The sequence below is a fragment of the Microbulbifer variabilis genome (assembly GCF_052468405.1).
On record NZ_CP174343.1, the window covers coordinates 3,542,058 to 3,657,400 of the forward strand.

At 49.0% G+C, this 115,343-nt stretch carries 93 protein-coding genes and 1 pseudogene (2 of these 94 cut by a window edge); 41 read left to right on the plus strand and 53 right to left on the minus strand.

Features of this window, described 5'->3' with window-relative positions:
• A protein-coding gene (locus ACJJJB_RS16075) for a TonB-dependent receptor (protein WP_445365149.1) crosses the window boundary here: on the minus strand, positions 1 to 690 show its 5' portion. Its footprint begins 1,386 nt before the window's first position; the window shows 690 of its 2,076 coding nt (coding positions 1–690); the start codon lies at positions 688 to 690; the stop codon falls past the left edge of the window.
• A 293-nt stretch (positions 691 to 983) separates the two neighbouring features.
• Here ACJJJB_RS16075 and ACJJJB_RS16080 point away from each other — a divergent pair, with 293 nt between their 5' ends.
• Positions 984 to 1,301 (plus strand): DMT family transporter, encoded by a 318-nt coding sequence (locus tag ACJJJB_RS16080; RefSeq protein WP_020414519.1) that lies wholly within the window; start codon positions 984 to 986, stop codon positions 1,299 to 1,301.
• 90 nt (positions 1,302 to 1,391) lie between these two features.
• On the opposite strand, the gene rsgA is transcribed toward ACJJJB_RS16080, so the two are convergent.
• On the minus strand, positions 1,392 to 2,513 hold the full coding sequence (rsgA, locus tag ACJJJB_RS16085) for a ribosome small subunit-dependent GTPase A (protein WP_445365150.1): 1,122 nt from the start codon (positions 2,511 to 2,513) through the stop codon (positions 1,392 to 1,394).
• 590 nt (positions 2,514 to 3,103) lie between these two features.
• Here rsgA and pulA point away from each other — a divergent pair.
• Both pulA and ACJJJB_RS16095 read left to right on the plus strand, forming a co-directional pair.
• The gene (gene pulA, locus ACJJJB_RS16090) at positions 3,104 to 6,430 is read left to right on the plus strand and encodes a pullulanase-type alpha-1,6-glucosidase (protein WP_445365151.1); all 3,327 of its coding nucleotides are present in this window, start codon (positions 3,104 to 3,106) and stop codon (positions 6,428 to 6,430) included.
• A 152-nt stretch (positions 6,431 to 6,582) separates the two neighbouring features.
• Positions 6,583 to 7,857 (plus strand): metal-dependent hydrolase family protein, encoded by a 1,275-nt coding sequence (locus ACJJJB_RS16095; protein WP_020414516.1) that lies wholly within the window; start codon positions 6,583 to 6,585, stop codon positions 7,855 to 7,857.
• Positions 7,858 to 7,982: 125 nt separating this feature from the next.
• Here ACJJJB_RS16095 and ribA read toward each other — a convergent pair whose 3' ends face one another.
• From ribA to ACJJJB_RS16160, 13 genes are all read right to left on the minus strand, one after another.
• The gene (gene ribA, locus ACJJJB_RS16100) at positions 7,983 to 8,600 is read right to left on the minus strand and encodes a GTP cyclohydrolase II (RefSeq protein ID WP_445365152.1); all 618 of its coding nucleotides are present in this window, start codon (positions 8,598 to 8,600) and stop codon (positions 7,983 to 7,985) included.
• Between the two features lie 17 nt (positions 8,601 to 8,617).
• On the minus strand, positions 8,618 to 9,253 hold the full coding sequence (locus tag ACJJJB_RS16105) for a retropepsin-like aspartic protease family protein (RefSeq protein WP_020414514.1): 636 nt from the start codon (positions 9,251 to 9,253) through the stop codon (positions 8,618 to 8,620).
• Between the two features lie 18 nt (positions 9,254 to 9,271).
• Positions 9,272 to 9,760, minus strand: a complete 489-nt coding sequence (locus ACJJJB_RS16110) for a phosphatidylglycerophosphatase A family protein (protein ID WP_020414513.1) — start codon at positions 9,758 to 9,760, stop codon at positions 9,272 to 9,274.
• Between the two features lie 54 nt (positions 9,761 to 9,814).
• Positions 9,815 to 10,762, minus strand: a complete 948-nt coding sequence (gene thiL / locus ACJJJB_RS16115) for a thiamine-phosphate kinase (RefSeq protein WP_020414512.1) — start codon at positions 10,760 to 10,762, stop codon at positions 9,815 to 9,817.
• An 8-nt stretch (positions 10,763 to 10,770) separates the two neighbouring features.
• The gene (gene nusB, locus ACJJJB_RS16120; RefSeq protein WP_020414511.1) at positions 10,771 to 11,214 is read right to left on the minus strand and encodes a transcription antitermination factor NusB; all 444 of its coding nucleotides are present in this window, start codon (positions 11,212 to 11,214) and stop codon (positions 10,771 to 10,773) included.
• A 65-nt stretch (positions 11,215 to 11,279) separates the two neighbouring features.
• Positions 11,280 to 11,750, minus strand: a complete 471-nt coding sequence (ribH, locus tag ACJJJB_RS16125) for a 6,7-dimethyl-8-ribityllumazine synthase (RefSeq protein WP_020414510.1) — start codon at positions 11,748 to 11,750, stop codon at positions 11,280 to 11,282.
• 58 nt (positions 11,751 to 11,808) lie between these two features.
• Positions 11,809 to 12,921 carry a bifunctional 3,4-dihydroxy-2-butanone-4-phosphate synthase/GTP cyclohydrolase II gene (gene ribBA, locus ACJJJB_RS16130; protein WP_020414509.1) on the minus strand — a complete coding sequence of 371 codons (1,113 nt, stop codon included), beginning with the start codon at positions 12,919 to 12,921 and terminating at the stop codon, positions 11,809 to 11,811.
• 100 nt (positions 12,922 to 13,021) lie between these two features.
• A complete protein-coding gene (locus ACJJJB_RS16135; RefSeq protein WP_020414508.1) occupies positions 13,022 to 13,684 on the minus strand; it encodes a riboflavin synthase in 663 nt (220 codons plus the stop codon).
• Positions 13,684 to 14,829, minus strand: a complete 1,146-nt coding sequence (gene ribD / locus ACJJJB_RS16140) for a bifunctional diaminohydroxyphosphoribosylaminopyrimidine deaminase/5-amino-6-(5-phosphoribosylamino)uracil reductase RibD (RefSeq protein WP_020414507.1) — start codon at positions 14,827 to 14,829, stop codon at positions 13,684 to 13,686. The genes ACJJJB_RS16135 and ribD overlap by 1 nt, the downstream gene beginning before the upstream one ends.
• The gene (gene nrdR, locus ACJJJB_RS16145) at positions 14,826 to 15,293 is read right to left on the minus strand and encodes a transcriptional regulator NrdR (protein WP_444946126.1); all 468 of its coding nucleotides are present in this window, start codon (positions 15,291 to 15,293) and stop codon (positions 14,826 to 14,828) included. The genes ribD and nrdR overlap by 4 nt, the downstream gene beginning before the upstream one ends.
• Before the next feature lie 170 nt (positions 15,294 to 15,463).
• Positions 15,464 to 16,732 (minus strand): serine hydroxymethyltransferase, encoded by a 1,269-nt coding sequence (gene glyA / locus ACJJJB_RS16150; RefSeq protein ID WP_020414505.1) that lies wholly within the window; start codon positions 16,730 to 16,732, stop codon positions 15,464 to 15,466.
• A gap of 219 nt (positions 16,733 to 16,951) precedes the next feature.
• The gene (locus ACJJJB_RS16155) at positions 16,952 to 17,446 is read right to left on the minus strand and encodes an outer membrane beta-barrel protein (protein WP_083922772.1); all 495 of its coding nucleotides are present in this window, start codon (positions 17,444 to 17,446) and stop codon (positions 16,952 to 16,954) included.
• Positions 17,447 to 17,628: 182 nt separating this feature from the next.
• Positions 17,629 to 18,120: an outer membrane beta-barrel protein gene (locus ACJJJB_RS16160; RefSeq protein ID WP_445365153.1), complete on the minus strand. Its 492-nt coding sequence runs from the start codon at positions 18,118 to 18,120 to the stop codon at positions 17,629 to 17,631.
• 506 nt (positions 18,121 to 18,626) lie between these two features.
• On the opposite strand from ACJJJB_RS16160, the gene ACJJJB_RS16165 reads away from it, so the two are divergent.
• Both ACJJJB_RS16165 and ACJJJB_RS16170 read left to right on the plus strand, forming a co-directional pair.
• Positions 18,627 to 19,202: a hemerythrin domain-containing protein gene (locus ACJJJB_RS16165; RefSeq protein ID WP_020414502.1), complete on the plus strand. Its 576-nt coding sequence runs from the start codon at positions 18,627 to 18,629 to the stop codon at positions 19,200 to 19,202.
• A 40-nt stretch (positions 19,203 to 19,242) separates the two neighbouring features.
• Positions 19,243 to 19,686 (plus strand): SpoIIAA family protein, encoded by a 444-nt coding sequence (locus ACJJJB_RS16170; protein WP_445365154.1) that lies wholly within the window; start codon positions 19,243 to 19,245, stop codon positions 19,684 to 19,686.
• Positions 19,687 to 19,787: 101 nt separating this feature from the next.
• Here the strand turns inward: ACJJJB_RS16170 and fnr (ACJJJB_RS16175) are convergent, their stop codons facing one another.
• The 3 genes from fnr (ACJJJB_RS16175) to ACJJJB_RS16185 all read right to left on the minus strand — a co-directional run bounded on the left by fnr (ACJJJB_RS16175) (position 19,788) and on the right by ACJJJB_RS16185 (position 21,510).
• On the minus strand, positions 19,788 to 20,525 hold the full coding sequence (gene fnr / locus ACJJJB_RS16175; protein ID WP_026305221.1) for a fumarate/nitrate reduction transcriptional regulator Fnr: 738 nt from the start codon (positions 20,523 to 20,525) through the stop codon (positions 19,788 to 19,790).
• 299 nt (positions 20,526 to 20,824) lie between these two features.
• Positions 20,825 to 21,073: a hypothetical protein gene (locus ACJJJB_RS16180; protein ID WP_445365155.1), complete on the minus strand. Its 249-nt coding sequence runs from the start codon at positions 21,071 to 21,073 to the stop codon at positions 20,825 to 20,827.
• A 35-nt stretch (positions 21,074 to 21,108) separates the two neighbouring features.
• Complete coding sequence (locus ACJJJB_RS16185) at positions 21,109 to 21,510, minus strand: SDR family NAD(P)-dependent oxidoreductase (RefSeq protein WP_445365156.1); 402 nt, start codon at positions 21,508 to 21,510, stop codon at positions 21,109 to 21,111.
• Between the two features lie 212 nt (positions 21,511 to 21,722).
• Here ACJJJB_RS16185 and ACJJJB_RS16190 point away from each other — a divergent pair, with 212 nt between their 5' ends.
• Entirely contained in the window at positions 21,723 to 22,745 is a 1,023-nt protein-coding gene (locus tag ACJJJB_RS16190) for an adenosine deaminase (protein WP_445365157.1), read from the plus strand.
• A 63-nt stretch (positions 22,746 to 22,808) separates the two neighbouring features.
• Here the strand turns inward: ACJJJB_RS16190 and fnr (ACJJJB_RS16195) are convergent, their stop codons facing one another.
• The 5 genes from fnr (ACJJJB_RS16195) to ACJJJB_RS16215 all read right to left on the minus strand — a co-directional run bounded on the left by fnr (ACJJJB_RS16195) (position 22,809) and on the right by ACJJJB_RS16215 (position 28,302).
• Positions 22,809 to 23,537, minus strand: coding sequence for a fumarate/nitrate reduction transcriptional regulator Fnr (fnr, locus tag ACJJJB_RS16195; RefSeq protein WP_020414498.1), 729 nt, complete (start codon positions 23,535 to 23,537; stop codon positions 22,809 to 22,811).
• A 70-nt stretch (positions 23,538 to 23,607) separates the two neighbouring features.
• Positions 23,608 to 24,993: an oxygen-independent coproporphyrinogen III oxidase gene (hemN, locus tag ACJJJB_RS16200; RefSeq protein WP_157533605.1), complete on the minus strand. Its 1,386-nt coding sequence runs from the start codon at positions 24,991 to 24,993 to the stop codon at positions 23,608 to 23,610.
• Positions 24,994 to 25,114: 121 nt separating this feature from the next.
• The gene (locus ACJJJB_RS16205) at positions 25,115 to 25,813 is read right to left on the minus strand and encodes an OmpW/AlkL family protein (RefSeq protein WP_040629129.1); all 699 of its coding nucleotides are present in this window, start codon (positions 25,811 to 25,813) and stop codon (positions 25,115 to 25,117) included.
• Positions 25,814 to 26,217: 404 nt separating this feature from the next.
• On the minus strand, positions 26,218 to 27,126 hold the full coding sequence (mmsB, locus tag ACJJJB_RS16210) for a 3-hydroxyisobutyrate dehydrogenase (protein ID WP_020414495.1): 909 nt from the start codon (positions 27,124 to 27,126) through the stop codon (positions 26,218 to 26,220).
• Positions 27,127 to 27,195: 69 nt separating this feature from the next.
• The gene (locus ACJJJB_RS16215; RefSeq protein ID WP_353375643.1) at positions 27,196 to 28,302 is read right to left on the minus strand and encodes an enoyl-CoA hydratase/isomerase family protein; all 1,107 of its coding nucleotides are present in this window, start codon (positions 28,300 to 28,302) and stop codon (positions 27,196 to 27,198) included.
• A gap of 181 nt (positions 28,303 to 28,483) precedes the next feature.
• On the opposite strand from ACJJJB_RS16215, the gene ettA reads away from it, so the two are divergent.
• A complete protein-coding gene (ettA, locus tag ACJJJB_RS16220; protein WP_020414493.1) occupies positions 28,484 to 30,148 on the plus strand; it encodes an energy-dependent translational throttle protein EttA in 1,665 nt (554 codons plus the stop codon).
• Between the two features lie 1,073 nt (positions 30,149 to 31,221).
• On the opposite strand, the gene ACJJJB_RS16225 is transcribed toward ettA, so the two are convergent.
• The 3 genes from ACJJJB_RS16225 to ACJJJB_RS16235 are packed head-to-tail and all read right to left on the minus strand — an operon-like array spanning position 31,222 to position 37,194.
• Positions 31,222 to 33,351 (minus strand): ATP-binding cassette domain-containing protein, encoded by a 2,130-nt coding sequence (locus ACJJJB_RS16225; protein ID WP_445365158.1) that lies wholly within the window; start codon positions 33,349 to 33,351, stop codon positions 31,222 to 31,224.
• A complete protein-coding gene (locus tag ACJJJB_RS16230; protein WP_353375641.1) occupies positions 33,341 to 36,097 on the minus strand; it encodes an ATP-binding cassette domain-containing protein in 2,757 nt (918 codons plus the stop codon). The genes ACJJJB_RS16225 and ACJJJB_RS16230 overlap by 11 nt, the downstream gene beginning before the upstream one ends.
• The gene (locus ACJJJB_RS16235; protein ID WP_445365159.1) at positions 36,094 to 37,194 is read right to left on the minus strand and encodes an HlyD family secretion protein; all 1,101 of its coding nucleotides are present in this window, start codon (positions 37,192 to 37,194) and stop codon (positions 36,094 to 36,096) included. The genes ACJJJB_RS16230 and ACJJJB_RS16235 overlap by 4 nt, the downstream gene beginning before the upstream one ends.
• A 1,514-nt stretch (positions 37,195 to 38,708) precedes the next feature.
• Between ACJJJB_RS16235 and ACJJJB_RS16240 the strand changes: the two genes are divergently transcribed.
• A complete protein-coding gene (locus tag ACJJJB_RS16240) occupies positions 38,709 to 39,029 on the plus strand; it encodes a hypothetical protein (RefSeq protein WP_020414487.1) in 321 nt (106 codons plus the stop codon).
• A 123-nt stretch (positions 39,030 to 39,152) separates the two neighbouring features.
• Here ACJJJB_RS16240 and ACJJJB_RS16245 read toward each other — a convergent pair whose 3' ends face one another.
• Together ACJJJB_RS16245 and ACJJJB_RS16250 are read right to left on the minus strand one after the other, a co-directional pair.
• A complete protein-coding gene (locus ACJJJB_RS16245) occupies positions 39,153 to 42,140 on the minus strand; it encodes a TonB-dependent receptor (protein WP_020414486.1) in 2,988 nt (995 codons plus the stop codon).
• 635 nt (positions 42,141 to 42,775) lie between these two features.
• A complete protein-coding gene (locus tag ACJJJB_RS16250; RefSeq protein ID WP_282952398.1) occupies positions 42,776 to 43,477 on the minus strand; it encodes a glutamine amidotransferase-related protein in 702 nt (233 codons plus the stop codon).
• Positions 43,478 to 43,808: 331 nt separating this feature from the next.
• Here ACJJJB_RS16250 and ACJJJB_RS16255 point away from each other — a divergent pair, with 331 nt between their 5' ends.
• A complete protein-coding gene (locus ACJJJB_RS16255; protein WP_020414484.1) occupies positions 43,809 to 45,410 on the plus strand; it encodes an AbgT family transporter in 1,602 nt (533 codons plus the stop codon).
• Between the two features lie 741 nt (positions 45,411 to 46,151).
• On the plus strand, positions 46,152 to 47,207 hold the full coding sequence (locus ACJJJB_RS16260; RefSeq protein WP_444900940.1) for an AraC family transcriptional regulator: 1,056 nt from the start codon (positions 46,152 to 46,154) through the stop codon (positions 47,205 to 47,207).
• 162 nt (positions 47,208 to 47,369) lie between these two features.
• Here ACJJJB_RS16260 and cobO read toward each other — a convergent pair.
• The 3 genes and pseudogenes from cobO to ACJJJB_RS16275 all read right to left on the minus strand — a co-directional run bounded on the left by cobO (position 47,370) and on the right by ACJJJB_RS16275 (position 49,294).
• Positions 47,370 to 47,984: pseudogene (gene cobO, locus ACJJJB_RS16265) on the minus strand (cob(I)yrinic acid a,c-diamide adenosyltransferase).
• Positions 47,985 to 48,040: 56 nt separating this feature from the next.
• Entirely contained in the window at positions 48,041 to 48,856 is an 816-nt protein-coding gene (locus ACJJJB_RS16270; RefSeq protein ID WP_444946116.1) for an alpha/beta fold hydrolase, read from the minus strand.
• A gap of 12 nt (positions 48,857 to 48,868) precedes the next feature.
• The gene (locus ACJJJB_RS16275) at positions 48,869 to 49,294 is read right to left on the minus strand and encodes a hypothetical protein (protein ID WP_445365160.1); all 426 of its coding nucleotides are present in this window, start codon (positions 49,292 to 49,294) and stop codon (positions 48,869 to 48,871) included.
• A gap of 197 nt (positions 49,295 to 49,491) precedes the next feature.
• Between ACJJJB_RS16275 and ACJJJB_RS16280 the strand changes: the two genes are divergently transcribed.
• Positions 49,492 to 49,746 carry a hypothetical protein gene (locus ACJJJB_RS16280; protein WP_353375634.1) on the plus strand — a complete coding sequence of 85 codons (255 nt, stop codon included), beginning with the start codon at positions 49,492 to 49,494 and terminating at the stop codon, positions 49,744 to 49,746.
• 42 nt (positions 49,747 to 49,788) lie between these two features.
• Entirely contained in the window at positions 49,789 to 50,889 is a 1,101-nt protein-coding gene (locus ACJJJB_RS16285; protein ID WP_445365161.1) for a YHYH protein, read from the plus strand.
• A gap of 130 nt (positions 50,890 to 51,019) precedes the next feature.
• Here ACJJJB_RS16285 and radA read toward each other — a convergent pair whose 3' ends face one another.
• Positions 51,020 to 52,414, minus strand: a complete 1,395-nt coding sequence (radA, locus tag ACJJJB_RS16290; RefSeq protein WP_020414477.1) for a DNA repair protein RadA — start codon at positions 52,412 to 52,414, stop codon at positions 51,020 to 51,022.
• Between the two features lie 262 nt (positions 52,415 to 52,676).
• On the opposite strand from radA, the gene ACJJJB_RS16295 reads away from it, so the two are divergent.
• The 7 genes from ACJJJB_RS16295 to ACJJJB_RS16325 all read left to right on the plus strand — a co-directional run bounded on the left by ACJJJB_RS16295 (position 52,677) and on the right by ACJJJB_RS16325 (position 58,795).
• Positions 52,677 to 53,120 carry a pseudoazurin gene (locus ACJJJB_RS16295; RefSeq protein WP_020414476.1) on the plus strand — a complete coding sequence of 148 codons (444 nt, stop codon included), beginning with the start codon at positions 52,677 to 52,679 and terminating at the stop codon, positions 53,118 to 53,120.
• 13 nt (positions 53,121 to 53,133) lie between these two features.
• Positions 53,134 to 53,931, plus strand: a complete 798-nt coding sequence (locus ACJJJB_RS16300) for an oxygen-binding di-iron domain-containing protein (RefSeq protein ID WP_020414475.1) — start codon at positions 53,134 to 53,136, stop codon at positions 53,929 to 53,931.
• Positions 53,932 to 54,063: 132 nt separating this feature from the next.
• Complete coding sequence (locus ACJJJB_RS16305; protein ID WP_445365162.1) at positions 54,064 to 54,414, plus strand: hypothetical protein; 351 nt, start codon at positions 54,064 to 54,066, stop codon at positions 54,412 to 54,414.
• A gap of 142 nt (positions 54,415 to 54,556) precedes the next feature.
• On the plus strand, positions 54,557 to 55,045 hold the full coding sequence (locus ACJJJB_RS16310) for a DUF411 domain-containing protein (RefSeq protein ID WP_020414472.1): 489 nt from the start codon (positions 54,557 to 54,559) through the stop codon (positions 55,043 to 55,045).
• Positions 55,046 to 55,054: 9 nt separating this feature from the next.
• Complete coding sequence (locus ACJJJB_RS16315; protein ID WP_445365163.1) at positions 55,055 to 56,803, plus strand: copper resistance system multicopper oxidase; 1,749 nt, start codon at positions 55,055 to 55,057, stop codon at positions 56,801 to 56,803.
• A complete protein-coding gene (locus ACJJJB_RS16320; RefSeq protein WP_445365164.1) occupies positions 56,800 to 57,594 on the plus strand; it encodes a copper resistance protein B in 795 nt (264 codons plus the stop codon). The genes ACJJJB_RS16315 and ACJJJB_RS16320 overlap by 4 nt, the downstream gene beginning before the upstream one ends.
• 298 nt (positions 57,595 to 57,892) lie before the next feature.
• Entirely contained in the window at positions 57,893 to 58,795 is a 903-nt protein-coding gene (locus ACJJJB_RS16325) for a copper resistance protein B (protein WP_245556714.1), read from the plus strand.
• A gap of 402 nt (positions 58,796 to 59,197) precedes the next feature.
• Here the strand turns inward: ACJJJB_RS16325 and ACJJJB_RS16330 are convergent, their stop codons facing one another.
• Complete coding sequence (locus ACJJJB_RS16330; protein ID WP_445365165.1) at positions 59,198 to 59,992, minus strand: SDR family NAD(P)-dependent oxidoreductase; 795 nt, start codon at positions 59,990 to 59,992, stop codon at positions 59,198 to 59,200.
• A 42-nt stretch (positions 59,993 to 60,034) separates the two neighbouring features.
• Positions 60,035 to 61,111 (minus strand): MBL fold metallo-hydrolase, encoded by a 1,077-nt coding sequence (locus ACJJJB_RS16335; protein ID WP_445365166.1) that lies wholly within the window; start codon positions 61,109 to 61,111, stop codon positions 60,035 to 60,037.
• A 138-nt stretch (positions 61,112 to 61,249) separates the two neighbouring features.
• Between ACJJJB_RS16335 and ACJJJB_RS16340 the strand changes: the two genes are divergently transcribed.
• The 4 genes from ACJJJB_RS16340 (at position 61,250) to ACJJJB_RS16355 (ending at position 63,636) form a co-directional block, all read left to right on the plus strand.
• Positions 61,250 to 61,861 (plus strand): TetR/AcrR family transcriptional regulator, encoded by a 612-nt coding sequence (locus tag ACJJJB_RS16340; protein WP_020414466.1) that lies wholly within the window; start codon positions 61,250 to 61,252, stop codon positions 61,859 to 61,861.
• A gap of 421 nt (positions 61,862 to 62,282) precedes the next feature.
• The gene (locus ACJJJB_RS16345) at positions 62,283 to 62,711 is read left to right on the plus strand and encodes an N-acetyltransferase (protein WP_445365167.1); all 429 of its coding nucleotides are present in this window, start codon (positions 62,283 to 62,285) and stop codon (positions 62,709 to 62,711) included.
• Positions 62,712 to 62,807: 96 nt separating this feature from the next.
• Positions 62,808 to 63,056, plus strand: coding sequence for a DUF6868 family protein (locus tag ACJJJB_RS16350; protein WP_020414464.1), 249 nt, complete (start codon positions 62,808 to 62,810; stop codon positions 63,054 to 63,056).
• A gap of 49 nt (positions 63,057 to 63,105) precedes the next feature.
• Positions 63,106 to 63,636: an ester cyclase gene (locus tag ACJJJB_RS16355; RefSeq protein ID WP_445365168.1), complete on the plus strand. Its 531-nt coding sequence runs from the start codon at positions 63,106 to 63,108 to the stop codon at positions 63,634 to 63,636.
• A 274-nt stretch (positions 63,637 to 63,910) separates the two neighbouring features.
• Here the strand turns inward: ACJJJB_RS16355 and ACJJJB_RS16360 are convergent, their stop codons facing one another.
• The 4 genes from ACJJJB_RS16360 to ACJJJB_RS16375 all read right to left on the minus strand — a co-directional run bounded on the left by ACJJJB_RS16360 (position 63,911) and on the right by ACJJJB_RS16375 (position 69,939).
• Positions 63,911 to 65,419: a multicopper oxidase family protein gene (locus ACJJJB_RS16360; protein ID WP_157533603.1), complete on the minus strand. Its 1,509-nt coding sequence runs from the start codon at positions 65,417 to 65,419 to the stop codon at positions 63,911 to 63,913.
• An 851-nt stretch (positions 65,420 to 66,270) separates the two neighbouring features.
• Complete coding sequence (locus ACJJJB_RS16365) at positions 66,271 to 67,128, minus strand: DUF417 family protein (protein ID WP_020414461.1); 858 nt, start codon at positions 67,126 to 67,128, stop codon at positions 66,271 to 66,273.
• 199 nt (positions 67,129 to 67,327) lie between these two features.
• A complete protein-coding gene (locus ACJJJB_RS16370) occupies positions 67,328 to 67,696 on the minus strand; it encodes a cupredoxin domain-containing protein (RefSeq protein WP_020414460.1) in 369 nt (122 codons plus the stop codon).
• Positions 67,696 to 69,939: a heavy metal translocating P-type ATPase gene (locus ACJJJB_RS16375; protein WP_020414459.1), complete on the minus strand. Its 2,244-nt coding sequence runs from the start codon at positions 69,937 to 69,939 to the stop codon at positions 67,696 to 67,698. The genes ACJJJB_RS16370 and ACJJJB_RS16375 overlap by 1 nt, the downstream gene beginning before the upstream one ends.
• Before the next feature lie 203 nt (positions 69,940 to 70,142).
• Here ACJJJB_RS16375 and ACJJJB_RS16380 point away from each other — a divergent pair, with 203 nt between their 5' ends.
• The 4 genes from ACJJJB_RS16380 (at position 70,143) to ACJJJB_RS16395 (ending at position 73,898) form a co-directional block, all read left to right on the plus strand.
• A complete protein-coding gene (locus tag ACJJJB_RS16380; RefSeq protein WP_020414458.1) occupies positions 70,143 to 71,465 on the plus strand; it encodes a DnaT-like ssDNA-binding domain-containing protein in 1,323 nt (440 codons plus the stop codon).
• Positions 71,377 to 72,042: a replication protein P gene (locus ACJJJB_RS16385; RefSeq protein WP_020414457.1), complete on the plus strand. Its 666-nt coding sequence runs from the start codon at positions 71,377 to 71,379 to the stop codon at positions 72,040 to 72,042. The genes ACJJJB_RS16380 and ACJJJB_RS16385 overlap by 89 nt, the downstream gene beginning before the upstream one ends.
• Positions 72,043 to 72,231: 189 nt before the next feature.
• A complete protein-coding gene (locus tag ACJJJB_RS16390; protein ID WP_282952380.1) occupies positions 72,232 to 73,101 on the plus strand; it encodes a delta-class carbonic anhydrase in 870 nt (289 codons plus the stop codon).
• Between the two features lie 410 nt (positions 73,102 to 73,511).
• Positions 73,512 to 73,898 carry a VanZ family protein gene (locus ACJJJB_RS16395; RefSeq protein ID WP_020414455.1) on the plus strand — a complete coding sequence of 129 codons (387 nt, stop codon included), beginning with the start codon at positions 73,512 to 73,514 and terminating at the stop codon, positions 73,896 to 73,898.
• 116 nt (positions 73,899 to 74,014) lie between these two features.
• On the opposite strand, the gene ACJJJB_RS16400 is transcribed toward ACJJJB_RS16395, so the two are convergent.
• Positions 74,015 to 75,955 carry a phytase gene (locus ACJJJB_RS16400; RefSeq protein WP_445365169.1) on the minus strand — a complete coding sequence of 647 codons (1,941 nt, stop codon included), beginning with the start codon at positions 75,953 to 75,955 and terminating at the stop codon, positions 74,015 to 74,017.
• Between the two features lie 67 nt (positions 75,956 to 76,022).
• Positions 76,023 to 78,635, minus strand: a complete 2,613-nt coding sequence (locus tag ACJJJB_RS16405) for a TonB-dependent receptor (RefSeq protein WP_445365170.1) — start codon at positions 78,633 to 78,635, stop codon at positions 76,023 to 76,025.
• A gap of 280 nt (positions 78,636 to 78,915) precedes the next feature.
• Between ACJJJB_RS16405 and ACJJJB_RS16410 the strand changes: the two genes are divergently transcribed.
• The 3 genes from ACJJJB_RS16410 to pstS (ACJJJB_RS16420) all read left to right on the plus strand — a co-directional run bounded on the left by ACJJJB_RS16410 (position 78,916) and on the right by pstS (ACJJJB_RS16420) (position 83,295).
• Positions 78,916 to 80,844: a PhoX family protein gene (locus ACJJJB_RS16410; protein ID WP_445365171.1), complete on the plus strand. Its 1,929-nt coding sequence runs from the start codon at positions 78,916 to 78,918 to the stop codon at positions 80,842 to 80,844.
• Between the two features lie 118 nt (positions 80,845 to 80,962).
• The gene (gene pstS, locus ACJJJB_RS16415) at positions 80,963 to 82,042 is read left to right on the plus strand and encodes a phosphate ABC transporter substrate-binding protein PstS (RefSeq protein WP_020414450.1); all 1,080 of its coding nucleotides are present in this window, start codon (positions 80,963 to 80,965) and stop codon (positions 82,040 to 82,042) included.
• Positions 82,043 to 82,209: 167 nt separating this feature from the next.
• On the plus strand, positions 82,210 to 83,295 hold the full coding sequence (pstS, locus tag ACJJJB_RS16420) for a phosphate ABC transporter substrate-binding protein PstS (protein WP_445365172.1): 1,086 nt from the start codon (positions 82,210 to 82,212) through the stop codon (positions 83,293 to 83,295).
• 72 nt (positions 83,296 to 83,367) lie between these two features.
• Here the strand turns inward: pstS (ACJJJB_RS16420) and ACJJJB_RS16425 are convergent, their stop codons facing one another.
• From ACJJJB_RS16425 to ACJJJB_RS16435, 3 genes are all read right to left on the minus strand, one after another.
• The gene (locus ACJJJB_RS16425; protein ID WP_445365173.1) at positions 83,368 to 85,113 is read right to left on the minus strand and encodes a diguanylate cyclase; all 1,746 of its coding nucleotides are present in this window, start codon (positions 85,111 to 85,113) and stop codon (positions 83,368 to 83,370) included.
• 1,164 nt (positions 85,114 to 86,277) lie between these two features.
• Positions 86,278 to 86,853, minus strand: a complete 576-nt coding sequence (locus ACJJJB_RS16430; RefSeq protein ID WP_445365174.1) for a hypothetical protein — start codon at positions 86,851 to 86,853, stop codon at positions 86,278 to 86,280.
• Positions 86,854 to 87,022: 169 nt separating this feature from the next.
• Positions 87,023 to 87,631, minus strand: a complete 609-nt coding sequence (locus ACJJJB_RS16435; protein ID WP_020414444.1) for a MarC family protein — start codon at positions 87,629 to 87,631, stop codon at positions 87,023 to 87,025.
• Positions 87,632 to 87,789: 158 nt separating this feature from the next.
• On the opposite strand from ACJJJB_RS16435, the gene aceK reads away from it, so the two are divergent.
• Both aceK and ACJJJB_RS16445 read left to right on the plus strand, forming a co-directional pair.
• The gene (gene aceK / locus ACJJJB_RS16440; RefSeq protein WP_020414443.1) at positions 87,790 to 89,544 is read left to right on the plus strand and encodes a bifunctional isocitrate dehydrogenase kinase/phosphatase; all 1,755 of its coding nucleotides are present in this window, start codon (positions 87,790 to 87,792) and stop codon (positions 89,542 to 89,544) included.
• 56 nt (positions 89,545 to 89,600) lie between these two features.
• Positions 89,601 to 90,101 carry a hypothetical protein gene (locus tag ACJJJB_RS16445; RefSeq protein ID WP_020414442.1) on the plus strand — a complete coding sequence of 167 codons (501 nt, stop codon included), beginning with the start codon at positions 89,601 to 89,603 and terminating at the stop codon, positions 90,099 to 90,101.
• 11 nt (positions 90,102 to 90,112) lie between these two features.
• On the opposite strand, the gene ppk1 is transcribed toward ACJJJB_RS16445, so the two are convergent.
• Complete coding sequence (ppk1, locus tag ACJJJB_RS16450; RefSeq protein ID WP_445365175.1) at positions 90,113 to 92,158, minus strand: polyphosphate kinase 1; 2,046 nt, start codon at positions 92,156 to 92,158, stop codon at positions 90,113 to 90,115.
• A 261-nt stretch (positions 92,159 to 92,419) separates the two neighbouring features.
• Between ppk1 and ACJJJB_RS16455 the strand changes: the two genes are divergently transcribed.
• The 3 genes from ACJJJB_RS16455 (at position 92,420) to ACJJJB_RS16465 (ending at position 96,011) form a co-directional block, all read left to right on the plus strand.
• Complete coding sequence (locus tag ACJJJB_RS16455) at positions 92,420 to 93,892, plus strand: Ppx/GppA phosphatase family protein (protein WP_020414440.1); 1,473 nt, start codon at positions 92,420 to 92,422, stop codon at positions 93,890 to 93,892.
• Positions 93,893 to 93,965: 73 nt separating this feature from the next.
• Positions 93,966 to 95,432, plus strand: coding sequence for a protein adenylyltransferase SelO (locus ACJJJB_RS16460; protein ID WP_020414439.1), 1,467 nt, complete (start codon positions 93,966 to 93,968; stop codon positions 95,430 to 95,432).
• Between the two features lie 159 nt (positions 95,433 to 95,591).
• Positions 95,592 to 96,011 (plus strand): DUF2147 domain-containing protein, encoded by a 420-nt coding sequence (locus tag ACJJJB_RS16465; protein ID WP_020414438.1) that lies wholly within the window; start codon positions 95,592 to 95,594, stop codon positions 96,009 to 96,011.
• Positions 96,012 to 96,095: 84 nt separating this feature from the next.
• Here ACJJJB_RS16465 and ACJJJB_RS16470 read toward each other — a convergent pair whose 3' ends face one another.
• The 3 genes from ACJJJB_RS16470 to parC all read right to left on the minus strand — a co-directional run bounded on the left by ACJJJB_RS16470 (position 96,096) and on the right by parC (position 100,018).
• Positions 96,096 to 97,175, minus strand: a complete 1,080-nt coding sequence (locus ACJJJB_RS16470; protein WP_020414437.1) for an HlyD family secretion protein — start codon at positions 97,173 to 97,175, stop codon at positions 96,096 to 96,098.
• Positions 97,168 to 97,632: a MarR family winged helix-turn-helix transcriptional regulator gene (locus ACJJJB_RS16475; RefSeq protein WP_157533593.1), complete on the minus strand. Its 465-nt coding sequence runs from the start codon at positions 97,630 to 97,632 to the stop codon at positions 97,168 to 97,170. The genes ACJJJB_RS16470 and ACJJJB_RS16475 overlap by 8 nt, the downstream gene beginning before the upstream one ends.
• Positions 97,633 to 97,768: 136 nt before the next feature.
• A complete protein-coding gene (gene parC, locus ACJJJB_RS16480; RefSeq protein WP_445365176.1) occupies positions 97,769 to 100,018 on the minus strand; it encodes a DNA topoisomerase IV subunit A in 2,250 nt (749 codons plus the stop codon).
• 299 nt (positions 100,019 to 100,317) lie between these two features.
• Between parC and ACJJJB_RS16485 the strand changes: the two genes are divergently transcribed.
• Together ACJJJB_RS16485 and ACJJJB_RS16490 are read left to right on the plus strand one after the other, a co-directional pair.
• A complete protein-coding gene (locus ACJJJB_RS16485; RefSeq protein WP_353375610.1) occupies positions 100,318 to 100,923 on the plus strand; it encodes an ABC transporter ATP-binding protein in 606 nt (201 codons plus the stop codon).
• A complete protein-coding gene (locus ACJJJB_RS16490; RefSeq protein ID WP_020414433.1) occupies positions 100,920 to 101,726 on the plus strand; it encodes an ABC transporter permease in 807 nt (268 codons plus the stop codon). The genes ACJJJB_RS16485 and ACJJJB_RS16490 overlap by 4 nt, the downstream gene beginning before the upstream one ends.
• A 108-nt stretch (positions 101,727 to 101,834) precedes the next feature.
• Here ACJJJB_RS16490 and ACJJJB_RS16495 read toward each other — a convergent pair whose 3' ends face one another.
• The 3 genes from ACJJJB_RS16495 to ACJJJB_RS16505 form a co-directional block, all read right to left on the minus strand.
• Entirely contained in the window at positions 101,835 to 102,527 is a 693-nt protein-coding gene (locus tag ACJJJB_RS16495; protein WP_444946098.1) for a hypothetical protein, read from the minus strand.
• A 34-nt stretch (positions 102,528 to 102,561) separates the two neighbouring features.
• A complete protein-coding gene (locus tag ACJJJB_RS16500; RefSeq protein WP_020414430.1) occupies positions 102,562 to 102,870 on the minus strand; it encodes a hypothetical protein in 309 nt (102 codons plus the stop codon).
• A gap of 187 nt (positions 102,871 to 103,057) precedes the next feature.
• On the minus strand, positions 103,058 to 103,480 hold the full coding sequence (locus ACJJJB_RS16505) for a GFA family protein (RefSeq protein ID WP_282952364.1): 423 nt from the start codon (positions 103,478 to 103,480) through the stop codon (positions 103,058 to 103,060).
• Between the two features lie 217 nt (positions 103,481 to 103,697).
• On the opposite strand from ACJJJB_RS16505, the gene ACJJJB_RS16510 reads away from it, so the two are divergent.
• The gene (locus tag ACJJJB_RS16510) at positions 103,698 to 104,237 is read left to right on the plus strand and encodes a carboxymuconolactone decarboxylase family protein (protein WP_353375607.1); all 540 of its coding nucleotides are present in this window, start codon (positions 103,698 to 103,700) and stop codon (positions 104,235 to 104,237) included.
• Between the two features lie 15 nt (positions 104,238 to 104,252).
• Here the strand turns inward: ACJJJB_RS16510 and ACJJJB_RS16515 are convergent, their stop codons facing one another.
• A complete protein-coding gene (locus ACJJJB_RS16515; RefSeq protein WP_444946097.1) occupies positions 104,253 to 109,439 on the minus strand; it encodes a DUF748 domain-containing protein in 5,187 nt (1,728 codons plus the stop codon).
• Positions 109,440 to 109,691: 252 nt separating this feature from the next.
• Here ACJJJB_RS16515 and ACJJJB_RS16520 point away from each other — a divergent pair, with 252 nt between their 5' ends.
• The 3 genes from ACJJJB_RS16520 to cobB all read left to right on the plus strand — a co-directional run bounded on the left by ACJJJB_RS16520 (position 109,692) and on the right by cobB (position 114,301).
• Positions 109,692 to 111,986, plus strand: a complete 2,295-nt coding sequence (locus ACJJJB_RS16520) for a slr1591 family oxidoreductase (RefSeq protein WP_444946096.1) — start codon at positions 109,692 to 109,694, stop codon at positions 111,984 to 111,986.
• A 128-nt stretch (positions 111,987 to 112,114) separates the two neighbouring features.
• Positions 112,115 to 113,422 carry an NAD(P)/FAD-dependent oxidoreductase gene (locus ACJJJB_RS16525; RefSeq protein WP_444902594.1) on the plus strand — a complete coding sequence of 436 codons (1,308 nt, stop codon included), beginning with the start codon at positions 112,115 to 112,117 and terminating at the stop codon, positions 113,420 to 113,422.
• 129 nt (positions 113,423 to 113,551) lie between these two features.
• Positions 113,552 to 114,301 carry a Sir2 family NAD+-dependent deacetylase gene (gene cobB / locus ACJJJB_RS16530; RefSeq protein WP_445366289.1) on the plus strand — a complete coding sequence of 250 codons (750 nt, stop codon included), beginning with the start codon at positions 113,552 to 113,554 and terminating at the stop codon, positions 114,299 to 114,301.
• 5 nt (positions 114,302 to 114,306) lie between these two features.
• Here cobB and ACJJJB_RS16535 read toward each other — a convergent pair whose 3' ends face one another.
• Both ACJJJB_RS16535 and ACJJJB_RS16540 read right to left on the minus strand, forming a co-directional pair.
• Positions 114,307 to 114,891 carry a SixA phosphatase family protein gene (locus tag ACJJJB_RS16535; RefSeq protein WP_020414423.1) on the minus strand — a complete coding sequence of 195 codons (585 nt, stop codon included), beginning with the start codon at positions 114,889 to 114,891 and terminating at the stop codon, positions 114,307 to 114,309.
• Positions 114,892 to 115,067: 176 nt separating this feature from the next.
• A protein-coding gene (locus ACJJJB_RS16540) for a DNA binding protein (protein ID WP_020414422.1) crosses the window boundary here: on the minus strand, positions 115,068 to 115,343 show its 3' portion. It continues 201 nt past the right edge of the window; only the last 276 of its 477 coding nucleotides appear in the window; its start codon lies beyond the right edge, outside the window; the stop codon is at positions 115,068 to 115,070.

Genomic DNA, 115,343 nt, shown 5'->3' on the forward strand with positions numbered 1-115,343 from the left:
TGTCTGCGCTGTAGAAACAGAGTGCAAAAGACTGAGCTTTTGCTGGTCATAACCAGAGTGGTCCCTATAACCCCCATCAGATGCCAGGGAAAGATCTGCTCGTACTCTGCCTTCGTTAGAAAGATCAGATTCAGCTGAAATACTGGTTCGATAGTAATCATGGGGGCCACCTTCAAAACCTAAAGTTCCAGAAAAGGCTTTTGTATTTTCTTCAATTTCCGGACTCAGAATATTCACGACACCATGCATAGCGTTGGAACCATACAGAGTGCCGGCTGGTCCGCGAATAACTTCAACTCGCTGTGCCACTTCACTATGGGATTCAAACAACTCATTTATATTGCAGAATCCATTTGCCCGCAGAGGGATGCCATCCTCCATTGTCAGCACACTGCCACAGGCTCCAGCCCCTGACAGTACTGGCGAACGCAATGCGGGCAAATATTCCAGACCGTTGCCTCTTGCCACATTGGCCCCAGGGACTCGCGCTAAACTTTGCTGGATATGATTGTGCTTAATCAGCTTTAATTCCTGACCGGCAACCATAGAGAAGCTTTCAGGATACTCCTGAAGCTGTTTTTCAACACGACTAGCTGTAACGACGACAGACTCGATATTCGCTTGGTCGGACCAAGCCACCTGGCTGACCGACAATAGTATTAGCCCCAGACTCTTGATTTTTTTTAACATGCTTCCAGCTTGATTCTCCTTCGATTACAGTCAACCATACAGGACCTGAGCAGAGTTTTCCCATTCTCTCCCTTCCCACTATCAAATTCCCCTTTCCGCCTTAGCCTATCAAGCTCCCAGTCAAAACCTGTGCCAATGTAAAAACACGCAGTAGCGACACCCCACCGGCATATTAGTCGATCAATTTTCTCTAAACTCTTAAGTAAAGTGGCAGTTAGCTATTCTCCGACCTAACCTCCAAAAGGAGAATGAAATAGGAATTTTTTAAAAATTACGTTTTAAAGAGGAAAAGCATGGCCTGGTTCTACCTATTGTTGGCTGGTCTTTGTGAGATTGGTTGGGTACTGGGGCTGAAAATATCCCAGGAGGTATCTACCCGCCTGCTGGGTGTTGTAATGGCTGTTGTGTTTATTGGCCTCAGCGGATTTTTACTGTGGTTGGCCCAGCGGGAAATCCCCATTGGAGTTTCCTATGCGGTTTGGACAAGTATCGGTGCGGCCGGTGCCTTTCTGATGGGAATCGTTTTCTTTGGTGAGACGGCCAGCCTCGGTCGATATCTCGGGGTACTGCTAATTATCGTCGGGGTTGTCACATTAAAACTGGCTCGCTAGCTTACATAACAGTTTTGAAGGGCAGCTAATGCTGCCCTTCTATCCCTGGTTGCATACCACTTATAAAAATTAGAGATTCAGGAGTTACTTTCAATCCTCCCCGTGATACTTGCGCTTACGCGCCTGGTTTTGCACAGATCGATACATCTGGGATAGCGCTCTCTCCCCCGCCCGTTTCTGCGCCAGAGTTTGACCGTTACGGCTTAGTTCCTGTTGCAGTTTTTGCCAATTGCGCAAGCGCCGATCATCCAACGAACCGCCCGTTATCGCCTCTTGTACCGCACAGCCTGGCTCTGACTGGTGCTGGCAGTCAGAGAAGCGACACTCCCTGGCCAAGGCCTCAATATCGGAGAAAGTCTCCGCCACGCCACCTTCAACATGCACCAACCCCAGCTCCCGCATTCCAGGGCTATCGAGTAACAGCGCCCCCCAACTCAGGGAGTGAAGAGAGCGTTTCCGTGTGGTGTGGCGCCCTTTGCTGTCAGCTTCACGAATGGTCCCAGTCTCAGCCAGAGATTCGCCAGACAGCGCATTTAGCAAAGTGGACTTACCCACTCCAGAAGAACCTAACAGCGCGATAGTTTCCCCAGGTAAGCACCACTGGCGCAGCTGTGCCACGCTCTCTCGATCCAGACTATTTACCATTGCAACAGGTAATTCACCGAATGGGCGCAATGCTTGAAGAAAAGAGGCAGTATCTTCACACAGGTCGGCCTTAGTCAGTATCAGGTGGGGGCGGCAACCGGACTCCCGTGCCAGAGCCAAATAGCGCTCAATACGTGAGAGGTTAAAGTCCTCATTCAGGGACGAAACAATAAAAACACTATCGACATTGGCGGCGATCATCTGCACCTGATGCCCCCCAGGTGCCATGCGCTCAAACTGGCTGCTGCGGCTCAACAAACGCACAAAATATCCACTGCTCTTCTCTAACAACAACCAATCCCCCACCGTCGGCAAATTAGCCACAAGACTCCCGGTTAGGGGAAGGGACACAGCCCCCTGCTCGCCGGCCAATTCCAGGCGACTGCGGTGTACAGCCGTAACCCGCAGCGGCAAACACTGTTCGAGTTCTTCGAGCGTCAGCTGCTGTTGGAAAAAAGACTTCCAACCGAGCTTTTGTAGCAGAGAAGCTTCCCGCTCAATTTTGATAGATGGGGATTTAGTGCCGAATCTGTTAACAGACCGGCGGGTAAAGTGAGATTTACTCAAGGTTGAAACCCTCTGGGCGCAACAAAGCACCAAGCGACCGCAGATACGCGGCCAACAGAGCTTTCTCAGGGAAAGCCCGACGTCTAGGAATCTATCGCCGGGCGTGGGCAGCTGGAGGCTGCTACTGGACCCGACGGAGGGTTGCAACAATCATCAATCATCCTCCGCAGTTATTGAATTCTGGATTCCGCCAGAGTACCTGGCGGGTTATGGGCAAATTAGCACTACCCGGGGATAGGAGCAAGGATAATCCCGGGAAGCCTCTCAGTAATTGCCCCGCCACAAAAAGCAAAGCCGGCAAAAGCCGGCCTTCGAATCTGATTACAGCGAGTGCATCACCTTTCTCGACTCACCATAACCCGATCAGTTGAGTATAGATCCGGCTTTTTCTTTCGCCATCGCGTTTACTCGGGAAACATCTTCTCCTGCGGGTGTTTCCACCAAGTGACGAATTTATAAAGGTTTTATGACACCCCCAACTACCTCTCCCAGACCTCCACCTCCTCGGGGTGGGAGGCCGTCAATGCGTGACTGCGATTCAATACCAACTGAGAGAACCGCAACAAGTACAACAAAAAATGGGAAGCGCTATGCCAACAACAAAATTTACAGGACCCGGCACAAGGGCGGGGCTGATTCTGGGGGCAGTTTTCTGCTCCATCCAAATACCGGTTTGGGCATCTGACACACCAGATCCCACAGAGGTCAATATTCCCGGCAACCTACAAAGCCAACTGGGCTGCGATGGCGACTGGCAACCAGGTTGTGTCGCCACCCTGCTCCGCTATGACAGCGAAGACGACAAATGGCAGGGCAACTTTTGGATACCCGGCGGCAACTGGGAGTACAAAGCCGCTCTCAACAACAGCTGGGATGAAAATTATGGCTGGGGCGGCCAGCGGGACGGCGGTAATATTTCCCTTAGCCTGGATGAGGCCCGCGAAGTTAAATTTATCTACGACCACGAGAGTCACTGGATCACCGACAACCACAATAGCGTGATCGCCACTGTAGCCGGCAACTTCCAATCCCTGCTGGGGTGCCCGGGAGACTGGCAACCCGGTTGCCTGCGCAGCTGGATGCAGTATGCCGATGGAGATGGCACCTACACCTTTATCACCTCTGCGCTGCCTGCCGGTTCCTATGAATTCAAGGTAGCCCTGCACGAAGGCTGGGAGGAGAGCTACGGCAACAGTGGAGCCAACGTCAGCTTTACCGTGGCCGTCGATTACGACGAAATCTATTTTGCTTTTGATTCGAATAGTAAAGAAGTCACCGTCAGCAGCGACGGCTTCGCCAAGGGTGACCTGAGCAGCGATAAAGCGCACTGGGTGGATACCAGCAGCTTTGCCTGGGATATCCAGGTGCAGGAAGGTGCAAAGGTTAAATTGCACTACAGTAACAGCGCCGAGCTAAAACTGGAGGACGGTGATATCCGTTCCGATGGCACCATCGATCTCACCCCTCTCGCCACCCTGCCCGACAGCGCCCAACAAAAATTCCCACACCTGGCCAGTTTCAGTGCCTGGCAATTGCCAGGGCAGGCCTCCATCAGTGATCTGGTCACCCAGCAGCTCGCCCTCGCCGCTTACGATGCGGAGGGCAACTTACTGGATGCGACTGGTGTGCAGATGGCAGGTGCGCTCGATGATCGCTTTTACTACGACGGTGAACTCGGTGCCCGTGTCGGCGAGGAGAGTATCCAACTCGATCTTTGGGCACCCACAGCACGGGCAGTAAAGCTGCACCTGTTTACAGACTCCAGCAGTCATAGCGCCGATCAGGTGGTATCCATGCTGCGCGATGAATCTACCGGGGTTTGGAGTGCCGATATCGATAAGCAGTGGGACCGCAGCTTTTACCTCTACGAGGTCGAGGTGTACTCCTACTTCAGCCGCCAGGTTGAAACCAACCTGGTCACCGACCCCTACTCCCTGAGTCTCTCCATCAATAGCGGCAAAAGCCAGATCGTCAACCTGGATGACCGGGACCTGAAGCCGCGCGGTTGGGACCGCCTGCGCAAGCCCCAGTTAACCCAGCCGGAAGATATCAGTGTCTACGAGCTGCACGTACGCGATTTCAGTATTGCGGATCAAACTGTCCCCGAAGCAGAGCGCGGCACCTTCAAGGCTTTCACCCGCAAGCACAGCGACGGCATGCGCCACCTCAATAAACTGGCCCGCGCCGGCCTCACCCATATCCACCTGCTGCCGGCCTTTGACTTTGCCACAGTCAATGAGGATCGCACGCAGCAGCAGCAAACCCCGGACCTCTCAGACTACGCATCGGACAGCAGCGAGCAGCAGGCCCAGGTGGATTCTGTTCGCGATACCGATGGCTTTAACTGGGGCTACGATCCATTGCACTACACGGTCCCCGAAGGCAGTTATAGCAGCGCCCCCGATGGACCTGCGCGCATTCGCGAATTCCGTCAAATGGTGCAAGGGTTATCCCACTCCGGCCTGCAGCTGGTGATGGACGTGGTTTACAACCACACCAGCTCCTATGGCCAATACGACAACTCCGTACTCGATAAAATCGTCCCCGGCTATTATCACCGCCGCAATCTGGAGGGCGGTGTGGAAATGAGCAGCTGCTGCGCCAACACCGCCAGTGAGCACGCCATGATGGAAAAGCTGATGATCGATTCCCTGGTCACCTGGGCCCAGGCCTATAAGGTGGACAGCTTCCGTTTCGATCTGATGGGACACCACAGCCTCGACAATATCCTCAAGGCGCAAGCGGCATTGCAATCACTGACCCCGGCAGCCGATGGTGTCGATGGCAACGCTATCTACCTGTACGGCGAGGGCTGGAATTTTGGCGAGGTGGCTGACGATGCTCGCTTTGTACAGGCCCGACAGGGCAATATGGCGGGCAGCGGTATAGGCACTTTTAACGATCGCCTGCGCGATTCCGTGCGTGGCGGCAACCCCTTCGGAGGCTTTGAGGAGCAGGGCTTTGGTACCGGTCTGTTCACCGACAGCAACGGCAAGTTTGAGGGAGAAGATGAGCGTGCCACACTGCTAACCCTGACAGATAAAGTCCGCGTTTCCCTCGCCGGCAACCTGGCGGATTATCCTTTTGAAGATGCCAACGGCAATATCATTACCGGCAGCGAGCTGGTCTATAACGGCCAGCCCACCGGCTATACCGCCGACCCGCAGGAATCCATTAATTATATTGCCGCCCACGACAACGAGACGCTGTTCGACGGAGTACAGATCAAAGCCAGCGACAGCGCCGACTTGGCTGAACGAGTGCGTATCCAGGCATTCAGTAATTCCCTGGTTCTGTTCGCCCAGGGAGTGCCGTTTATCCACGCAGGCCAGGATTTCCTGCGCTCAAAGTCGATGGATCGGGACAGTTACAATTCCGGTGACTGGTTTAATGCACTGGACTTCAGCCTCGCCACCGATAATTGGGGTATAGGTTTGCCTATCGCCGATAAAAACGAAGATAACTGGTCCCTGATGCAACCTTTACTGGCAAACCCGGAATTGGCTCCCGAGCGCCGGCACCGCTTGTGGAGCTCCGCTCTATTCCGCGAGCAGCTGGCGATTCGCAACAGCTCTCCTCTGTTCCGCTTGTCTGATGCAGAGTCCGTAGAGGCACACCTCAATTTCCTCAACACCGGACCCGGCCAGATTCCTGGGCTGATTGTGATGGAGTTATCCGATGCCAATGGCAACATCGATCGCCGCTTTGAACGTATTGTGGTGCTGTTTAATGGCGATGACGAATCATTAGAATTTAGCAGCGAAAACCTCATTGGTGAGTACCTGTTCAAGCACCCACGTCAGCGTCGCTCTGTAGACTCACGCCTGTACAAAGTGAAATTTGATCGGAGCAGCGGCACCTTTACTCTGCCCGGCCGAACTACCACAGTATTTGTGCAGCCACGCCGCAGATATTAATTCTCCACAGATTAAAAAAGGCCGGATTTTCCGGTCTTTTTTTGGATTTTTTAGAAACTTTTTTCCGGCTCTCACCAAGTAATAAACCCATAATTGTCATATTCCGCAGATTGATTTAGCTTGTGCTTAAATAATAAATAGGTACACAAATCATGAAGCGTTTCCTTCTCTGCGGTATCGCAGTGACTCTTTTCTCTTCCTCAGTGCTGGCAGAAACCATTATCCACGCAGGCACACTCCTCGCTGTTCCCGGTAAAAAACCTTTAAAAGAGCAAAGCGTAATAATCGAGGATGGCAGGATTACTTCCATCAGCCCTGGTTATGTGAACAGAGATGATGCCGAAGTCATTGATCTTAGGGAAAGCTTCGTAATGCCGGGCTTAATGGATATGCACGTTCACCTGCAAAATGAGCTGGGACCCCAAAATGATTCCGAAACCCTTAAGATGTCCATGCCACTGACCCAAATGCGCTCGCAAATGTTTGGCATGCGTATTCTGAAATCTGGTTTCACCACTGTGCGCGATGCGGGTAATAGCGGTGAAGAAATGTATGCAATGCGCGATGCAATCAACAATGGCTGGGTAGATGGCCCACGTATTATTGCAGCCGGCGGAGTGGGTATTACCGGAGGGCATGCAGATATCAGTGGGGTCAGCCCCGAGTTAATGGCGTTGCATGACGACAAAACCAGAACTGTATGCGACGGCCCCTACGATTGCCGCCGTGCGACCCGTCATGCGATCAAATACGGCGCTGACTTTATCAAGATTACCTCTACCGGTGGTGTACTTACCGATCGCGCTACAGGTACCGGCCAGCAGATGGAAATGGATGAGCTAAAAGAGGTGGTCCTGGCAGCCCAGCGTATGGGGCGCAAGGTAGCCAGTCATGCGCACCAGGAAGAAGGCATTATTGCCGCATTGGAGGCTGGTGTAGACAGTATTGAGCACGGCACCTACGCGGGCCCCCGCGCCCATAGGCTATTTAAAGAAACCGGCGCCTACCTGGTTCCGACCCTTCTCGCCGGTGATACCGTGGTACAGCTGGCAAAAAATACCGATGTTTTATCTGAGGCTCAGAAGGAAAAAGCCATACGTGTTGGCACGGACATGCGCGGCAATTTCCGTAAAGCGGTCGATGCCGGAGTAAAAATTGCTTTCGGCACCGACTCAGGTGTATCCAAACACGGCATCAATGCCCGCGAGGCGGTCCTGATGAGTGAAGCCGGTATGGATAATATGGCCATCCTGCAATCCGCTACCGTTAACGCCGCCGACCTGATCGATATGAGCGATTCACTGGGCACCATTGAGTCCGGTAAGTATGCCGATATTATCGCCACCGATGGCTCGCCACTCGATAATATCGATGAACTTTTAGATGTGGATTTTGTGATGAAAGGGGGCAAGGTCTTTAAGAATTAAAAGCCTCTGAATAGTTTAAAACCGAGTTTGAAATATCCGAACTCAGCTTTAAATAATTTCTACAAAATAAAAAAGGCCGGATAACTCCGGCCTTTTTTATTGGGATACTTAAAGAGAAGTGAAAGTTAGTTTCCCTCTTTTCCTTCTTCACCCTCATTTTCAATCAAATGACCAAGCTTACCTTTCTTGGTGGACAAATACTTGGCATTGTGGGGATTGCGTCCGGATTGGTGCGGCAAGCGCTCAGTCACATTAATCCCCAAATCCTCCAACGCTTTTACTTTGCGCGGGTTATTGGTCATCAGACGAATAGCATGGATTCCCAGGTGCTCGATCATCGCTTTCAGAATAGAGTAATCCCGCATATCAGCACCAAAGCCCAACTGCTCGTTGGCTTCCACCGTATCCGCACCACAATCCTGTAGGTGGTAAGCGCGAATCTTGTTTAAAAGGCCGATGCCACGACCTTCCTGGCGAAGGTAAAAAATCGCTCCGCGCCCTTCCATCGCAATGCGATGCATCGCATGCTGTAACTGGGCACCGCAATCACAGCGCAGTGAGAAGAGCGCATCTCCGGTCAGGCACTCTGAATGAATGCGGGCTAACAAGGGTTCATTGGTGTCGAAATCCCCCATAGTGAGCACCACGTGCTCTTTACCGGTTTCCACTTCCTCGAAACCGTGCATCTCAAACATTCCCCAGGATGTGGGCAGCTTTGAGGACTCTACATATCGAATGGTCAACTTAATACCTCTTCAATTCAGTTCCGAGCACGCAATATCAGTACGCCACTCTGCTGTTCCATATCTACCCGCCCCAGAAAACTGTTTCCCAAAAGGACGACACGGGGAAAATCATCAGAGTGCACAGTGGCCGCGACATTGTGCAGTTTAATACCGCCGATAGTGACACTGCTGAGATTTATCAGGTATGCACTCGTCATCCCATTTGCAGTAGAAATGGGTATTTTTCTAGCTGAGCTGAGGTTCAAACCCAGGCGCCGCGCAGTAGGATAATTGATTGCGATACTGGTTGCTCCAGTATCCACCATCATCGGCACCCGCATTCCATTCACCCAAGCATCTGTACTGTAGTGACCTCGGCTATCAGCGGAGAGCCGCACCTCCGCCTTATCCGCTTTGGCATAGCTCGCCGCTATAGGTGCATCCAGGGTGAGTTTCTGTTCTCGACCAGCAACATTGATACGTGCGTGGCTGCTAGTTGTCTCCAGGAGAAGGACGCCTTCAGGGGATTTATCACCACTTTTCAAAATTCGCTGGCGACCATCGATTTCCAATAAGGCTCTATCGCCGAACAGGCCTCTCAATTGTACCTGCTGTGCTCCTACCTCGGCGGTAATCAGAAAGCCAAATAAGAACAGTATGTAGCTGCGCATCGCGTCTTCCTTATCCCGCTAGGCTCCCAGTATCCAGGCAGTCAGTTGCAACACCAGACCTGCGTAAACGGCAGCAAGTATATCGTCCAGCATAATCCCGATGCCACCTCGCACTTTCTTATCAGCCCAATTGATGGGTGGGGGCTTTGCAATATCAAATATGCGGAAAAGCACAAAGCCATACAGGGCCCACGCCCAACCTGCAGGGGCCAAAAACATGGTAAGCCAGTAACCCACCATTTCATCCCAGACTATCCCACCGTGATCATGGACACCCAGCTTGCGAGCAGCTGCACCGCATAAATAACAGCCCAGCAGGCCCGCCAGAAGAACAATCCCTAAATACCAGGCTGGCGACAACCCCTGCATTAACCACCAAAATGGAATCGCAACTAAAGTGCCGAAGGTGCCAGGCGCCTTTGGAGCGAGGCCGGAACCAAAACCAAAGGCCAGTAGCATGGTGGGGTCACGCAGGAGCTGGGGAAAAGTCGGGTTCTTTCCACTCATAGTGTTTGTATCCAAGGCCTCTAGTGGCGTTCTCTACTCATTAAAAGTGCCAGTTCAAAAGTGTTGGTAGCCCTTTGACGGCGCTTGCCAGGGCTCACCATTGTGCCAGCAACGCACTTCGGCAGCGCCAGCACTTAGAGTCCCAATAGCAGTCACTCCTAGCTCCAGCTTTTCCACTGATTCCACCTTTTCCGGGGGCACAGTAAAACAAAGCTGGTAATCATCGCCACCACCAGCAGATAAAGAAAGGGCATTCGCACCAGCAAGTGACTGCGCTATGGGAGAAACAGGCAGGCGCTCCAGATAAATATCAGCGCTGACGTGGCTGGACTCACAAATATGGGCCAGGTCTGCTATCAAGCCATCGGAAATATCTAAAGCGCTGCTGGCGAAGTCAGAAATCGCTGCCGCAGTGGCGAATTGCGGCTCGGGAAAATAAAAGGCGTGCTCAGCCTGATGTTGCACCTCAGCTGGCACCCGCTGATCACCGAGAATTACCGGCAGGGCAGCAGCTGCCGCCCCCAGAGGGCCACTAACATAAATAGAATCTCCACAACCGGCACCATCACGGCGCAATGGCCGGGCAGTCTGTCCAATCACCTGGATAGTAATCGACAGAGGACCGGCTGTAGTGTCTCCTCCCACCAGGGAAACGCCAAACTGCGCAGCGGTTTGCAGTAAACCACTGGAAAATTTGCGCAACCAGTTAGCGTCACTTTCAGGTAAGGTAAGCGCCAGAGTAAACCAGAGTGGCCGGGCATTCATGGCAGCCAGGTCACTGAGGTTAACCCGCAGCGCTCGGGCAGCTATCGCCGCCGGGTCGGCCTCGGCGGGAAAATGTCGACCCGCCACCAAAGTATCCATAGACGTAGCCAATTGGCCCTGGCTGGGAACCTGTAGCAAAGCGCAATCATCACCAATTCCCAGAACCACACCCTGCCCTTGCGGAGCACTGGCAAAAAAGTCACGAATAATTTCAAACTCGCCCGGAGCAGCTCCCATTTTCTGCTTCAGGCTTTCTTGTCCGCCGCCACTTCTGGCGCACGCAGATCCGCAGCTGTTTTATCCAGGATGCCGTTAATGAATTTGAAGGCATCGGTAGGACCAAATTTTTTCGCCAAAGCTACAGCTTCGTTAATGACAACTTTGTAGGGCACATCAATACGATTTTTTAATTCGTAGGTGGACATACGCAGAAGGGCTCTGGAAACTGGGTCGAGCTCATCCACTTTACGGTCCAGGTGCGGAGTGAAAGCACTCTCAACTTCGTCCAGATTCTTGGCAACACCGTGGAAAATATCGCGGAAATATTCCACGTCGGCCTTGCTCATATCATTGTCAGCATGAAACTCAGCTTCAATCGTATTAAGGCTGGCGCCGGCAATCTGCCACTGGTAGAGCGCCTGCATGGCGTAGTGACGCGCCTTGCGGCGAGCGGATGCAGTTACGGTCATTGTTTTTTCCGGTAGATACTTCACAGAATGGGGGTGCCGGCAAAATAGGCCGGCACTTCGGCAATTTAAATTTTGCCGAGCAGGGAAACCATTTCCAGAGCCGTCTCGGCAGCCTCACAACCCTTGTTACCAGCCTTGGTGCCGGATCGCTCAATCGCCTGTTCGATAGAGTCCACGGTAAGCACACCAAAAGTTACCGGGATACCGGTATTCAGTGATACCTGGGCCAGGCCCTTGGTGCACTCGCCAGCCACATATTCAAAATGTGGGGTGCCGCCACGAATCACCGCTCCCAGGGCAATAATGGCATCGAACTTCTTAGTCTCAGCCAGTTTTTGAGCGGCCAATGGGAATTCGAAAGCACCCGGCGCATAGTAGATAGTGATATCTTCATCCTTGATGCCCTTGCGACGCAGGGTATCCAGTGCACCATCTTTCAGGCTCTCAACGACAAAACTATTCCAGCGACTGACCAACAGCGCATACTTGCCAGTGCTGCCGACAAAATCCCCTTCGATCACTTGAATATTATTCATAATTTCCAGTCCATATTTCTTTCTATAACGCCGGTACTTGTCGACGTTACAGCTCTATTTACTCTTCGGCGTTCAGGTACTCTTCCACTTCCAATTCAAATCCGGAAATGGCACTGAACTTAAACGGTGCACTCATCAGGCGCATCTTGCGTACCTTGAGGTCACGCAGTATCTGAGAACCTGTGCCCACCTGCTTGTAGACCAGGTCCTGGCTGGGGCGCTGCTGCTTGCCGCTGATCAGCCAGTCGATACTTTCCTCAATCTCTTCGGTGGTTTCGTTGTGGCAGATAAGCACCACAACGCCTTTACCTTCTTTCTCAATACGCTGCATTGCGCGGCGGAAAGTCCAGGGGACAAATTTTTCGTCGCCTCGGCGAATTGTGAGTACATCACGCAGTGTATTGCCCACATGCACCCGCACCAGAGTCGGCTCTTCCGGAGTGGGATCCCCTTTAATAAATGCGAAATGTCTCTCCCGTCGTGCTTTATCGAGATAGGTGCGCAATTTGAATTCACCGAATTCGGTACGCACTTTGCGCTCATTAACACACTCAACGGTCTTTTCATTCAAAGCGCGATAGGTAATCAGGTCGGCGATAGTACCGATCTTGAGATCGTGTTCCTTAGCAAACTTTTCCAGATCCGGGCGGCGCGACATAGTGCCGTCTTCATTCATGATCTCAACGATCACAGCGGCGGCCTCAAAACCCGCCAGACGCGCCAGATCGCAGCCTGCCTCGGTATGGCCGGCGCGGCTCAATACGCCACCAGGCTGGGCCATAATCGGGAAAATATGGCCGGGTTGTACGATATCACTGGGCTTGGCATTCCTGCCCACTGCGGCGCGTACGGTGCGCGCTCGATCTGCAGCAGAAATACCGGTAGTAACCCCCTCAGCAGCCTCAATAGATACGGTGAAGTTTGTACTGAACTGGGCACCGTTTTCCCGCGACATCAGCGGCAGGTCCAGTTGCTCACAGCGCTCCTTGGACATGGGCATACAAATCAGTCCGCGGGCATGGGTAGCCATAAAATTGATGTCTTCGGCGCGTACCTGCTCCGCCGCCATCACCAGGTCACCTTCATTCTCACGATCTTCATCATCCATCAGGATCACCATTTTGCCCTGGCGGATATCATCGATCAGTTCTTCAACCGTATTTAATTCCATTGTTAACTCTGGATAAATTTATCAATTGCTAATTGAGCGGCTATCCCTGCTATTCACTCCCACCCGCCCTCACTGGCGCGGCATGCCGGGATGAAACCGGCTAGCGCTTGTAAAACCCATGCTGGGCGAGAAACTCAAGAGTCATACCCTCATCGCTGGATTTGGCTGCTTTATCACCGAGTAACAAGCGCTCCAGATAGCGTGCAATAAGATCTACCTCGAGGTTGACCCGGGTACCTGCGCTGTAGCTTCCCATAATGGTTTCCTGCAGCGTATGCGGCACAATCGTCAGTTCAAACTCTGCACCATCCACCGCGTTGACTGTGAGGCTGGTGCCGTCAACAGTGATCGACCCTTTGTGCGCAATATAGCGGGCCAGATTTTCCGGCGCGCGCAAACGAAAGCGCTCGGCCCGGGCCTCGGATTTGCGCCACACAACCTCACCAATGCCATCCACATGGCCACTGACAATATGCCCACCAAGGCGGGTTTGCGGGGTGAGAGCTTTCTCCAGGTTAGCTCGATCGCCTTTTTTCCAGCTACTGACACTGGTGACGTCGAGTGTCTCTGCAGAGACATCCGCCCAGTAGCCATCGCCAGGCAGATCCACTACTGTCAGGCATACGCCATTGGTTGCGATACTGTCCCCAAGCCCGACATCGGTAAGATCCAGCTTGCCACTCCTGACGCGCACACGCAGATCTCCCCCTTGGGGCTGCAGCTCGGCGATTTCACCAACAGCTTCAATAATTCCGGTAAACATCAGCGCTCAATATCGGTAGTTGCAGTGATACGCCAGTCGTGACCGACGGCGCGCATATCAGTGATCGTGATCGGCAGCACCGAGCCCATACGCTCAATTGGCAGCTCGAATAGCGGCCGCGCCGTGCTGCCGAGCAGCTTGGGAGCCAAATAGACTATCAGCTCATCTACATGGCCGCGATATAGGAACTCACCGGAGAGGGTCGCACCACTCTCCACCAGGATCTCATTACATTGGCGTCGCGCCAGCTCCTCGAGCAGAGCGAGCAGGTCCACCCTCCCCTCTTTGTCCTGTGGCAGAATGATGACTTCAGCACCTGCCCGTTCCAGGCGCTCGCGACGCTCCGGGTCCGCACGCTCGGTGGTGCACACCAGTGTGGGGGCATCGCCCTGTAAAATAAAGGCTTTTGCCGGGGTGCGCAGCTGGCTATCAACAATCACCCGCAGTGGCTGTACCTCAGCTGCCTGTTCAGCAGCGAGCAGCTCAAGGGCCATTTCATCGGCGCGCACATTTAGGTTTGGGTTGTCGAATCGCACTGTTTCTACACCGGTCACAATTGCGCAACTGCGTGCCCGTAAACGCTGTACATCGGCACGCGCCGCAGGTCCGGACACCCACTTGGACTCACCACTGGCCATCGCCGTACGTCCATCCAGGCTCATCGCAGATTTACTGCGCACTAGGGGAAGACCCAAAGTCATCCGCTTGATAAAACCCGGATTGAGCGCGCGGCACTGATCCTCTAAAAGAGGCCCCTCCACTTCTATATTGGCATCGCGTAGTTTTTGTAGCCCCTTGCCACCCACCCTGGGGTTAGGATCCTGCATTCCGTATATCACACGAGAGACACCAGCTTCGATCAACGCCTCAGTACAAGGGCCAGTGCGACCAGTATGGCTACAGGGCTCCAAGGTCACATAGACCGTAGCACCCCGGGCTCGCTCTCCTGCATCGCGCAGGGCTTCAATTTCTGCATGGGGCTCACCAGCACGTTGATGCCAGCCCTCGCCGACAACAACACCCTTACTATCGGTGATCACACAACCCACACGGGGGTTGGGCATAGTGGTATACAGCCCACGCTCCGCCAGTTGAATAGCTCGGGCCATCAGGGATTGGGGTGTATTTACAGCCACTTGAATCATTTCCGTTGGGTTTCCTTACTGGTCAGGCGCTCAATCTCATCACTGAAGTCACTGACATCCTCAAAGCGCCGATAGACCGAAGCAAATCGCACATAGGCCACCTGGTCCAATTCCCGCAGCTGCTCCATAACCAGTTCACCAATAGCGCGCGCCGGCAGTTCGCGCTCACCAGTCGCCTGTAAAGCATGCTTGATTTGAGATACTGCAGATTCTACCCGCTCAGTGCTGACCGGGCGCTTTTCCACCGCACGCTGAATACCCGCACGCAGCTTATCCTCGTTAAACGGTTCGCGTTGACCGTTTTGTTTGATTACCCGCGGCAGAAGCAATTCCGCTGTTTCAAAAGTGGTAAAACGCTCGTGACACTCAAGGCATTCGCGCCGGCGGCGCACTTGGTCGCCCTCGGCCACCAAGCGGGAATCGACTACTTTGGTTTCTTCTGCGCTGCAGAACGGACAGTGCATGTGGGATCGTCCCCAGGGGAGTGGAAAATGGGCCGCAGTTTACCACAGCCGTTGCACTGTGTGTCTGCGCGACGCACCGCACCGGTGCAGTCGGCCAGACAGATTAAGAACGGGCATGTACTTCCATAAAAAAAGCGGCCAACAAGCCGCTTTTTTAACTGGAAGAGCTATCAGGCCTTCTTGTACACAGGAAATTGCGCACAGATTTCAAGAACCTTCTGCTTCACTTCGGTAATAGTGGACTCTGCATCACCCTTTTCCAAGGCATCGAGAATGTCACAAATCCAATGAGTCAGTTGCTGGGTTTCCTTCACACCGAAGCCACGGGTAGTAATCGCCGGGGTCCCAACACGCAGGCCGCTGGTGATAAATGGAGAGCGCGGGTCATTGGGGACTGCGTTCTTGTTCACCGTAATGTTTGCATTACCCAGGGCCTCATCAGCATCTTTACCAGTGTATTCTTTACCAATCAGGTCCACTAGCATCAAGTGGTCATCGGTACCACCGGAAACGATATTGATACCACGATCCAGGAAGGTCTCCGCCATTGCGCGAGCATTCTCTACCACCTTCTTCTGGTAAGCCTTGTATTCAGGGCTCATCGCTTCTTTAAAAGAAACCGCTTTGGCTGCAATAACGTGCATCAGCGGGCCACCCTGACCACCGGGGAATACGGCGGAGTTCAGCTTCTTCTCAATTTCTTCATTGGCGCGCGCCAGGATAATGCCTCCGCGTGGACCGCGTAGGGTTTTGTGAGTCGTAGAGGTTACTACATCCGCATGGGGAATCGGCGAAGGGTACTCTCCAGCAGCAACCAGGCCAGCAACGTGTGCCATATCGACAAACAGGTAAGCACCAACCTTATCCGCAATCTCACGAAAACGAGCCCAATCCATTACACGGCTGTATGCAGAGAAGCCGGCAACAATCATCTTAGGCTTGTGCTCGAGAGCCAAACGCTCCACTTCCTCATAATCTACTTCGCCAGTTTCCGGGTTCAACCCGTATTGGACCGCGTTGTAAATCTTGCCTGAGAAGTTGACTCGAGCACCATGAGTCAGGTGACCACCATGGGCCAGACTCATTCCTAAAACGGTGTCTCCTGGCGCGCATAACGCCTGGTAAACCGCAGAGTTAGCTTGAGAGCCGGAGTGAGGCTGCACATTGGCATAATCGGCACCGAAAAGCTCTTTGGCGCGCTCAATCGCCAAAGTTTCCACCTTATCCACATACTCACAGCCACCGTAGTAACGCTTACCCGGATAACCCTCTGCGTATTTATTGGTCAGGCTGCTGCCCTGGGCTTCCATGACTTGCGGGCTAGTGTAGTTCTCGGAGGCGATCAGCTCGATATGATCTTCCTGGCGAGAGTCTTCTTCCCGAATGGCTTCCCAGATTTCGGGATCGTAAGAAGCGAGTGTGACTGATGAATCAAACATGGTGTTCCCTCGGTAATGCGGGCTGAGTAGAGTTTTGTGTAGCTCGGTACCACTTTGCTCAGGTCTTACAGCTTGGCTTCTGGCGCCAATCGGGCCACATGGACTACTCAAAGAATCCTGAGCATTTTAGAAAGGCGCGCATTGTACACCAAGGGCAAAGGGATTGCGCAAAAACGAAAACGCGGCCATTTGGCCGCGTTTTCTTTTAGCCATATCGGCTTAGAACCTCACAATCAGGGAGCCAGACCAATAATCCACATCCGCCTCAATAAAAGTGTACTCAGTTTCAAAGATGACTTTCTCTGACAGCTTGAAACCAGCTCCGATACCAGCAGAGGCACCGCTGTCGGAATACTCACCAAAGTAGTCTACATCCAGTTCCTCATGGAGATAACCCAGACGCCCTTTCATGTAAATATCACCTTGCGTGCGATAAGTAGCATATAGCGCCTGCGTGGCGAGGGAGTAGTTCTCATCTCCCCAGTAATAGTCATACTCACCCTCAACCAGAGAGTCAGTAAGCTCAACTTCAATTCCCCAGCCTGAGTTCGAGGTGTAACCAGCGCGGATACCGGCATTAAGGGGACTATCTCCACTGGCATCAGTATTCATCACACCGAAAACACCACCGACATATGCACCTTCTGCCTGTGTAGTCGCTGAACAAACCAAAGCCGCAGCTACAGCCAAAACCTTAAAATTAAAACGCATCATCTTCCCCCTACCTCTGAAGATATAAAAACGGGCGGATTATAGGGGGGTATGCAATGTATGCAAGCACTTACTTAAACGCACTATAAAAAGCCAAGTGTGAAATAGAAAAATCACTAGAAGTACTTAAGACGCGGGCGCCAAATGTAAAATTAGGCCTCGCTACAATGTCACCTGTTGAAAAATTAAAAGCGATAACTAAAAGCCCCGGACAAAAATCCTACATCTTTTTCGAGGATGGTGTACTCCAGCTCAAAATTACTACTGGCACCAAGAAGAAATCCAATACCTGCCCCAGCAGTAATACCAAAATCGTCACTGTTATCAATGCCCACGGTGACATCCTCATATAGCAGCCCCAAACGCCCTTTGAAGTAGATATCACCAAGTGTTCGATAAGTTGCATAGCCAGCCAGACTATACATATCCACATCCACTTCTTCCCCAAGGACTTCTACCTCACCACTTATCAAGGAGCCAATATATTCAACTTCAACTCCCCAGCCCGATACCAGGGAGTAGCCAGTTCTCAATCCAACCCCCGTGGGATTATCAACCCCCTTGAAGTCAAAATTCATTGTCCCGACAGCAGCCCCCCAATAACCCCCTTCCGATAATGCCGCAGAAGACAATAGTGAAAGAATACCGGCGACTATAAATTTTGTAATTTTTTCCATGGATATTCCCAAATTTGCCAAACGCTTAACTAATTAATAGTGAAATAACCACTCTTATCCTGTCCACCATCCAAATATCTATAACTATATTTCACTTAGATCAATACAAGCGGCATGAAATAAATAGTCATACTCATGAAAAACATAAAATATCTATTCAAATTCTTATGAAGAGCAATCAGTCGAAGATTAGCGCAAAAGAAAAGAGCGGATTTGAATTGAAAGTAGGCGTGGATTAGTAAACGGTCAAATTAATATCCATCAATATTATTCAAAATAATACCAATGACTGACTAACCAGTAGATTTAACCGACAAAAACAATGTTCCAAATTAATATTGCTTTCAATCATTACACATAAGGAGCGGGGGAAGCAGTAAAAGAATAGGTATATTGCATTATATTCCTCTCTTCATCCTACAAACTTTTCCTCACTTGATCCAAATCAACTCTCGCTTGCTCATCCCAGCAACAATATAGCCAGAAACTGATCGCGGAGGTCTGGGATGAATACCATCTATCGGCAACTGTGCTGTGACCACAAACATATGCAGCAAATGCTCAACGCTTTTGAGCAGTTATTGCTGGATCTATTTGGACGCAGCGACCGCGACCCCAACACATTGACGTTAATACTTGATGCGCTGGATTATTTTTCGGTCTACCCAGATAAATACCACCATCCAGTTGAGGACTTGATACTTGCCCGTCTCCTGACCAAACCAATACATGGGCGGGATGCCATCTATGAGGCACAAATGCAACACGAGCAAATTGCAGCTGCAACCAAACATATGTGCGCACTATTTTATGCTGTTGCGAATGATGCGATGGTAGAGCGAAGAGTATTACAGGGCGCCAGTAACAACTATTTACAACTTCAGCGCAGCCATATCAGCCTGGAGAATTCAGCGATTTTTCCCCAGATAGAACAATACCTAGACGCTGAAGATTGGAAGCAGATAAACAAACAAGTCGCGGAAATCAAAGACCCGCTTTTTGATGAGAATGCAAAAAAAATCTACGAATCTTTGCGTAACTACCTGGTACAACCAGAAACCGCAGAGAAAGCCCTCGCTTGAGGTGTAAAAAAATTACTACTAATGAATCAAAGGAGGAAGCATGAAAACTAAACGCCACGGCATTTCAATTGGCATGGAGCGTATTGATAATGATTTCTTTCTCTATATCAAGGCAATTGGCCAGTTGACCCATGAAGATTATGAGCATATTACGCCATTACTTGAGTACGCCCTCGAAGGCGTAAAAAGCCCACAAGTACAAATGCTAATTGACCTCAGGGATTTCGAGGGGTGGGGATTACATGCAATTTGGGACGAATTCCAACTAGCATTAAAACACGGCAATGAATTCTCCCGGATCGCCGTACTTGGGGATGAAGAGTGGCAGGAAATCGCCACCAAAGTAGGAGGATGGTTTATGAGTGGTGAAGTGCGCTACTTCGAGGAGCAGCACAAGGCCATGGATTGGCTGTCACAGGCAACAGAAAAAAAAGTTGAAAAAAGTGAGGCCAGGGAAGATTTAGCTTTCTCCACACACTCCTGATAAGTAGTGGATTAAGGGGGCGTTTTCGCCCCCCTTTTTTTGTCACTAATTTTAACTATCCACCTCGTGCATGAAAAAGTGACCCAACCCTCTAGGAATAACTACTCTACATTTTCATTATCAAAGCCACAATGAGTTCCGGCTACTTCACTAAGCCCAAGTAAATCCACAATTTTTACAACTCTGCCATCCGCCTTAATCAGCCCTTCTTTCTGGAAGCGAGAAAAAATCCGGCTGACTGTTTCAGCGGTAAGACCGAGGTAATTGGCAATATCTGTCCGCGGCATGGAGAGAATGAATTCGCTGTGAGAATATCCACGACTGGCATAACGACTGGATATGTTGATCAGTAAAGCAGCTAGACGCGTATCCGCCGAGCGTTTACCCAACAGCATCAAAATATCATTTTCCTGACGTAACTCCTCGGAAAAAATACTGTAGATTTGTTGCTGTAATGCCGGAACTTGTTGCGCGAGTACTTCCAATTGCGCAAACGGTAAAAGACAAACACTACTATCCTCCAAAGCTTCAGCATAACTGGAGTGAAGACGCTTACTGTAGGCATCAAGACCAAGCAACTCTCCAGGAAGAGCAAAATGGGTGACTTGGGTATCCCCATCTGAGGCTATTACGACACTTTTAAAACTACCGGAACGGATTGCGTAAAGATTTTGAAATGGATCGCCTGACCGGAACAAAGCCTCACCAGCTTTGACGATTTTTTTCCTGCGGGTGACTTTTTCCAGTCGATCAATATCCGTCTGAGACAAGCCAGCAGGAAGGCATAGACGCCTGACTGAGCAGTTACTGCAACTTACCGCCACTGATGAATCTATCATGCCTAAGCGACCGGTTAACAATTTGCGGCAATTGTACCCACTCCTCCAACAAGCGTCTTTAGCTGAATTTCAAAAAACAAAAAGTGAAAAAAATTTCCTATCGGACATTCAGTCAAGCGTTCAATTTCCTTAAAAATAGCGTGTAAAAATTTAAGAATTATTTTTTACACAAAAGAATCACGGCTGACCACTAATATCTTTTCTGTATGCTTAGCCTTTCTGTCGTTTAATAAAAAACCCGCTACTAGAACTACCACTTTCAGTGAACTGATGACCAGCCAGACAGCATGGCATGCTATTCACAACCATCCCTTGCTGTTTTTCCCTGTTGGATCTATTTCGGTTTTGAGCTTACAAAACTCTTCTGCCCATGCAGAGGTGCGAATACGCACCGGTGCCTTCTTACTCTCTATGATCTCCAAAACCACCTGTGCAACTTGGTCAGCGCTCTGGTAACGCCTTGCAGTTTGTTCTGGAGTCCGCTTGTGGATACGGGAGAAGTACGGCTCGAATTCCCCCCCCATAGCCCCCTTCCGGCATTCCTTCATCCAGCTCCAACTGCGAGAGGATACTATTGGCAAATTCAGAGTGGATACCACCTGGCACTACAGCACTTATAAGATAGAACCGCCTTGGTACTGGGTACTACCCAAGGTAATTCACATCCGTTATCCGTTGGGGTCTCCTCGTCACTGGCCATTTCAGTCGTTTTGACAGACCCAGCGCCAGTATTAGTGACCAGGTTATCAATCCGGCCCAGCTCCCTGATAACAGTCTCAACACAGCGCTGCACGCCCTCGATGCTCAGAACATCCAGTGCCAAGACCCTGAGACTCCCTCTATTTCCAGTCCTCTCTTTCAGGAAGCCTGCCTTGGTGAGGTTACTCATGGTTGTATAAACGATATATTCCTGCGCGGACAGTTGCAGAGCCAGATTGAAACCCAAGCCGGTAGATGTCCCACTATTCAAAGTAACCTTTCCCATTTATCGATTCCTAGAATTTAATACAAATGTAAACCAACCAGTGTATTTTATGGTACACCAAGAAAGTAAACCGATTCGTTTACTTTTTAAATAAACAGAGACCACTGCTCCACTTTTCAGCTACCAGTGAGAAGCTGATACCATTAGCCGCAATTGAAACGGCATGCCTTATGGTCCATGTCCCAAATCCCTGCCCAGGTAAAGTTATTTCTATGAGCATCGCTGATCCAGATTTTATTAAAGCCCTGCCCAAGGCAGAGCTTCACCTGCACATTGAAGGCTCCCTGGAGCCAGACCTCATGTTTGAATTGAGCAAACGGAACAATATTGAAATCCCATTCAATAGTGTTGAGGAGATCAGGGCTGCCTATAAATTCCATAACCTGCAGTCCTTTCTGGATATTTATTACCGGGGTGCCTCAGTCCTGATTCATGAGCGTGACTTTTATGACCTGACAATGGCTTACCTCGAGCGCTGTCGGGAGGATAATGTTGTACACACAGAGATTTTTTTTGATCCACAAACCCACACAGAAAGGGGGATCGATATCGGCGTGGTCATTCGTGGAATCCACAGTGCCCTCAAGGATGCGGAAAATGAATGGGGTATAAGCAGTCATCTGATTCTCTGCTTTCTTCGCCACCTGAGTGAGGAGGAAGCTATTGCAACCCTGGAAGCAGCCAAACCTTACCTCGATTTCATTAAGGGGGTTGGCTTGGACTCCTCAGAACTCGGCCACCCACCAGTTAAATTCCAGAATGTTTTTGCTATAGCCAAAGAACTGGGCCTGGAGCGTGTCGCCCATGCAGGAGAGGAAGGGCCGGCTGAATATATTAAAGAGGCTCTCGATATACTCGATGTTAGCCGTATAGACCATGGGGTTCGCTGTGTGGAGGATAAGGCTTTGATTGATCGCCTTAAAGAAGAAAAAATTCCACTAACTGTATGTCCCTTGTCCAACACTGCACTTTGCGTCTACGATGATATGAGCGAGCATCCGATCCTCAATCTGCTTGATCAAGGGCTCTGCGTTACTGTAAATGCCGATGATCCGGCCTACTTCGGCGGCTATGTCAACCGAAACTACCTGGCTCTAAGCGAAAGTCTGGGGATGACCAGGGAGCAGGCAAAACAACTGGCTCTAAATAGCTTTAAAGCCAGTTATATTTCCGAAACACAAAAACAGAAATGGGCGAAAGCAATTGCTTCAATTGAGACAGTCGCAGAGCTTTAATTAATTTTCTGTTCCAATTAAGGGATTCTTGAGGGGCAACCGAATATTCAGTTGCCCCTCATATCAATCCTCATCGTAACCGCAATGGGTCCCGGCCAATTCACTGAGCCCAACCAAATCTAATATCTCCACCGCCCTACCACTCACTTTAATTAAATTCTCACGCTGAAAACGTGAAAAAAGTCGGCTAACTGTTTCTGCAGTCAATCCCAGGTAATTCGCTATATCAGTTCTTGGCATAGACAAAACGAATTCACTGTGGGAATAACCGCGACGGGAATAGCGACTGGAAATATTAATCAGTAGAGCCGCCAGGCGAGTATCGGCTGAGCGCTTGCCGAGTAACATCAGAATATCGTTTTCCTGACGTAGCTCCTCGGAAAAAATACTGTAGATTTGCTGCTGCAGGGCTGTCACCTGATGGGCCAATAACTCCAACTGGGTGAACGGTAACAGGCAGACACTACTGTCCTCAAGTGCCTCAGCGTAGCTCGGATGAACCCGACTGCTATAGGCATCAAGTCCCAGCAATTCTCCTGGCAAAGCAAAATGAGTCACCTGCGTATCACCATCAGCAGCAATCACAGCCGTTTTAAAACTACCGGAGCGAATCGCATAAAGGTTGGCAAAAGGGTCGCCAGAGCGATAGAGGGTCTCCCCTGCTTTTACTATTTTCTTTCGGCGAGTGACCTGCTCCAGTCGATCAATATCCGCTTGAGATAATCCCGCGGGCAGGCATAAACGTTTAACGGAGCAGTTACCGCAACTAACCGCTACTGAGGAGTCAATCATACTAAACCAGCCGGTAAACTAATTTGCGGCAATTGTACCCGCTGTAAAAGCGATCGTCTCCTGTAGTTACTTAAAGAACCCGGGAATATTGCGCATCGGTATGCTGATTATGTAAATAAATATCGAAAGCTGAAGCCACATTGCGTACAAACCACCGCCCTTGGTCAGTAACAGTAATATTGTTTTTATCCTGGTAAATTAGACCATCCTCAAACATAGGCTGCAGGCGTTGGAGTTCTTCATAAAAATAATCATCAAAAGGAATCCCCACCCGACGCCCGGCTTCGTTTTTGTCCAGGCGCAGACGGCACATTAACTCTGTTATAGCCCACTGGCGCAAACGGTCTTCTTCACTCAAAAACCATCCTCTGCAAGACGCATTACCCCGCTCTCCTATAGCCTGGGCATACTCTTTCAAGCGATGCAGGTTTTGCCAGAAACCATCTCGGCTATAGCTAATCGCCGAGGCCCCAAGCCCCACCAAGGCGTCGGCAGGCATCAAGGTATAGCCCTGGAAGTTTCTTTGCAGCATCCCGCTATGGGAAGCCTTTGCCAGCTCATCTCCCGGGCGAGCAAAATGGTCCATACCCAAGAATTCATATCCAGCGCGTCCCAGGTGCTCTACTGCGGCCAATTGCATAGCCACTTTTTCTGCGGCTGATGGAATAAGGTCAGTATCGATCAGACGCTGCGCTTTAAAACGATGGGGCAGGTGTGCATAGTGATAAAGTGCAATTCTGTCAGGCTGCAAATCCAATACTTTATCCAGGGTACTGTGCAGGCTGTAAAGATTTTGTTTTGGCAGGCCGTAAATCAAATCATAGGAGATAGACTCAAAACCCCGTTCGCGCGCCGCAACTGTCAATTCAGTAACCTGGTCAGCGCTGCAAATACGGTTAATTGATCTCTGTACTTCGATATCAAAGTCCTGGACTCCTAGGCTCAAGCGGTTAAATCCGAGTTCCCGCAGAGTATCCAGCGTCTCCAGTTCCAGGGTACGTGGATCGGCCTCAATACTGTATTCCACCCCATCGCCAGGATGGAGGTTAAACACCTCACCCAGCCCTTCCATCAAACGCCGCATATCTCCATCACTGAGGAAGGTGGGAGTCCCGCCCCCCAGGTGCAACTGGGTTACCGGTACCTGCGCTACCTTGTCTCGATACCAGCGAGCTTCTCGTAGCAGGTTGTCAAGGTAGCTGGAAGCGAGGCCATATTGAGAGGTAATAACTTTATTGCAAGCGCAGAAATAGCAGAGTGAACGGCAAAAGGGGATATGAACATAAAGGGAGAGGCTGCGAATATCCTGCAAAGCTTCCCAAGGCCTAATATTGCCATCCAGTGGTTTGAACCGGTCTGCTGTAGGATAGGATGTATAACGGGGGCAGGGCCCGCTATAGCGGGACAGCAACTCTTCTGACAAGCCACCCATGTTACTTTTGGTTTCCTGCATCATATTCCTACAACCTCAATCAATCGTTTGCGACAGCCCCCCCGCACAAACTAAAAGGCAGCCACCGAGTTCCTTTTAAGAAAACCGCAGCGACTGCCCCATCCCAAACTAGAGTGTCGCTACCTTAGAAGCGGTAGCCCAGACCCGCCATATAAACCAGCGGATCGATATCCACTTTAGCGGTGATATTACCCACACCCGGTACCTTGACGGTGGCATCGGTATCGATATCCATCCAGAACACGGAAACATTGAACAACCAACGCTGGTCAGCGCCAAAAGCGAAGTCGACGCCAGCTTCTGCAGCCAGGCCGAAAGAGTTATCCAGGGAGAGCTTGGCGTCCCCAGTGGCATTAAGCAGCTCTTCAAACTTCGCATCTGCAGTGCTACTAATTTCCTCATCGAAGAAAGCGGTGTAGTTCACACCGAGACCAACGTAGGGCTGGATTGTGGACTGAGTATCCATCGGGTACCACTGCACTAACAGAGTCGGCGGCAAGTGCTTGGTTTCACCCAGCTCAAAAGTGTCTCCGAGGCCTTCAGCTTGAATTTCATGAGTGAAAGGAGTTGCGGCTACCAGCTCCACACCCCAATGATCGCGGAACATATACACACCGGTCAGGCCCAATGCAGAGCCATTATCCACATCAACACCAGTATTCGGGACAGCATCCCCATTGGCAAAAAGTGTGCTGGAACTGGTGTCGGGCGCTACAGTGGCCATACCACCACGCAAAATAAAGCTACCCTCTTCGTAGGCCAGTACTGGGGCAGAGAGTACGGCGGTCAAGGCGGCTGCTGCATAAGCAGTTTTACGATTCATCAACTTCTCCATATAGCGATTTGGCATTTTTCCCGACTCAGGAAGGGCCCCCTCCAGGCACAATCACAAGTCGCAGGAAGGTTAACCCCTGGCTACAAAAACGGGCTTGATCCAAATCAAGCTGTCGAATTTAGTAGATTTAAAACCAGCAGTTCACCAGCTGCAGTCATGTAACCGGGCTTGAAATCAGGGCACGTCCCAAGGCGGGCGGAGGAAGATAGCGAGAGCGGCGCGGCTAAGGAATGGTGACAACTGAGCTATTTGATACCTCTTCTCTATTTTGCGAACCAGTACCAATTTTTAGCGTTAGGTGACAGGCATACCTCACCGGTGCGCCTGTCATTTTGATACAGTTCCCGGGTCTTGCTGGGGCACGGAAAACCTATATCAATTGAACACACAATTTACCAGGTCAGGGTTCCAGCGGGCCTGCGGAACATATTCTGAATACTGGAGAAGTCGAGCTGTTGATTTTCTTCACTCGCCCCATGAAGCTGATACAGGTTTTTGGCCAGCGCTCCCATAGGCGTAGAAGAGGCGCTGGTGGAGGCCGCATCCATTGCGAGCCCCAGGTCTTTCAACATTAGCGCTACACTAAAGCCACCTGCATACCCCTTTGCTGAAGGTACATTTTCCATGGCGCCAGGATAGGGGTTGTAATTGGAGAGCGACCAATTATTGCCTGAACTCTCCTGCATAATCTCACTGAGGACCCTGGGGTCCAAACCTTTATCCACACCCAACTGTAAAGCCTCTGCAGTGCCGGTCATATGAATCGCCAACAGCAGATTGTTACAGATTTTGGCTACCTGCCCCGCACCAGCCCCACCCGCATGAAATATTTTCTTTCCCATAGCCTCTAGAACTGGCCGGGCCGAATTCACAACTACCTCATCGCCACCGCACATAAAGCACAGTGAGCCAGCTGCCGCTGCCGCAGTCCCACCGGAGACAGGTGCGTCAATCGCACGTAATCCTCGCTCATGCGCAGCGCTACTCACAGTAGAGGCATCTTCCGCGGATATCGTTGAGCAATCGATAACCAGGGTGCCAACCGGAAGTTGTTGCAAAAGGCCCTGATCACCGAGGTAGAGCCCTTTGACAGCCTCACCACTGGGTAACATCGAAATCACAACATCCGCACCTTCAGCGGCCTGAAGTGCTGTATCACAAGGAATACAGCCATCCTTATGGGCTTGAACCAATGCCGCGGAATTTAAATCGAAAGCAGCTACTCTGAAGCCTGCCTTTGCCAAATTGGCAGCCATAGGGCCACCCATATTACCCAGACCCAAAAAGGCTATTTTTTCCATAAAAGCCACTCCGTGTTTTGTTGTTTATATTCCGGGCATAAAGCGGCCAGGACGCTTGTAACAGGCTTTCTACAAATCTATCAACGGATGATCGCTATCCCAGGGACCCACAAAGCAATCTGCCACTTGCTGAGAATTCATTTCCCCTAGGGATGCCGGTTGCCATTTAGGTGCGCGATCCTTATCAATCAACAGGGCACGTACCCCCTCCTTAAAGTGTCCGCTAGCGCAAAGATTAACTGCCAGATTCAACTCCATACGGAAAACATCGGCAAGAGACAAATGGCGTGCCCTGCGCAACTGCTCCCACACTATCCAGGGTGTTAATGGCGAGCCTCCCGCCAGGGTAGCAGCAGCACGCTGTAACCATTTATCCACTCCCTGATACGTAGTGACAGCCGCACAGACCTCCGGCAGAGTCGAGAAATCCGTGAGCTGTTGAATTTGATCATAATGCTCGCGCAACGCCGATTCCGGCCGCTGCAGAGGAGATAGTTCGAGCCCTTTAAGGCAATCACCCACCAGCTGATGATTCACGGTGCAATCCGCAACAAAATCCAGCACCGATAGGGACTGTAAAACCGACTCACGCTGGTCTTGGGCAATAATTCGGTCCGCCATCCCTGCAAACAGGGCGTCGGCACCATTAAACTGGGCACCGGACAGGCCGAGGAAAAGCCCTAGACGACCGGGCATACGATTAAGGAACCAGCTCCCCCCCACATCGGGAAACAGGCCAATGGTAATTTCCGGCATCGCCATTCGCGTAGTTTCAGTCACAATGCGATGGCTCGCACCAGCCATAATGCCGATACCGCCTCCCATCACAATACCCCCACCCCAGACCACTATCGGCTTGGCATAAGTGTGTATCTTGTAATCCAAACGATATTCACGGGAGAAAAAATCAGTGGTATAGCGATAATCCGGCACTTCACCATAAGATGTCGACTGCTGATATAGCGCCACTACATCACCACCGGCACAGAGGGCCTTATCGCCACGGCCCTCAATCCAAACCGCCGCTATATCATCGTCTTCAGCCCAGGCGTCCAACTGGGTGGACAGCAGATCAATCATCTGCAGATTCAAAGCATTCAGTGCCTTGGGCAGGTTTAGGGTCGCGACCGCCAATGCGCCGCGCCGGGAAAACAATACCGGGGAATCCTGATCCATTGTTATCCGTCTTATTGCTCTTGTACTAGTTAGCGTCGCAGTTAAGCACATATCAGATTCGACGTCAGCCACACGCGAGTACAGCGGTGACAGGCACTAAGGTGCAGTTGCACTTTTTACGCAAACTGATAAGTTGCGCGCAAAATCTGAGCGATTGCAACACCCAGTTACGGAACCCCAAATGGCTGAATACGTATACACCATGAACCGGGTGGGCAAAGTAGTGCCCCCCAAACGCGAAATTCTGAAGGACATCTCCCTGTCTTTCTTCCCCGGCGCCAAAATCGGCGTACTCGGCCTCAACGGCGCCGGTAAATCCACCTTATTGCGCATTATGGCGGGGGTCGACCAGGACTTTAACGGTGAAGCCCGCGCCATGCCGGGTATTAAAGTCGGCTACCTGCCCCAGGAACCGCAACTCGATGCCAGCAAGACCGTGCGCGGCAACGTAGAAGACGGTGTACGCGAAGCCATCGACGCCCTCGCCGGCTTGGAACAGGTCTACGCCGATTACGCCGAGCCCGATGCGGACTTCGATGCCCTGGCTAAGAAACAGCAACAGTTCGAAGATATTATCCAGGCCTGGGACGCCCACAACCTGGAGCACCGCCTGGAAGTCGCCGCAGACGCCTTGCGCCTGCCGCCCTGGGATGCAGACGTCAACAACCTGTCCGGCGGTGAGAAGCGCCGTGTGGCCCTGTGCCGACTGTTGCTGTCCCGCCCGGATATGCTGCTGCTCGACGAGCCCACCAACCACCTGGATGCGGAATCCGTGTTCTGGCTGGAGCGCTTTCTGCACGACTTCACCGGCACTGTGGTAGCCATCACCCACGATCGCTACTTCCTCGACAATGTTGCCGGCTGGATTCTGGAGCTGGACCGCGGCCACGGCATCCCCTGGGAAGGTAACTACACCACTTGGCTGGAACAGAAAGAAAAACGCCTGGAGCAGGAGCAGCGCGGCGAACAGGCGCGCGCCAAAGCCATGCAAAAGGAACTCGAGTGGGCCCGCCAAAATCCCAAGGGCCGCCAGTCCAAGAACAAGGCCCGTCTGTCCCGCCTGGAAGAAATGCAGTCTCAGGACTTCCAGGCCCGCAACGAGACCAACGAAATCTACATTCCGCCCGGTGAGCGTCTCGGCGATAATGTGATTGAGTTTAAAGAGGTGAGCAAAGGCTTCGGCGAGCGCCTGCTGATCGACAATCTGTCTTTCCGCGTGCCCAAGGGCGCGATTGTGGGTATCGTCGGCGGTAACGGTGCCGGTAAGTCCACCCTGTTCCGTATGATCAGCGGCACCGAGCAGCCGGACTCCGGCGAAATCAAAATCGGTGAAACCGTTAAGGTCGCTTACGTTGAACAGGGCCGTGAGAATCTGGACGACAGCAAGACCGTATGGGAAGCCATCTCAGACGGCCACGATATGCTCAAGATCAACAGCTATGAAGTGGGTTCACGCAACTATGTTGGCCGCTTTAACTTCAAGGGCAGCGACCAGCAAAAACGCGTAGGCGAACTCTCCGGTGGTGAGCGCGGACGCCTGCACCTGGCCTACACCCTAAAGCAGGGCGCCAACGTACTGCTGTTGGACGAACCCTCCAATGATCTGGATATCGAAACCCTACGCGCCCTGGAAGAAGCTCTGCTCAACTTCCCCGGCTGCGCCCTGGTAATCTCGCATGATCGCTGGTTCCTAGACCGCGTCGCCACCCATATCCTCGCCTATGAGGGTGAGAGTGAAGCGGTCTTCTTCGAAGGTAACTACACCGAGTACCACGAAGACTTTGTGCAGCGCAAAGGTGAGGATGCAACACCTCATCGGATGCATTATAAAAAGCTTAAGACTTGAGAATAAAAAAGCCCGCTTCTGCGGGCTTTCCGTCACTTATTGTAAAAAGTGTCTATAAATTACAACATTATAAACCTCAGCCAAGCTACCAATTTATATCCGCTAAAAAATGGTCCTGAGTAAGCAAACCCAAACTATCCTGACAAAGAGGAAATTCGCAACGAAAAGTTTTCTCATGAAAGGCCTCAAACATACCCACAAATTTATAAGCCGTATCCACACCAGCACTAAAACATTAAAATCCTTAGACTTTAAAAGAAAAACCCAAAAAAGATAGGATTATACAACACATTAGAATGGCGTCCTTGAGGGCAAAAAAAACGAGATAGGCACAAAGGGAATAGGAGTGAAATAGCACCTGAGAGATCAGCAAATCTACCAATAAACAGAAATTATCTTAGGGTAAACAAGCGCATTAAGGGCTCTTTAAATTTAGAAAAGCCCAAAAAATTCATCAGACAACCCTTCGAAAACTAGGAATAGTCTGCTATATATTTCCCTAGAGAGTAGATAGTAAACTAATATAGGCTTTTTAAAAACGGACTGAGGTACTTAAGCAAAACTAGGCAGCGCTCTAGCACTAATGCTGATGACACCCCTAATTAGCCACCTTGACAACTGAAACACTTATCGATATGAAAAGCCTCAGAATAAGTCAATGAAACGTCAATCCGTCTTAACATCTAATAGAATGTAGATTTAATTTGGCGGAACATCTACACGAGCTTCTGGTCCAGCATGGATATCGGTTTCGGCATTCATTTAATTCACTCCTAACAATAATAGTTAAACACTGCTCTCACCAGAGGCAAAATTTTGACCAACGAGAATAAGTCCTCGCATATTTGGTACGTTCGAACAATTTTACCTCTGGAAGTATCAAACCATTACATTAGACCCTTTCAGTTGGTGGGTCAATACGCGCCTCAGGACCAGCTTGAATATCTGTTTCAGTATGCATATTAATTCTCCATTATATTGATTGGGCATTGCTATCCATCATTTATTCTCAACATGATAGATGGTTCAAGCTTAACTCGAATACAATAAAACATGCTATAAACCAGCCTCGATTATGGGTGAGCGATCACAATTAATGTATTTGCGTGCCTTCGTATACTACCTATAGTCATAGCCATAGTCTTAGGATCTAACGCTGCCAAGCTCTCATCCAAAATTACTAGTTCTGAACCTTGCAAAAGCGCACGGGCAATAAACAATCGGCTCATCTCCCCGTGGGATAATCGCCAACCCATTTCTCCTACGGTCTGCAGTATCCCCGCAGGCATTTTATTTAACAGGGGAGTCAGGCCCAACTCATCACAAACTGCATAGGCCTTTCGCAAACTCTCTTGCGTTGGTGGCCACTCATTCCCCATCAACAAATTAAATAGGAACGAGTCACCAAGTACATGATTTTCATGGAACTGAGGGGAGGAAGCTACGATTCGACGCCATTCATTCAAACCAAAACTGGCTCTATCGTACCCATTTAATAACATCAGTCCGTCACTTGGCTCATGGATACCTGTAATAATATTCGCTAAAGTAGATTTGCCTGACCCTGAAGCGCCTTGCAGTAATATACGATCCCCAGAATATATATTCAGTGTACATCCGGCCAGTATTGACCTGCCTTTTCCAGAATAGCTGAAACACAAATCCTTCATGGAAATGAAAGGTTGATTAGCTGTAAGCGTTTTCACACCATTTGCTTGCACGGTCCGAAACAAAGTGTGTGGTTGTGGTATTTCAAGGGCAAATAGCTTTCGTACGTTTTCCCAAGCTAAAAGGGCACTCAGAGCACTGGTGAAACCACTCATACATTTAAGCACTGCACGGTAGCCGAGTAGCACACCACCAAAGGCCACTGCTAGCTGAGCACTACTCACATCACCACTAATGAATACCGGTAACAATCCCACTACCCCAAATAAGAGCCACATGCGCGGTAAAAGAGCTACTAAGCGCACCATGGTACTATCTACGTCTGTAGAAGCTTGTAGGTAATTACTCAGCTCCCGATCTTCACCACGATGCCAATCCACCGGAGCTTGCTGGGCAAGGCGAGTGCGGTGACCCAACATCTTTTCAATTAAGCGATCTGTCATTGATAGCCGCTGGACAACCCAGCTGCGACGACTTTGGTACTGGGCACTCCCCAGGACAATCGCCACAATGAAAAACAAAGGCAAAAGCAATAGATATATATGCCCTCCTGCACCTATCAACAATACAAAGACAGCCATAAGTAGCTCTGTAGCCCCTAACACCAAAAGGAAACTTCCCTGTAACGCGTTAGACTCAATATTTTCTGCATCATAAACACGCCCTAATACTTGGCCAGTGCCCATATGGCGCAAACGGTCTGGGTTGATACGCAGGGCGCTAGCAAGTAATCGTCGTTTTAGGAGTGCTCCGCTTTCTATCGATATAGAACCGCGTAGATGTAAGGTAAACAATGACAGAGGAACTTGAGAAGCCATCAACAATATCCAGGCAACAAGCCAGCCCGTATCGATATAGCCACCCAATACGGCACGTCCAATGACCCACCAGCTAGCCAAGAAAAAAACCATTTGTGTTGCGTGGCAGGCCAGCATGCCTAAAAATTGCCAGTGCTGGCTTCGCAAGCGTAACTGTTTCCAAACAGAGCGATGTGCAGGCTGGCGCAGTAACCAGCAACCTTCAATGCGCACCCCTGCCAGATTCTCTTTAAGTAGAGCCTCGGTCGCACGCGCGCGTCGTCGCTCCCCAATATTAATACCATCAAGTAAACGCGCTATACGCTCACGCTGGAAGGTCACTTGTCTATGACTGAACTGGGCCTCCACCTGACTAAGAGAATTTTGAACCACTTGCAACGTTGGGGTAAGTAAACGCAATTGACGGCGATTCCCCCCACATAAGGCGGCAAAATAGTCACCCTCACCAAAATTTAAGCGAACCAATGCAGGTGAAGCCTGTAACAACATCTGGCTCAACTCGCTATAACTACAACTAACTTGCTCGACCTGTATATCTAGAGCTTCCGCACTCGCTTGTAGACGAGTGTTCGTGTCCAACTCATTATCTGTTGAAGAGTAATCCAGTATTTCCGGCTCCAATCCACAATGCCGGGCTAACGCCTGTAAGGCAGAATCTAGTTGAGAGGCAGGCCAACAACGGGAGCGGAGTTTGTCGCTTGAAATTTCAGAATTCATGGACCACCTCCTCGGACTGCCTTTCTTTTGGCTGTATCAGCTCCTCTTTCTTAATGGGCCTTTCTACCTCTGACAGGCTTCCTGCAGCCATGCGCAAGTAGCGCCAATCACTACTCTGCCAACACTCTTCCCATGCCTTTTGTTCAGAAACTACTAACCGCGCATAGTGGGAATCCCTACGGGATTTCAGCTTTTTAGGTGCGCCGTCCTCTATAATACGCCCATCCTTTACTACCAGCACACGGGGAAAATCCTGCGTCTCAGAAATATCGTGGGTAATGCAGATCAAAGTGGTATCTTTCCAAATTTGTCGCACACGCCCAAGAAGTCGCTGACGCTGTTCACGATCCAAACCTCGAAAAGGCTCATCCAAGATTACGCAACAGGGGTTTTCCTTTCCCAGGGCTCGCCCCAGGCGTACGCGTTGGCCTTCTCCACCGCTAACAAGTGCACCACTTTCGCCAAGGGTACTTTGTAATCCATCTGACAGCGAAGCCACTAGCTTGAGTAGATCCGACTGCTCAAGAATTGGATACAAGGATTTATTAGGGCTGTTGCCGTAATTCAGGTTATCAAGGAGGCTACTATTCCAAAGCTGGATAGCGGGGTCTACCCAAGTACAATGCATGCGAAATTGAGCCAGAAGCTGGCCTTGCAGTTTCAAGCCATTCAAGAGCAACTGTCCACTGGAAGGTTTATGCCACCCTAACAAAAGGCCAGCAAGACTGGACTTTCCCGCGCCGGACTCACCAACGATAGCGACATGTTCTCCTGGAACAATATTCAGGTTAATACTATCAAGAATGGTGCGACCGCTGACCTGGACACTGACATTTTCGAAGCAGAAATGTGCCGGTTGCGTCAGGCAAAAGCTCTCTTCTTTCTCATTGTCATCCGTTACTCCTTCCTCTGTTTTATCATTAACCGCCAGTAAAGGTTCTAAGGCGCGCAGTAAAGTATTTCGCTGTCTTGGATACTCCCGCATTAATACGGCAATATCTTCTCCCAGAGGTGGAAGGGCTAAAACCCAATAAATCAATAGCAATAGATCAGGGCTCGCTCCACGAACTTGGATGCAGTAAGCCACCAGGGTACAGACAAGTACACAATTTATAATCATCTGCACCGCCTGGCTGTTTAATTGCAAATGCAGAGAAAGATAACTGGACTTCACCCACTCGGTAAGTAAGCTCCCATGCTCTTTGCGCACTGACTCGGCAGCACCATGAGTGCGAATCGGAACAAGCCCTAAGAGCGCATCCATATAAAATCGAGCTAAGGCACCCGCATGTGTCTGGACACGCATGTGATGATCGTTAAGTAAAGGCTGGAACACCAGGGGAATCAATACCTGGACAGCGACCATCAGAATTACAAGCGGCGCAGCAGTCGGCGCAATCCATATAATTCCAGCAGCCGTAGCAAACAAAGAAACTACTTTAAAAAGAATACCACCTCCCAGCACAGGGAGTTCTCGTAATGCACTAATACGGTGACTGCGCTCGGCAGTATCTGAAGTTGGGCGACTCTGAAAAAAGTGATCCGGGATACGCGGCAATGCTGTGAGAAAACGCATACGAAAACGGTTTTCCAAGTGCCTCCCAATCATCAGTTGAATCTTTGCTGCAGGATACTGAATGAGAACTACAGTCAACATAAAACCCAGCAATAGCACCACAGTACCCGTCCGCTGTATTTCAGTACCCAGCTCACTATGGATATCGATCAGCCCCCGAAAGAGCAACGCTTCGGCCATTAAGCCAAATACGGCTCCCATCATCGCCAGGATAACTATGAGTGGAGCGAGTAAGCCATCATCCCGCAACATTCCAAACAGCTCCTGCAATGGACGAACAGGAGGCTCCTCTAAAGCTCTGGATAAGTTCTCAGAGCTTGGTTTCACTTCAGCATCTTTACGTAAGCCTTTAACACTTACTATTACTGCACCGCTGAACTCCAATTGTTCTGGAAACTGTTCGAAAGGTGTATTTAAGTCAGTACCAGGTGGACAATGAGGACGGGCACACCAATAACTCTCTGGCACCAAATTAAAAGCATCAGCAGAGCTTTCAGAAAATTCATCCACCAGCTTTTGTAGTATCCCACTAACTTCGCTTCCTCTGCGTAATGCCCCGGAGGACACCAGGGCGGTCATCATACGGACAGATGCATCAAGAAACGCTAAAGGTAGCCAACTGTCTGACTTCAGTGCAAACTGACAAAACTTCGCACAGAGTGATTCGGAAATTTTTAAGCGAACTATTCTTGTGCGAAGGGGATTCATAAAGTCATCTCCTCCCGCCCAGGCGCGCCACCCCTGGGGGGGAACACGCATAGTATGAATATGCAATTCTTCGAGGAAGCGATGAACATTGGGCCAACGTCGGCCACTGGCTGGGTCCATTACCTGTATAACACTACCGTGATTACGCCAGGCAACAACAAAATGAGTATTCCCATTAGGTAAACGCACAACCACCAGCCCAGGTAAATAACCAGGAATATCCATTAGCAAGTGGTCTTTTGGAACGACCATTTGAGCCGCATCTAATCCTAATTCAACAGCAATTTTTTCCAGCGTATTTATAGAAGTACCATCCACATCGGTCTGGCAAGCATCGCGCAAGTGGCCATAGTGGACATTGACTCCAAACCCCTCCAACAGGCTTTTCAGAGATGCCGGACCACAGTCCATATTAGATGTCTGTACAATTTCAGGTACTAGCCAGCGGATTTTCTGCCTCACTGAGAAAACCTCGCATTGTTTAGCTTACTATCTGGCTCCCCTGTCAACATATCTCCAACTCGCTGTAGTAGCAGTTGATAAGGAGTTTTTATCCCGGTAGCAACTTCTACTCTCGCGGGCAGGTCATGCATTAATGGTAGTTGTTGGGGCACTTCGCCTTGAAGAGATAGCTCGACCAAAATTCGATCTCCATAAACAGCACTGGCAACCCTCTCTACACGAGCATGAAGCTGCCCATAGCGCGCCCAGGAAAAGCCATCTAGTTTAACCCGGGCACTTTGCCCTTCACGAATATGCCCTAAAGCCATGGCCGGAGGAAAAAAGGCTTGCACGCTAATCATGCCTTTTGCTTGCATTGTGGCAATCTGTTGGCCAGCAACCAGAACCTCTCCCTCACGAATATCCGCTAAAGAAGCGAGCTTACCCGAAATTGGAGCACGTAACTGTTGCTCATCCACAGCCAAGTTACTCCGCTGTATGCGGGTATCCACCTCTGCAAGCTTACTTTGAATATCCGCCCGACGCTGCTTTAACCCACTAAGAGCAAGTTGATATTCACTGGCAATTTCCTCAGACCGATCAACGGTCGCCTCAATTTGGGCTTCTGAAGCCAGAGTTGCCATAGCCATTTGCTGGTAAGTTCGCTTTGCTGCCAAATAATCCAATTCAGAGCTTTGCTGTTTTTTCAATAATCGCTCATAACGATCTGCCACATCAGCCTGTATCCTCTGATTACTTATCTGAAGTTGGTGCTGCTGGCGAATGAGTTTTAACTGCCCGTTGAGAGCTTTATTATCTTTTTCAAACTTTTTATCCAGAAGGGTTTGTTCCCGCCCGATCGCCTCCAGCTGTATTGCAAGGCTCTGGGAAATTTTATTATTCCCATCCAAATCAAGATCATACGCAGCAGTATCAAGCTGTACCAATATATCTCCCCTTTTGAGGATATCCCCCAGAGAAGCCTGGATAGACACTACTCTCCCTGTTCTTTGGGTGCTCACATGTACGGTATTTTGCTCCTGCTCAAGCCTGGCTTGATCACTAACGCTGTATGTAGTGATATCTTTTGTCAGAAACCAAACTATCCAAGCCACCATCAGCGATATACCAAGAGCTGTAGCCCATGCTAACGAGTAAAAAGTATCCGCAGAGATAGATCGAGTTGTATTAATGAAGGGGGTTGGCAATGCGATTCACCTAATTTGTACCAACTATGGCCAGTACTATTTATATTTCACCTTTATATGCGTACAGCCTTTGGCTGTTTATCGCGGAACCAAATCTAAATGCCCTATAACAGATAGTCAAATTCGATAAATATTGAACTATTCAACTAACTTATCGCTGTCTTTCTTGCCTATATGATCAAAAATCCAACATTGCACAAAAATAAATTTACATTTATCAAATAGTAAAATTCTAAAAATTTCTTATAGAGACGACCTACTGAAGAACTGTTATTAAAGTTAGAAATTAAAAAACATAACTTACTTTTATATTTTTAATCTAAAGCACCTATTAATACCTAACCTTACAGTCATTTTCCTAACTTGTATGCCGCTCCCCTACTCGAACAATTTCTCCCCAACCAATACATAAATGAAATCGATAGAACAGAAAAACACGTATATTTTTTACACCTCACTAAATTAATCGTCATGGAATCTTTAGAGCAAAAAAACCTATGCGTTAGTACACGGGCTATTCCATGGTGGCTGGTGCTGGTGGCGGGTTGCCCAAAGGCTGGTCGCAACTTGACACCGCACCTTCAGCTCTACCCCGACAGGTTTGGATGAAAAGCACCATCTAATCCACCCCGGTATTGGTATCGAAACTTTTATTGAATATATAGTCAGCGTCATTGAATGGGAGGAGCTTGACAATATCATCTTGGTTGGCCATAGCTTTGCCTGTATTACTGGTACAGCTGAGGCAGACAGAGTCAGGAAGCGCATAAAAAGCTAAGCTACCTAGATGCAGCAGTTGCCCATAATGGGCACTGCTTCTATGAACAGTGACCAGATCCGAACCGGGCTATGAGGCTGGCCCAAGCTAAGCTGGCAAGGGGTACTGAGTGTTTCCTAACCATACCTGCCCAGTCATTTAATATTATAAAACCCAAGGATATAGCCTGGGTTGAGCGCCACCTGACTCCCCATCCGGTAAAAATCTATCTTGACCCAATACATCTAAGTAAGCCGGAAAGATCTGGGCTGCGTATATGTTACTTGTACAAATCCTGTACACTCCTCTCGCGCACAAAGTCGAACATGGGCAAAAAGCTGGCTGGCTGGCTGGCTGGCTGGCTGGCTGGCTGGCAAATGATAGAAATCACCACAGGCCATAGCGCCCCTATTACTAATCCTGACATTGTTAGCAGTCTTTTACTAAGCCTATAGCCATGCTTTTTTAACACCTATATTCTCACCTGTTCGATACCCTCTTCTTTTTCCGAGAGCGCCAAAGCAGCATTCAAGGTCAACAGCTATAATGTAATCAGCTGAGATTTTCATATTGAGAATTATTGAGAAATGTATCTATCGGCTAGCCAGTCATGAAGTTATATCAGCTTAAAGCATCTAATCAACATCACCCTTTCTGGTAGAAGCACATGCCCAGCTGCAAGATATTTATAGAGTCCTCAAAACTGGTTCCAGATTCTGTGCCAGCCATATTTAATGAAATTCTTATCGAGGGGCTTGAAGCCAAAGGAGAGCATGCAGTTACAGCGGTGGTTGAATCAAATTATGTAGAACCCGCTGGCTGTTATATCGAAATAATATGCAGTAAAAAGCCTGCACGCACACATGAAATATTGCAAAAACTTGCTATCCGGATTGATGAAACAGCAAGAAGGATTTTTCAAATCGAAGATCCTATCACAGTAAGAATTTTATTGTTTGATGAAGACTTAATGTCGGGAATCAACTAACATTTTGACCACAAAAATAACCATTAGAAAAAATTAACAATCAGCCAAAACTATAAATAGCAACATCAGAGGCCGCCTCCTCTTCAGCTGAAGACAGCCCCTACTAAAAATACTCCTCTTATTTTAAAAGCGCGCACTTGCTCCAAAACGTAAGTAACGAGGAGTTTGATAAACCTGATTGATACCCCAATTCGGATCAGCAATCCCTGGACTCAATTCGGCAAATTCATATACTTCAGTCTCAGCATCTGCATCCAGAAGGTTAAAAATTTCAGCTCTTAATTCTAGATCAGCTAAACCAATTCGAGTAGTATAAACCAATGATAAATCTATTTGTTTAACCCAACCAGTTCGTCCACTACTGCCACGCTCTGCTTTTATCAAATTACCATCGGAATCCGTGAGATAATAAGTATCCCCATAGGAAGGAGTTCCATTAGGATGCCCCGCACCAAAAGAGTTAATAGGTCGCCCTGATTGCCAAAGTAGATTGACCCCTAAGAGTAGGCTTTCCATTATTTGATAATTACCATATATTTTAAACTTATGGGTACGATCATTAGGAAGAAAGCCATCGGCTCCATCCATTAACTCAGGGAAATCGAAGTCTTGAGTTATTCCCGCATCATCTTGTGCATTATCTGACTTTACATAACCCTCAGTATTCCCCTTACTTTCAGACCAGGTATAGCTCGCACTGATTCCCCAGACCCCATCAAATCCTCGCTTGGTCGAGACCTCCAACTCTTTATATTTTCGTTTTGCCTCAGGGTAAGCTAATAGCTCTGCAGGAAAAGTTGTCATCTCCAGCTCGCCAGTTCCGTACCTATCATAAGGTATAGTAATATCATTACCTGGATTAGCTAGTACATATCCATGAGCATCTCCAGTATGCTCATAACCCAGAGCATCAACAGCATGATCAATACTCACATCATCAATATGGGATTTCAAATCACGGTAAGTGGCCTTTAACCCAACAGTCCAATCACTGTTTAAAACCTTTTCATAACCAAAAATAATTTCATCCTGATACATCGGCTCTAGATCCCGATCCGATAGCTGCGCGCTATCAGGAACTTCGCCACTGGAAGTTATCTGAGTGGAGCCTATTTCTTCAGAGAGAGGGATACCATCGGTACCTACATTAGATGGAGCAACAGTGACGGGGTCATAATCCCCATCAAATATAAAGTAGCGCTGTATCCCTAATTCACCACCAGACAAACGCACATTGGTATTTGAGGCAATCGGCATAAAGTACCGCCCCCAATTACCAAACAAACGAGATTCACCATCGCCAAAGGGGTCCCAAGAAAAGCTTAGCCTGGGCGCCCACTGATCATCAATTTCAATAAATACATCTCCCTCACCGTTATAATTAGAAAAGGTCTCATTGCGAAGCCCTGCACTTATAGTAAGGGTGTCAGTGATATCCCAAGTATCCTCAATGTAAAATGCTTTAGACTCCACTTCAAAGTCACCTGACACTTCCCCCAGGCGATATCGAACAATGTGGACATCTGATCCATCCCCATGAATATCGGGAACGATCCCCCCATTTGATAGTTCTGCACCTGGCGTAAAAGTATAATATCTATAGTAGACACCTCCATCTGCTCGCAACCCAGTACCCGAATAAGTTTCTGCAGAACTTGAGGAGTTATTTTCTTGATCATAACCAAATCGTAAGGTGTGATCCCCTAAGACCCATTCAAAATCTATACGATCAGCAACGCGCTCATCACCACCAGTTTGAGGCCTGGCACTAGCCTCACAGCCAGGAAATGTAGAAGAATTCCCCGGTATTGCTCCATCACTTGTATCAACAACATATGGGCATTCTGTATCGGTAGTGCTCGTAGTGGTTAGGGAATATTCATTCTCACCATGGAGAAGTGATACACTAAAGTTATCAGTTATTTGCCCGTCGTATCGAACAAGCCAGTTTTCTCCTCCTCGCTCATCCCATACTGTACCTTTATATCCTTGATCATCCTTATTGTAAGGGTCATAGTTTAATTGCCTGTTCTCTCTGGTGCGCTCATCTGAGAAATGTACGTAGGAAAATATATGATTATCAGTAATATTCCAGGTTAAATTTACTCCCCAGAAATCATCACCAATCTCTCTATCATTGAAAGTACCCGGATCAGCCCTTGTTGTAAATTCTTCAATCGTTTCCTGTTGCTCATATAAGGCATAGAAAAATAGTTTATCAGGAACTATCGGCCCACTGACATAATAGTCAGTCGTATATCTTGATTTTTCGTTTTCGGAATTTAAATCATAAAGAGTGCCATCAGTGGATATTGTATTAGGACTAGTTGAGCGAAGGTCCGCAGGCTCGTAATAAGCAACCACTCCATATTCAAATTCATTACCTCCCCTTTTAGTAACAGCATTCAGTACCCCACCAAGTGAACGACCAAATTCAGCGCTATATCCCCCAGTTTTTATTTGAAACTGATCATAAAATTCAAAGGGGACTGAAGAACCACCAAGTCCATTTCGGAAATTTGTAACATTGAGACCATCAATATAATATGCATTTTCCCCTACAGAGGCGCCACCAAAAGAAATCAGATCCTTATCTTCCCCAAAGCCGGAATCCCCCAGAACTGTCCCAGGCGCCAACAAAGCTACCGATTCAATGTTACGAGAAACAGGCAGCATCTCTATATCAGCCAACCCAATATTAAGTGAGGATTCCGCTGTTCCCCTACGTATTTGCGGAGCTACCTCCCCAAAGACTACAACCTCTTCAAGATCACCCAGTGACAAAGGTATATCCAAGCTGGCCGAACTACCAATCGAGACTAAAACCTTCTCAATAACCGTAGGTTGATAACCACGTTTTTGCACCGTAACTTTATAGGCCCCACTGGGAAGGTTAACTCTGAAATCCCCATTCACCCCAGTAGATATTGTTCTTTTAAATCCATTTTTCTCATTCTCGATAATAATGGTGGCGTCAGTTATCTCAGCTCCATTATGTCCTAAAATTGAACCATCAATCGTTCCATTAACATTTCCTGCAGCTATGGCTTGACTGCCCAAAATCGACAGGCTAATAGATGCAGCTACTATTGTCTTCTTGAATAAGGTCATAAAGCCACCCTTTTTATTGTCAGTTTATTTATAATTTATCGGCTTTTATATCAGGCTCAAAATATCTACCCCGCTACCACAGCCTCCAATATCAAACCAAGTAGACGTTCCACTCCTTCTAAACAACCAGTTATAAACTCATCCGACCCATAGAAATCCTAAAATGGGATCAAAAGCAAACGTCCACTTTGAAGAGACTGAGACACACATTATTCCTTCATATTTTGTAAAACAATCTCTTTAGCTCTGCATTTGTTAGAAATCAGAGAGAATCACGCCAAGAACGTGCTAACCACTCAATAACCAAATAAAATAGATAACTGAAAATGTAATTTGTCCCAGAAAAATTAAAAAGACTCTGGAATTTATAAGCTTGATATGAAAACCCTAACAATCACCACAAATTAAAAATGATTATTTCTTATCAAATTAAAAAATTATTATTTACATCAAAATCAATACATTACTGGCAAGGTTGCTTACACAATATCTTCTTATTCAAAACCCAAATTTGATTTTGCAATCAAAGGATATATATCTTGACCAAGACTGATGAAAATAAAAAATTCTGCGGTAGGGTTAAAGTGATGAAGAGGCAAGATAAGAGGACGAGAAACCCGCCCTCTTGAAATATATTATTTGCGCAAGAACTCCAACATCCACTTGGCAACGACATTCTCATGGATATCATTTTGTAAAGAAGCCTGCCCCTTCTGCACAACTTCTTCGCCGAAAGCTTCCCGGCGCAACTCCATCAAGCTATTGGAATAGGGCTTTGTAAACTCTGGGTGAGCCTGAAAGCTGAGCATATGGTCATCCACTTGCAACATAGCCATAGGGCAAAACTCGCTGGAAGCCAGCACACGGCCGCCCGGGGGAAGCGCTTCAACTTGATCCTGGTGGGTAACCAACAAACTAAAGTTATTCAGCGGCTCAGACATCCAGGAGGGAGTTTCCTGCATCTCATAGGTATGCACTCCCAATCCCCAACCTTTGTCAGACTTGCGGGTTCTTCCTCCCAGAGCCTGAGCAATCAGCTGGTGTCCAAAGCAAATGCCAATAGTGGGCTTCTTTACATCGTGTAACTTGCGCACAAATTGCATCAGCGGCGGAATCCACTCTTTATCATCATAAACACCGGTTTTACTACCAGTGATCAGATATGCATCTACTTCATCTATCTGCTCCGGGTATTGACCGTGCTGTACCTCGTAGGTAGCGAACTCCAACCCTGAATCCTGACTGCGCAATAGCTCGGCAAACATCTCCGGATACTCGCCGAATTCGCCCACCAGCTCCTTGCGCACATCGTCGGTCTTTAACACTCCAATTTTCATTATTTCACCGCTGAGTTGACTGCTGAGTGTTGGGATTATGGCATATTCAAGAATGACAGGTCTCTTAAGCTGACCTGTTAAAAGACTGTCACAAACTCACAGTTTTGGTGACCGAAATAGAAGTGCCGTTTCTTTAAAACACCCTCCCCAGTGTATATCTGACTGGTGATTACCGATCCACCCGTAGGGAACATTCCCCCCTCAGGCATTCTTACCCAAAGGACTTTTGTGTATGATCGCGCCTTAGCACATTTTTCAGCCAATTATTCGGCTAACGGACGCTCCAGAGGCAATTAGGAGCAGCCGACACCAAAATGATTGAGGACAAACAATGACCACAACGACCTCCCCCAGCGATCAGCAGGATAGTTCGCCTGGGCGCAAGACGGCTTTTACTCGCTTCCTAGATGTAGTGGAGTGGCTTGGTAATCTGCTTCCCCACCCCATTACCCTGTTTGCACTTTTTGCCGTTGGGGTGGTAGTGCTTAGTGGCATAGCTTCCTACTTTGGCCTGTCCGTCGCCGATCCCCGCCCTGTGGGCGCAGCTGGCCGTGACCCAGATGGAGTCATTGAAGTCTTCAACTTGATGAGCGGTGACGGCCTTAGGATGATCGTCACCAGCCTGGTGAAAAACTTCACCGGCTTTGCCCCTCTTGGAACAGTATTGGTCGCTCTTCTCGGAGTAGGGATTGCTGAGCATTCAGGCCTGCTGAGTGCCGCAGTACGCGGCTTGGTATTGCAGGCTTCCAAGCGTACTGTCACAGTGATCGTGGTCTTCGCCGGTATTATCTCTAACACCGCCTCAGAACTCGGATATGTTGTGCTGATCCCTCTGGCAGCCATGATCTTCCACTCCCTGGGCCGTCATCCCCTGGCGGGTTTGGCTGCTGCTTTTGCCGGCGTCTCTGGTGGTTACAGCGCCAACCTGTTACTGGGCACTGTGGACCCACTACTCTCAGGCATAACAGAATCAGCAGCCCATATGATTGACCCGACCTACAGCGTCGGTCCGGAAGTAAACTGGTTCTTTATGATCGTCAGTACTTTCCTGATTACCCTTGTCGGCAGCTGGGTCACAATGGCAATCGTAGAACCCAAGCTGGGTAAGTATGACCCAAATGAAGCTTCGGTAGATTTAAGCCAGGACAAGCTGGGCACTTTGACCGATGACGAGAAACGGGGACTTAAATACGCGGGTCTCGCTGTCTTAGCCGTTTCCGCTCTATTTGCTCTTTCTGTTGTACCTGAGTGGGGAGTTCTGCGTAACCCCGAAACCGGCTTGGTAGCCGGCTCCCCATTCCTGAAAGGTATTGTATCCCTGATCCTCGTCTTCTTCGCCATCCCTGGCTTTGTTTACGGCAAAGTGGTTGGCACCATGAAGAATGACCGCGATGTGATCGATGCCATGGCCAAGAGCATGAATAGCATGGGCATGTATATCGTGCTGGTGTTCTTCGCAGCGCAATTTGTTGCCTTCTTTAAAGTCACCAATCTCGGTACTATCTTTGCTGTACTGGGCGCCGACGCTCTACAGAGCATTGGCCTGACCGGGCCACTGCTGTTCCTGTTCTTCATCATGATGTGCGGTTTTGTAAATCTGATGCTCGGTAGCGCATCTGCCCAATGGGCTGTAACCGCCCCGATCTTTGTACCCATGTTGATGCTGCTCGGTTATGCCCCCGAAGTTATTCAAGCGGCCTATCGTATCGGTGACTCTGTGACAAATGTGATTACGCCAATGATGAGCTACTTTGGCCTAATCATCACCTTCGCCGCCCGCTACAAAAAAGACCTAGGCATGGGCACCTTGATCGCCACTATGATCCCCTACTCTATTTTCTTCTTTATCGGTTGGACTGCCCTCTTCTACATTTGGGTTTTTGCCCTGGGCCTCCCTGTTGGTCCAGGAGCCGCAACCTATTACGGCGGCTAAACCATACACTCCAGAGCCCGCCCTATGCGGGCTCTTTTTTTTACAACCCTTTGTCCTAATCCTAACTACAGCCACCAAAGAAAGTACGTATGTCCCAATTTCGGGCAGGCAAGGCTTCTTGCAGAGAACATATTTAACGAAAACCGATTTCTAACAAATTTTTCTGAAAAACTATTATTCCCAATCGCTTAGTCGCCATAAAACAAAAAATGCATTTATAAGAATTTAAGGAATTTTTTTCTTAAATGACCAAGCATACGGGTATTTTTTTTCTTTAGGCGACAAGGTTTAAATCCACATATCGATTAACAGTCTTCAAAAGACCTAAAAAAAACAAGTAATATAGATACTTGTAATAACGTTAAGCGGAGATCAATACGCGGATTATCGCCACCAGCGCCTTGCCCTGATCGAACTATCATTCACTATCCGCTCAGGATGAGCACCATGGTTGTGCCCTGCACTGACCTTATTCTTATAAGGCAGTGACTGTTATTGCCCATCCATCCATTGACATATCCGGACGTCAAAACAGAGCAGACTTCCGCCGACAAGATTGTCCTTATAACAGACACAGTAATAACCCTTAGAAGAAAACCATAAATAACGTGCCACAAGGCTCCGTTTTTTATTATCCCTGGGTTCTGCTAACAGTCGTTTCACTAACGCCAGATTGAATTATTTAACTCGGAACAAGTTCATAACGTCATTTATCCGAGTGGTATACAGGATTCTAAGAAATTGACTCAACAAATAAGAACTACGCTGTTAACGGGCTTTTATGAGTTGGTGAGCCAATTTAATGGCAGCCCTGAGGCCTTGCTAATAAATGCCCGAATAAATCCCCAGCAAGTTGAAAGCCTTGAGGGTTACCTACCCTTAAGATCCGTAAACGACCTGATGAACAGAGCTACGCATCAACTCAACTGTGCAGATTTTGGACTGCGCCTTGCTTACAGCCAGGGGGCGGCTGCATTGGGATCGCTGGGAGCAGCGGTACTGCAGTCCCTAACTTTGGGGGAGTTCCTCAACGCAGCAATTAGGCAGCTCGGAGAGCCACCCTATAACCTGCGTGTGGAACTTCAGAAAAAAGGCAAACACACATATCTTTATTTTTATTGCATAGACGACCTCCAAACAGAGGAGCGGGGAGCCCCCGCTATTGCCCTGGAACAGTGCCGAGAATTTCTCCTCGGGGTCTCCATGGTCGCATTACAAAATCTTTGCGGAGAAAACTTCCAATTGGAAGCCGTGCATCTGCAAACAGAGCGCCCCCTGCATGACCAGTATGAAAATTTCTTCGGTGTCCCGATACACTTTGGGCGGGAAAAAGATGCACTTATCCTGAGCAGTAGCTCCCTATTACACCCCACTGAAAAGTGTAACCCGAGCCTACGTCCACTGCTAAAGACATATATTGAAGAGCTCCTACAACAGGGGGAAGCCAGTCTGATAGAGCAAGTGCAGCAGCTTATTTATTGCCTGATGCCGCTGAAGCGTTGCAGCCTGCAAGAAGTTGCTAACCAACTTGGCATGCACAAGCGCACCCTGCAAAGGAGGCTGCGTGACCGCAATCTCGTATTTGAAGATTTACTGGATCGCATTCGCCGTGAGCGTGCCGAATACTACTTGAGTACCAAACAGCCGCCCATGTCACAGATATCCAATATGTTGGGATACCGTGAGCAGAGCTCTTTCAACCGCGCCTGTTATCGTTGGTTTGGAACCACGCCGATGCGTGTGAGACGCCAAATGATAGCCAGCATCGCTGCCAGAGAAGTAGCAGAAACCGAGTAATTGGACCCTTCACCAAAAATGGCAGGGTGCTTATTATGATAACATCACCCTGTCGGCCTCAGCGCATTAAGCTGTAAATATATAATCAGTAGGTGCTAATAATCAAAACCAGTTGGCTCAATCCTTACCGCAAGGTTTAGGCCTATGCCTGCAGTTGCTTCATTACCACTCAATACCTTTACGTGCTGCGAGACCACTAGCAAAGGCATGCTTTTCCGCGCGCATTTCACTAACGGTATCCGCAATATCCCTCAAATATTGTTTAGCACCACGGCCGGTAATAATAACTGACTGTTCCTTGGGGCGATCCCGTATAGCTGCCAATACTTCAGCCTTATCCAGCCAGTGAAAATTTAATGCATAGGTCAATTCATCCAAAACAACCAATTACACGCTTTCATCACGCATGGCCATCAACCCCTTCTCCCATAGCGCTTGTGCTGCGGCCTTATGTGCATCAAAGTTCTGGGTTTCCCAGGTAAAGTCCGTACCCATCTGGTACCACTGCAAAGGGCGGGAAGATCCCATCAATAAATTCTTCTCCCCGCACTCCCAAGTACCTTTTATAAACTGTATGACCACCGTAGAGAAAGCATAACCCAGAGCCCTTGTTACCAACCCCATAGCTGCTGTGGTTTTACCTTTACCATCACCAGTATATAAAATTACAGTTCCACGCTCATCCTGCGCTCTAGATACCGTCTCATCAACGATCTGCTTGCGATTCCGCATACGCTCCTTGTATTGTCTACTTTCATCCTGAAATTTAGAGCTCATAAAAAAACCAATAAATATTTAGGCACATAACTATGTAAACAAATTGATAGCAATATTTAAGTCAACTTAAGAAAACTCAAAATGACACCCCAAATCAAAGTGTCCTGCCATAGTACATGATGCCCACCTTCAAAAATTCCCAGGCGAGATTCATTTATTTGCTGGAATAAAGCCTTCTGGTTTTCAAAAGGAGCGATTCTGTCATAGCGACCACCACAAATAAGTGTCCCAACCCTGAGCTCAGGCAAGCGTTCAAAGGTATCATGTCCCTTTCTTGCCTGGAGTTGTCGAGAACGGCATAAAGCCCCTTCCGGCTTATTTATAGAAATCTCACAAACTTGCTTGTAGTAATTCCGCAGAGGTGTGTAGAGCGCCGTTTCTATTTGTTCATTATTGGAACTCGGCATACGGCTATCTCCAGCCGAGATGAAAAAGTTAACTTTTTCCTCGACGTTCATTGCTTCGATATCATATTTATGGAGAGGAAATGAAGCTCCTCCCGGCCCCCCAGAACTGGTGACTATCAAAACGAGTCTCTGCACAGCTTGTGGATAGAGAAGCGCAAACTCCTGCAATACCATTCCACCAAAAGATTCGCCAATAAACAGTGCATCCTGCCAACCTATATGCTCCATTAAACGCTTGAGATCCTGGGCATAGTCAAACATCGTAGGAGAGGCATCGGGAGAATTGGATTGCCCAATTCCTCGTGGATCAAAACTCAGTATTTCAAAATGTCGTGCCAATGGAGAATCAAATACAGTCGGATGTACTCTGAGATCACTGAGAGTACCGGGATGGAATACCAGGCGAGGACCATTCCCGCGAAGCTCAAAGTACAGGCTCACGCCATCCTGGCTAAATACCGACATACAGTTCCACCATCAATACCAGATAGCTGTAGTAAGAATAACTACAAAGGTATAGTTCAGCAGCAGAAAGTGAGTGACAAAGAGATTCACCTTAATCCCAATAAATAGGGAAATGGCACCTTTTCCGGGTGAAAAGGAAGAAAGGCCTGAAATAGCAGCTATAAACCACTTCACCTCATTTTTTATAAATTTACCTGCTCTCCACCATATACACACCAGAATCGGTAATGAAGCCGATGTGAGACTTTCCACTTTTACTGCGACGTGAAATGGCTGGCCACTATAAAGACAGACTGGATTCTGTTTCAAAAATATTAACGAGCCTCCTTTACCCAAATAAAGTGAAACATCCACTACTGGGTAACAAAGCAACAGCAAGTATGATAGCGCGACAGTCCGACCATAATGAACAGGCCGGTCAAACACGCGGTTAAACATGAAGCTCTACCTGGTACCAGCGCCCTTGCTTACTTCCACATTTCTTTACATAAATTCCACATTCCTTGCGCATTCCTGAACTATGTTGGCTCTCATCGGTTAGTGAAAAAAGCCTCCTTCCCAAGATAAGGCTCCACACCAGTTATGAAATACTGATAGCAACAATCCACTCAGTCGAATCCAAAAAGGAGAGCACTGTGAATAAAATTCTGATTCCCATCGCTATGCTAGCCATCGCCTCTACAGCAACGGCACAACCTCGCAAACCGCCTCAGGAGGCCTTTGATGCATGTAATGAAATGTCGGAAGGGGATTCCTGCACCGTTGAAACTCCACGAGGTACATTGGAAGGCACTTGCCGTATCCCTCCCAAGGAAGAGCAACTGGTCTGCGTACCGGCAAAAATGGAGGGCCACAGACCGCGCAGGGACAAAGAAGCGGATTCCGAATAAATTTTCCGATCTGTCAGGGGCCGTGCAGTTTTAGGTTGTCGTATGAAAAAGTGGTTATTACTAACTCTTGTCTGTGTTGCCCCGACTGCTCTAGGTCATTTACCAGAAACAGCAACTGAAGCCTGCCATAGCCTCACTCCCGGTGCCAGTTGTGCTGTCGGGCATAGTATTGGCCAGTGTTTTAACTTAACAGAGTCCCAGACACTCATCTGCCTACCGGAGAGATTGAATATTGCCCAGGCCCCCTCCAAAGACCGTATTGCAGGCAGACCTCCCACTCGCAAACACCTAGCAATACAGTCAGATGGGTTGCAAAGCACTGTTCCTGCAAATCGTACGCCTATCGCCTCCAGTGTGGTGACGGTGTCTGTGCAGGGCCCCTGGAGAGTGATTGAAGCCAATGGTATCTCAACCCATAAAACAGGCGCTTTTCCCAACGCAGGTAATCCACACAGAATTGAAGCCCAGCGCTATAAATACAGAATTCCAGCCACCCCCAAAGTGGCAGCACAAGTCACACCCGTCACACTGCAGAATTTCGGCATCGGCATTAACGGTGTGCCTTTTGATCCAAGTGCAGCAGAATGGTATCTGGGTAATCGTGGCCCTTGGCGATATGAAGCGTTATCAGGTGCAGTCCCCTTAGGTGTGGATGATAACTTTGCGCATGTGCAGCCTAGCGGAGCCTACCACTACCACGGCCTGCCGACCGGACTTCTGGCACGCTTGCAAGTAACCTCTGAGCACCACTCACCGCTAATTGGTTGGGCTGCAGATGGCTTCCCAATTTATGCCTTGTACGGTTTTCAAGATGGCCAAAATAGTGAATCCGGTATCGCAAAAATGCGGTCCAGTTATCAAGTGAAAGCTGGGCAGCGTCCTGCTGGCAGCAATCAGCCAGGCGGTTACTATGATGGTACTTTCGTAGCTGACTACGAGTATGTGGAAGGCTCAGGCTCCCTTGATGAGTGCAACGGCCGTTTCGTGCGCTCCCCCAACTTTCCCGAGGGCACCTACGCCTACTTCCTCACTGAAGAATGGCCAATTATTCCGCGCTGCTACAAGGGTACGCCTTCAGAAGATTTTCGCCGGGGCCCACAGAGAACACCCCGCGACAGAGGAGCGGGAAGGAGATTCGGCTGACTCAACCAAACCTGCCAATTTATTTAAACAATACGTTTAAAGGCGATCGCTAACCGGGTAACAGTTGAATCAACAGCAGTTTCTCCTCAAACAACAAATTACAATGATTTGCTGAAAAAATTTAGCAGTTTCAGCTCATATCTATAACGGAAAGGGCTTCCGCCAGAGTTTTTACCGAGTGCATTTCCATCCCCTCGATATCATTTTTTAAGCGGTTTGCGGCGGGCACTATCGCCTTGCGGAAACCGTGCTTGGCCGCTTCACGCAAACGCTCCTGGCCTGAAGGCACAGGTCGAATCTCACCAGACAGGCCCACTTCACCGAACACCACCAAATCTCGGGGCAGAACGCGATTACGGAAACTGGAAACCACAGCCAATAACAAAGTCAGATCAGCACTGGTTTCCATGACCTTAACCCCACCTACCACATTGATAAATACGTCCTGGTCGCCCACCAATACACCACCGTGTCGGTGCAGCACCGCCAACAACATGTTCAAACGGTTTTGGTCGAGCCCCACTGCCACACGGCGCGGATTACCCAAACTGCTGTCATCCACTAACGCCTGCAACTCCACCAAAAGTGGGCGAGTACCCTCCCAAACAGAAGTTACCACCGAACCCGCGGCGATTTCCTCTGCGCGCTGCAAAAAAATAGCGGAGGGGTTGGAGACTTCTTTAAGACCCTGTTCGGTCATAGCGAACACCCCCAGCTCATTGACCGCACCAAATCGATTTTTGTGCGCGCGCAAAGTGCGGAAACGGGAGTCGTGAGTACCTTCAAGTAAAATGGAGCAATCGATAATATGCTCCAGTACTTTGGGGCCGGCGAGGCTGCCATCTTTCGTGACGTGGCCCACAAGAATCAGTGCCGTGCCGGTTTGCTTGGCGTAGCGGGTCAGGTAGGCTGCACTCTCCCGTACCTGAGCTACCGAGCCTGGTGCGGACTGTACATCGCTCATATGCATGACCTGGATGGAGTCCACCACCATCACTTGCGGATTCACCTCCCTGGCCGCCAGGCAGATGCGCTCTACATCAGTTTCGCTAAGTAGTTGCAGGGAGTCTGTAGGCAAGCCCAGGCGCTTGGCCCGCATAGCCACCTGCTGTAAGGACTCCTCCCCGGTGATATACAACGCTGGCATGGAGATAGCCAAATGACACAGAGTTTGTAGTAGTACCGTGGATTTACCGGCTCCGGGGTGTCCACCAATCAGCACCACCGAGCCCGGCACCAGACCCCCGCCCAGCACACGATCTAACTCAGAGGCGGAAGTGGGAATTCGCGGTAATTCGCTCAGGTCAATTTCCGAGAGCTTTTGCACCTTGCCAGCACCAGCAGTGCCGGCATAGCCGCTCTGCGCATCGGTAAAATTGGCTGCACGGCTGTCCTTATGTTCAGGCCCAAGCCGTACCTCTGAAAGGCTATTCCAAGTACCACAGGCACTGCACTGCCCTGCCCATTTGGTGTAGTCCGCACCACATTCATTACATACATAGGCAGTTTTGCGTTTTGCGGCCAAGGTTATCTCCCGAACAGTTGCCCGAATAATTTGGCGTACAGTTTACCCCTTATCAGGGAACAACGGGCAGCGCTGAGCAGACATAAATGACTCACCTGTATCGGTCCAACGCAATGGCACTTACTTCCTTAATCTACGCCGTCTACGCGATTGATCTAGATCAATTCCCTGGGTCTCCACCGAGATAATATCCGCCGCTGCCTGTACCCACTAATGGGGAGGCATTCAATCACACTGACCAATCACCAAACAGGAAGTAAGCATGTCGTCTATTTCTCTTCGCGGCGCAATTCTAGCGCTCGCCTTGGCCTCGACCTCCGCCCTGGCAGCAGACCACGAAGTTAAAATGTTGAACCAGGGCAAGGATGGCATGATGACTTTTGAACCAGCCTTCCTAAGCGTTGCCTTGGGCGACACAGTAACTTTTCTTCCCACTGATATGGCCCACAACACCCGCTCCGTATTTTCCCCAGCAGAGGGCGCTTCCTGGAACGGCACTATGGGGGAAAAAGTGACTGTAACCCTGAACAAAGAGGGTGTTTACCTATACCAGTGTGACCCACATCTACCACTGGGTATGGTTGGGGTAATTCAGGTCGGCGAAGCCGGCAACCTTGAGGAGGCCAAGAAACACGCCGAAGGGATGAATGATCGTATTGCTGTAAATAAGGAGCGACTGCAACAGTACCTCGGCTTGGTGAAATAAGGAGAGCCGCGGCGTGGACATCCTATTTGAAAAAGGCCACCACCTGGTTGCGCGTTTCTGCGATCTGGTCAATGAGCAGAATGGCAGCGACGGCGTTCAGGCCAACCAGTTTGTAATTCGCCGCGGTACCAAGGGAGCGCTCATTGATCCCGGCGGCGATCTAACCTATACACCCCTGACTATCGAGCTCAGCCGCCACCTTAACCTGAGCGATCTTGAATACATTCTGGCCTCACACCAGGATCCGGATATTATCGCCTCGTTGCCGCGCTGGATGCTGCATTCCCGCTGTAAGGTGGCAGTATCAAAACTTTGGTCGCGCTTCTTGCCACATTTAGTATCTGGCTTCGTAGCCTCTCGGGCGGGCAGTGAGAAATGGCAGGACCGCATAGTACCGCTCAATGATAAAGGCGAAGTACTGCCTTTTGCCGATAGTGAAATCTGGGCCCTGCCCGCTCACTTTCTGCATTCATGTGGCAATTTCAGCTTCTATGATCCGGTTAGCCGTATCCTGTTTTCCGGAGATATTGGTGCCTCCCTCGGTGGCGAAGAGGGAGAGGTGTTAGATTTCGACACACATATCCCATCAATGGAAGGTTTTCACCAGCGCTATATGGGAGGCAATTGGGCCTGCCGGCTTTGGGCCAAGATGGTGCGTGAATTAAACCCGTCTATGATCGTGCCTCAGCACGGCGGCTATTTCTCCTCGGACGAAACCAAAAACCGATTCCTAGGTTGGCTGGAGAAGCTGGAGTGCGGCCCAGATCTATTGCGCCATCAAGATTTCCGCCTGCCCCTCGGCAAGTCCTGAACCCAGAGATATTGACTGGTGGCGCCTACAACGCCACCAGTGTTTCACCTCATTAACCAACACCCCGGTCACTGTTGCGCCCCTAAGTGTCAGCTCATACACTGCGTCCCTGTACTTATTCAGGCCGAAGCCATGAACCCCGGATTTTTACGCTCACTGCTACTGATACTGCTCCTTGCCTTTGCCGGCTTGGCTTCGGCGGTACCTTGTATTGAGCGTGGTGAGGTAGCACCGGCCTTAATGAGCGCTGATTCCAACGAACAGAGTCACTGTTCCTCAGAGAAGCCTGACGACTGTAGCAATGAGCACGCCGGCAATTGCAGTATTGAGTGCGGCTGCTGTCCTGGGCTTGGCAATAACCTCGCTGCCCCTTCTGATAGCAAGCCCATTTTTATTACGCAGAGCTCGTGTAATACAGCCTATTTCCGTTTCAACGTCCCTCCAGAGCCAGATACTGAGTTGCGACCTCCTATTCACTCCTGAATTGCAACAGGCACCACAGGGCTCTCCTGACCCAGACAATCCACCAGGAAATTTTTCACGCGCGAACAGATCTCCGCGTGCCCAGAGCCCCGTGCATTTTTCACATGACGCGTAATCAATTTTGAAAACAAGGAGACTCTCCATGTACCGAACTTTCCTGGCTGCTATAGCCTCTATCTTTATCCCCATGGCATTGAGCGCCTGTGCCGAGTCTATTGAATCACCGGCACAAAGCCCCAGCCTGACCACCTACAAGTCAGCCACTTGCGGTTGCTGCAAAGTCTGGGTTGATCACGCTCGGGAAACTGGCTTCGATGTGGTAGCGAAAGATGTCGATGACCTTAACAGCGTCAAAAAGCAGCATGGAATTGAACCCCGCTACCAGTCTTGCCACACCAGTGTGTCCAAGGAAGGCTATGTTTTCGAAGGGCATGTGCCAGCCAAAATGATTCACCAATTTTTGGAGAATCCACCGAAAAATGCCCTGGGGCTGGCAGTTCCCGGTATGCCCCTGGGAAGTCCTGGCATGGAGGTAGGCGATCGCTTTACCCCCTACCAGGTAATGCAAATAAACAAAGATGGCAGCAGCGTGGTTTATGCCGCGATTAACTCTGCCGGAGAACAGTTCTGAGGGCTGTCGATGACAAACCCCCCATGGTGTGGTGCGATCTCGCGCCGCACCTTTGTGACCGGCCTTACCGCCGGCGCAGCTCTATTAGGCTTATCTAGTCTTCCCCTCTCCGCCAGAACGAGGGTGCCTCCACCCACGATACTAAGTGGCGAGCATTTCTCCCTGAAAGTGGGCCAAAGACCGGTCAACTTCACCGGCCAACGACGCAGCGCTATTTCAGTTAATGGTTCAGTTCCCGGCCCAGTTCTGCACTGGCGTGAAGGGCAAACTGTCACCCTGAATGTGTTCAATCAGTTACCCAAGGATACTTCGATTCACTGGCACGGTATCAGAGTACCGAGCAATATGAATGGAGTGCCGGGGCTCAATTTTTCTGGAGTTAGGCCTGGGGAAAACTTTCGCTATCGTTTCAAGGTAAAACAAAGCGGCACTTACTGGTACCACAGCCACTCCAGCTTCCAGAGGCAACAAGGACTCTATGGAGCCATCGTCATTGATCCAATTGACGAAGACCCGGTGGCCTATGACCGGGACTATGTGGTGTTGCTTTCCGATTGGAGCGACGATTCCCCCCAGCGGATTTACTCTAACCTGAAGAAAGATGGCCACTATTACAACCGCCACCGCCGCCGCACCACCACAGATCTTTGGCGAGATGTACGCGCAAAAGGTATAGAGCAAACCTGGCGCGAACGTCATCCATGGAACTTCGCTGGCATATCTGATCGGGACGTATCTGATATCACCAGCGATACCTACAGCTACCTGATCAATGGACAAACCCCGGAGGACAATTGGACTGCCCTATTTGCCCCCGGAGAAAAAGTACGGCTACGTTTTATCAACGCCTCAGCCATGACAATCTTCGACCTGCGCATTCCTGGCTTGGATATGACAGTGGTCAGTGCCGATGGCCAGAATATTCAGCCTCTGCGGGTAGATGAGTTCCGCCTAGGCACCGGGGAAACCTACGATGTGGTCGTTAGGCCTAAAGAGGACAGAGCCTACACTCTGTTTGCCCAAGCGATAGACCGCGGTGGTTTCGCTCGCGGCACTTTAACGCCAAATCAGAAATTCACTGCCGAAGTTCCCTCCATGGACCCAATCCCAATACTTGATGAGCGCGATCTGGGATTCATTCCTGCCAGTGGCGCTAAAGCCGCCGGCAGACAGCCTTCCGCTGAAGAACGCAGTGGCAAACTGGCCCCCGCCGGCCAGGGAAGCAATAGCTCTATCATCCACCAACCAACAGAAAAAGGTCATGGCGTAGCCCTGCGCGCGCTCACTCCAAAAAATGGAGTGTATGATCCCGGCGTGGGACTGCGTAAACATCAGCAGCGCTACAACCGCCGCGTACTTTGTTACGCGGATCTTCGCAGCCTTACTCCATCGTTAGGCCAACGCGAACCGCAGCGGGAACTGCAGTTACACCTCACCGGTAATCCAGCACGTTATCTATGGTCAGTTGATGGCGTTAAATATAGGAATGCCACACCGATACTATTAACCTATGGCGAGCGCATTCGTATCACTCTGGTAAACGACACTCTGCTCACCCAGCCCATGCACCTGCATGGTTTATGGAGTGAGCTGGAAACCGGCGATGGAGAGTACCTGCCACGCAAGCACACGGTGATAGTGCAGCCCGGCGCCAAAATCAGTTTTCTGGTAAATGCCGATACCCGAGGGCGCTGGGCATTACACTGCCAAATGCTCTATCGCGCACACGGCATTTTCCGTGAGGTCCGTGTGGTATGAACCACCACACAATAATAAAAGCCACAACAACAGCCCTCATTGCCCTATGCTCCGAGCCGAGTTTTCAAGCAGCTTTAGCCCAAAATCAGGAAGATCTGCACCACAGCATCCAGTCTCGCTCCAACGAAACTACCGTTGGAGAAGGTAATGGCATCGCTGGGGAAGAAGATAAACCTACAGCCAAGTTCAGTTTCGACCAGTTCGAGCGGCGCGGCCAAAATGGCGCAGCAATTGAAGGGGATTTCAGTTATGGAGGCGACATTAATAAGCTGGTGCTGGAAATCGATTTCGAGCGGGGAGGAGGTGAAACAGAAAAAAATGAGCGATGGCTGGTCTACAGCCGCGCTATTTCCAAAAACTGGAATTTCCTCTCCGGCATACGTCACGACCTCCAGAGAGAGAGTACCAGCCGTAACTGGCTGGCGGTTGGTTTAATCGGAGAAACACCTTACTCATTAGAAATGGATGCGGTGTTATTTCTTGGGAAAAGTGGCAGCACAGCTTTCCGTCTGGAAGCGGAATATGAGGCCAAACTCGCAGAGAAAGTCACTCTGATTCCGCGCCTAGAACTGAATTTTTTCGGTCAAAATGACGAAATCGCCGGTAGTGGTACGGGATTATCTCAAGCAGAATTAGGTTTGCGCCTTCTCTATGAGATTCATCCCAAGTTTTCCCCTTATGTTGGGGTTCATCATGAGCGAGAAGTGGGCAATGCAGCGGACTTTGCCCGTGAAGAAGGAGAAAAAGTATATACTACCGTGTGGGCTATCGGTATTCGTGCTTGGTTTTAATCCCCACCCTACCAATAATTTCTTTCACAACAAACTACTGTTCGTCGAGAAAATTCAATAGACATTCTAAATAATTCATCATGGTAGTTTAAATACACGACATTTTCTTACTCATAGTGGATTAACAGACAGACCTCAGTAAAATCGAGAGTTTAGACAGGCGATATACTTATAATCATTATTAATTCCCTACAATTTACAAACCTAAAATCTGTAAATTATCAGCGTCATAAATATCTTTTGCGGTGGATGAACGAAAATTCCATATCAGACAAAATGAGGTTAAAAAGGGCTAAAGGTGTCGCACTTCAATCCTACAGCTCAGTGCCATATTCCTTCATCACACCTTTGCAAAGATTTTTTTGCACTCACCACCGTAGATTTAACTAGATATCTGACCCTCATATGGAAGTCCTGCCAAGATATAAGACAACCTCTTTCACATAAAGCACCAATAACACCAGTAATTATTTTTTTATTACTAATAGGAATGCAGCCTGCCAAAGGACAGTCTCAAGGAGATTTACATCACTCTATCCAGTACCGCTCCACACTGAATGATACGAACATAAGAGAAGACAAGCCGATAGCCAAGCTCAGTCTTGACCAATTCGAATTACAAGGCAATAACGGAGCCACCATCGAAGGTGACTTCAGCTATGGCACAGATGAAAGTAAGATATCAATAGAGGTTGATTATGAACGCACCAATGGAGAAACTGATGAAAATGAATTATGGGGAGTTTATAGCCGCTCAGTTTCTGCCAACTGGAATGTTCTTACCGGAATACGCCATGATTTTCAGTTAGAGAACACCAGCCGTAACTGGTTTGCCATTGGAGTTATTGGCGAAACGCCCTACTCTTTCGAAATGGATGCTGTACTTTTCTTTGGTAGAAGTGGTAGCACAGCCCTTCGTATAGAAGGGGAGTATACGTTCAAAATTTCAGAAAAAGTGAGCTTAGTACCACGTGCTGAGCTAGATTTCTTTGGGCAAAATGATGCGAGTGTGGACGGTGGTTCTGGTCTATCCGAAATAGAAATCGGCGTGCGCTTACGTTATGAAATTCACCCCAAGTTTTCCCCCTATATTGGCATTCATCAATATCGAAATACCGGTAATACGGCTGACTTTGAACGCGAAGAAGGAGAAATGGTATACGATACTGTATGGGTTCTTGGATTTAGGGCTTGGCTATAAGGCCGAAGAGTACTATTCTCCGAATGCCTAGTATCTACACTAAACCAATAAGCCCTCTAAAATCTCATCCTCACGAATATCCCAGCATCAACTCAAACCGCCCCACACTAAGTTGCTAGTAAGAAGAACTTTTAAGGGTACCCAAAGGAAATCAATAGACCAGAATACAGACAGCCAATTGACGCTCTAATCTACCTTAAATATTTCTCTAACTCCGATGCTGTATCCTACCGCGGGAACTCTTCAGTGATTTTCGTCATTGTATTTTTTCTTTGACAGTTTAAGGCAAGGGAAATTACGCGTCTCTTACCTGCGCGCGATTTGCTTCCAAGCAACGAAAGTCATCAATTGCTGGAAACCCAAAAAAACCTATAATACCACTATCAAAATAACCCTTAAAAGCTAAGCCTTTTTGTTATTTACAATACCTTTAAACACTCTGCCCGATAGCTTCAACAACATCGCTCGGCTCAATAGTCTAGGAAGTAAAACAAGCGTCCACTTTTGCTTACCCGAAAGCACATAACTTTTCTTTGCCAAGAATCCATTGATTCCAACCAGAGCAACGTGCTCAGCGGTTTCATATAAATTTTCATCAACGCTTACCTTATTATTTGCCACCTCAGCAAAATTTGTCTTGGTTCCACTGGGGCAGAGGCAGGTAACAGTGACTCCCGTTCCAAGCAGTTCATTATGTAGAGCTTCTGAGAAATTTAACACATAACTTTTAGATGCAGAATAAACCCCTGCATAGGGTACTGGCATTAAAGCTGCACTGGAAGCCACATTGATAATCCCCCCTGTATTTCTTGACTTCATTTCAGGAAGGTATAAATAGCATAACTCAGTTAAGGTATTAATATTAAGCTGAAGTAAACTTCTGTATGTCTTCAAGTCAAAGTCTTGGAAATTCCCCCATTTACCGAATCCTGCATTGTTGACTAAGATATCTATTGCCAATCTCCGCGATTGGGTTTCGATATATAGTTTCTGTGCGGCACCTTCAACGCTTAAATCAATTTCAATAATATCCACTTTAACTGAATATCTCCCTTCAATCTTCCTGGCTATCTCCGATAAAGCCCTATAGTTACGGGAAACTAAAATGAGGTTCGCGCCTTTCTTTGCACATTCATAAGCAAAGGCTTCGCCGATACCAGAGGAGGCGCCGGTTATCAATACAACTTTTTTATCCATCTGTATGTTCCCCTTGTAAGAAATTCAACTGAATTGCCATAATCACGGTTGCACAACCAATTCAACCTGTCCTTCTGCAATAAACTTCCTCCACCAGGGAAGAGTCGGAGCCGGCATACGCACATCAACCGGGGCACCAATAATGGGGGTCAGGATCGCCGCCCCATGGGGTTCTGCAGCAGCTAGCGCTCGCTCTAGAGGTTCAAACCAATCATGCAGGGCAAGATCAAAAGTACTGTTATGGATGGGCACCATAGCGCGACCACGCAGATCCAGGTGAGCCTGCACACTCTCTTCCGGCATCATGTGAATTTCACTCCACAGATCGTTGTAGGCACCAGTTTCAATCAAGGTCAGATCAAACGGGCCCAAGCGTTCACCTATCTCCCGAAAACCACTGAAATAGCCGCTATCACCGCTAAAGAAAATTCGGGCATCGCGCCCGGCAATCACCCAGCTGGCCCACAGAGTCTTATCACGGTCAGTAAGGCCGCGTCCGGAAAAATGTTGAGCCGGAGTTGCAGTAAATTGCAAGCTGCCAACAGCATATGACTGCCACCAGTCAAGCTCGGTAATCTTGTCTGATGCAACCCCCCAGTCCCGCAAATAATTGCCAACCCCCGTGGGAACAAGAAATCGTTCTACTCTCTCATCCAGGATACGCACGCTGGCTTTATCCAGATGATCGTAGTGATCGTGGCTTATTATTACGGCTTTTAGTGCTGGTAAGTCCTGCAGAGACAGAGGTAGCGGGTGAAAACGCTTCGGTCCCATCCACTGCACTGGTGAGGCTCGCTCACTGAATACCGGGTCAGTAAGCACGTATTCTCCATCGAGACGGATCAGTACTGATGAGTGTCCCAAACGATAGACTGTAGGCTGATTCTCGTTACTGGTAAGTACTTCCTTTGTAATCGGCTGCAGAGGAAGGGGCGCTTTCGGTAACGGCGCAGCCCTCTCTGCGCGAATGTAGGCACCGATAATCTCAACAACCTTACCCATCCCGGCTTTATAGTCGACTTCTGAGTTTTGAAACTTATTCGGCTGAGTAGCACAGCTGTTAAACAGACCAACGGACATACCTACCACTCCTAATAATAACCACCAGTGTTTTTTCATAGATACCACCAAGTAAACTATACAGTGCAGTTTATTGCCGACAGATACAAAAGTAAACTAATTAGTGTAAAATTAATTGTGAAGTAAGATTCACCGCCAGGCGGATTTCCTAGTGCAATCAGAAGTACCGAGAGTCATATGAACGAAAAGAAGCCAACCAGAAGTGAGCTGAAGCGCCAGGCCATTATTGATGCCGCTAAACAAGCTTTTCAGGAACTCGGTGTTCAGGGTACCAGCATGGATGAATTGGCAGCCCGTGCTCAAGTATCCAAGCGCACTGTATACAATCACTTTGCCAGCAAGGAAGCGCTGGTTATGTTTTTGATTGGCGAACTCTGGCAGCAGGCAACCCAACCCCCTGGCTGCGAATACAATCCGAACAGCGACCTCCATACACAGTTGCGCGCCCTGCTCGAGTTGGAGATTAAAACCATCTGCAACCCCCAGTATATTGAATTGAACCGAATGGCTTTCGACTACTTTTTCCACCAACCGGAAGCCCTGCGCAAAGAGATGGAAAAGTTCAAAGCTAATGAAACCGGCGTACAGCGCTGGATAAAATCTGCTTTAGCCGATGGCCGTTTGAGGCAGCTGGATCTAGAGATCGCCAGCGGCCAGATACACAATTTGATAAAGGGAAGTTGCTTTTGGCCACAGCTGCTCCAGCTTTCTGGCCAACCGACCCCTACTGAGCAAGAAGCTCTGGCCGAGCGCACTACAGCTATGTTTTTGAGTCATTATCGAGCTTAAAAGGTATAGTGTTAAATATCAATGAAAGCACTTAGTTCCTCCTGGGTCCGCCTATAGAAATTATCTAACCCACTAATCGTAAAAATTTTAGTGGCTTAGTTTCTCGCTATTGAAGCAAGAGCAGGCGCTATGGCAGAAACCCGCTTCAAAATAAATGTGGCACTGGAAGTTTCCCGAGATCTAAATTGATTATGAGAATTGTTTCATTATGAACAACGGGAAGATAAGATATTGATATCAATAATTAAAATCAGCCTTTTCATGAAATAAATCTAGAAGCCCCTAAAATTCATAGTGGGAAAAATGTATTAACATTTCACCTAGATAAGGCCACCTAATCCACCCACTACTAGATTAATAAACTTAGATACGGCCTATGTATTCGATATAAAGTTTCTACGAACAAAGGGAATAGACATATATGATCAGAGAGTACAAATTGAGTGACTTGGACATCATTTTAGATATTTGGTTAACAGCCTCGATCAATTCACACAGATTTATCTCTTCTGAGTTCTGGGAATCACAGCTGGAAGATATGCGCGATATCTATATCCCAAACTCAGAAACCTATGTCTTTGAGAGAGACAGAAAAGTAGCTGGGTTTTATTCCCTCAATGGTAGTTCATTGGCTGCAATCTTTGTTTATCCACACGTCCAGGGTCAAGGTATAGGAAAGCAACTTCTGTCTCATGCAAAGTCTCAACGGTCTCATCTGACACTCTCCGTCTATAAAGAAAATACACCCAGTTATCATTTTTATCTCTCTCAAGGTTTCCTACCAATAAAGGAACAACTAGATAAACATACGGGACATATTGAATATCTAATGAGTAATAAAGCACAATAAGCCACCCTACTGTCTACCTTTTTTGAGCCTCACTTCGGATAGCTTCTATTTATTGCACCAATACGAAAAAAATGAAGCAATGACAAGGACGATGCTATGATTACACTTCCACAGTTAACAGAATTACTTGGCTGGGCATCAATAATCAATATTGCCTACCTTCTCCTGGCAACAATAGTTATTTCTTTTATGAATAAGTGGTTATCTTCTATTCATAGTAAGCTATTTAGATTAAAGGCTGGGGAGTTGAACTCCAAGTACTTTGACTTCCTAAGTATTTACAAAATCGTGACACTGGTATTTATCGTGGCGCCATATATCGCTCTGAAAATTATGGGTCAGTAATTATCCAAACAAACTGCCAAATTTCATTTAAACCTAAAGAACCAATAAAATGCCTACCACAGATCTAAAGTCAAAACTTGACGCGATATTCGACAAGCATGTACAGGCTGAACTTGCCGGCGATCTCGATGGAACCCTGTCCACTATGGCGCCCAATCCTCATATCGTAAATATACCAACCATGCTAGGTGGTCAAGGCCCTCAGAGCATCCGTACATTTTACTCCAAACATCTTATAGGGCAGTTTTTTCCACCCGATGTTACTTTCGAAACTATTTCTAGAACATACAGCGAAGAGCGACTCGTCGATGAGTTGATCATATCATTCACTCATACTGTAAAGATGGACCACATGCTACCGGGAATTGAACCAACCGGAAGGCGAGTTGAAGTAATATTTATTGTTATTGTGGGCGTTGAAAATGACAAGGTAGCTTACGAGCATATTCTGTGGGACCAGGCAAGTGTTCTGGTCCAGCTTGGCCTATTAAACCCAGAAGGTCTTCCGGTTGTTGGCGCAGATGCCGTAGCAAAAATCAGAAATCCAGCCTTGCCGGATCCTTTTTTTAATGGCTCCTAAAAAATCAGTATTTGCGACCCATTCATTTCATGTTATAGATGTTGCTTATCTAAATTTTCCAGGTGTATTAGTTGAGCATTGAGCCTAGCCTATATTTTTATCTTAATATTCTTTTAGATATTATTTATTTTATATAGAGAGCTATTTTCAAATCATAAAATGTACCCCCCAATTTACTGGTAAATTCTGCGGTAGATTTTATTCATTAATGAAATAGAGCCATAAATAACACTACCTAAGGCTAAGAATCTCGCACCCTCTGGCTTAGAAAATTTTATTTCTTTACTTCTGAGAGGTCCTTTACAACTCTCACATGCTGCATCATACCGCCATCTTCATGATATAGCAGGTGGCAGTGTAAAGGGTATTTACCCGTAAAGTCTTTAAAACGGGTTCGAAATTTTACATATCCATGTGGAGGCACCTGGAAAGTATCGCACCAGAATGGCAGCTTCAGTGTATGGTGCATCGGGTCTTCACCTACCACTTCAATAACATAGTAAGGATTGACATGAATATGTATCGGGTGAGGAAACTCACTCTCATTGACCAGAGTCCACTCCTCTATCGCATCTAACTCAACATAGTGGTTTACCACATCACAACCACCAAATGGCGCATGATCAATACTTACATTTAGACCACGGAAATATTTATCCGGATCATCCAGCGTATTGGCCTGCAAGGTCAATCGCCGTGTATTAGTGATCTCATCATCTGTAATAGGCTTTAAAAGATCAACCTTAAAACTCTCAGGAAATGGAGGTGGAGCACACCTTGACGGAGGCTTGCTGGGAGCGTAAATAGCAGTACCAATCTCCTCACCCTGCTCAATCGCGATAACAAACAACGGGCTATTATTGTGGTACTTGTAGTGCGGCATCTGCTGAAATTCAATGGCGTTATTATATACATAGAAATGCGCACCGGGCGTTGCAGCCTCACTAATTTTGAGAAACAAGGAAGCGCGATTCGCGGGACCCAAACTTACGCCATCCTGCAGGCGGTAGTCTTCTGTGGGATTCCCATCAAAGCCGTAAATGTACATCTGCGCGAACCAAGGGCAGTCTATGTCTATTGACGTGCGAGTGGTTGCATTGAGGAGACGCAAGTTCAGTAACTCTCCCACCGTCGCATGTATCACTGGGCAATATTGACCATTCACAGTAATGCAGTATTCACTGTCGGGGAACTTGGCAACCTGATGTTGGTCCTCCACTCTTCCTTTTTCATCTACCGCAATATTTTGAAATACCAATACATATTCCTTAACACCCATCGCCTCCAGTTCATCATCAAAATCGTCACGTACAATTAAGGCACCAGCCATACCACTTCCGACTTGTATCGCGACAGAGCCGTGTTTATGAGGGTGATACCAGTAGAGGCCGGGCGGGTGATTTTTTGGAATATCATATTCATAGGTGAAATTTTCACCCGGCGGGATTTTCATACAAACATTATCACCTGGAGACTCTGGGGAAACGTGAAGTCCGTGTGTATGCAGGTTATAAGTATTGAATTCATGAGGAAAATTGATCATTCCGGAATCACCCTCTTCCTCTTCAGGTGGCAGCTTGTTATTGGTTTGAATTGTCAGATGGCTACCGGGGCGTATTTCAATGGTCGGCCCGGTAAGGGTAAACCCAGCTTCCCGGGTGATTGAAGATGAAAATACACGTGTCCAGACAGGAGTTTCATTTTTTTTGTAAAAACTGAAGACATTGTTCTCTTCGTACTGAACATCCAATTCAACACGTAGATTCCTATCTGCCTTACTCATCGAATATACCGGTGGGTTTACCAGCGGCTCTAAGAAAGAGATATTCTTTCGATTATTCACGGTATCGCCTCAAATCCTTTTAAAGGCATAGAAAATATTAATACACTAGCATCATCGATATAACCGCTCTCTTGGTTATAACTTCTGGAAAAAAGTTCTCTATATAGTATCCCAACCTGGGATCAACTTATCCAAGTATAGAGTTCAGTGTAGGCCACTGAGTGTCTGTCAAAGAATGACATCTATATAAGCCTGGAATGAAACAGGTAAGAGAAGTAATCTACGCTTTAGCCGATCTAATTACGAGTGTAAAAAATCCCCATCAAGGAGCCTTTCTCCAAAACTTACAATTTATCTTAGGCATATGCCAATTACGACCTCTATTCGGTTCATACCGGCGCGCCACACGGCTCCAGTGAGAACAGTATCCAGAGTTAGGGATTAGCTTCATTCGATCCTCAGTCATCAGCAACAACAACTGAGATTTAAGTAACCAATAGGTGGTCATCTAAAGAAAAATAGCCTTGAACAAAAAATCTTTTAATCTGAATAGAGAAAGACCAAGCATACCGAAGTCTTGATTACCTTTGCGAACAAAACAACAGAATCTATTCACAATACTTATAAATTTTACTTTCAGAATCAAACTCCAAGGCTGATTATTTCAGTTAAAAGATATGCATAAATGAATTGTTGAGATTTTATTCGGCTAAGAAACCTAGAAAAATTTCCCCTGGCTACTTAATTTGAGAATATCTGCTTACTACATTATTGGCTCTGCATCCTTGCGACCAGGTTCCATCTTTGAATTTTACGGCGCTGTAAAAGTAAACATTAATTTCATCAAATTACTATTCCTTTGATGTTTCTACAGCTTGATTATTTTGACATATCTGGTGCCTGAAACTGATCATAATGATCAAATTCGCAATAAACCAAAGGTCTTTAATGATAAAAATTCCACTGGATGCTAGAACCCACGGTTTTTCCCAGCTCCCGGGATAACTAAGCAGGAACGTTTGGGTAGTAACAAAAACAGCCCCACAAAGTAATACTCCAGGCCAGAAGAGTGCCCTAACATGAATACCTATAGCCAATATAACCAAGGCAAGCAGATCATAAACGCCAATAATATTGGATGCTTGCTGGACACTGAAAAAGTTATACAACCAGGACATCAATGGGGAACTATTCACCAGCCCTTCGATACCTTGGGCCTCTATAGCGGTGAATTTCATTCCTCCAATCCACAATAGAACCAAGCCAACTGGTAGAAAATTCAGCCATATATATTTCCTTGAAGGTGCAGATTTATAGCCGAGCCAGGTCAGTCCTATTACGATCAGGGAAAAATATTTTATGACTCCCTGCCCAGAACCTATAGCTGGAAAACCGCCAAGTGCGTCAATCCAGTGTGTGCTGCCAAAAAGGCTCAGCAGGGGCACTATGGATAGTGCGATGATCAAGAGCGCCAAAGGCAGGATAAATTTTTCTATAAAGATAGATAGCACAGAGAGTAGGGCAGCTATGGTGAAGATTATCGCAACAGCGGTGGCAATTCGTGAAAGTCCCGCGCCTCCTTCGAAACCATAAAATGCCATGATGGATCCCAGCCCCCCCTGCTGACCGGAGAAAAGCGCGGCTGCGAGCAATGCGAAGGAAATAGCCAGGAGGGCAAATGGTAGTTTCCGCAAACAAATATTCATCATTCAATGACCTGGAAGTAATTAAACTTTCAAGGAGCCGCCTTACGGCAATCTCCCATTCCTTATGCCTTGCCAGCAGGAGCAGCCTGATGGCAGATGCTTTGAAGGAACTTACTTACAGTTGTCGTCACGACTTCGGGAATTATTACAACTCCAACGTCTTTCACTTTGACTTAGCAGCCAGGCTTAGTCACAACTGAGCCTACTCCAGAATCAGGGTGCCTCGGTACATCTGCATCTGACAGGTAAATGGATATTCCCCAGGGTTTGCTGCCGGCAATATAACCGGAGTATCCCTGTGCAGAGTAAGCTCAGCGCTGACTTCCAAGTCTGGAAATAACACCCACTCCGAGCAGGGACTCGGATCTTCGCGAAGAAAGTGCAAGGTTGCAGCTCGGCCCGCCGGAAGGCGAATATGATCTGGCTCATATACCCCATCTTTGACCAGTATTTGCAACTTATCTGCGGTGGGCATGGCTTTGTTGGCTTTGCGCTTTGGTCCTAGCCAAAACCACCAGACAATGCCAACAATGAGCAGCAATCCCACCAGATTAACGAGTATCGCTCCCATTAGCGCACCTCCGAAGGTTTGAAAAAGCGCAGGCGATTTGCATTACTAACAACAGTTAGCGAGGAAAATGCCATTGCAGCTCCCGCCACAATCGGGCTTAGTAGCATTCCAGTTATTGGGTATAAAACCCCCGCGGCGATAGGAATGCCCAGTGTGTTATAGATAAAGGCACCAAACAGGTTCTGCTTGATATTGCGGAGGGTCGCACGGGATAGCTCTACAGCGTTGGCAACGCCGTGTAACGATGAGCGCATCAGAGTGACATCTGCACTCTCAATTGCAACATCGGTACCTGCTCCAATAGCAAAACCCACATCTGCACGAGCCAGCGCCGGCGCATCATTGATTCCATCACCTACCATGCCCACACGTTCACCACCTTCTTGTAGCTCGGCGACAATGCGCTCTTTATCCTCCGGTAAAAGATCTGCATGAACTCTATCGATCTGCAGCTTTTTGGCGACTGCCTCTGCACTCCCTTTGTTATCACCAGTCAGCATCTCGATTCTTAGTCCCAGCTTGCTCAGGCGCTCTATGGCTGCTTGAGCATCATCACGAATAGGGTCAGCTACAGCAATTATGCCTTGCAGCTCTCCGTCCACTGCGGCGTACATTACTGTACGCCCGGCCTCAGCCAAGGTATCAGCTCGGCTCCGCCAGGAAGCCAGGGGTATATTTTCTTTGTGCATTAGTTTGCTGTTACCGAGCAGCACCTTCTTGCCAGAAATAATCCCTGTCACACCGTGGGCAGTTATTGCGTGGAAGTCACTGGGAGACTGCAGCTGCAGTTCTTTTTCTTGGGCCGCGCTGACTATAGCTTCAGCCAGAGGGTGCTCAGAGCCCTGCTCCAGACTCGCGAGCAGTTGCAGTAATTCATCACTGTCACCATTGCATTCGATATCGGTAAGGCGTGGTGAGCCTTCCGTAAGGGTACCTGTTTTATCAACAACCAGGACGTCCAGATTACAGGACTGTTGCAAAGCTTTACCATTGCGTACCAGCACTCCATTTTCAGCGCCCTTCCCCACTCCCACCATTACGGATAGCGGAGTAGCGAGCCCCAAGGCACAGGGGCAGGCTATGATCAATACCGAAGTAAGCACCACCAGCATATGGGCAGCTTGGGGCTCTGGGCCGAAGTTAAACCAGATGAGAGCCGCAACAACAGCAATAATCATAACCACCGGTACAAAAATCGCAGAAATTCTATCGGCCAGGCGTGCGATGGGTACCCGCGACCCCTGGGCGTTTTTCACCATTTCAATAATCTGCGCAAGGCGTGTATCGGCTCCGACTTTTTCCGCAAGAAACAGCAGGCTACCGTTTTTATTGAGAGTACCTGCTGTCAGGCTATCCCCTTCGTCTTTTTTTACCGGGACCGGCTCACCGGTGAGCATAGACTCATCCACCAAGCTTTTGCCCTCGAGAACCCGGCCATCCACAGGAATTTTCTCCCCCGGACGCACACGCAGCTGGTCACCTTCCTGTACCTGCTCTATCGGGAGATCTACCTCTTTACCATCTCGCAACACACGAGCCGATACATCTTGTAGTTCCAGCAACTTTTCCACCGCGGCACTGGTGCGCCCACGGGCCCGCACTTCCAGGGCCTGTCCCAGGCTGATCAGGCCAATAATCATGGCACTGGCCTCAAAGTACACATGGCGAGCAGATTCTGGCAACAGATGGGGAACCAGCACCACCATCATCGAGAAAAGCCAGGCTGTACCAGTACCCAATGCAACCAAGGTATCCATAGTGGCACCGTGGTGGCGCAGCGCCTTCCAGGCCCCACTAAAGAAATGACCGCCGCAGAAAACCAGCACTGCCAGGGTAATCAGTCCTGTTGCACCCCAAGCGAGCTGCTCATTGAGGGTGTTCACAGATACTTTATCGGTAATCAGACCCCAGGCCATCAGCGGTACGCCCACCCCCAAGGCGAAGGCTGAGCGCCACAACAGCTGGCGATAATGTTGCTGTTCGTGGGCTCTTTGCTCGGCGCGCTGATCACGCTCACTGCTCTTTGCTATCTCGGCGTCATAGCCCGCGGAACGCACCGCCTCAATACAAGTCTGAGGTTCTGCTTTGCCGTGAACTATAAGGGTTTTGTCAGCAAGATTTACCCTGGCATCCTCTACACCACCAGCTTGCCGTACCGCACCTTCGATCTTGTTTACACAGCCGGCGCAACTCACGCCGCTGAGGCGGAACACCATTTGTGCTGAATGCTGCTTCTTGGCCATATTGCTCTCCCTCAAAACCGTTTCTGGCGACAAAGTTACAACCTTCCCGCTAGGGTAAGGCAACAGTTTGCGCCAGCAATCCCTTCTTTTATAGGGTTCGGCCGCCAATCTTCAGCTTAGTGTTTTGCTCAAAGACTTGGAGCTACGCACAAGGCGAGTGCAAAGGCCGCGCAAGCCCTTCTCCGGGGTGTTATTATCGCGCCATGAAACACCCCCTGCTCCCTGAAAGACCCCTGAGTATCTCACCGACTCTGGCTGCAACCGTTGGCCTGGAGGAGGCTGTATTGCTCACAGCGCTCGGCGACTTGACGCCTTTCCTACCCTTGGAGCCTTATGGGGGGCGGGATTGGTACACAGCACAGGGAGAACAGCTATACCTGCTACTACCCTTTTGGCAAGCAGCGGATATCCAGCGTGTGGCTACCAGCCTGCGTAACCAGGGTGCACTGTTACTCGGTGCTGCCCCTTTTGGCAGTAGCGAAATCCTGAAATTTGCCCTGCCGGGAGAATACAAACACCCTATAGCGACACCGCCAACTCCCCAGGTCCAAATCCCACCGAGCCGCAGTGCCAATACTATTGCACCAGGCTGGCAGCCCGATGCAGAGACCATGGCGCGTATCAGCCAGCTGGGCATCCCCGAACACTTTGTGCGCGAGCAGTTACCGGAATTTGTAACCTACTGGCGTGAACGCGCCGAGCCGCGACACTCCTTTGGTTCACTATTCCTACGCCAGGTTAAAGGCAAGTGGGAGGCTTTTCGCGCCACCGCTCAACGCAAGCAAGCCCTGCCGGATAACTGGCAACCGAGCAACGACACCTTGCGAAAACTGGCCGACGAGGGTGTGCCCAGTACATTTGTCAGCCGCGGCCTGCAGCGTTTCCTCGATTACCACCGCTCCAGTGGCAAACAATCCATATCCTGGGATCTGGAATTCAATGACTGGATCATGGAAGACTGGGAAAAGCAGGAAACCCCATTTATTGAAAAGCGTAAACCCACCGCGATGACCCGTGACTGGCAACCCAGTGAACATACCTGGGAGCAGTTACAACGCCTGGCCATTAATCCGCGCTTTGCCGCAGAGCTACTGCCAGAATTTATCTATAAATGGACTGAGCGAGGTGGCCACAGCGCACGCTGGGGGGAGCTGTTTATTGAATACGCTCGAGAGGAGTGGGCCTACTACTGCCAGGGTATTGAGAAAAACCCTGTGGCCAAACCTATTCCACGCAACTGGCAACCTGGGGGCGACTGTCTGAGTCACCTGGTGAATCAATGCGAGATCGACCGAGATTTTGCCCTGTCGCTAGTAGCGGAATTTATTATTTACTGGCGCGGCCAAAACGCCGCACGCAAAAGCTGGGACGCCGTTTTTGTGCGTCACGCACGCCACCAGTGGGCGGAGCGCAACAAATTGGCAATAGGAAACTCTTATGGCAACCCACAAGACTCCAATAGCAGCGCAAACCAGCGCACCCGCGACCGATCAATCGGCGACATACTCACAGACACAAACTGGTAGTGGACAGAGCCAGGAACAAGTCAACGAAAAGAAGCGTGCAATCAACGAAGTATTCGCACTGTTTAAGTTAAACTATCATAACCAGTTCAGTGCTGCCTTCCCGGACACAGAAACTCTACACCATGCCAAGCGCCTATGGCTGGAAGCTTTACTCTCATTTGCCCCCGAAGACATTATGCAAGGCGCAAAGCGTGCGATCCTCCAGAGCGAATACTTGCCCACAGTGCACAAAATGCTGCAGCTCTGTGCCGCCGGCGAAAATGGCCTACCGGAATCCCGCGCGGCTTACCGTGAAGCCTGCAATGCTCCCAGTCCAAAAACCAATCACAGGTGGAGCCACCCTGCAGTTTATCATGCCGGACGCGAGTCTAATTGGTTCTTCCTCGCCAATAATCCCGAATCCGTAGCCTACTCCGTATTTGCAGAGCACTATCGCAAGTTTTGTGCTCGAGTGTTAGAGGGAGAAAAGCTTCCGGCCCCGGAGCAGTTGAAGCTGGAGGAAAAGCCCGGCACCCCACTCTCCAAGGAAGAAAATGCACAAAAAATGGCGGAGCTACGCGCGGAACTGGGAATCTGACCTAAGACCAGGATATTTTTAGTAAGCCGGCAAATCCATGTCGGCGGCAACTTCTGGCTCCACATTCTCCTAAAAAGATAACAGAAGAAATTGTTTAGAATTTAACATTTAGATACACCAAAATCCCTCAATAATAATTAGAGGAAAGTATTCCTAAGATACTTAAGGATCATTAAAAAGGACCCATTAATGAAACTAAAAATCTTACTACCCATCCTTATCTCATCTTTCCTGCCACTCCAAACCTTTGCAGTCACGGACCATTCTCACAACCTCACCAGTATTTCTGATGAAGATGTTGCACATCAACGTGCAAACCTGGCAAAGAACACACAAGGAAGAGGTTTTGGACCCCAATCTCCCCGCGATATTGACCTCATTGAAGGTAGGAATACCATTTCTTTTAGTTTGGCCCCTGCCTACTCCAGCATGAATCTTTGTAATATCCACTTTCATAAAAATGCCGAACATAAAGGAGGGGAATTTACTATCTTTGCTGGGAATGGAAATGGCCTTGGATACGACACTGGCTTTAAATTTTCCGGAAGCCTGTCAGCGGCTGAGCTAGCAGCTATCAATCAAGATATTTGCCCCAGTGAACATGGCGGATTGCGCCCAGGTGATACCATTGAAGTTCACTATGTTCATTCATCTGCCAAAACCATACCTGGCCCCTCCCTGGGCGCCTGCCTGAATGACTCAGTCAGGAACCCCCAGTTACGGGTTGAAGCTCAGGTTTACGTACTGGTGAATGACCACAATGCCCTTGATTTCAGAGAACTGACAAAGCTCGGAGAGCATAAAGGGTTTCATCAAGCAGTAAATATTCCAGCTAACACCGGACTGCCAATTCAATATCCAGGCTCAACAACTGGCCCTGGATATAATGAACAAGGTTCTCCTTTCCAAGTAACCTGGAGCGTCAGGCCTCGTGTTGCAAAGGTCAATATTAAATCAGTAGACAATTGGTGCCGTGAAAATGTATTCAATGAAGATCATGCCCACGGCGTAAGAAATCTTATTACAAATCCAGACCTTCTTTCTGGGGTTAATCCATAACCTTGATCAAAGCACCGGAATATCTATAGTTCTAGCCTAGGGAGTGCTTACTTAAATAAGCACTCCTAAAATAAGCAACCAGAGTCTGGAAATGTGTTACGCCACACCCTAATTCAATACGCTCGCCCCCAACACCTTCCAACATATACAACTTATAAATTATTAAATCTCACCTTAAAAATCATCATCCCATAATATCGATTTGGAGAAGCATTCACCACGGCATACCGACAAACTGAATCAAAAATCATATGACAAACACTGTATCTATATACAGCAAAATGACACTGAAGTAATTTTACTTTCTTTACGAAAGAAATTTCATGCAAAGCCTTGACAAGTTAACCATATAGCCACCTAACTTTCTGTATGTTATTTTTATGGATACCGAGCCCCTATGTGACATCCATATGCAAAAAATATTAGCTTTATCGACCATATTGTTTTTTGGCTTTATTTTGTGGGTAATTTACTTAGCTAACACAGGCAGCAGCAGTATATTTTTTGAACTGGTGAGAGCTATCCCCTACGGGGATAAAATCGGGCACATAGTATTATTTGGCACGCTTACATTAATCTTGACGCTGTCTTCAAGGAAAAAATTTTACTGTCTGGGCTCCATACATATTTACTATGGGGCGATAGCAGTATTTCTTTTTGCTTTAAGTGAAGAAGTCACACAGGCTTTCCTCCCCTCCAGAACCTTTGACTTCATTGATTTAGCAGCTGATCTTATCGGTATAGGTATAGCGAACATTACGGTTAATCTCTTACAAAGAAGAGAAAAGTACATTTGAATACGAATGGAAAAATTTACTTTTTCCATCCTTTTAAAAAAATTTATTGATGAGCAGCCATCTGACAATTTCGGATGGCCGCTGGAAATAGAAGCGCAAGCAGAACAATAAAACTATCAGTTTGCTGTAGCGGAAGATAGATTCAATATATTTTCAATTTTCTGCCAGGAAACCAGCTTAAAGTTTTGCCTACCACTTGGCATACGGTTTCTTCCATCCTGAACCACTAATAACCCCATTGGGAATTCAGTACCAAGGTTTGCACCAGTTACGGCCAGGCCATCAGTCTCTGAGCTGGCATCTATACCTAACTCCCTGTTCATGTCCACACGGAAATTACCGATAAACTCAGTCCCAGAGCGACTGAATAATGCATAGCTGTTGTTCCCCTGGCTAGATGCCACCAGATATCCACTATCTTCATGCAGATATAAGGCCAGCCCCTCTACATCAGCCACTAGACTTTTAGTATTAACCTCCGCTACAAGTTTAGGCTTACCCATCCCGGCACTGTATCTGTGCAAATCCAGCTTCCATATTCCCCTGTCTTCTTCACCGTAGAAAAGCCGGCCATTCTGGGCATCGACAACGCACCCTTCTACCTGACCCTCGACAGGTAAACGGGATACGTGTTTAAGTTGCCAATTTCTAGCATCTTGACCCAAGTGAATATCCAGCTGATGTAGCTCTCCCTCCTTATCAGATACCCAGACGCTAAGCCGGCTATCCATATAATAAAGGCACAAGCCATAGGGGTCCTTCATATTCAGTTTCTGTAATCCCAGATATTCAACTTTCCCTGATTTTTCTATGGCAAATAAGTCAATACCCGGCGTGGAGCGGTTGGAAGCTGCTGCAATTGCACTATAAGTAGGATGCTGTATTTCGCTGATATCTACATTATTCACTCGCCCTACGGCAAATTGCTGCACCAGTTGCCCGGATAAACCATAGATATTTAAGCCATGTTTTTTATCAGTGCCCAGAATTAAGCTTTGCTCAGGGTGAAGCCGATTCACCCAAATAGCTGGATCATCTGCAGCGTCTCCAGCTGAAGAAACCGGCTGTGTTTGGGCACTGGCAGGAATACGCGGTATGAATTCATCCACCAGTTGCAGGTCAGGATGTTCAGGAGGATTGAGAGGTTCATACTCAAAGTACAGAAGGGAATCTACTTCCTCATCCAAAACCACAATATTTTTGCCTATAACGCCAACAGAAGCTGGATAATAATTACTATCAATATAGATAGTCTGATCAGACCCTTCTTGTAAATTTTTTAACTCATAGCCTTGCAGGCGAGCATCCGCTGTTAACCATAAATAATTGCCAGAGTGATCAATCCAAAGGCCGCCAAAATCCTCCCCGAGTTGATCTGCTTGCATGAGTAATTTTCTTTCCTCATCCTTTTCAGCATCAGCATTCATACTGATAATACCGATTGGCGGCTGGGAGAAGAGCAGCTTCTCATTAAAGGGAGCGACTGCACATGCATTCACCTGCTCACCAAAATACAGGGGGCGAATTTCTACAAGCTCCCATGTAGAAGGTCCAGGGCTTACCAGGTATTCGTGCCCTAACCCATCATCTCCAATAGTAAATAGATGAGTACGATCATTATTCTGATAAAAACACAGGGCGCTTTGCGGAGAGATTTCATCACGGCCGCCAAGATACTGCAAAACTGGTTTGCGATCGATCCCTCCCTTTAACTTGTAAAGTTTCACCTCTGCAGATAGCTCATCATAGGCTGCCACAAGGAGGCTGCCTTGTGACAAACTTTGTATAGCCAAAGTTTCTACCCGGCCAGGAGCAGATACCAGGTGATCTCCATTGCTATCTAGTAATAAGACGCCTTTATTTTTACTGGCAATTAATAGTGCACTCTTTCCCGGAAACTGAACGGGTAACATCTGTTCAGCTCCAATGCCCTGGAGATCGATTTTTTCTATCGGCTGCACCTTTTTGACACGTAAAACCTGATCCCAACGAGCATCACAACCTCCGAGAATACTACTCAGTAAAAGGCAAATCAGGAGGTAGTACTTATTTTTCATGGTAATCCACCAGCAGAAAATATAAACCCCGCTACTAAATAGGGGGTTGGCAATACCTATTAAAATTTTAGAAAGTGCTATAACTCAAACCCAGTGCATAGGTTGGACCATACTCCTCATACTGGCCATTAAAGCCTGAATTATGTGCGTAGTAAGGCTCATCAGTGAGGTTCACCCCGGTAAAGGTCAGTTGCAGTCCGTTATCGAAACGATAGCGTGCGGATAAGTCCAACTGTAGATGATCATCCTCATAGCGATCAGCAGTAGAATTCTCCAAATCCACCTCCAATAAACGCTCGCTGCGATAAGCAGCTGATAACCGCATGCTAAATGCATCGCGCTCATAACCCATCACAAAATTAGCCACCAGATCTGCTTGCGAAGGCAAAGAAATCTTATCGCTACGCTCCCTATCTGGCCCCAGGCCCAAGCGTGCTTCAGAGTCTGTCACAGTGGCATTTGCGCGTAACAGGAACCCGTTTTCGAAACCCCTGGTCCAAGCCAGCTCCATACCATTGAGACGGGCGGAATCACCATTTACCGGTTGTAATACTTCAGCCTCGTCAACACTCAAATTCCCCACATACTGACTGTAATCCACAACACTGGAAACATCGGACAGAACAATGAAATTGTCGATACGCTTGTGGAATAACCCCAGGGAGAGCATACCCAAATGGTCTGCATAGTACTCGGCAGAGAAGTCCAGATTGCGCGACTGGTACGGATCTAGCGCAGGATTACCGGCCTCCACTTCCAGCTTGTCATCGTCATACTCTATCTTGGCCGGCGATGGGTTCAGGTGTCCGAAGGATGGGCGCGAAAGAGACTCACTATAAGCCGCACGCAAAACAATATTATCGTTGTAGTCATATTTATAATTTACACTGGGAAAGAAGTCATCATAATCGCGCTGATAGCGTATCCCAGCTGCATAAACCTCGTCGGCAATTTCCTGTGCACCGGGTACCGGCTCTTCAGACTCGACAACTTGCACACCCTCAGCGGTAAAGTCTGTGCGCTCGTAGCGAACCCCAAATACCAGCTGCGACTGGTCAAACTCAATCGTATTCATAACGTAGAACGCACGGATATCTTCCTGCATATTGTAATCGCGCGCGGAAGACAAAGCCGTTTCAGTTTCATCAACTTCAAAATCGTCAATATGACTGTTAATAAAGTAATTTAAACTGCCGCTACTAACCCCAGGGCCAAAGCTATCCAAGCCGTAGTCGATGTCATTGCGAACAAAATCTGCGAGGGTGTAGTCTCCCGCAAAATCCTTATACACGGTCGCATTCAAGTCTCCACTCTTCTCACGCTGTCGCTCGTGTATGCCAAACTGGATAACTGATGGATTACCGGCCCACTGAATTTCCCGGCTAATGTCGAAACGCAGGCTCAGCTCTTTATCCTCTGTAAAGTTATCTTCAATGACGAGCTCATCCAATTGATAACTGGACGGGTCTAAAACTCGCTGCGCATCTTCTGCGCCCACTGCCATACGCGGCGTTTTATCTGCCTCTACATAGCCAATGCGCACAGGCTCCAATGCAAAATCTGTATCTCGTCGGTGAGGTTCAGACTCCTCCGCATGGGAATATCCCAGTGCATAGGAGATATCCACCTGATCAAAATTATGCTCACCACCGAAAACAGAGGAGATGATTTCCTGCTCTTCCAGCCGGTCCTTCAAAGACTTTTCCAGTGCAGCTTCCTGCCACTGTGCGGAGTTCCTTGAAATCGTTTCCGGCTCATCCCGCCTGGCATCCAACTTCCAGGAGTTGCGCTGGCGAATTTCCTTGTCGGAAAATTCTGAATAGAGATTGTGGAAGTACATACGTGAGCGATCACTAAGATCCAGATCGAAGTTGGCAGCAACACCTGTTCGCTCGCGGGTAATGGAATAATCACGCTGTTCGATCTCTGTCGCACCAATGCCGGTAGTACCATCCTCAGCCGTAAATTCCTGCCAGGTACCATCAGTCTCAATATTTTCCGAACCGAAATTCCGCTCTTGATGGCTGAGGGCCAGGGCCACGCCAAATCGTCGATCGCCACTCAAATCAAAGACATTGGTTAAAGTGGCTGCGACTTTGGGACTATTTTCCCCCTGAAGTTCACTGTAACTGTTCTCAGCACTGAACTTATAGCGACGGCCATCATAATCGAGCGCATTAAGGCTTTTGATTTCAATAGCGCCGCCAATAGAGTCTGCACTCATGTCGGGAGTCAGGGTTTTAAAAACCTCCAGGCTGGCGAGTAGGTCTGAGGGAATGACATCCAGGGCGACCGCGCGACTATCTGTTTCCGGGGCCGGCAGGTTAATTCCATTTATTGTTGCCGCGTTCAAGTTAGGATCAATACCGCGCACACCCACAAAGCGTCCCTCCCCCTGATCACGGGCAATAAAAACCCCCGGCATCCTCTGTAAGGCTTCAGTAACATTGGCATCTGGAAGCTCACCGATTGCATCAGATGTCTGCACTGCAACCAGCTTATTCGCATCCCTCTGGCGATCCAGGTCACTGCGCGCGTTACTTGCCTGGGCAGTGACGACCACAGTCTCCATAACCTGTGAATCCTGGTTTTGTGCACTTGCATTTGCGCTCATAATTGCAGCGGCAAGTGCCGTAACTGATGTACCTAGCAGCCGTAAACTGATGATCTTATATTTCATAAAGCACCCACTCCCGTCATTGCCAGTGGCGTATTAGATTGGGCGCAGACTAGTAGGCGTTTATGACCCTTCAGTGACGTTTTTTTTAAGCTGTCATCAAGCTTTCAGAAAAAATTGTAAATATCTGTGCCAATCAACCAAAGGGCCAAACAATCAGGCCTGAAAAATGAGTTATAGAGCAGTGACTCCGGTCATAGACTTTTAAGCAGAAATTCCCACTTAACCAATGAGATTCGCCGAGCCAGCGATCCAGAACCAGTAACCCAAAATGGAGTGGAGTATGAGCGACCAACCCAGTAACCCAACACGGCGCAAACTGCTCAAAACCTTGGGTACTGTGACCGCCGCGGGTACAGCAAGCTCAGTATTACCCGGCTGTATTGCGGAACACAGCGCTGAAAGGGAAAGCCTTACTTTTTCTGAAATTCCTCATTCGCTGGATTTCCAACACCACCTGCCGGAACACTACAGCGCCGATATCCTTTTGCGCTGGGGAGATCCAATTCAGGAAACCGATACTCCATTTCACCCGGAGAAACTGGATGCCGCAGAACAGGGACAGCGATTCGGCTACAACAATGATTTCATTGCATTTATGCCTCTGGCTGACAATGTCGAACCTTCACGTGGGGATTTACAACTGCAAAGCGGCAATAGCAACCGCGGACTACTGTGTGTAAATCACGAATATACTCAACCCCACTTAATGTTCCCCGGCTATAACGACGAATACAGTGCCACTCGTGGGGTTAGTTCTGAGCATGTCGCGATAGAGCAGGCGGCCTGTGGTCACTCCGTGGTGGAAATTGAGCGCAGTAGCAACGGGTGGCGTACCGTGCTGGACAGTCCTTATAACCGCCGAATAACCATGACTACCGCCATGGATATCAGTGGGCCAGCGGCAGGAAACAGGCGATTGAAAACCGCAGCCGACCCCAGCGGTACCCAAGTGCTGGGCACCATAGGGAATTGTGCCGGGGGCAAGACGCCTTGGGGTACTGTCCTTATTGCTGAGGAAGGGTTCGGTGGCGCTTTCCAGGGTAACCCACAAGAAGTCGAAGACCCCAGGGAGGCCCAGAACCACCATCGCTTTGGCATAAGCCCAAGAAACCGTAATTTGGGTGACTACGATCGCCGCTTTGACATTCAAGCGGAGCCCAACGAGCCAAACCGTTTTGGCTGGATGGTAGAATACGATCCCTATGATCCCCAATCTAAGCCGCGCAAGCTCACTACCCTCGGCCGCTTTGAGCACGAGGGCTTCACCCTGGTGTGTAAACCCGGTCAGGCGGTGGTGGCCTACGGAGGCGATGATGACGAACACCAGTTCGTCTATCGCTTTGTCTCCAGGGGTATTTATCAACCTGAGGATTACCAGGCCAACAGGGAACTTCTTACTGAAGGCACTCTCTATGCCGCCAGGTTCGATGAAAATGGTCACGGGCAGTGGTTAGCCCTGATTTATGGCCAGGGATCTCTCAACAGCGATAATGGTTTTCACAATCAGGCAGATGTACTGATCGATGCACGGCGTGCGGCAGCCCTGTTAGGCGCAACCCCCATGGATCGCCCCGAAGATGTGGAAACCAACCCCCATAACGACTGCACTTATGTCATGCTGACGAAGAATAAGAAGCGCCAGAAAGATGAAATCGATGCTGCCAACCCTCGCGCTAAAAATGTTGCAGGCCATGTATTGGAAATAGTACCACCGGGTAAAAATGGTAATCGTGACCACACCAGTGATCGTTTTCAGTGGCAACAGTTTTTACTGGGGGGAAACCCAAATGCAGAACGCCCAGAAGAGAGAGGTGCCTACGGCCAGCAGGCCAGCTACAACATTTCCGCCAATGGCTGGTTTGCCAACCCGGATAATGTCGCGTTTGATAGCCACGGCAATATGTGGATTGCCACTGATGGCTGTGAGCGCTTTGGATTCCATGATGGGCTCTGGGCCATGGCGACAGAAGGGCCCCTGCGCGCTGCACCAAAACACTTCTTCGGCTGCCCCAGAGGTGCAGAGGTTTGTGGACCGGAATTTACACCCGATGGCACAACCCTTTTCATAGCAGTGCAGCATCCCGCCGAAGCGCGTAACTCCACATATGAAAATCCCATACACCGCTGGCCGGACAATGACCCCAAATTGCCACCACGTCCATCCGTATTGGCAATCTACAGGGACGATGGTAAAGAGGTTGGCAGCTAACTTCACAATCAATTAAGACGGCGTCAGTATTGCTAAAATTAACTCTAAGTATATTTTTTTACCGGCTTGCCGCCTGTAGTCTCTCCTAAGAGCGCAGGCTTTGTGGTTGAGGTTAGCCATGCAAACTACATTTATCGCTGCTTTACGCCACATTGGCGTCACTCTGGCAGTTGCTGCTGTATGCCTGCTACCCCAGATCAACGCACAAACCTCTGAGTCCACCATTAATCTGCGCGGCAGTGGAGCCCGTTTCCCCCACCCAGTCTACGTCGACTGGTTTCGACAGTTTACCCACCAGGATAACGATATATTCGTGCACTACGGATTAAGTGCCAGCACAGATGGTATCCGGGATTTCCTGGGAAATACGGTAGACTTTGCTGCCTCAGATATTGCCATCGAGATTGACAGGCTAGAGGGCTTAAAGGGAGGAGCCGTAGTACTACCTGTCACCGCTATTCAGCTTGTATTGATATTCAACCTGCCGGGCATTGAGGCGTTAAAACTTTCCAGGGATGCCTATGCAAATATCTTTTTAGGTAAGGTCCAAACCTGGGACCACCCCAGTATTGCTGCCAGTAACCCTGAAATACAGTTACCTAACACTGAAATAACGGTGGTAACTCATACTGAGAGTTCTGGCGCCTCTTATCTTTTCTCCGGGCATCTGAGTAATATCAATGATGAATTTCGCGAAAACATCGGAATAAGCCAAGCGCCTAACTGGCCCAGACAGCCCGGTTTCGAGCGGGCCGCAGGTAGCCAGGGAGTGGCGGCTAAGGTCAGAGCGACCCCAGGTTCCATAGGCTTTATAGACCACTGCTTTGCCGAAGTTACCAATCTCCCTGAAGCACTGCTGGAAAACCGTTCGGGGAATTACATTGAGGCCAATGTAGAGAGCGGCACTGCAGCATTGGAAGAGGTTGAATTTCCTGAAGGCAAGCTACCAGGCAGTAACGCCCCTAACCTGATTGCCTGGGTTTGGGATCCCGCTGCTGAGGGCGCCTATCCAATTACCAGTTTCTCTTGGCTATTGCTTTACGCGGAGCAGGACGATAGTAAAGCCAAAGCTCTACGCAAAATGTTGTCATTTATTCTACATGCCAACTCCCAGGCAAAGGCAGGTGAGTTAGGGCTGGTGCCCTTACCGGAACACGTTCGGGAGAAAGTGCTGAGCGCCATAGATTTTGTCCAATAAATCAAAGATGTATTTAGATTTATTTCCCTTGAAATCAACTTATATTAACTCAGTGGTGACACCAAGCTCCCTACCCTCCTGCTAAAATTGAATTTGAAGCCAAGTTTTACCCGGCTCGCCATCAGGAATCGATTAAGGTACTGGCGGCCCTTTAGTTGAGGTTTTCCATGCTATCGAGGTATGCCACTACTTTATGCCGCCTGGCTGCCACTCTTTCAGCCGCTATTTTTGGCGCAATTTTCTCTCTTTCCTCCCTGGCCCAAGTACCGGAAAACCCTATCAACTTACGTGGAAGTGGCGCAAGTTTCCCATATCCCATTTACGTGGAATGGTTTCGTCAATTTACTCATCGAGAAAATAATATTTTTATTTTCTATGAAATGAGCAGCAGTGGTGATGGTATCAGGGACTTTCTTGGACACACAGTGGACTTCGCCGCATCCGATGCAGCGATTGATGTTGATGAATTAAGACGTTTAAAACAGGGCGCTGTGGTCTTGCCGGTAACCGCGGGAGAGGTGGTACTGGTATTCAACCTTCCAGGCATCGAAAAGCTGAAACTATCCAGGAAAGCCTATACAGGGATTTTTCTGGGTAAAATAAGAAACTGGGATGATTCACTGATCGTTGCGGATAACCCCGATATCACGTTGCCACGAACACCGATCAGCGTGGTCACGCGTTCAGAAAGTTCTGGTACCTCTTATATTTTTTCCGGTCACTTAAGCGCTATCAGTAAGGAATTTCGTGAGAAGGTTGGCCTGGATAGAGTTCCCAACTGGCCTAAGCTTCCCAGCTTCAAGCGCGCACCGGGAAATCAGGGCGTAGCTGCCAGAGTAAGGAAAATCCCTGGCGCCATCGGCTATGTCGAGCATGGCTTTGCCGAGATCGTCAACCTGCCAATCGCAACACTGGAAAATCATGCGGGTAACTATATCGAAGCCAGCGCAGAAAGTGGTGTTGCAGCACTAAAAGAGGCCGAATTTCCCAACACCGAACTACCAGTAAGTGGCGCTCCCAATTTGATCACCTGGGTTTGGGACCCAGAAGCGAAGGACGCCTATCCAATCACCAGTTTTTCCTGGCTATTACTCTACTCGGACCAAGAAGATGATAAAGCCAAGGCCCTGAGGCAATTACTGGTATTTATGTTGAGCAGGAAATCCCAGTCGGAAGCGGGCAAGCTTGGATTAGTGCCACTGCCAGAGGATGTACGATTAAAAGTTTTAAATGCTGTTACCTTTGTGCAGTAGAATCCGTTACAAATTTAAATAACGAAATTGAATTTAAGACGATGAATATAAACAGCATTAAACTAGAGCGCGTCAGGCACTGGCACCCGCTGTGGAAAACTCCAATATCCTATTGCGCCCTGTTCTCTTCGCTTGGTAAAGGGCGCTATCTGCCTGCTGTAACAGTTCCAAAATATCTTTATGCCCTTGCAGACAAGCCACCCCAATACTCGCGGTAAAACTTACAGGTCCCTGAGCCGATTTAATAACAATTTTTGCAATATCTCTATGTACCCTCTGCGCAATACAAACTGTGCCCGCGACATCCGCACTCACCAACAGCGCAAATTCCTCACCACCAATCCGACCAAATACATCCACCTCACGCACATGCTGGGCTATTACTCGTGCTGTCGCACACAGCGCCTGGTCACCAATTAGGTGGCCGTGAATATCATTTATGGATTTAAAATGATCAATATCAAGCATCAACACACCCAGGGGAATCTGCTTGCTCTGGGCTAATTTTATAAGTAAAGCAGCTTCCTCGAAGAAGCTGCGGCGATTGTATATTCCAGTGAGCGGATCTGTACGCGCCTCTATTTCCGCCCGCACTTTTGCTGCTTGTAACTCCCTTGTGCGCAGCTGTATCAGGTGCTCAAGATCTGTTTTGGAAACTTCCAATTGTTGCATATATTTTTTTTCTGCCAGGTCTTTTTGGGTGCGTAAACGCTGCACCATTAATCCAATCGCAGCCATTATGGCCATCATTTCCACAAATGAAGCTACTGGAGGCCAGTAATAGTTGACCGGATTATGCACCACAAAGCCTAAATCACGCATAGCCTGCACCAGTAAACCAAGCACCAGGGTGGCCCAACCTATTGCAAATACCGCGGCAGCACTATTACCCTGCCGCCAGCGCACCAAGGCAATTGGCACCACAAGTGGATAACATAACAATGCTACTGTCATGGAAATCTGGGAGGCAGATTTCAACCCCAGCAATACACAAACTAACAGGAAAGCACTGTTAGCCATCATTACCTGTAATAAGTAATCAAGCCTGGGAGTATAGCGCCTGGTTTCCAGAAAAATCCGCGCAAAAATTAGGCCTGTTAAAATCGCGATAGCTCCGCTAATAGTGGCATATCCCCAGTGAAATCCACCACTTACCAGATATTGATGTGTATAACCAAGTACGGTGCCCCACACCAAAATTTTACTGGCGCAATACAGGGAATAAAGGTAGAGAATATTTTCTTTAACCGTAATTGCCCCAACAAACGCAAATAGGGCCATGAGGAAATAGCCTCCGAAAAGGAAGGCTATTAAACTAATCTCACCCTTGCTATTTTGTTGCAGCTTTTGGGGGCTCCAAATTCGCATACTGGGAAAAACCACTCCCAGCTCACCGGAATCAAATTTTACCAATAATTCCTGTGTAGTCTTGGCTGGCACAATAATTTCAAAAACAAATCGATTGTGCTCTACCTGGCGAGTGTCAAATGGAGCATATATGGATAAGTTGGCGAGCTTCCGATAAGGTCCGGCACTGGATAAAGCACGGGAATACACCTGTAATCCCAGCAACTGATGATCCACATACTCAATATGTAATTTGGCTGGCTGGTTTGTGCTATTGCGCAAAGCAAAATGCGACCAGAAAGCACCGGGTTGAATACCGGTTGAGCCCGCAGTTCTCAAGGGGGTAAATGCTCCACGTTCATAGGCAAGTAAAGCATCCGCAATATCACTGTGGCCACCTTTATCATGCCAAGTCTCATGGAATCCTGTGAGCTTACTTCCATCCTCCAACTGTGATACTTCAATTGGCACATGGGCCCAGGCCAAGGCTGAGGGTAGAAACAGGCAGTTGATAAGTATCAGAGTTAGCGACAATCGGGCAGAACGAAGGTACCACTTTAAGTTTATGGGGCATCGGAGATACAATAACCGCTGTCTTATTATACTTTTCTTCATGCTCTTGGCACGTAGGCGATACAATTCCGCTTTTATAATGTCTTCGGCCGGCTCAGTAAATCACAGTCTCTCACGCGGAGAGTCATCTTCAGTTCCGGCAGCAACCGGCTTCAGTATCTTTGGCCACTCCCTGCTGAGCTACTGTCACTTTTAACTCCCCCCATCACGAATACTGCGATGGAACGCCAGAGCTATACAACCTTCGAAATCGCAAAAGATGACGGAGTTCTGACCAAAACCATTTAACATCCGCCAGAAAACACTCAGGGCCTAACGGTGATGAGACATCCAAAGTAATAGTTATATATATCTGGACTTAAAGAGAGTCTAGATTCCAAAAAGTGACAGGGAAATTAAGCGGATCACCTAACGGCATGGCGTCTTATGTACCCCACGAATGGCCAAACTCAATCACGGCCCTACAGATCATTAGACAAAGAGGAGAAGCCGACATAGAGAAGACCAAATCTGGCTAACAATAAAATTGAAGCTTATTTGAATTAATTGACCAAGCTTATCTCCTACTCTCTCAAAAACTCCATTTTAGCCTGCAAACATACCATTCATGTCTCCACTGAACTCCCCGGTAAAAACACATTACATAACAAGTATGTATTGGTAGATGGTCATTAATTAATCTTTATCCAATTGACCTAAAGAAATCACTATGTTTAATAATATTGGCTGGACCGTGAATACAAAGATAAAAGAAATCCAAGGCAATACTTTTACAGGGTTTGATCGTGCAAATACCTGAACAGATTGAATACCTTCTCAGTCAGAGCTTCTCGCTATCGACTAATATCAAATCTAGAAAGATCCATAAATATCTATATACGCTTCTGCTTGGTTTATTAGCTTTATCTGAACCAGTTGAGGCAGTGCCTTCAATGACAACACCAAACCACAGATGAACATAAGGGCAAACATATAGTAGTGAAAACACTGTGTGCTAATACGCAATATTCGACGTTTTACTGGGTAAACCCCTATGATCCCCCCAATACCTATAGCAATACCCTAGGTAAGTAACTCTTTGGTAATAACTTCAAAGCTTAGGCAGGTCAGTATTTTTGTTCCCTGTAACACCAGAGTGTTCAAAGCTTTGGTGGCAAGCAGATTTTCCTTATCAATACCATAATTCAAAAAAAATGGATTTTTTACTGGCCCGATAGCCCCGATGATTCCGGATAAAAAGGCAGTAACAAGTCCCAGTATAAAAAAGTAAGGAAGGCGCATGGGAAACGAATACTTTGTCTTGCCCAAACGGTATTGAAAAACAGTAGACATTAGAAAGACTCCAACAAAAATTGAAGCCACAGGGGTGCATCTGAGAACAGATATAGGCTCCAATTTTAGCCCCCAGAATGCTACCGGGCATGATCCAGCAGGCCACCTTCCAGTTGATATAGGACCAAAAAAACAAAGTCCTGAAGGGAGCAGCATCACGCTGCCAATTGTGACAGTCGGTGCAACCAAGTGAGGACCCAGGAGAAAACCTACCATTGGTACTAGCAACATGGCCCCGCCACCGGCGGCCAGAGTACAGACATACCAGGGTAGAGCGCCAAAAACCAGGAGAGTTGCAGCTATCATTAGTTGGCAGCCTCAACCACTCAAAGCACTCTCCTGAAAGTATCTATCCAAAACCACAGCCGACAAACCCAGCCAACAAATACAGTCCAGAGAGGCAATCAGTAAACCGGTGGTCGCCAAAGCACCCCTCAATGCTGCTATCAGGGGGTGCTCAGAAAGTGTATGCCGATTAAATAGAGAAGAATTGCTGGATGCCCACCAAAACACTTGTGGTGGCCACAGAGGCGAGAATTAGGCCCATCACCCGACTGACGATGCTGGCACCAGCATCACCAATAAAGCGATAAATCCAGTTAGCAGTCAGTAACAGTGCAATGACTACAGCGAGTACCGCCAGCATGGCCGATGCGGTGTTTAATTGGTGAAGTAAATCAAAGCGGTGATTATCAGTCAGCACTACTGCGGCAAGCATGGCCCCTGGCGAAGCAATGGACGGCACTGCCAGCGGAAATATGGCAGTCTCATGCCCTTCTTTGACGATTTCCTTTTCCCGCTCGGGCTTACCCTCACCAAAAATCATTGTGAGGGCAAATAGAAATAGCACTACACCACCTGCAACCTGGAATGCGGATAGAGGCACCCCAATGGCCTCCAGTAGAAACTGACCTGCGATCAGGAAGAACAGCAGAATACCAGCCGCCACCAGTACAGAAAGCCAGGCGATTTTACGTTTTTGCCACTCTGCATGGCGGGAAGTCACTGCAATGAATACCGGCAGGGTACCCACCGGGTCGATTACAGCAAAGAAAAAGACAAAACTACTGATCCAATCGTTCAATTGGTACTCCGGCGTGCCGTGCTACTATCCGCTTATTCCTTGCCGCGGGGAGACCGGCAAGCACCACAGCAATATTGCCCGGGCCATCCCCGATGCCATAGGGAATGGCCTCCGCGGTGGAAAAGCTTAACCTGAAACTCAGTAAAAAAGTCTAGTGCATGACCAATCACTCACCGACCGCCCGCCGCATCGCGAAGACCATCCTGAATGGTTTTGATGCGTATTTTGCAGACTACCAGAACATCACCCTGGGCGCCAAGGCGCGCTTTGAGACCGCCTCCTGGCAAGCCGCACACCAGGCCAATAAGGAGCGCATTGATCTATACAAGACCAAGGTCAATCAGGTGCTCAAGCTGGTACACTCCGTCACTAGCAAAGACACCAGCCAACTGGATCTATGGCGGGATGCACGCGCAACTTACGCACAACTAATCGCCAGCCATAGCAATTACGAAATCGCGGAAACATTCTTTAACTCAGTGTTTTGTAGCCAGTTTAAACACGCCAATATCCACGATAGCAATATTTTCGTTAAACCTTCCCGCCCCCCGGAAGACAAGCCGCTGCGGGATTACAGTATCTATATCAGCTATAGCGGGCGCGCCGGCCTGGAAAACATGATTGAGGATATCCTCAAGGATTTCAGCTTTTCTGCACCCTGGGAAAATATGCAGCGGGATATTGAAAATATCTGTAGGGCGCTACGTGGACGCCCCCTTGCAGACCTGGAAAATGAAAAATTGCTGCGCGTGGATATGCTGGAGTCAGTTTTCTACCGCAATAAGGCCGCCTATCTGGTTGGGCGCATGATATTCCATGGTGAGGTAGTCCCCCTGATCCTCCCCTGTCTGAACAACGGTCGAGGCAGTATCTTTGTAGACACCTTGCTGCACAGCAATGACTCCGCCAGCATTATCTTCAGTTTCACACGCTCCTATTTTATGGTGGATGCACCGATTCCTTCCCGCTTCGTGCGCTTTCTCTCTACCATTATGCCTCTAAAGGAAAAATCGGAACTGTATAACTCCATAGGCTTCCACAAGCATGGCAAAACGGAGTTTTATCGCCATATTCTCGCCCATATGAAAGTGAGTAATGACAAATTTGTGATTGCTCCTGGCATCAAGGGCATGGTGATGAGTGTATTTACGCTACCCTCTTATCCGGTGGTATTCAAAGTCATCAAGGACCGTTTTGATCGCCCCAAAACTGTCACCGAGAAAATTGTGAAGGAGAAGTATAAGTTTGTTTCCCGCTCAGACAGGGTCGGGCGTATGGCTGACACCCAGGAGTACACCAATTTTATTTTCTACCGTAACCGCTTTAGTGATGAATTACTGGAAGAACTACAAAAACTCGCTCCCTCCAAGCTGCTGATCGATGACAAGTGGGTAATCATCAAGCATCTCTATGTAGAGCGGCGTATGGAGCCCCTTAACCTCTATCTGCAAAATGCCAATGAAGAGGAAACAAGAGAGGCTATGGAAGAATACGGCAATGCAATCAAGCAGCTGGCCGCTGCCAATATTTTTCCTGGCGATATGCTACTGAAGAACTTTGGAGTCACCCGTCATGGCCGTGTCGTCTTCTACGACTACGATGAGCTTTGCCCTCTGACAGAGTGCAATTTCCGCAAGATCCCCGAAGCACAGACCGCAGAGCAGGAGCTGGCGGATAAGCCCTGGTATACGGTAGATGAGGCAGATGTTTTCCCCGAGGAATTCCGCCTATTTTTCTCTGGCAACCCTGTTGCTCGCGCAGCCTTTGAGAAGCAACACAGCGATCTTTACGATTACCGCTATTGGAGACGACTACAGGACCGTATTCGCGCTGGACATGTGGAGAGCGCCTTCCCTTACCGGCGCAAGTGGCGCTTCCACCGTCGAGCACCGGCTATCGCAAGGAAAAAGTAAGTGCTCAATCTGTGACTATATTGGTAGGAGGTATTTCCTATTAGAACAGGTGATAAGTGCGCATATTTGCATGGGCCACAACCCCAGTGGCCCTGGCTTTATTATTTGCCAAGGGCTGCGGTTATCTCCCCAGCGAAATGACCATTGCCGGGAAAGAAAAAGCGCCACCGCCCCACGCTCGCATCACAGGCAAACCCCAAGTGGTCAGCTGTGCCACCCCAGCCAGGGGGTTTCGCCCAATCGCTTTTGATGCGCTCTACACCTTTACAGGCGATGAACGCCAACCATTCCAAGAGAAAACCAGTATTCCGGCGCAATTTGATGTGGAAGCCTATGTATGGGGCAGTGAACGCTGTGCTCCTAGCGCCTTCTGCAAGCGCGGAGACTATTATTGGCTAATTGGTCGCGGGCCGGGAAATGAGTTCAATACCTGGGTGGTTACACCTCAATACCCGAGGATGATTATTCAATCTCCTTGTTACGAATGGCTTCGGATCGGACAGCGCTATCGCTTCTCTTTTAGCCGTGGGAAGCTGGTAGGATTCAGCCGAGACTAGGTGAGTGCTGATTACTGTGGGCGCTTTTTAAGGTAGCGATAAATAGCATCTTGAGAACGACACCCCTTACGATCACTATTGGCAATTCTGGTATTACTTTGCTTTGCATCCATAACCCGGGCCTTTTGATTGTCACTCCATTGCAGCTCCAGTATTTTCCGTACAGTCTCACGATGCTTACTATTGGTCAGGGGAAAAGTAACTTCCACTCGATGATCCAGGTTACGGGTCATCAAATCTGCCGAGGACAGCCACATAATCTCCTCACCACCGTTGTGGAATATATAGACACGCGCATGCTCCAAGAACTTATCCACCAAACTGATAACCTGGATATTGTTGGAGAGTCCCGCAGTTTCACATACTAACGAACACATACTCCGCACAATAATTCTAACCTGCACACCAGCAGCACTTGCACTATAAATCCGCTCTATCATCTGACTATCCACCAAGTTATTGCATTTTATGAACAACTCGGCCTGATCACCTCTTTGTGCAGCTTCGATTTCCCGATCTATTGCCCCCAGCAGGGCTGCGCGGTTGGTCAGTGGGGAAACCGCGATATGCTGGAATACCGGGCGACGTCGAGTACGCTGGATAAATTCGAAGACATTGTAAACATCCAGGCCCAGATCCTGGTTATTAGTTAACAAACTAAAATCACAATAAATTCGCGCGGTACTCTCATTAAAATTACCTGTTCCCAGATGACTGTAGAATTTATCCTTGCCCTCTTCCCGCCGAACAATAGAGATTAATTTGCAATGAACTTTTAATCCGGGAACGCCATAAATTACCTCCACTCCCGCATCGGATAACTCCTTGGACCAATGGATATTGGCTAGCTCATCGAATCTCGCACGCAACTCAACTACTGCAATCACCTTTTTATTATTGCGCACTGCATTTATCAAAGCAGCAACCACCCGTGAGTTTTTTGCAACCCGATATAAATTGATACGAATTTCCCGCACCTGGGAATCTATAGCTGCAGAGGCCAGCAAATTGGTGATGACACGAAAATCATGATAAGGGTAATAATAAAGTCGGTCTGCACTGCGAATTTGTGCAAAAGCACCCCCATCACTCGGCAGCGTAGGCAGTGGCACCAACGGCTTGTAGGTATAACGCCCAGAGTCCGCTGGAAATTTCATCAGGTCTTTGGAATTGTGGTAGCGGCCACCTGGTGTATAAGTATCGTAACGCCCCATCTTTAATTTTTTTTTCACCAAATTAAGGAGCACTTCGGGCATTTCTGCATCATAGGCAAGGCGCACTGGATCAGCACGTTTACGTCTCTTGAGTGATTTTTCTATACGATCTACAAGATTCTGGGTGATTTGCTCGCCCAGCTCCAGCTCGGCATCGCGACTGATCTTGAACATGAATGCCTGCGCCGAGCGAATGGGCAACACTTGGCGAAACACCTCTACCAAACAGGCCCGTATAATATTGTCCAGAACGATATAAACCTTTTCCCGCTTACCTTCACGGGGTGGAATCACTACAAAGCGAGATAGAGTATTAGTGGGAATTTCCATAGCGGCATAGCGCCGACTGCCATCTTTTAGGCGGAGGAAAATCGCAAAATAAATACTCGCCTCATTAAGTAGCGGCATAGTATCGCGGTCATCAATAAAGAAAGGCTCCAGCTCAGGCAACACTTCGCGATGAAAGTAATCCTCTACAAACTTACGCTGGCGCTCGCTGAGCTTATTCTCCCTAACCACATGGATGTTATGTTTATCGAGATCAGCCAGTACTTTGGCGTAAGCACGTGCATAGCGCCGCTGAAGACGTAACACTCGCTCATTAATTTGCCCCAATAGTTTGGCAAAATGCCTCTTCTGTTGTTCACCAACGGCAAAGGCCGCGAGGCGACGTACATCCGCTACACGAACCCGGAAGAATTCATCGAGGTTATTGGAGAAGATCCCCAGGAAGCGCACCCTCTCAATAACGGGTACTGTTTCATCTTCCACTTCCTGCAACACCCGCTCATTAAACGACAGCCAACTCAACTCTTTGGGGTATAGGGGCGTATCGTTAAACATCGACAATCTGCCAAACATCTCAGCCGCAAATGAATTTCCCCATCCCAGAGGGCTTGGAGTGAGCGTGTCCCAAGCAGTCAATTTAGAAGGCGCAGTAATAAGCGGAAACGAGGCACTACTGCAGAAAAGAGGATTTACACGCTTTTCGCCAATTTCAGGGGCGTATTCCCGCCAGATTGAAACAATCTAAGTGGGCACAGGGTTATACAGTTAATAGTAGAGCAGTTTGCCGTCTCAATTAACGCGGGTGCCAGGATGTCGATGCAATCACCAAGTGAACGCTACGCAGCGCTCGACCTGGGTTCTAACAGTTTCCACCTGTTATTGGCGGAATTTCGCGGTCAGCGCATGGTGCGCCTGCATACAGACCGTGCCATGGTGCGCCTGGCTGAGGGACTGGATGCCGAACGCAATCTGGATCCAGCGGTGTCGGAACGTGCATTGGCAGCTCTCAACCGTTTCCAACCCGTACTGGATAAACTACCGACCGATCATATTCGTGTGGTAGGCACCAACACCCTGCGCGCTGCAGCGGCCAACGCAGACGGTTTTCTCGAAGAGGCGGAATCCATCCTGGGGGTGCCAGTGGAAATCATCAGCGGCATTGAAGAGGCTCGCCTGATTTACTCAGGTGTAATGGCCGCCGCTGACGGTCCACCCCGGCTACGCTGCATAATCGACATCGGTGGCGGCTCCACCGAACTGGTGCGCGGTAGTGAGTCCCCAGAGCAATTGCAAAGCCTGTACATGGGCTGTGTTTCCTACAGCAAGCGCTACTTCGCCGATGGCATTATTAGCAGGCAGACCATCAATCATTTCAAGCACGCTCAGCGCGCTGCACGTGCGGAGCTTCAGGAACTCCAGCACATGGCCACCGAAGCTGAAGTAGTAGGCTGCTCAGGTACCATCAAGGCGGTATCTCGAGTACTGAACGGTGGCGAAGTAGAGGATATCAGGCGCGAGGATATTGATCGCCTGGCGCAAGAGGTGGCCCAAGCCGAGCATATCGCCGATTTGAATTTGCCCTATCTCGATGAGGAGCGCCGCCCTGTATTCGCTGCGGGCCTGGCAATTTTGCACGCTATTTTTTGCGAGCTGGATATCCAGCGCATGGAAGTCTCACCTTACGCAATACGCGAAGGCATAGTGCACGACCTGGCTGGCCGCCTGCATGGAGGGGACAGGCGCGCGGATACAGTGGCCTGGGTAATGCAGCGCTGGCAGATAGATGCCAACCAGGCTCGCCGCGTAAGTGATACTGCCCTTAAGCTATTACAGCAACTGCGTCCCGGATATCCGCCGGAAGGACGCCAGCGATTGCGCTGGGCCATACAACTCCATGAAGTTGGTTTGGCCCTGACGCACAGCAGCTTTCGCAAGCTCGGCGCTTTTATGATCAAACACGCTGATCTGGCCGGGTTTTCCAAGGGTGAACAGGAGCACTTGTCCTATCTCGTGCGCAACCAGCGCGGACGAATAAAGCACCCCAAAGAACACTACGGCTTCCACCCCAGCCCCGACCTGCTTCTGTGTCTGCGCCTGGGCTGTATCATTCACCGCGATCGCACCGAACGCACATTGCAAGGAATCAACCTGGCCGACCAGGGAGATGCCTACCGCTTGCAAATTGAACGTGAGTGGCTGGATAGCAGCCCGGCTATTGAGGAGCTGCTCTACCAGGAAGAACAGCATTGGCAATCACAGACACGCCCATTGCGCCTACTTGCGGTATAGACACCACTGTGAATAGTTATCGATACCGGTAACATGCCCGTTAATATCAATTTTTATCCTAAGCCCAGAATCTATGAAGCTCAGCGAAGTTACCCTCAGCCACCACTATGCAGATCTGGGCGACGCCTTCGGCACGCGAATAGATCCCACCCCCTTCGATCACCCCCAGTTGATCGACACCAATCCAAAAGTCATGCAGCTACTCGGTATCGATGCATCTGAGATAGAAAATGCCGCATGGGCGCAACTGGGCTGTGGCGCCAAACTATTTCATGGCAGCCGCCCCTTTGCCATGAAGTACACAGGTCATCAGTTTGGGGTCTACAACCCGGACCTGGGTGACGGCCGCGCATTGCTGCTGGGAGAAATCGAAAATGCCGGACGGTGTTGGGAGCTGCACCTTAAAGGTGCCGGCAAAACCCCCTACTCCCGTTTTGGCGATGGCCGCGCGGTATTGCGCTCCACTATTCGCGAGTACCTCGCCGGTGAGGCCTTAAGCGGCCTGGGTATTCGATCCACCCGTGCACTATGTATTGTTGGCAGCGACGAACCGGTAACACGTGAACAGATTGAAAATGGCGCCATGCTGATCCGAGTGGCCGAGAGCCACGTGCGCTTCGGCCACTTCGAATACCTGTTTTACACTAAACAACTACAAGCCCTGCAACAGCTCATCAGTGAAATCTGCCAGCGCTTTGTGCCAAATTCACAAGGGCTCGGTGTCCGCGAGCAGGCTGAGGCGATGCTGCGATTTACCACTATGCGCAGCGCCGAACTGGTAGCTGGTTGGCAGGCAGAGGGCTTTGCCCACGGAGTGCTCAATACCGACAATATGTCGATTATCGGCGATACCTTTGATTTCGGCCCCTATGCCTTCCTTGACGACTACGACCCCACGTTTATTTGTAATCACTCAGATCACACAGGCCGCTACGCCTTCGAACAGCAGCCGGGTGTCGTATTGTGGAATTTAAACGCTCTCGCCCACGCCCTGTCCGGATTTGTTGACGTGGAAACATTGCGTGATTGTTTGGAGCAGTTTCAGCCCCAGGTCACCCGCACCTATGCTGCACGTATGCGCGCCAAGCTTGGGCTCACCACAGAAGAGGATGGCGATCCAGCACTCTGTGCAGATCTACTAAAACTGTTACAACAGGGTGAGGCGGACTATGCCCGTTTCTTCCGCGCATTGGCACACTATCGCGGCGAACGCCCAGCAGCTGGGTTATGTGAATGTATCGCAGCAGTTAAACACGATGCGCTGGATCAATGGCTGGGGCATTACGATCGACGCCTGTCACGTGAGAATAGTAATTCCCGCACGCGCAACCGCGCCATGTTAGCAGTAAACCCCAAATATATTCTGCGTAACTATTTGGCACAGAAAGTCATCGAGGCAGCCGGACAAGGTGATTATTATCCCCTGCGTACTTTGCGCAATTTGCTGCAATCACCGTTCGAGGAACACCCGGAGCATGAGGCCTGGTCTGCCAGACCACCTGAATCCGGCAAGCGTATTCCCCTAAGCTGCTCCTCATAAAGCGGCAAAACTGGTACGAAAATCAGATAAAAAGCGTTTAAATGCGGCTAACTGCCGGATATATGCGGCTAATTTTTGCCCGATGGTGACTATCCTCCTGCCGCCAACGATGACTTCATGTAAGATCTGGGTCACCACTTAACAGAGGAACTCCTACAGATGATCAAAAACCTGCTCCTGGCCGCTTTCGGCCTGATGTTCGCCCTGCAGGCCAGTGCCGCAGATGTTGTAGGCAAGTGGCGCACTGTCGACGATGAAACCGGCCAGCCCAAGTCCATCGTGGAAATCTACGAAAAGGATGGAAAGTACTACGGGAAAATTGACCAGTTGCTGATGAAACCCAATGACACCGTCTGCGAGAACTGCCCCGGTGATCTGAAGGGTAAACCTCTCGTTGGCATGGATGTGATCACCGGCATGGCGAAGAAGGGTGATAAATACGAAGGCGGAGAGATTATGGACCCGGTCACAGGCAAGGTATACGACTGCAAGTTCTGGCTGGAGAACGACGATACCCTGAAGGTGCGCGGTTACCTTGGTTTCTTCTACCGCACCCAGACCTGGCACAGAGTTCAGTAATTAAATATTAAGAAGGCCCATCTCGCGGGCCTTCTTAATATCTGTTCTGGCAAGGGAAGCCCTTCCCCTGCAAACTTTTCGTTTTTACAGGACCACCCTGCCACTCTCATCGGTTGAGGCTCGGGCCGAAACCACCTTGGCATCCTCGCTGGTGTCGATACGCACCTTTGCACTCATACCGGCCCGTAACTGCGGCGCATCCTTTAGAGGATAGAGACGCAAGCGCACCGGCACTCTCTGTACTACTTTCTTCCAATTGCCGCTGGCATTCTGGGGAGGCGTCAGGGCAAACTCGCTACCACTAGCCGGGCTCATACTGTCCACCTGGGCCTGCCATTCGAAATCAGGATAAGCGTCGAGGGTCACCTCTGCCTGCTGACCGGTACGTACCTTGGCTAGCTCAGTTTCCTTAAGATTGGCTTCCACCCAAAGACCACTAGACCCAATCATATTGAGTAAGTTAAGTCCGGCAGTGGCCATCTCCCCAACCTGGGGCACAGTATTGGCGATGGTGCCATCTACTGGCGCAATAATACGCGTACGAGACAGTTGATAGTTGGCCTTATCCAACTGTGCCTGGGCCACTTTGAGATCCGCCTGATCTTCCAAAGCAGAACCAGGATCGCCTCCCAGCTCTGCCCGCAGGCTGGACAGTTTTTCTGCATTGATAGTGATCTGTGCCCGAGCCCGCTCCAATTGCTGGCGCGCACTATCCAGCTCCGCTTCAGAAAAAGCCACTTTGCCTAGCTTTTCGTTGCGCTCCAGTTGGCGCCGGTAAAAATCTGCATCTTTGCGCGCCTGCTGTAAGGCGGCATCGGCCTCCGCATATTCGGCACGGCGGGCCAGCAAGTCATTGCGCACCTGTGACAAACGGGCTTCTGCCTCGGTGACCGCCAACTCAAAGGCTGTGCGGTCGATCTGAATTAACAGCTGGCCCTTGCTCACCACTTGGTTGGCACTCACCAGTACCTTGGTGACCACACCGCTGACTTCTGGTGCCAGGGAGACTTTTTCCGCCTTCACATAGGCATTCTCTGTCTCGACGATATCGCCACTGCCAAACAGGCTCCAGCCAACCGCCAGCGCAGCAAGCACCAGGACCAGTATGAGCCCCAGTTTGCGCTGTGTGGTTCGATCCAGGTTTAGATTCAGCTTGTCAGTCAAATTCAATCTCTTCGCGTGTCAGGTTTTTGCGCAATCGCTCCAACAACGTTTGCAGCTGTATTACTTCCTCCGGGGAAAAACCATCCAGGGCTTGGGCGCGAGTCTCTTTTTCGAGCCCATCCAACAAAGCCATGGCCGGTTCCGCCTGCCCGGTCAGGTAAATACGAAAGCAGCGCCTGTCCTGCGGGTCAGGGCGCCGCTCTACCAGCCCTTCCCGCTGCAGGTTATCGAGTTGGCGCGCCAGGCTAATCGGCGCCATATCAAGGCACTCAGCCAATTCTGCCTGCTTCTGCCCCTGTTGTCGCACCAGATGCCACAGCACCTGCCAACGGGAGCCGCTGAGACTATGCCCCCTGGCTCGGCGGTCAAAGTTGCGCCGCAGTAAACGCGCCGCGCTGTGTAGCTCCAGGCTCACCCCAGTCGCAATATCCTCGCCCTGCGTATCTTTCCCTGACATGCCTAAGACTCCCTTTTTGAGGGCGCTCATTATAAGCCTGCTTATTATTTCATCAATGTATCAGTTATCAATACGGGATTAGCAATAAAAAAGGCGGTCAGAATGACCGCCTTTGCCAGCACAGGTGGACTTCAGCTTACTTTTCCAATACCTCAATCCGATCGACCTTCTGGAATCCCCGTGGCAGCTTATTACCACGGCGACCGCGCTCGCCGCGGTAATGATCCATCTCTGCGATCTTAATCTTGGTATGACGCTTTCCAGCGTGGACAACCAGCTGGCTCTTACCCCCCAGCACGGCAACACCCACCACAACTTCCTCACGGCTCGCTGCGCGGGCCGAGGTGATATTGATAATCTTATTACCCTTGCCCTTCGCCAACTCAGGCAATTCAGTGACAGGGAATACCAGCATACGTCCTTCCGAGGTTACTGCCGCCAGCAGGGCCTCCTGTGGATTTTCCAGTAAATGAGGTGGCAGCACCTGCGCGCCCTTGGGCAGGGTCAGCATGGCCTTGCCTGCCTTATTGCGCGACTGCAGATCCGAGAGCTTGGCAATAAAGCCATAGCCGGCATCGGAGGCCAGTAAAACCCGTTGTTCGTCCGGCCCCATGAGCAGCCCCTCAAAGGTGGCACCGGAGGGTGGATTGATTCGCCCGCTCAGCGGCTCGCCCTGCCCTCGCGCCGACGGTAGAGTATGGGAGGCAATGGAATAGCTGCGCCCTGTGCTATCAAGTAACAGCGCCGGCTGGTTGCTCTTGCCTCGTGCGGCGAAGCCGAGACTATCCCCAGCCTTGTAACTCAATGCCGCCGCATCAATTTCATGGCCCTTGGCCGCGCGAATCCAACCCTTTTCGGAAACCACAACAGTGATGGGATCGGAAGACAGTAACTCCGCTTCGCTAAACGCTTTGGACTCTTCACGGGCAACGATGGGGGAACGACGCTCATCACCAAATTCTTTGGCCGCCGCCAATAGCTCTTTCTTGATCAGCGTCTTCAGGCGACGTTCGCTATCCAGAGTTTTAGTTAGAGTATCACGCTCTTTCTCCAGCTCAGCCTGCTCACCACGAATTTTCATCTCTTCCAGACGCGCCAACTGACGCAGCTTGGTGTCGAGAATGTAGTCTGCCTGGATATCCGTGAGCTCGAAACTCTCCATCAACTCCTGTTTGGGTTCATCGCTGGTGCGGATAATTTCGATCACCTCATCGAGATTGAGGAAGGCGATCAACTGCCCGGCAAGCAGGTGCAGGCGTTTCTCAACTTTGTCCAGGCGGAACTGTAGGCGGCGGCGGGTGGTAGTTGCCCGGAAAGTCAACCACTCTCGCAGGATCTTATCGAGGGACTTCACCTGGGGGCGGCCATCGATACCGATCATATTCATATTGACGCGGTAGTTGCGCTCAAGATCGGTGGTGGCGAACAGGTGGTTCATCACCGATTCCATATCCACCCGGTTGGATTTCGGCACAATTATCAGGCGCGTGGGATTTTCGTGATCCGACTCATCGCGAAGGTCATTCACCATAGGCAGCTTCTTCGCCTGCATCTGCTGGGCAATCTGCTCCAGCACCTTGGCACCACTCACCTGGTGGGGCAGCGCGGTAATCACGATATCGCCGTCTTCCTTGCTCCATAGGGCGCGCATCTTGATAGAGCCGCGACCGGAAGTGTAAATCTTACGAATATCATCGCGCGGCGTAATTATCTCTGCTTCAGTGGGCATATCCGGGCCGAGAATATGCTCACACAGCTCTTCTACTGTGGACTTGGGGTTTTCCAGCAGCGCCACAGTCGCGTTGACCACTTCGCGCAAGTTGTGCGGCGGAATATCTGTAGCCATACCCACGGCAATACCGGTGGTGCCGTTCAATAGAATATTGGGCACCCGTGCCGGAAGAACACAGGGTTCATCCATGGTGCCGTCAAAGTTCGGCTGCCAATCGACAGTGCCCTGCCCCAATTCCGACAACAGTACTTCCGAATATTTACCCATGCGCGACTCGGTGTAACGCATGGCGGCAAAGGACTTGGGATCATCCGGCGAGCCCCAGTTGCCCTGACCGTCGATCAATGGATAGCGGTAACTGAACGGCTGTGCCATTAACACCATTGCCTCATACACGGCACTATCACCGTGGGGATGGTACTTACCGATCACATCGCCGACCGTACGCGCGGACTTCTTATACTTGGCGGTATTCTTCAGGCCCAGCTCGCTCATGGCATAGACGATACGCCGCTGCACCGGCTTTAGGCCGTCTCCGATATTCGGAAGGGCGCGATCCAGGATCACATACATGGAGTAATCCAGATACGCCTTCTCGGTGTACTCCTTTAACGGCAGGCGCTCTGTGGCCTCATAGACAGAGGTGTCGGTCATACAGCACTCGTTATTCGATTCGGAAGGAGCGGATTATGGCGGACTGGAGCGGGAGGTTCAAAGGGAAGCAATGAGTGTTAAAAAGATATATCGCGGAACTGGAGTAGGAGTAGGAGTAGGAGTAGGAGTAGGAGTAGGAGTAGGAGTAGGAGTAGGAACTAGCTTCCACTTCTCAGCTAACCTAGCAAAGCAGTACAAACCACTGAGTCAAATTCACACGACAGGTGTATAAGCATTTTAGAATACTGGCAGGAAACTAAAACCACTAACTACAAAGTAGTTAGCAAGTAACCCCTGATATGCCTCAACTAAAATTAGAGACACTGAGTATCGGCTCACTTGAAAAAATAGCGCTGGATGTACCGCCGGGAGAAGTCATCTGCCTATCCGGCTCCTCCGGCTCCGGTAAAAGCCGCCTACTCAGAGCTGTGGCTGATATAGAGCCCCATAATGGCAAGATATCTCTTGATGACAAAGAACAGAATAAAATACCTGGCCACCAGTGGCGTCGCCAAGTCATGCTGGTACCGGCACAGAGTGCCTGGTGGTATGAGACTGTCGGTGAACACTTTAATAAACCGATGGACGAAGCCTTAAAGGTATTCGGGTTTCCCGCAGAGGCCACAGGGTGGCAGGTGAGCCGGCTCTCTTCGGGAGAAAAGCAGCGCTTGGCGCTTATTCGCGCTCTCTCCTATGAACCAAGTGCGCTTTTACTGGATGAGCCCACTGCCAATCTGGATGCAGAAACCACGAATAAAGTAGAAAAGTGGCTGCTTGCTAAGATTCAAAAACATCAATACCCGGTAATCTGGGTGGCCCACAGTAAAGAACAGATACAGCGAGTGGGCAGCAGGCATTTTGAGATTCAGGGAAGCCATCTTGTGGAGCGGGAGATATCACAATGAGTGTGATCGACCTGACCTGGTGGCAGTTATCGCTGGCTGCGGCGCTGGTGGTTGCCCTGGCAATTTGCACCCATATCGCACGATTACAGCTCGGCAAGCCACTGATTGTCGCGGCAGTACGCACTGCAGTTCAATTGGCGCTTGTCGGAGTCATACTGGAAGCCCTGTTCGCTGTTGGCACCCTGTTATGGGTCAGCCTGCTGGGATTGGCAATGTTATTGTTTGCCGGGCAACAAGTCGTCTCACGGCAAAAATATCGCCTGCGTGGAGGCTGGAGTTTTGCCATTGGCACTTTATCCATGCTGGTTTCCGCATTTAGCGTCACAATACTGAGTCTAGTGGTGCTAATCGGTCCTCAGCCCTGGTACCAACCTCAATACTCTATTCCCCTCCTGGGAATGCTTCTTGGGAATACCATGACCGGCGTTGCCCTGGGCCTGGATCGACTAACAGAAAGTATGCGGCGCTCAAGCGATATTATTGAAAATCGCCTAATGCTGGGAGAAACCTGGCGGCAAGCCAGTATTGAATTTCGCAGAGACGCAATGCGCGCGGGATTAATGCCAACAATCAATTCGATGGCTGCAGCCGGCATTGTATTTCTGCCAGGTATGATGACTGGGCAGATACTAGCTGGTACATCCCCCACAGTCGCAGTGAAATATCAAATTTTGATTATGTTTACTATTGCTGCTGGTACAGGGTTTGGTACTTTTGTCTCTGTTGGTATGTGTGCGAAACATCTCTTTGATCAGAGAGAGAGGTTATGTATAGATAGATTAAAGGAGTTAAAATCACCTTGATTTAATCTAAGTTACTCAATAGCAGCGCAAGTGTTACAAGACAAATTAAAATACCTTTATTTAGAGTATTAATTGAGTCTGAATTATTATCAAAATATTAAAGCCCCTTTAAAGGTAACCTTCTGGAAAGGTAATTTTCTGGAAAGGTAACCTTCTGGGTATTACTGATTGCTGTGAGCTGAGAATCCCCGACAATATCCCAAGACATACATTCCAAGAATTAAATTCGCCCACGACTTCGATATTTCCATCTTTATTCATAATATCAAAGCCAGGAGTTGCTTCCCGAAATACAGTGGCACCACCATAGGTCAATTCAGCAAGGGGCTTAAACTCACCACTAATATTGTAAGAAATAGGAAAACCAAATTCGACACTTTCAATTTTACCCCAATAGGCTCCCCCAGCTGCAATACAAGCAGAGTCAGTACCCCAACCCCAAAAAACTGGAGCATTGAATAGACTACCTGAGGCTGGTTCCTTGACTGTGCTAAATTCAATAGCCATATAGGTTTCGGGCCCAAATATGCGTGATAAAAGAAGCAGTTTCTCTTGAAATGCCTCTAATGCACTTATGCGAAGACCAATCCGTTTCTCAAGGTCAGGATGTAAATAAGTCTGCTCGATGCCATTAACTCGATCGAGGTAACCAAAAACATCCGTCTTAATAGGAAAGGTATCGGTATACTTGTCTGAAAAATTAGTACCTGAGTCAACTAGCTGTAGTTTCCCATGGAATTCCAGCAACCCATCGGGAGTACACAAATGAAAAAAGACTGGAAAAGGCGTTAACGCTGGCAAACAGCCAGCGTTTTCAAATTAATCACGTAGCTTTTTATGTCCGACCTAAAAATAAAACTAGAGCGGCTATAATCAAACCAACTAACAAAATCCAAACCCCTCTCAACATCAAGGAGCGTGCATATTCTGCCTCTTTATAGCGCAGCGCATAGGGAATACCAGTGATTGGACCCAAGAAAATGGTAATGATACCCCAAACCCAATGCTTGTTACCCAATGCTGTAAGGGCTGCCATTAGTCCCCCAAACCAGCATAAGGTAACACCGATCACACACACCACAAGTGCAATGATTGACCACCACTGGTTGGCCAGGAAAATTTCTACAATTTGAGTTTCTGTCATGGTGACCTATTACTCCCTATTACTACTCGGTCATTAGAATACCTGCTCCCCGGTTGACAACTCTCTGATTATCCATCCAAGCCAGGGAAAGATACCCCCAGTAAGGCGGCACCTATGAATGGCATATAATAACCTTTAAGCGGAGCAAATAGTCTCCTTAAATAAAAACAAGAAAGTTGGCGAGCACTTACTCTCCTGAAAACTCAGTCACAAGCTCTAGTCCCGTGATATTCCTGGTCTCATTGGCAAAAGCATAATATTCCGGCTTTTCATCGATAAAGATCTGATGAGTCATTTTTACTTCTTTAGGTAGATTTAAAATTCCCGCTGGTATTGAATACTGCTGGGTTTCTTTTAAACGGTAAAAAAGATGAGATCCACATTTGGAGCAAAAGCCACGCTCTGCCCAGTCTGAGGAGTCAAATACGGAAATATGCTCCTCTCCAGAGATCTCAACATTGGTTTGGCAGTCCACCGCCAACAAAGGACCACCACCCCACTTTTTACACATTCCGCAGTGGCAGACACCCAAATTTGATGATGGTAACGAGGCCTTAAGGGTAACAGAACCACACAGACAACTTCCTTGTACTTGATTAGTACCGCTCATATTACATCCCCTCTGTAATGAACAACTTTATTATCAGTGTCAGTATTTGCCAGCAAACACTGTCATCAAAAGAAAACTACACGCTTGGAGGGAATCACACAAGGGTTCCGATGAATACTTCTGGACTAAAGATCACACTAAGATCTCTATAAGTTCTCATTTATGAGACTTGGTTCTAACCAAAGTTAGTTATATCTTCCAGCGAGCTTCATAAATTATGAGTCACTTTTCCTATCTTAGACCTGAAGCCTCCCCCCAGGAAATATTCAGTCACTTACATGGTGCAGGACCATCAATATTAAAAACATTTGAAGCAGCAATGAGAAGCCCCTCAGAACTATCTCGTGGAGAACGTGAATTAATAGCAGTATTTATTTCCTCCTTGAATGGATGTCGATACTGCTATCTATCCCATGCAGAAGTCGCACGCGAATATGGAGAGGCAGATGAACTTATAGAAGCTGCGCTTTCAGGTGTTATCACTCAGTTTCCCCAAAAGCTGCAAATAATTTTTAGTTTCGCTGCGAAAGTGGCTGAAAATGCTCATTCGATTTCGAAAGAAGATATTGCAGATGCTATTAGTGCTGGATGGAAGGAGCAAACAATATTAGATGTTGTCTTCGTCGTATCCTGCTTTTCTCTAGTTAATCGCTTAGTATCCGCCGCAGGTATAGAACCCTTATCACAGCAAGGTAATATAGAGGCAGGTAAATTTATTGCGCAACAAGGCTACTATCAAGATAACAAGTCAAAGTAATTTTACAAATCTTGATTAATTTGAAAACTCGACTCTGGGCTGGCCAAAATCTCTTCCATTGTAATCTGGTGCGCAGGGGATCAATTCCGCCGCTGGAATGCCTGCATCAATAAGATATCGCTCAACCTTTCGACTACGCTCTTGTGCCAGCTTCTCAAACTCTTCACGCAAGAAAATAGGGGGGTTATGGTAAAAATCAGCAAGGAGACGGCGGCTACCTCTTAGGCCTACGGTAGACTCAGGATACATTGCGCTCCAGTCTCTGGCATTAGCTATACCGCACACTCCGGGGCGGGCCTTCGGATGTTTATGCAGTACAGTTACCATTTGCTGTAATTGCCCCATAGCCAAACTACTTAATTCTGAGCTGCCAGGAGCAAACTCAATTGAATCAAAGTCTTTTGCCATAAATCGTCCCCACGCCAACTTAACCAGCAGGTAAATTCCATAGGGAGTTAGGTAGCTTAACAAAGCATCGAAGATGGCTTTTTGCAGTAATTCACTGAAGACAAAGGATAGAGAAAACTTAGGATCTCGAATATTACCGGTTACAGGCATTCCAAATTTCACATTTCCCTGGCCATCTTTCAGCAACCATAAAGCCACATTTAATGGGATAATTTTTGATTTAACGGGCAGCTGGTCATCCTTACGAACACGACGCACTTTGATTTTTTCTAGCTCAACATCAGCAAAAGCATTCAATTGATTTTCCCGCACATGAATGCTAACCACCGCGTCCATTTGTCCTTGTAATATCTTATAACCAAGTAACTTAGCCATATAGGGAGTGGCCGGAATAAGATTTACATTCTCCATATACCCCGTTAAATCAGCATCCCATATGTTCTCCCCTAAGTAATCGATAGTTCCCCCCAGTTGAATGTCACCAAAACCACCAGGCCTGCCATTCGCTACCAACACTGCCGGTGGGTGTTCGCCGAGATTACTAAAATGGCTCAAATTTAGATTGATATCACGTACGGGCAGCCGAGCTCGAAACTCGTCCTGCCGATCAACCCAGGTGAAAGTGCCATGTCGAAGATGAACATCCCTTATATGGTAGGAAAGGGGGTCATTTTTTTCTCTCTCAACAGAAAGTCTGTTTACCCCTTTAAACCCTCTTAGCTCAGCTATTTCTTGCTTTATTGGGAATCTACCCCGCTCATCCCGCACTAAAATAAACCGCGGCTGTAGAAAATCAATAAATTCTACATTTAGTAATTTATAACGCCTATCGAAACTAAATCCTTCAATATGCAGTAATCTAAAGTCCCCCACTGTGCTATGTCGATGATACTCTGGCTCAACTGGATTCCTGTTAAAAAAGTGAAAATGAACCGCTTCCCCCCAGGAAAATCGCCACTCCTGAGCACTGATCGCAAATTGTGAAAGCGTTATACTCTCCCCCTCCACTAGCAGTTCACCTTGGGGAGAAAAAAGATCAACTTTTTTAGCCTTTAGTAAATTGAACTCCAGGCCCTGTCCAGCTGTAAAACCTCCATCCAGCTCCAAATCCCCCAGCCTGAAACAATGATCTCCCTCATCGAAATAGCCGTTGGGTATACAACTGGCAATATTATTCAATTGCAACTGCTGTACATGCACTGATCCAGAGCTGAAGCGTAGTTGTCTCACCCGTAGACTTTCTGTTTTTAACAGCTGTTCCGGTAGTGCCTGCGAAAATCCTGCTGCATGCATCTGTATATTTGCCGAACTAATATCGAAGACTTTAAATATTCTTCCGGAAAGCGTATTTTTACTTACTACTTTGCCAAGTTTCAGCCGTTCTAACTGATAACAAGGCGCTATCTTTCGGTCTTTAAGTAATCCTGCCGGAAGACAACCACTTATGTTGCCAACTTGTATCAGTGATTTCCCCTCGAAGGAAATATTATCCAATTGCAAGTTAGGTACCCTAATCGGTTTAGTATTTCTACGCACTAAAGACAATCCACTTAGCTCCATTGAACCCTTTAGAGAAAATGGTCTACTGAGTGATATTTTTTGCACACCAGGCATCAGGAGCTGGTCGAGCCCATAGCAACGTCGCGTATCCCCTGGGCTAGCCTGTTTCAATAGATGAATATTTACCTTCCTGTCGGAGTCAGGTAAACAGACCCTGATATTTTCCAGGCGAAAATTCGTAACGGAAAAATCTCCATCACCATCCCAGGTCATGCGCTGCCAGCTCATCTGTTGCAAGCCAGCCTGCAAGTAATTATTCCCTTTTTGCCAAAAAGCAACTGGTGCAGTTTGCATAGGTCCAAAATCCAAAAGAGCTGTATTTTCATTTAATCCAATACGAACCGGTCCTCTATTGAAGCGCAATCGAGGAGTTTCAATGCAATCAGCCAGCTGAAACCTATTTGCCTCACTAGGTAATAGCCTGTGCAAACCACAGATAAGAATGTTATCAATTTCCAGATGGTACAGATCGAGTGTATTGTGCGAGAAGGCGATTTTATCGACGGACAGCTTTGAGAGCTGCCAAAGTGGTTCTCCTGTTCCTATAGAAGTAAATTCTGTCTCTCCAATAGATAAGCCGCTACTACCAACTGAGTATATTTCTTTACTGAACACACAATGTGGCAATCGTTCTGCGGAATTTAAATGGCTAGGCAAGCAGGCAAATAGCGACTCTATGGATAAGTCCTGCATTTCTACCATAGAGTCTTGTGTGTTATTGCCAGACCATAGAAACTCCAGCTCAGGTATGGATAGTTTCTGGATTTCCAGTAATGGAATATTGCCACTTCCCAAAAGCTGCAGTTGCTCAATATCGCTGTCATCCAGATTACCCGATACCCGATCATGCCCAGCCTCCAGTTTAAAGTGCCCTCCGAGTTGCACTGTTTGCAATTCCACACATCGCAGCTTTTGGGTCAAAGTACTCTCTAAATCTGGCAGGCAGGCATGCAACTGGCCGACTGAGCTTTCGGGTAAGGCAATATAAGTGCTAAACGTATCAGCAGGAACAATACGAATCCTGGCCAATGGCAAGTTAAGGTCGGCCAGGTTAAGCAGGGGTCTGTTCTGTACAGTAGCTGCAGTGGCGCGGCCAATAGAAAGCTCCGCAGTGGCAAAATCCACCCCCCCCAGCCAGGCCAGCACAAGGGGGCGCTCTTGTTGCAGGTCGCGCACATCAAAGCAGGCTGGCATTTCCTGCGCTGCTGCTGACGAACGGTAAATCAATTTTGCCCATTCAGGGGGCAAACACCCATCCAATCGAAGGAGGGAGCTGCTCTGTAGCTTGAAATTAGGGGCACGAATACTGGCCAATGCCATACTCAGAGCCTCTCTCCCTGTTTTCGATTCCCTAAGGCGCCCCTTTTCCTTACCGTAATCCTCTTGCCCCACAGCGCCTTCCGTAGCTGAAAAGGCATTGGCCCATGGGTCCTCAACAGGTTCACGGCGAAAATACCCTTCACCGGTGCTGAATTTTTGCAGCAGAAGCCCCTTATTACCTCCTCTAGATTCTCCCAATAACAGCCGTTGCACTCCCAGCTTACCAAAGATGGCATAACCATCCTCACCACCTTGCCAGGCAAAATTCCCACGTCCATCCAGGCTATTCAGTTGCGCACAAAGTGGTTCCCAGCCCGTAGGCAACAATCCTCGCGACATGCAACCGGAAAGGGACTCGAGGGAAAAATTCTGAATCGAATAAGGTGTGTCGACACCCAAGGTATCAATTCCACGCCACTTTAATTTTTGCAATTGCAGCTGTTCTTCACCGAGTCCAGACAGCTTGAGCTGAGCAAGAGATAATGGTCCACTGGCAAAGCCCCAGGGAATTTCTAGTGGGGAAGAGCCGAAGCGTAAGGCAGCTTTTTCCTTAGCCCGCAAACCGACCAAACGTACGCAGTGATCCGGTTTTTTCCACATATCGCCGGGGACACAACCATTGGCAGTTCCCACCGCCAAGCTGTCCACAGCTAGGATGCGACTGGTGACATCAAATTCCAATGAACCCAATGCTGCTTGCTGAGCGGTTAAAGGCTGGCGATGGGGTTGAGCAACATCGAGATAGCGCAACTGCTGCGCAGCACTGGTTCCGGTTGTAATTTTAAGTCGATGGCTCCAGTCAAAAGTGGTTGGTTCAGGCACCTGCAAAGTGGTTGCGCGGATACAAAAATGATGATTGTTATCACGCAGGTGCTTAGGGCACCAATCAAATGCAGTAGCCCGGCCCCTGCGCCAATGTATCCGCTTTATTGAGCGGACAAAATCGAAGTCACGAATAGTGATGGTTCCAGCGCGCCAATCCTGCCAACGCTGATTACTCTGCCGGAGTAAGACGCCCTCCCCACTCGCATAACGCCAATGTGCCAATCCTTCACGGCCAAACCCAAATCGAAGATCACCTTCAACATTGAGGCGACGCGCAGCAGCGCAGTGGCCAACCAGGCGCTGTAAGCCGCGAATTGCATCAGCCCACTTCTGAGGCGGACAGCCAGAAAAAAGCTCTGCTTGAAAGGATTCCGCTCCGGTACGCAAACTTGGCCAACGGAAATCTCCTTGCTTCAAGTGCAGATGCGCCAAAGTAGTATTGTAATGTGTCGAATTTTTTTCCCTGGCCAACAATTCCTCTAATTGGATATCTGTAGCTGCGATATTGACCTTGAGGGGCACATCTCCCTTGCGCCACAGCCCCAGCAAAAAATCCTCTATTTTTGCATCGCCAACATAGGCACAGGTCGCAGTTGGCCAGACAGGCCGGTGGCGATAACAGAGTTCACTATCGCGTATCCTGGCCCAGCCGATACCCATTTTAAAATCACGATCCCTGCGCTTCACCTCTCCCAAGTCCCAGCCGCCCACTTCCCATTCCCGGTATTTTTCTCCGGGAACGGATTGCAAATCCATGTAGGCGCCACTTACCGAGGCGCGTGGTAAGTGGGCTCGCCCGCGCAGCAACTGCCACCAGCTGTAATCCAGTGTTACTTCACGTGCGGCAAACCCCCTTCCTTCACGATTGGAAGCACGCACCCCTACAGCCAGCACAGACAAATCTAGTAGGGACACCCGGAAATAGTCGGCATGAAAATCCAGGCCCCGCTCAGCCAGCCAGGCATCTGTTTTATCTCGCACGAAGTCCGAGGCGAAGATAGAAAAGCCTTCCAGTAGCAATAAGCCACCAACCAACCACCAAAGCAGATGGCGAAACTTAGTGTATTGATGGACGGGCTCTGGTGGCATTGGGAAAATAGCGCCGCAAAAAATAAATTAAGCGCAAGCTGCAACGACAGCCAAGCCAATAAAGTAAAGACCAGCACCTGTGTATTTTTTTACCCTGGCGCTTCGATTCGCGATAATAGGAGCCGGTGTCGTGCTATAGGTCTCACTTCAACTCATGCTGTCTACTATTTATCCAGAAGTGAATTTGCACGGCGGAAGAATTTGGCAGGCGATCAGGTTATATATCGCTGCGACCATTCCATTAAGTGAGCAATGAGTGAAATGCAGGAGCACCCAAATTACCAGGATATCGTTCTGGTCGGCGGTGGCCACGCCCATGCCATAGTGCTGCAAATGTGGGCTATGAACCCACTACCAGGCGCGCGTCTAACACTGGTTTCCCCACAAGTACAAACCGCCTATTCAGGCATGCTACCTGGTATGGTAGCGGGCCACTATTCATTGGATGACACCCATATAGATTTGATCCGGCTATGCCGTGCGGCTGGGGCTCGCTTTGTGCAGGCCTGTGCGCACCATATTGATCCCGAAGAACGTAAAATTTCCTTGTTGGGGCGCCCGCCACTGGAGTATGACCTACTGTCATTGGATGTGGGCGCGACTCCCGCACGGGAGCTGCCGGGTTCGGAGTTAGCAATCCCAATCAAGCCCATCGGGCACTTCTATCCTTTTTGGCAGAAACTTTTACAACATGTGCATAAGACCCGGGCACCGCTAAAACTCGGCATTGTCGGCGGTGGTGCTGGTGGCTGTGAACTGGCCATGGCAATGGCCCACGCACTGGAGGAGCAAATTTATTCCGGGCGTGTGCAGGTACACCTGATTCACGCCACGGAAAGAATCCCCCAAGGCTATCCACTGCTTGCACGCAAGCTTGCAGAGCGCGAACTCGACCGTCTCGGAGTACAGCTGCATCACAACTGGCCTGTTCAGGAGATTACAGAACAAGGCGTACGCAATAAATGCGGCGACCTGCTGGAACTCGACCAGGTACTCCTCTCCACTAATGCTTGTGCACCGCCATGGTTGGCTGATTCACAGCTTGCCCTGGATGAAAAGGGCTTTGTGCTGGTGGATCGCAGGCTGCGTGCCCAGGGCCGACAGGAAATTTTCGCTTGTGGTGATGTGGCCAGCTTTTCAGCAGAGCCACTGCCCAAAGCCGGCGTCTACGCCGTTCGCCAGGGGCCAATTCTATTCCATAACCTGCGCGCCACTCTCACTGGTCACCCGCTAAAGAGCTATCGCCCGCAAAAGAGCTTCCTGAGCTTGCTATCCTGTGGCGGCAAACGCGCCATCGCTGTACGCAATGGGATTGCCGTCTCAGGTGACCTGCTATGGCGCTGGAAAGACCATATTGATCGCACTTTTATGCAGCGCTTTAGCGACCTGCCCGTTGCTATGGAGGAAATGCCTGAGGCCCAACCCCGTGAAGTATTAACCCAACGCAACGGCATCTCATTGTCGGGTATGCGCTGCAACGGCTGTGGTGCCAAAGTCGGCGCAGAAGTTTTACGCCGCGCCTTACAGAAATTGCCCCCCCAGCAGTCAGAATATCTTTTACGTGGCGTGGGCGATGATGCCGCAGTGATGGACCTGCCCCCAGGCCAGTTGCTGGTCCAAAGCTCAGACCAGTTGAGGTCTATGGTGGCGGACCCCTGGTTGTTTGGACGAATTGCCACACTGCATGCACTCTCAGACTTGTTCGCCATGCATGCGCGCCCCGTCAGTGCACAAGTGCTGGCAACCCTGCCTACCGCCGCAGCAGAAATTACCCAACGAGATTTACAACAACTATTGGCCGGGGCCATTTACGAACTCAACCGCCACAATTGCACCCTATCCGGTGGTCATACTGCCGAAGGCGCGGAGATGCAGTTAGGGCTCACGGTGAATGGCTTGGCGGAACGTGAGCAGTTACTGGAAAAAAGCGGAGCTCGCGAGGGAGATTGCCTGGTGCTGAGCAAACCCCTCGGCATAGGCACAATTCTCGCAGCGGAGGGTATGGGTGAAGCTGAGGGGCGCTGGGTGCAGAAGGCCCTGGAGTGCATGCTGCTCAGCAATGCGAACGCAGCCGAAGTACTTGCCCAGCACAGCGCACGCGCCTTAACAGATGTTACAGGATTCGGCCTGCTCGGCCATCTGCTGGAAATGCTCGACGCCGATAAGCTTGGCGCCACACTAATCGCCGAACAACTTCCGCTGATTCCGGGTGCCGCTAAGTGTATCGAGCGCGGCTGGCTCTCCAGTCTGCAACCGCAGAACGCACGCGCCTACCTTTCTGTGGAAAACCCTCAGGAGTGGCAATCCCTTCCACACTGGGCACTGCTCGCAGATCCACAGACCAGTGGTGGGCTGCTCTCCGCCTTACCACAGGAACACGCTGAGGCCTGTGTGCGTGACCTGCTACAAAGCGGCTGCAGCCAGGCTGCAATCATTGGCGTTATCACCCACACTGATGGAGTGAAGCCCAGTGTGCGCCTGCAACGAGAAGGAAACTGGCGCCAGCTGATAACTCGCGACAATGAGGCGGTGCAAAGCCAGGTTTAAGTTGCCTCCAATACCGATGAGAGAGATACTGGCGCCAGAACAAGCGCCGGCAACCAAGTATTCCGGCGTATAGGTCTTCACAGATTGGGGAGTCGGCTTTTTAGCAATCGACAGGAAGACCAATCACCATGAAGAAAATCGTGATTGTTGGCGGAGGCGCCAGCGGCCTCCATCTGGCCACACGACTCGGACACTACTTCAACTTTACCCGGGGGCTGCCACGACGGCGTAAAACTCCCGCCGTACAAGTAACTCTGGTCGATAAAAATCGTACCCATATCTGGAAACCCCTGCTCCACCAAGTCGCTGCCGGCGCACTTGACGCCAATATGGACGCGCTCAATTATCAGGTTCATGCCCGCGCTAACGGTTATGAATTCCAACTTGGTGCACTGGAGTCCCTCGACAGGAAAAGACAAGTGCTGACACTTGGCCCTGTCAAGGACGACGACGGTGACGAACTGGTGCCGTCACGGGAGCTGGAGTACGACTACCTGGTGCTGTGCATCGGCAGCCAGAGTAATGACTTCAGTACTCCGGGAGTCCGCGAACACTGTGTGTTCCTCGATAGCAGCGAGCAAGCACAGAAATTCCACCAACAGTTGCTCAATCATTTTTTGCGCTTGGAAACCCATGTCGAGGAAAAACTGCAAATTGCTATCGTCGGCGGCGGTGCTACCGGCGTGGAGCTGTCCGCAGAGCTGGTAGATGCCAGTAAGTTAATGGGAAATTACGGCCGCATTCGCTCCAATGCCATTGAGATAACGGTCATTGAAGCCGGCCCACACCTACTACCAGCACTACCCGCGCGGCTGGGCAATAACGCCGAACGGGAATTGGCAAAGATGGGAGTGCGTGTGCTCACTGGCTGCAATATCGCCAGCGCCAGCGCCACGGACCTGACAACCCGCGACGGAGAGAAAATTCCTGCAACGATCCGCGTCTGGGCTGCCGGGGTAAAAGCCCCCGAGTTTCTCACCCACCTGGATGGCCTCGCCACTAATCGCCTCAACCAAATTGAAGTGACAACCACTCTGCAGACCCAAAGCGATCCAAAAATATTCGCCATGGGAGACTGTGCCAGCTGTATAGATGGAGATGAACAAAGAGTGCCACCCCGCGCCCAGGCTGCACAGCAGATGGCTACTCTGACTGCCGACAATCTGGTCGCCCTGATTGAAGACAAACCGTTGGAACATTTCTACTATCGCGATCGCGGCTCACTGGTCTCCCTGAGTAAGTACACTGCGATAGGTAACCTGATGGGCGCCCTGGTAAAAGGCAGCCTCACCGTAGAGGGGCGCATTGCCGGTTTTGCCTACCGCTCCCTCTACCGGATGCACTTGGCAGCGATTCACGGCTGGCCAAAGGCCATGCTGCTCTATCTGGTCGGCCAGGCCAATCGCGCGGTCAGCCCACGGCTAAAATTGCATTAGACCAAACACTCTGATTTGACTCACCACAGGGATTCGTAAATTATCAAGGCGCAGGGGTGCGCCTTAAGAAATTCAATATAGGCACTTGCCCCCATGCTGGTAGCGTAATTTTTTTGCGATCGACATAGTATCCAGCCGCATACCTATTCTGAGAATAAGAAAAAACCGATAAATATGCAGTATCAAAGTATTGTGGTCCTGACTGGTGCCGGAGTTTCAGCGGAATCCGGGATTCGCACCTTCCGCGGAGCCGATGGCCTGTGGGAAAACCATCGTATTGAAGACGTTGCTACGCCGGAAGCCTTCGCGCGTAATCCCCGCCTGGTGCAGCGCTTTTACAATGAGCGGCGCCGTCAATTGCTATCGGGTGAAATCAACCCCAATAGCGCCCATCATGCACTTGCAAGACTAGAACAAGAGTTCTCAGGAGAATTCCTGCTGGTCACACAGAATATTGATGATCTACATGAAAGAGCCGGTAGCAGCAATTTGATTCACATGCACGGGGAGCTTCTGAAAGTGCGTTGCAGTACTAGCGGCCAGCTGTTTCCTATCGACTCAGACCTGGATACAAGCGACCTTTGCCACTGTTGCGCCCTGAGGGGCACCTTGCGGCCCCACGTAGTCTGGTTTGGGGAGATGCCCCTTCAAATGCGTAGCATTTACGATGCCCTGAGTCGGTGCGACCTATTTATCAGCATAGGTACCTCTGGCAACGTTTATCCCGCAGCGGGCTTTGTGGAATGTGCCAACCAGGAAGGTGCCCACAGCGTGGAACTCAATTTGGAGCGCAGCAGTGTTGGCGATGCCTTTGCCGAGCACCGCTATGGGCCCGCCTCTGAGGTCGTGGATTATTTTGTACGAGATCTATTGGGCTAAAATCCTTACGGTTCTTCCACAGCTGCTTCAGTTTTCGATTTACGCTCAGCTTTAGCACTACTATCGGCACCATAACGCTGTAACAAAGTTGTCACATCTCCGCGATTGCGTATCACGATATAAAGCCGATCGTACTCATCCAACTCCCTGATTGGCCGCCCCTTATCACCGCCCAACAGCTCCACCAGCTTTGGAGTTGTATTACTGTGACCCACAACCAGCACCCGCTTACCGGCCTGATCGAATTGCCGTGCAAATTCCTTCAGTTTACGGGGATTATACGTCTGAATCGGCAGGCCCAACTCCGCAGCTAGTGGCTCTGCGGTCTCTTTGGTACGGACATAGTCAGTACTGTACACCGCATCAATACCCACCTCGCCAAGTACGCGTGCCAGCTGCTTGGCGCGCTGCCGCCCAGCTTCTGTCAGGTGCGGGTTTATTCCACTTTCCAGGCCCCGCTGCTTCTCAGCATGGCGCACTAAATAGATAACCTGGCTATCAGTAATTGCAGTTTCACTCTCAGCCCAAGCCGCCATTCCAAACAGGGCCAGGAGTGCGCAAGTAAAGCGAACCGTTAAACGGGACAACACGGATTAATACTCCCTATCAATAACTCAGTAAGACGTTATGCAGGCAATGATAGAGCAAGTAAATCGGAATGCGATAAAACGCAGGAGTATGCGCTCAATATGTAAAGAAAAGTAAATATATAGGGAAGGATATCCGGTGCCAATAAAACGGCACCGGACTAGCGATCAAAAAGAGATTAGATCTTCCACTCTTTTACAGTGTCCAATCCATACTCATCGATCCACTGGCTTAAAGCCTTCGGATTACGCTTTTTCTTTTCCACAGTGGCACCGGTATAAGGGTTGCGGTAGTGGCCGGTTTCCAGCTTGGGCTCCGCAGACTTACTGGCGGGCGCTGCACGACGACCGCGACGGGGAGAATCTCCCTCTTTCTTCAGGTGACGGGCAACACGGGACTTAAGAGTCTGAACAAAGTCCTGAGCATCCTCATCACCCAGCTGGCCAACCAGCCA

What these genes read in the sequence shown, in the direction of transcription:
- ACJJJB_RS16080 (WP_020414519.1), top strand. Translation starts at nt 984, where the DNA reads ATGGCCTGGTTCTACCTATTGTTGGCTGGTCTTTGTGAGATTGGTTGG.
- pulA (WP_445365151.1), top strand. Translation starts at nt 3,104, where the DNA reads ATGCCAACAACAAAATTTACAGGACCCGGCACAAGGGCGGGGCTGATT.
- ACJJJB_RS16095 (WP_020414516.1), top strand. Translation starts at nt 6,583, where the DNA reads ATGAAGCGTTTCCTTCTCTGCGGTATCGCAGTGACTCTTTTCTCTTCC.
- ACJJJB_RS16105 (WP_020414514.1), bottom strand. Translation starts at nt 9,253, where the DNA reads ATGCGCAGCTACATACTGTTCTTATTTGGCTTTCTGATTACCGCCGAG.
- ACJJJB_RS16110 (WP_020414513.1), bottom strand. Translation starts at nt 9,760, where the DNA reads ATGAGTGGAAAGAACCCGACTTTTCCCCAGCTCCTGCGTGACCCCACC.
- thiL (WP_020414512.1), bottom strand. Translation starts at nt 10,762, where the DNA reads ATGGGAGCTGCTCCGGGCGAGTTTGAAATTATTCGTGACTTTTTTGCC.
- nusB (WP_020414511.1), bottom strand. Translation starts at nt 11,214, where the DNA reads ATGACCGTAACTGCATCCGCTCGCCGCAAGGCGCGTCACTACGCCATG.
- ribH (WP_020414510.1), bottom strand. Translation starts at nt 11,750, where the DNA reads ATGAATAATATTCAAGTGATCGAAGGGGATTTTGTCGGCAGCACTGGC.
- ribBA (WP_020414509.1), bottom strand. Translation starts at nt 12,921, where the DNA reads ATGGAATTAAATACGGTTGAAGAACTGATCGATGATATCCGCCAGGGC.
- ACJJJB_RS16135 (WP_020414508.1), bottom strand. Translation starts at nt 13,684, where the DNA reads ATGTTTACCGGAATTATTGAAGCTGTTGGTGAAATCGCCGAGCTGCAG.
- ribD (WP_020414507.1), bottom strand. Translation starts at nt 14,829, where the DNA reads ATGATTCAAGTGGCTGTAAATACACCCCAATCCCTGATGGCCCGAGCT.
- nrdR (WP_444946126.1), bottom strand. Translation starts at nt 15,293, where the DNA reads ATGCACTGTCCGTTCTGCAGCGCAGAAGAAACCAAAGTAGTCGATTCC.
- glyA (WP_020414505.1), bottom strand. Translation starts at nt 16,732, where the DNA reads ATGTTTGATTCATCAGTCACACTCGCTTCTTACGATCCCGAAATCTGG.
- ACJJJB_RS16155 (WP_083922772.1), bottom strand. Translation starts at nt 17,446, where the DNA reads ATGATGCGTTTTAATTTTAAGGTTTTGGCTGTAGCTGCGGCTTTGGTT.
- ACJJJB_RS16160 (WP_445365153.1), bottom strand. Translation starts at nt 18,120, where the DNA reads ATGGAAAAAATTACAAAATTTATAGTCGCCGGTATTCTTTCACTATTG.
- ACJJJB_RS16165 (WP_020414502.1), top strand. Translation starts at nt 18,627, where the DNA reads ATGAATACCATCTATCGGCAACTGTGCTGTGACCACAAACATATGCAG.
- ACJJJB_RS16170 (WP_445365154.1), top strand. Translation starts at nt 19,243, where the DNA reads ATGAAAACTAAACGCCACGGCATTTCAATTGGCATGGAGCGTATTGAT.
- fnr (WP_026305221.1), bottom strand. Translation starts at nt 20,525, where the DNA reads ATGATAGATTCATCAGTGGCGGTAAGTTGCAGTAACTGCTCAGTCAGG.
- ACJJJB_RS16180 (WP_445365155.1), bottom strand. Translation starts at nt 21,073, where the DNA reads ATGAAGGAATGCCGGAAGGGGGCTATGGGGGGGGAATTCGAGCCGTAC.
- ACJJJB_RS16185 (WP_445365156.1), bottom strand. Translation starts at nt 21,510, where the DNA reads ATGGGAAAGGTTACTTTGAATAGTGGGACATCTACCGGCTTGGGTTTC.
- ACJJJB_RS16190 (WP_445365157.1), top strand. Translation starts at nt 21,723, where the DNA reads ATGAGCATCGCTGATCCAGATTTTATTAAAGCCCTGCCCAAGGCAGAG.
- fnr (WP_020414498.1), bottom strand. Translation starts at nt 23,537, where the DNA reads ATGATTGACTCCTCAGTAGCGGTTAGTTGCGGTAACTGCTCCGTTAAA.
- hemN (WP_157533605.1), bottom strand. Translation starts at nt 24,993, where the DNA reads ATGATGCAGGAAACCAAAAGTAACATGGGTGGCTTGTCAGAAGAGTTG.
- ACJJJB_RS16205 (WP_040629129.1), bottom strand. Translation starts at nt 25,813, where the DNA reads ATGAATCGTAAAACTGCTTATGCAGCAGCCGCCTTGACCGCCGTACTC.
- mmsB (WP_020414495.1), bottom strand. Translation starts at nt 27,126, where the DNA reads ATGGAAAAAATAGCCTTTTTGGGTCTGGGTAATATGGGTGGCCCTATG.
- ACJJJB_RS16215 (WP_353375643.1), bottom strand. Translation starts at nt 28,302, where the DNA reads ATGGATCAGGATTCCCCGGTATTGTTTTCCCGGCGCGGCGCATTGGCG.
- ettA (WP_020414493.1), top strand. Translation starts at nt 28,484, where the DNA reads ATGGCTGAATACGTATACACCATGAACCGGGTGGGCAAAGTAGTGCCC.
- ACJJJB_RS16225 (WP_445365158.1), bottom strand. Translation starts at nt 33,351, where the DNA reads ATGAATTCTGAAATTTCAAGCGACAAACTCCGCTCCCGTTGTTGGCCT.
- ACJJJB_RS16235 (WP_445365159.1), bottom strand. Translation starts at nt 37,194, where the DNA reads ATGGTGGCTTGGATAGTTTGGTTTCTGACAAAAGATATCACTACATAC.
- ACJJJB_RS16240 (WP_020414487.1), top strand. Translation starts at nt 38,709, where the DNA reads ATGCCCAGCTGCAAGATATTTATAGAGTCCTCAAAACTGGTTCCAGAT.
- ACJJJB_RS16245 (WP_020414486.1), bottom strand. Translation starts at nt 42,140, where the DNA reads ATGACCTTATTCAAGAAGACAATAGTAGCTGCATCTATTAGCCTGTCG.
- ACJJJB_RS16250 (WP_282952398.1), bottom strand. Translation starts at nt 43,477, where the DNA reads ATGAAAATTGGAGTGTTAAAGACCGACGATGTGCGCAAGGAGCTGGTG.
- ACJJJB_RS16255 (WP_020414484.1), top strand. Translation starts at nt 43,809, where the DNA reads ATGACCACAACGACCTCCCCCAGCGATCAGCAGGATAGTTCGCCTGGG.
- ACJJJB_RS16270 (WP_444946116.1), bottom strand. Translation starts at nt 48,856, where the DNA reads ATGTCGGTATTTAGCCAGGATGGCGTGAGCCTGTACTTTGAGCTTCGC.
- ACJJJB_RS16275 (WP_445365160.1), bottom strand. Translation starts at nt 49,294, where the DNA reads ATGTTTAACCGCGTGTTTGACCGGCCTGTTCATTATGGTCGGACTGTC.
- ACJJJB_RS16285 (WP_445365161.1), top strand. Translation starts at nt 49,789, where the DNA reads ATGAAAAAGTGGTTATTACTAACTCTTGTCTGTGTTGCCCCGACTGCT.
- ACJJJB_RS16295 (WP_020414476.1), top strand. Translation starts at nt 52,677, where the DNA reads ATGTCGTCTATTTCTCTTCGCGGCGCAATTCTAGCGCTCGCCTTGGCC.
- ACJJJB_RS16305 (WP_445365162.1), top strand. Translation starts at nt 54,064, where the DNA reads ATGAACCCCGGATTTTTACGCTCACTGCTACTGATACTGCTCCTTGCC.
- ACJJJB_RS16310 (WP_020414472.1), top strand. Translation starts at nt 54,557, where the DNA reads ATGTACCGAACTTTCCTGGCTGCTATAGCCTCTATCTTTATCCCCATG.
- ACJJJB_RS16315 (WP_445365163.1), top strand. Translation starts at nt 55,055, where the DNA reads ATGACAAACCCCCCATGGTGTGGTGCGATCTCGCGCCGCACCTTTGTG.
- ACJJJB_RS16320 (WP_445365164.1), top strand. Translation starts at nt 56,800, where the DNA reads ATGAACCACCACACAATAATAAAAGCCACAACAACAGCCCTCATTGCC.
- ACJJJB_RS16330 (WP_445365165.1), bottom strand. Translation starts at nt 59,992, where the DNA reads ATGGATAAAAAAGTTGTATTGATAACCGGCGCCTCCTCTGGTATCGGC.
- ACJJJB_RS16335 (WP_445365166.1), bottom strand. Translation starts at nt 61,111, where the DNA reads ATGAAAAAACACTGGTGGTTATTATTAGGAGTGGTAGGTATGTCCGTT.
- ACJJJB_RS16340 (WP_020414466.1), top strand. Translation starts at nt 61,250, where the DNA reads ATGAACGAAAAGAAGCCAACCAGAAGTGAGCTGAAGCGCCAGGCCATT.
- ACJJJB_RS16345 (WP_445365167.1), top strand. Translation starts at nt 62,283, where the DNA reads ATGATCAGAGAGTACAAATTGAGTGACTTGGACATCATTTTAGATATT.
- ACJJJB_RS16350 (WP_020414464.1), top strand. Translation starts at nt 62,808, where the DNA reads ATGATTACACTTCCACAGTTAACAGAATTACTTGGCTGGGCATCAATA.
- ACJJJB_RS16355 (WP_445365168.1), top strand. Translation starts at nt 63,106, where the DNA reads ATGCCTACCACAGATCTAAAGTCAAAACTTGACGCGATATTCGACAAG.
- ACJJJB_RS16360 (WP_157533603.1), bottom strand. Translation starts at nt 65,419, where the DNA reads ATGAGTAAGGCAGATAGGAATCTACGTGTTGAATTGGATGTTCAGTAC.
- ACJJJB_RS16365 (WP_020414461.1), bottom strand. Translation starts at nt 67,128, where the DNA reads ATGATGAATATTTGTTTGCGGAAACTACCATTTGCCCTCCTGGCTATT.
- ACJJJB_RS16370 (WP_020414460.1), bottom strand. Translation starts at nt 67,696, where the DNA reads ATGGGAGCGATACTCGTTAATCTGGTGGGATTGCTGCTCATTGTTGGC.
- ACJJJB_RS16375 (WP_020414459.1), bottom strand. Translation starts at nt 69,939, where the DNA reads ATGGCCAAGAAGCAGCATTCAGCACAAATGGTGTTCCGCCTCAGCGGC.
- ACJJJB_RS16380 (WP_020414458.1), top strand. Translation starts at nt 70,143, where the DNA reads ATGAAACACCCCCTGCTCCCTGAAAGACCCCTGAGTATCTCACCGACT.
- ACJJJB_RS16385 (WP_020414457.1), top strand. Translation starts at nt 71,377, where the DNA reads ATGGCAACCCACAAGACTCCAATAGCAGCGCAAACCAGCGCACCCGCG.
- ACJJJB_RS16390 (WP_282952380.1), top strand. Translation starts at nt 72,232, where the DNA reads ATGAAACTAAAAATCTTACTACCCATCCTTATCTCATCTTTCCTGCCA.
- ACJJJB_RS16395 (WP_020414455.1), top strand. Translation starts at nt 73,512, where the DNA reads ATGCAAAAAATATTAGCTTTATCGACCATATTGTTTTTTGGCTTTATT.
- ACJJJB_RS16400 (WP_445365169.1), bottom strand. Translation starts at nt 75,955, where the DNA reads ATGAAAAATAAGTACTACCTCCTGATTTGCCTTTTACTGAGTAGTATT.
- ACJJJB_RS16405 (WP_445365170.1), bottom strand. Translation starts at nt 78,635, where the DNA reads ATGAAATATAAGATCATCAGTTTACGGCTGCTAGGTACATCAGTTACG.
- ACJJJB_RS16410 (WP_445365171.1), top strand. Translation starts at nt 78,916, where the DNA reads ATGAGCGACCAACCCAGTAACCCAACACGGCGCAAACTGCTCAAAACC.
- pstS (WP_020414450.1), top strand. Translation starts at nt 80,963, where the DNA reads ATGCAAACTACATTTATCGCTGCTTTACGCCACATTGGCGTCACTCTG.
- pstS (WP_445365172.1), top strand. Translation starts at nt 82,210, where the DNA reads ATGCTATCGAGGTATGCCACTACTTTATGCCGCCTGGCTGCCACTCTT.
- ACJJJB_RS16430 (WP_445365174.1), bottom strand. Translation starts at nt 86,853, where the DNA reads ATGATAGCTGCAACTCTCCTGGTTTTTGGCGCTCTACCCTGGTATGTC.
- aceK (WP_020414443.1), top strand. Translation starts at nt 87,790, where the DNA reads ATGACCAATCACTCACCGACCGCCCGCCGCATCGCGAAGACCATCCTG.
- ppk1 (WP_445365175.1), bottom strand. Translation starts at nt 92,158, where the DNA reads ATGTTTAACGATACGCCCCTATACCCCAAAGAGTTGAGTTGGCTGTCG.
- ACJJJB_RS16455 (WP_020414440.1), top strand. Translation starts at nt 92,420, where the DNA reads ATGCAATCACCAAGTGAACGCTACGCAGCGCTCGACCTGGGTTCTAAC.
- ACJJJB_RS16460 (WP_020414439.1), top strand. Translation starts at nt 93,966, where the DNA reads ATGAAGCTCAGCGAAGTTACCCTCAGCCACCACTATGCAGATCTGGGC.
- ACJJJB_RS16465 (WP_020414438.1), top strand. Translation starts at nt 95,592, where the DNA reads ATGATCAAAAACCTGCTCCTGGCCGCTTTCGGCCTGATGTTCGCCCTG.
- ACJJJB_RS16475 (WP_157533593.1), bottom strand. Translation starts at nt 97,632, where the DNA reads ATGTCAGGGAAAGATACGCAGGGCGAGGATATTGCGACTGGGGTGAGC.
- parC (WP_445365176.1), bottom strand. Translation starts at nt 100,018, where the DNA reads ATGACCGACACCTCTGTCTATGAGGCCACAGAGCGCCTGCCGTTAAAG.
- ACJJJB_RS16485 (WP_353375610.1), top strand. Translation starts at nt 100,318, where the DNA reads ATGCCTCAACTAAAATTAGAGACACTGAGTATCGGCTCACTTGAAAAA.
- ACJJJB_RS16490 (WP_020414433.1), top strand. Translation starts at nt 100,920, where the DNA reads ATGAGTGTGATCGACCTGACCTGGTGGCAGTTATCGCTGGCTGCGGCG.
- ACJJJB_RS16500 (WP_020414430.1), bottom strand. Translation starts at nt 102,870, where the DNA reads ATGACAGAAACTCAAATTGTAGAAATTTTCCTGGCCAACCAGTGGTGG.
- ACJJJB_RS16505 (WP_282952364.1), bottom strand. Translation starts at nt 103,480, where the DNA reads ATGAGCGGTACTAATCAAGTACAAGGAAGTTGTCTGTGTGGTTCTGTT.
- ACJJJB_RS16510 (WP_353375607.1), top strand. Translation starts at nt 103,698, where the DNA reads ATGAGTCACTTTTCCTATCTTAGACCTGAAGCCTCCCCCCAGGAAATA.
- ACJJJB_RS16515 (WP_444946097.1), bottom strand. Translation starts at nt 109,439, where the DNA reads ATGCCACCAGAGCCCGTCCATCAATACACTAAGTTTCGCCATCTGCTT.
- ACJJJB_RS16520 (WP_444946096.1), top strand. Translation starts at nt 109,692, where the DNA reads ATGAGTGAAATGCAGGAGCACCCAAATTACCAGGATATCGTTCTGGTC.
- ACJJJB_RS16525 (WP_444902594.1), top strand. Translation starts at nt 112,115, where the DNA reads ATGAAGAAAATCGTGATTGTTGGCGGAGGCGCCAGCGGCCTCCATCTG.